Origin of the sequence: Corynebacterium glaucum, assembly GCF_002287505.1 — a bacterium.
Classification (GTDB): domain Bacteria; phylum Actinomycetota; class Actinomycetes; order Mycobacteriales; family Mycobacteriaceae; genus Corynebacterium; species Corynebacterium glaucum.
In genome coordinates, this window is the sequence record NZ_CP019688.1 from 170,531 (window position 1) to 283,918 (window position 113,388).

A 113,388-nucleotide genomic window follows, 5' to 3' on the forward strand; every position below is an offset into this window, starting at 1 on the left:
CTGGTGCGGCTGCCGGGAGTGGGGCGCAAAACTGCGCATGTGGTGCGAGGCAATGCATTCGGGCTTCCGGGGCTGACCGTGGATACGCACTTTCAACGTCTGGTGAAGCGACTTGCGCTGACCGAGGAGACGGACCCGGTGAAGATCGAGCACGCCGTGGGGGAGCTGATTGAGAAGAAGGAATGGACGATGTTCTCCCACCGGATCATCTTCCACGGGCGTCGCGTCTGCCACGCCCGAAAGGCCGCGTGTGGCGCCTGCCCGATCGCGTTCGATTGTCCTAGTTTCGGCCTCGTCGGCCCGGCTGAGCCCGCGGAGGCGGCCGCGTTGGTGACGGGGGAGGAGCGCGAGCACATCCTGCGTCTGGTTGGCATGCCCGACGCTGAAAGCGAGAAGGAGTAAGCAAGCGTGCAGAAATCGGCGATCTGGAGCGTCGTGGCGGTGGCCGTGGTCACGGTCTTAGTGCTTGCGGGCGCGTTTGTGCTGCTGCGCGGCGGTGAAGACGACGCGGCCTCGGACGCCGCGCCTTCGGAATCGGCGGTGGGGCCGTCGCAAATCACGTTTGTGCCGAATGCGGACCAGCGCGCGGATTGCGTCGCAGGTGGCGTCGGGGGCATCGATCTACCGTGCCTCGGCGGCGAAGACGTGCCCGGTGAGCTCAACGACATCACCGTGGTGAACCTCTGGGCGTGGTGGTGTGAGCCGTGTCAACGCGAGCTACCGATTACCCAGGCGCTTGCCGACGCGCACCCGGAGTACAGCGTGGTCGGGGTGCATGCCGACGCAAACGCGACAAACGGGGTCGCGATGATGAATGAGCTGGACGTGTCGTTTCCCAGCTACCAGGACGACACGAATCGCTTTGCGGGCCTGCAGGGGCTGCCCGGAGTGGTGCCGATCACGCTGGTGTACCAGGGCGGCGAACCGGTGGGTATGTTCCCGCAGGCATTCAACTCCCTGGAGGAGCTCGAGGCGGCTGTCGACGGGGCGCTCTCCTGATGGGGCGCGCTACCGGCGATGTAGATCTGCGCCCAGATGCGGCGCCACAGTGGCTGCGCCCGCTGATCGCTCAGCTGGGAACATCTGAGCACTCCGGTCGGGTGCGCGAGATGTTGGCTTCGCGGGTTCCACAGCGCGACCGTGAAGATGAAGCTGCTGTGCTGATCGTGTTCACCGGCGATCCGCATGCGGCAACCGTCCCGGACGATGCGGCGGTGCTGATCACCCACCGGCACCCCAAACTGCGCAGCCACTCCGGGCAGATGGCATTTCCCGGCGGCAAGATCGACCCGGGCGATTCCGGTCCTGTCGACGCAGCGCTGCGTGAGGCCACAGAGGAGACTGGCCTCGAGCGCCACCGCGTGACCCCACTTGGGGTTTTCGACGCGGTCACGACCGGCGGTTCGCGCAAACGGGTGCGCCCCGTGCTCGCCTACGCTGCCGATCCGGGCGAGGTGTACCCGGCCAGCGAGGTGGAGACCGATGACGTATTCTTCGCGCCGCTCCGAGAGCTGGTTGCGCCCGAAAACCGCATCACCGTGGGATGGCGGGGCTGGACAGGGCCCGCATTTCATGTGGGCTGTTACCTGGTGTGGGGGTTTACCGGGGTGCTGCTCAGTGTGGTCTTGGAGTTCGGCGGGTGGGCGCGTTCCTATGACGAGGACACGGTGCACAGCCTTGAAGACACGCTGGCGCAGTCCTGCAACGGGGAGCAGCAGCACTAACCGGGGGTAAGCTAGCCCGGATGCCCGAAGATCCGGAGCCCCAGACAAGCGAAACGTAGAGGAGGTGGCGGCGGCGTGCAGATCGTTCTCGACGCAGCCCTCATCCTGCTGATCGTTATTGCCGTGATCGGAGGCTGGCGTCAAGGTGCGCTGTCTTCGATTCTTTCCGCAGTTGGTGTTGTCGCCGGCCTGGTCGTCGGGCTGGCGCTGGCACCGTTGGCAATGGGTGCGGCCGACGCGCAGTCGCTGCGCGTGGTCATCCTGGTCACCTTAGTGGTGCTTTTCGTCGGCGTCGGCAACGTTGTGGGGGCGGCTGCTGGCGCACAGCTGCGCAACAACGTGCGCCGCCGCTCCACTCAGATCGTTGACTCCGCTGTGGGCGCAGTGTTTCAGGCGCTGGCCACTGCACTGGTGGTTTGGTTCATCTCCATTCCGCTGGCGTCTGCCTTGCCGGGCAAGACCGGTGACGCAATCCGTAATTCGTCGGTGCTCTATGGCATTGACGCGGTGGCGCCGCCGAACCTGAGCCAGCTTCCCGCACGGCTTGCGGTCATGCTGGATGAGACAGGTTTGCCGCCTCTGGTTTCCCCGTTCGGCTCCCCGCGCGGCGGCCACGTGGACGCTCCGGACCCGGACGTGTTGGACCAAGCTGTGGTCAAAACCGCCCGGCCGGCAGTGGTCCAGGTCATGGGCGATTCGGGCTCGTGCCAGCGCCGCCTCATGGGCACCGGCTTTGTCATCGCGGATGATTACGTGCTCACCAACGCCCACGTCGTCGCTGGCACGGACTCGGTGGCGCTGAACACGGTGGTGGGAGTCAAGCGCGCCGATGTGGTGTTCTACGACCCAGACGTGGACATCGCCGTGCTGCGTGCGGAGCGCCTCGGCATCGATCCGCTGGCCTGGCACGAGGAGACGTTGGCCAACGGCGATGACGCGATAGTCATGGGCTACCCACTGTCCGGCCCGTTCGAGGCGGCACCCGCGCGCATCCGCGGCCGAATGAACATCTCCGGTCCCGACATCTACGCCCAGGGCCGGGTGCAACGCGAGGCCTACACCATCCGCGGCGTAATCCGTCAGGGCAACTCTGGTGGGCCGCTGCTCACCCCGGAGGGTGAGGTCGTCGGCATGATTTTCGGCGCGTCGCTGGACTCCACCGACACCGGCTATGCACTCACGACTCAGCAGGTGCAGGAGCGCGTGGGGGAGATCTCCGAGTTGGTCGACCCGGTCGACACCCAGGCCTGCGTCGGCGCGGCTACAGGTCCAGCAGCTTGACGACGGCCATGACAAACGCCGTCGGGTCCTCCACATGCGGCAGCGCGAGCTGCGCAATCGGCCCGTCTAAGTCGCTGTCCTGAGCCGTAAAGGGGCGCAACCGCGATGCGGCGACAATGTGTGAGAGCGCGTTGTCTATGCGGCGGGCTGCGAGGCGCAGCGCCAGGTGCTCCTGAAAGTCCTGTGATGCGTGAAATGCGTCGCTGGTTTCTGCCACAAAGTTGGCCCGCCAGATCGAGTCGAGTGCGCGCTCGCTTAGGCTGAGCAGCGGCGCTGGCAGCCTGGTTAAGGCGGCAGGGAACCCGCTCGAAGTGGGGAGTGAGATCACCTGGTGGATCAGCTCGTTGTGGCGCTTCGCCGCTGCCTTAGCAATTACTGACCCGGTGTCTGCACCCACGACGGCCGCGCGGGTGTGGCCGAGGGTGCGAATGACGCCTTCCACGTCACCGGAGAGGATCTGCAACGTGTCGCCGGCGCGGTGCGGGGGCTTGTCGGACATCCCGAAGCCGCGGGCATCAAGGGCCGCGACGTGGAGGCCATGGGCCGCAAGCGGCGCGATGGCATCTTTGAAGTCGAACCACCCCCCGAAAGCGCCGTGGATAAGCAGGATCAGTGGGTCACCCCGATTGCCAGCCTCCGCAACGTGGAGCCGGGTGCCGCGGGTGTGCAGCATCCGGTGGTTGAAGTCGCCCTCAAGCTCGACGACGTTAGGCGGGTGGGGCGCCACTTGGTTGGTCCCTTCAGCATTGGAAAACGCCCGCGTCCTTAGCGGTCTAAGGGCGCGGGCGTGAGAGGCGGCGTCTACTTGTCGGTGTTGACTGCGGTGGAGCCGCCGCGGCGATCCGCCGGCACGGTGCGTGCTGCGCCCGTGCCAGCCGGTGCGGCCACCGGCGAGGTGGTGTAGAGACCGCTTTCGTCCTTTGCCAGGTTCTGCTGCGCCTGGCCCGGAACCAGGTTGCGCAGCTCGTTGACGGACTGGACGGTGCGCTCCGGTGCCTTGATCTTCTTCAGGTTGCGGAAGCCCAGGAACGCGATCAGACCTGCGAGCGCGAGCATGATCAAGAAGACAATGAGGAACGCCCAGCCGCGGTGCATCCAGGACGCCAGCATCTCAGCCAGCGCAAAGAAGAGGAAGAAGGTGGAGTACAAAGCGATCACACCTGCGACTGCGAACATGCCGCCGCCGATCGCGCCCTTCTTCACCTCGCCGACCACCTCGGCCTTGGCCAGCTCGATCTCGCCGCGGACGAGAGTGGACACCTGCTCGGTCGCGTTGGAAATCAGGGTGCCGATGGAATCCTGGCCTGGCTGCGTCACACCAGTGTCGCGCAGCGGAATGGAGTCCACCTTCGCGGACACGGCTGTGGAACCGCTGGTGTAGAGACCTTCGTTGCTCACTGTTTTAAACCTTCCTCACGTTGCGCGGCTTCGCCATCTCTGCGTGGTTTGCCAGCTTCGTGGCAGCTCGAGCGCAGCGACGCGGAGCGATATCGCACTCAACAGTAGCCATGTTCTGCCCAACTTGCCTAAGAACATGCCCGGAACGTGCCCCCAGTTTCTTCGTCGCCTGCTACTACGCAGAGCGCTTCTCCTTTCGCAGAGCCCGCGAGATAAGCACTCCGCCCACCACAATCGCGGTCACGCCCGCAACCACGCCGGCACCAATGCCCACTTCGCGGGCATTCGGCATCTGAATCAGCGGCACTGGGTCTTTGAAGCTGCGGGTATCCCACCCCTCGCTGAGCGCGTGTTTACGCAGTGCCCGGTCCGGGTTCACCGCGACTGGGTTGCCCACTAACTCCAGCATCGGAATGTCCGTCGCCGAATCGGAGTATGCGAAGCTGGCCTCGAGGTCGTAGCCGTGCTCGTCGGCGAACTGCTGGACTGCCTCCGCCTTCGCAGGGCCTTTGAGGTAACGCGTCACCTCGCCGGTGAGTTGGCCGTCGACAATCTCCATCTCTGTGGCAACGACGGTGTTCACCCCAAGCTCGCGCGCAATCGGCTCGACCAGGATCGACGCTGACGCGGAAATGATGATCACGTCGTGGCCGCGGGCCTGGTGCTCTTGGATTAGCTCGCGGGCCTCGGCGTAGATCGCCGGGGTGACAACGGTGCGCATCGTTCCCGTCGTGATGCGCTGTATTTCTTCGATAGACCAGCCCTGCACCATCTGTGCGAGCGTGTCGCGGGTGGTGTCCATCTTTTCGCTGGACTGGCCGACCAGCATGTACGACGCCTTGGTCAGGTACATGTCGATCGCTTCCTGGCGGGTGATCAGGCCGTTGTTGAAAAATTGCTTGCCAAAGGCGAACGCGGACGAGGTCGCGATGATCGTCTTGTCTAGATCGAAAAACGCAGCAATCTTCGGGGTGGCCATACGACAGCAGTGTAGACCGTTATCCACACAAGAATTAGTGACAAATCTCCGAAACAGTCAAGTTATCCACAGTTTGAAGACGGGCCCTTGCCGTTTACGTTTCGTTCGTGCACGCTAAGCGCATGGCACAACCGCAATTAACAAATCCACGCCCGGCTCCGATTCTCGTCGCGGTCGATGATCCGGTGTTGCACCCGGAGGCCCTGCACATAGCCGCCGCCTGCGGAAGACCAGTGGTTGAGGTCGGCGATGAGGTGCAGCTCGCTCGCATGCAGCCAAAAGCATTCGCTTCGCTTATCGACGGCTCCTTGGGTCCGCCCACCCCAACCCCAACCACCTTTGTCATCACCGCGTCTCCGGGCGCAGCACCACCCGGTGCGTTTGTGCTGCCCGCCCAGGCCGCTGATTTGCTTCGCGCCCTCGGAGCGCTTTCACTGCGCGGTGAACCGGATCCTGCGGCTGCGGGTGCGGTCATCGCGGTGGTCGGTGCCGCGGGTGGTGCCGGCGTGTCCACCCTTGCAGCTGCGGTGAGTGCCCGCGCGGGTGCAGGCAGCGTGCTTGTTGATGCGCATCCGCGTTCCGGGGGTCTCGATCTGTTGCTGGGGATTGAGGAAGTACCGGGTGCTCGCTGGGGTGAGATCGAACTCGGGGAGGGGGTCATTGCTCGCGGGGATTTACTGCGTGCGCTGCCTTCAACTGACGCGCAGGTCGCGGTGCTCACGGTCGCCCGCACCACGATTGTCGATCCGTTCCCACTCCGCGCCGAGGACGTCGACGCTGCCGTGGCCGCTTGCGCGTCGGACGGGGTGACGGTGATCGACGCCCCTGCCAGCGCAATCCCTCCTCGTTGCGATCTCGCGGGCATTGTTGTGCCCGCACAGCTGCGCCCGGCTGCCGCAGCGGCGGCAATCGTTGCCCAGTGCGATGCAGCCGGCATCGCCCACGGCCTTATCGTGCGCGACTGCGCGTGGGCGTCGCTGAATCAGAGTGAGCTTGAACGCGTAACGGGATCCCGAGTGCTCGCCAGGTTGCGCACCTGCCGCGGTCTGGCACGCACCATCGAACGCGGAGGGTTGCCAGCGAGGTTGCCCCGGCCGCTTGCCCACGCTGCCGACGCGGTGCTCGCCGAGGCCACGCGAGGTGCGAGATGACCAACCCAGTGAACGACATCGCAATTCTCGAGCGCGTCCAACGCCGCATCGCCGACGAGCCGGAGCCACCCGGCCCTGAGCGCCTTGCCCACCTTATCCGCGAGGAAGCGGTAGTGATCAGTGATATCGACGTACTCGACATGATGCGCAGGCTACGCGAAGATACGACCGGAGTTGGCCCCCTCGAAACGCTCTTGCTGGGCGGCGAAGTCACCGACATCTGCGTCAACGGGCCGGATGAGATCTTCATCGATCGAGGTCGAGGCCTCGAGCCAGTTGCCGATCGCCCCTTCGCAACCGACGCGGATGTTCGCCGACTCGCTACCCGCCTTGCGCTCAATTGCGGGCGCAGGCTTGACGACGCCCACCCCTACTGCGATGGCCACCTCACCCGCCCAGACGGCACCTTGCTGCGCTTCCACGCGGTGGTTGCTCCCACGTCGCAGCCGGGCACCTGCATCTCGCTGCGCGTGCTGCGCACTGCCACCGCTAGCTTGGAAGATCTGCAGCGCCGTGGAGCGATCGATGCCGAGCGTGCCGCACTGCTGTGCAAGTGCGTCCGGGAAAGAAAAAGCGTCCTTGTTGTCGGTGGCACCGGTTCAGGTAAGACCACGCTGTTGTCCGCGCTCCTAGCTGAGGTCGATCCTGCTGAGCGGATTATCGCTATCGAGGACACCCGCGAACTCACCCCGGCTCATCCGCATGTGCTGAACCTAAGCACCCGCGGGGCAAACACGGACGGCGCTGGCGAGATCACTGTCGCCGACCTGGTCCGTCAGGCGCTGCGAATGCGCCCGGACCGCATTGTGGTCGGAGAAATTCGCGGGGCGGAGGTCATCGACCTGCTCGCCGCGCTCAACACCGGCCACGATGGGGGCGGCGGCACACTCCACGCGAACTCCATCGGGGAGGTCCCCGCGCGCCTCGAGGCACTCGCCGCGCTCGGCGGGCTCGACCGAGCCGGGCTCCACGCCCAACTAGCGGCCGCAGTAGATCTGATCGTCGTGGTGAAACGCCACCCTGACGGCCAACGTCGCGTGGAGCAAATCGGCGTACTTGAGGGCCAGCCAGTGAACGCCCGCGTGGTCTGGGATGCAACCACCGGCCCAGCTGAAGGGTACGAGGAGTTGTGATGGCCAGTATCCCCCTCGCTGCATGCTGCCTGGCAGGTGCTGCGCTCATGCAGCCCCCGCGTCCGATGATTCGTATCCGCGCCGCCGCTCTCGGAAACCGGAATCCAGCGTGGATTCCCGCCACCGTCGCTGTGGTGGCCATCGCCGCCTTTGCTTTCGATAAAGCGGGTGTGGTCATCGCGGCCGCGCTCGCTGCTGCGACAGCGGTGCACATGGTGAACAGCCGCAGAAAGGATCGCGACGCAGCAGCCGGGACTCGCGCCGCCGCAGATTACATTGGCCACCTCGCTGAAAGTGTTGGCGCTGGAGCGACGTTCACTGATGCGGCGAGACGCGCCGCGGACCGCCTCAGCAATGACACCTCCTCCATCCGCCGTGATGCCCTAAACATCGCGAACGCCTCCGCAAGTGGCAGCGCGGTCCCCGAACTGATAACTCCCGAGCTCAAACGCGTTGCTTCCCTGTGGGCACTTTCCGCTACCCGTGGAATCCCCGTCAAAGGCCTGCTCGCCAACGCCCGCGATGAAATCGATCACGCCGTGCGGCACCGGACCGCCACTGACGCTGCGCTGGCTGGCCCGAAGACCACCGCGACGGTGCTGTCGTTGCTCCCATTGGCGGGGATCGCGATGGGGAGTGCAATGGGTGCTAACCCAATTGATTACCTCACCGGATCTGGGATCGGGGCAGTGCTGCTCGTTGTCGGGACTGCGTTAGTCTGCGCAGGAGTCCTGGTGTCCCATGAGATCATCCGGAGGGCCGCCGCATGATCTCGACGCTCACCACGTTGCTCTTCGCCGCGGCGATTGCGCTGCCACCCACCGCGCCTAAGCATCGACTCCCTGCGCGCCGACCCGAGCGGACCAAGAACCCCCGCGATGGTCCGCAGGGGTTCAACCTCAACCGATGTGCCAGTGACCTCCGCCTCTTCGCCGCTTGCGCCCAGGCGGGGTTGCCCCCGCCGCATGCGGCCGCCGCAGTCGCAGATACCTACGCCGGGGAGGCACATCCATGGCATACCACTGCCGCGTTGTTGGCGCTCGGGGCCGAACCCGAGCGCGCTTGGTCGGAACTCGCCAGCGTCCCTGGCGGCGCCGACCTGGCCAGTCTTGTCACTTTGTCCAACTCCTCCGGCACCTCGCTTTCAGCTGGGTGCGTGCGGATTGCGGAGCGTCTCCAAGCAGAAGCCGCAGACCGCGCCACCGCGAAAGCAGAACGTGCCGGGGTCCTCATTGCAATCCCGCTTACCGCATTTTTCCTGCCCGCGTTTTTCACCCTCGGGCTGGCTCCCGTGGTGATCAGCTTGGGCAGCGAAATGCTCAACTAGCAACCCATCGACAACAACTCACAACAGCAACCCACAACAACTTCTCACGAAAAGGAAACCACCATGAACCGCATCCAACTCACCGCAATCTCCGCATACGAATCCACGCTGCGCGCCGGCTCCCGCATGGTTGCCAAACTCGGCAATGACGAGGGAATGTCGACCATTGAATACGCCTTTGGGTCACTGGCTGCCGCCGCGCTGGCCGGGGTGCTCTACCTCGTGGTCAACGGCAACGGTGTCACCACCGCGATCGAGAAAGTAATCACCGACGCGCTGAACAACCGTCCGTAAATGACCACCATCGAAACAGCGCTCTCGCTAGCGACACTGGTTACTGTCGCCGCCGCGATCGTGGCGGGCATTGCCACCATAGCAGCGTACATTTCGGCGGTGGACATCGCAGGTGCGACAGCACGCGCTGCTGCGATCGGTGTGACGTATGAGCCGCCTCGCGGCAGCGTCAGCGTCGTAGAGCAAGCTGGCCTGGTGACTGTCACCGCGTCGGTACCGGCGGCGATTGGCACGATGCAGGCGTCTGCAATCTATCCGGTGGAGTTTTAGATGAGCACGGTCACGTCCGCCGGCATCGCCGCCTCCGTCATTGCGCTCGCAGTAGGGGTCGCTGCTGTCGGCGCTCAAGTGGCGGACTCGCACCGGAGCCAGGTCGCAGCGGACCTGTCTGCGGTGTCCGCAGCGACCGCGCTTTACCAGGGGGCTGATGCTTGTGACGTGGCGGCACGCACTGCTGCGCTTAACGGTGCCGCGGCTCAATCTTGCGACATAGTTGACGGGGATGTGCGCGTCACTGTCAGCTTCCGTCGTGCGGAAGCCACCGCCCGCGCTGGTCCCGCTTAGTTCGCGTCTTCACCCGCCGTCATAGTGACAAGCGCACCGAGCAACTTCAGCGCGGCGTGCTTGTCCAACGGTTGGTTGCCGTTGCCGCACTTAGGCGAATGCACACACGACGGGCAGCCGTCGTCGCAACCGCACGCGCGCACTGCTTCGTACGTGGCGGTGATCCACTCGTGAAAGCGGGCAAATCCTTCGTCGGCGAATCCTGCGCCCCCGGGGTGGCCGTCGTAGACAAACACGGTCGGCAGCAGCGTGTCTTGGTGCAGGGCGGTGGAAACCCCGCCGATGTCCCACCGGTCACACGTGGCCAAAAGCGGCAAGAGTCCGATCGCGGCGTGCTCGGCGGCGTGCAGCGCGCCGGATACCTCGCCCGCGGCAATGCCCATCGCTTCCAGCGCAAGCGGGTCGATGGTGTAGGCGACTGCGCGGGTGATCAGACGCTGCTCGGGGAGGTCGAGTGGGATGTGCTCGCTGACGGTGCCGTCGGCAAGGCGCACCACGTAGCCGGTCACCCGGTCGATCACCTCGACATCCACACTGGCCACCCACAACCCCGGCGACGGGTTTACCAACTCGCTCGGCTCGCCCAGCAGGGTGATGTCGGTGGTGGAGCGGGCCTGGGTGGAGTAGTCGGGCTGCTCCGGTACCACCAGCGCAACGTAGTCGTCCAGGTCGAGTTCCTGCACCACGAAGTACTCGCCCTGGTGCAGGTAGACGGCACCGTCGTGCACCTGGCTCATCGCTTTGCCCGCATCAACGGTGCCCAAGAGCCGCCCGTCGGTGACGTCCACAATCGCCACTTCCTGGCCAGCACCGCCGCGAAGCGACACCGCTGCATGCGCCGTCTCCGGGCGCAGATCGCCCTCGAGCTGCGGCACCGCGAACCACCGATCGCCGCGTTGACGCAGGAAACCACCCGCAGTCAGCTCAGCGACGACCTCGTCAGCGTCAAACGCCGTGACGTCACCGCGTGTCAGCGGGCGTTCGACGGCCGCGCAGTACATGTGCCCGCGCAGGATGTAGGGATTGTGCGGATTGAACACGCTGTTTTCCACCGGCTTGCCCAGCAATGCCTCCGGGTGATGCACCAGGTAGGTATCCATCGGGTCGTCGCGGGCGACCATCACCACCACCGCATGTTGCCCGCGCCGACCCGCGCGCCCCGACTGCTGGCGAAACGACGCCACCGTGCCCGGGAACCCCGCCATCACTACGGCGTCCAAACCACCCACGTCGATCCCCAGCTCCAGCGCGTTTGTGGTCGCCATGCCAAGCAGCTCGCCTTCATCTAAAGCCCGCTCAAGCGCACGGCGATCCTCGGCGAGGTACCCCGCCCGGTACGAGGCGACGCGCTTCGCGAAATCGGGCCGCCCCTGCAGCACCAGCTCCTCCTGCGCGCGCATCGCCACCGTTTCCGCAGCGCGCCGGGAGCGCACGAAGGTCAGGGTGCGCGCACCGTCGGCGATCAGCTTCGCCATCACACCTGCGGCTTCGGTGGTCGCCGCGTAACGCACCGGCGCCCCGTTCTCGCCTTCCGCGTCTTCAATGAACCCCGGTTCCCACAGCGCAATCGTGCGTTCGCCGGTCGGCGCGCCGTCGGTAGTCACCGCCACCACGTCGCGCCCGCACAGCCGCGAGGCCTGCCCGGCCGGATCGGCCGCCGTCGCAGACGCGAAGATCAACGTCGGGTGCGCGCCGTACGCTGCGGCGATGCGCAGCAGCCGCCGCAGCACCAGCGCCACGTTCGCGCCAAACACACCGCGGTACGTATGGCACTCGTCCACCACCACATACTCCAGGTTTCGCAGCAGCCGCGCCCACCGTGCATGCCCAGCGAGAATCCCCGCGTGCAGCATGTCCGGGTTCGTGAACACGTACCGCGTGTGCTCGCGAATCCCGGGCCGGGCCTCGGCGGGCGTGTCACCGTCGTAGGGAGCAGGGTGGACATTGCTTATCGACGCCCCTTTGACCATGCCCAAGGTCGCCTGCAACTGATCCGACCCCAACGCTTTCGTGGGCGTGAGATACATCGCGCACGCCGTCGGATCGGCGGCCAGCCGAGACAGCACCGGAAGCTGGTAGCCGAGCGACTTGCCTGACGACGTCCCCGTTGCGATGACCACATCGCGTCCTTGCCACGCCAGCTCGGCACACTGCGTTTGGTGTGTGAAAGGGCGGGTGATGGAGGCGTCGATAAGCACTTGCTTCAAGCTGGGCGCAACCCATAGGGGCCACTCGCCGTAGTGGGCGGGGGAGGCGGGCACCGTTTCCACGTGCGTGATGGTGGAGGTGGGGAAGCGGGCGCGAAGTGAGGTAAGGAGCTCTTCGCCGAAAAATCCACTGCCATCCATGGCATACAACGTAGGTCACATCCTTGCGCTCCGTCGTGCCGTCTCACCCGTTTCGTGGCACACTAGTGGACGGTCACAGATTTTGTGTGCGCCCGTTCACGGTGCTCGCGAGGATTGTGCATCTCAACGTACATTTTTGAAAGGTCACATTCACATGGCAACCGGCACCGTTAAGTGGTTCAACGCCGAAAAGGGCTTTGGCTTCATCGCCCCGGACGACGGCTCTTCCGACGTCTTCGTCCACTACTCCGAGATTCAGGGCTCGGGCTTCCGCACGCTGGAGGAGAACCAGCAGGTGGAGTTTGAAATCGGCGAGGGTGCGAAGGGCCCGCAGGCACAGCAGGTGCGCGCGATCTAACTCGCAGGCGCTGTAGAACCGGTAGAAAACGGCACCCAAACCGGGTGCCGTTTCTTCTTTTATGCGCTGTCCCAGCTAAACGTCACGCGGCTGAAGTCGCGGGCGCGCAGGTCATCCGGGTGGATGAAGAAGTTCGCGGCACCATAATCTTCAAACATGATGGTTTCCTCGTCGGAGCCGATGTGGGCGAGGCAAACGGTGGGATCACCCGGCGGGCGGCGGTCAAGCTGCACAAACGACGGATAACCGCCGAGCGCGAAGATGAAACCGAAGCCGAACGGCGCGTCAACGATGCGCTCCTGCATCGATTCGTCTACCGCAAATCCGTCGGCTTCCGCCTCGGCGACCAGCGATGCGATCTTCTCCTGCACCTGCGTCGGGTTGAGCCATTCACCATCGGGGAAGCGGGTACGTGCCTCAAGCTCCTGGATCTGCGGGACGCCGGTGTCGGTGCCGCGGCGAACAACGATGTGCTCATCGGTGGCGTGCAGCGTCATGAACTCTTCACCGCGACGCAAAAACACGTGCCCGGATTCGCTACCGATTTCCCAGGCGTCTTTGCAGTTGAACGTCGGTGTCATGGTGGTCAGCGTGCCGGTAAGTGGCATGCCCTCTTCTGGGTCCTCCATCGGGCCGGGGTAGTCCTCGTAGGACGGCAGGGACCCGGTGTGCGGCGCGTCCACGTGCTCGATGTAGCGCGCCAGCGGCGGGCTGTCCAGGCCCATCAGTGAGTCGTTGCGCACAAACAGCTGCAGAATCCCGGTGGTGGGAAAGTCCGGCAGCTCCGGCAGCTCGTCGAAGTTGAACTGGGCGATGAACAGCATCGGCCCGGCCTCATCTTCGGGGAAGGGGTGGCTCTCGGGCAGGTACGGGGTGCCGCCGATCTTCGACGTGGTCGGGGTGTCGGGGCGCTCGGGGGCGAGGTCGAGGTCAATCACCGGCCGGGTGGTGTCTGCGTCGAAATCGAACAGCGTGTAGTTCCAGGGCAGTGGCGGAGGCGTTGATTCGGTTGGCTCAGTTGGCTCAGTCATGCCGCCCAATACTAATAAATCCCTGAGACGGAGAAATTACGGGGGAAATCAGGGGGGACTCAGAGCGCGGAGATCCCGCGGCGCACATCGCGCCATTCGAAGAAGCGCGACTGGGCGCGCTGGATAAGTAGGCCCACCAAGGAGCCGAGCAGCACGCCGGCAATCATCGCCAGGATGGGGTACTGCGAGAGCAGCGAGCCGCCGAGGTAGCCCATGCCGGCGGACAGCAATGCCCAGATCACCACGCCGATCGTGTCGTAGAACACGAACGCGAACCAGCTGTAGCGCACCGATGCCAAGACAATGGTGGCCACCCAGCGCGCCCAGGGGATGAAGCGCCCGACGATGATGGTCACTCCGGCGCTGCGCTTCATGTTGCGGCGCACCCACGCAATCGCTTGGCCGGATTTGGATTCGGGGTCGAGCCTTTCGACGTAGCCAATGAGCTTGCCGCCGAAGGCGTAACACAGGTTGTCGCCGATGATGCCGCCGATGGCCGCAGCCACGATCAGTCCCCACACGCTGGGCACGCCCTGGGACGCGGAGAACGCCGCGGCCAGGTTAATCACCGTTTCTGATGGGATTAACGGGATCAGCGCGTCACCAATAATCAGGAGGCTGACAAGCGGGTAGAAGATGGGCAACTCCATCAGCGCGTACAAAAACTCGATGACTGGATCGAGGAAACTCATGTCCATCGCGGCGGCGCCATCTCCTTTCTCAGGCAGAACTAGAAAGCGATTGTAGGCATAGAGGGGGTGAGATCGGTTAAGTCTCTGATACAAATAAGGAAGTTTGAATCCGGTGCAAGCGGTGCACATGCGCCGGAGCGGAAAGTGGGAGGTGTCACCCGAGCGTGGCTGCAAATGGCAAGACTCTCGTCATCGTGGAGTCGGCGACCAAGGCGAAGAAGATTCAGAAGTACTTGGGCGATGACTACATCGTGGAGGCTTCGGTGGGCCATATCCGCGACCTGCCCGGCCGCGCTGCGGATATTCCCGCCAAGTACAAGAAGGAGCCGTGGGCCAAGCTCGGTGTGAACCCGGAGGACGGGTTCAGCCCTATTTATGTGGTCAGCCCGGACAAGAAGAAAAAGGTCTCCGACCTCAAGGACAAGCTCAAGCAGTCCGACAAGCTCCTGCTCGCCACAGACCCGGACCGCGAGGGCGAGGCCATCGCCTGGCACCTGTTGGAAACGCTGAAGCCCCAGGTGCCGGTGGAGCGCATGGTGTTCAACGAGATCACCGAGTCCGCCATCAAAGAGGCCGCGGAGAACACCCGCGAGCTGGACATGGACTTGGTTGACGCGCAGGAAACCCGCCGCATCCTCGACCGCCTCTACGGCTACGAAGTCTCCCCGGTGCTGTGGAAAAAGGTCATGCCGCGGCTTTCCGCCGGCCGCGTGCAGTCCGTGGCCACCCGCGTCATCGTGGAGCGCGAGCGCGAGCGCATGGCGTTTATCTCCGCCGAGTACTGGGACCTCACCGCATCGCTAAAGGCCTCGCCGGAGTTCGACGCAAAGCTGGTCACTATCGACGGCACGCGTGTTGCCCAGGGCCGCGATTTTGATGACCGAGGGCGTCTAAAGGGCGACGCGGTAGTCGTCGATAAGCAAACTGCTCATGCCCTGGCCGACAACCTTGAGGGTGCGGACATGACGGTGACCGATGTGGAGGAGAAGCCGTACACGCGGCGCCCGTACGCGCCGTTTATGACGTCGACGCTGCAGCAGGAGGCGGGGCGCAAGCTGCACTTCACCTCGGCGCGCACGATGCGCATCGCGCAGCGGCTGTACGAAAACGGCCACATTACGTATATGCGTACGGACTCAACGGCGCTGTCGCAGCAGGGGCTTTCCGCCGCGCGCTCGGCCGCGACTGAGCTCTACGGCGACAACTACGTCTCCAAGTCCCCGCGCGTGTACGAGCGCAAGGTGAAGAACTCGCAGGAGGCGCACGAGGCGATCCGCCCGGCTGGCGAGCGTTTTGCCACCCCCGGCCAGCTCGCGGGCTCGCTGGATGCGGAGGAGTTCAAGCTCTACGAGCTGATCTGGCAGCGCACCGTTGCCTCGCAGATGGAAGATGCGCGCGGCAACTCCACCAAGATTGTGCTGGAGGGCACCGCGAAAACCGGCGAGCGCGCCGAATTCGCCGCCACCGGTCGCACGATTACCTTCCCGGGCTGGCTGCGCGCCTACTCGGATTCGCAGGATTCGGAGACGCGTTTGCCGCAGGTGGCGAAGGGCGACACGCTCGGTGTTTCCAAGATCACCGCGGACGAGCACACCACGAACCCGCCGGCGCGCTATACCGAAGCCTCGCTGGTGAAGAAGATGGAGGACCTGGGCATTGGCCGCCCGTCCACCTACGCCTCCATCATCAAGACCATCCAGGACCGCGGCTACGTAGTCACCCGCGGCAACGCGCTCGTGCCCACCTGGGTCGCGTTCTCCGTGGTGGGGCTGATGGAAAACAACTTCGACGCGCTGGTGGATTACGACTTCACCTCCTCGATGGAGGACGAGCTCGACGAGATCGCCCACGGCAACGAGAACCGCACCGAGTGGCTGACCAGCTTCTACTTCGGTGATGCCGAGGCATCCGACAACATCGCGGAAGCGGTCGCGCGCCGGGGCGGGCTCAAGCACATGATCGAGGACAACTTGGAGTCCATCGATGCCCGCGAGGCCAACTCGCTCAAGCTTTTCGACGACTCGTCTGACCGCCCTGTCCACGTCCGTGTGGGCCGCTACGGCCCGTACATCGAGCGCGAGGTGGGGAAGACCACCGAGGGCGAACCCGAGTACCAGCGCGCCAACCTGCCGGAATCGGTCACCCCGGACGAGATCACCCTGGAAATGGCGGAGAAGCTTTTCGCTATCCCGCAGTCCGGCCGTGAGTTGGGCCAGAATCCCGACAACGGCCGCACGATTGTGGCCAAGGAGGGCCGCTACGGCCCGTACGTGACGGAGCTGGTGCGTGACGACGAGCGTGCCACCGCCGAAACCCGCGCCGAGGAGGTCGTGGCCGAAGAACGCGCGGCGGAAGACGCCCAGCGCGCCGAGGAGGGCAAGCGCAAGAAGAACTGGGACACCAAGACTGCGCAGGCGCAGAAGGAAAAGCGCATTGAGCAGCTGGTGGACGAGCAGCTGAAGCCCGCCACCGCGTCGCTGTTCAGCTCAATGGAGCCGTCCGAGGTCACGCTCGACGAGGCGTTGAAGCTGTTGTCGCTGCCGCGCGAGGTGGGCGTTGACCCGGCGGATGGTGAAGTGATCACGGCGCAGAACGGCCGCTACGGGCCGTACCTGAAGAAGGGCAACGACTCGCGTTCGCTGGCCAACGAGGACCAGATCTTCACCATCACCCTCGAAGAAGCACGCCGCATCTACGCGGAGCCGAAGCGCCGTGGCCGGACGCAGGCGGCAGCGCCGCTGAAGATGCTGGGCGACAACGACGTCACCGGCAAGCCCATGAGCATCAAGGACGGCCGCTTCGGCCCGTACGTCACCGACGGGGAGACCAACGCTTCGCTGCAGCGCGGCGACACCCCGGAGACGATGACGGACCAGCGCGCCAACGAGCTGCTCTCGGCACGCCGTGCCCGCGAGGCTGAAGACGGTGGCAAGAAGGCTACGAAAAAGGCAACCAAAAAGGCCCGCAAAACCACCAAGCGGGTAGTGAAAGCCCGCCGCAAGTAGCGGGCTAGTAGCGGGCTCGCAGTGGCTAGTAGCGGTCCGCCATGGTGGAGCGGACCGGGCGGGCGAGCTGGGTCATCTTGTTGCGCCCGCGCAGCTCGACCGACTTCATCAGCGTCCAGCGCTGCTGCTCGACCTCGTTGGCCGCGCGCAGGGTTGCGGCGTTGGTGAGCACCCTGCCCGGGGTCTCCTTGGCCAGCTCGGTGAGGCGCGCGGCGGCGTTGACGGCATCGCCGATTACGGTGTACTCAAAGCGGTCGGAGCCGCCGATGTGGCCGGCAACCACGTGGCCCGCAGCCACCCCGATGCCGGCCTGGAGCTCGAGGCCGCTGAGCTCATGGCGCAGTGTGCGGGCGGCCTGCAGGGCGTGCGAGGTCGCGTCGTGCAACGAGACCGGGGCGCCGAAGACGGCGAGGGCGGCGTCGCCTTGGAACTTGTTGATCACGCCCTTGTTGCGGTGCACCACGTCCACGACGATCTCGAAGAACCGGTTCAGCTCCTCAACGACCTCCTCGGGGGTGTGGTGCACGGCGAACGTCGTGGAGCCGATGACGTCGACGAAGAGCACGGCGACGCGGCGGTCCTCGCCGCCGAGCTCTGGCTTTTCCTCCAGGGCCTTCTGCGCCACTTCGGCACCGACGTAGCGGCCGAAGATGTCGCGCACGCGCTGGCGCTCGTTGAGGCCGCGCATCATCTCGTTGAAGCCGGCTTGGAGGACGCCGATCTCGGAGCCGTCGTAAATGTCCACCTGCGTGTTGCGCTCGCCGCGGCGCACGCGGTTGATGGCGTCCTGGAGCTCCTTGATCGGGTCGACCACACTCATCACCGCGAACGCGGTGCCCAGCGAGCCGGTGATCAGCGCGGTGATGGTGAGCGCGAACACCGCAGGGATGAGCTCGCCGGGGGTTTGGGTGAAGAAGCTGTTCGCCTGTGCGATGAACAGCAGCATGATGCCGATCAGGGGCACGCCCGAGGTGGTAAACCACGTCATGTACAGGCGCTGCTTGATCGGCGGCTCGAGTGTGGCGTCTTCGAAGCGGCGTGCGAGCGCTGTGGCGGCGACCGGGCGCACGAGGCGCTCCGCCTGCAAGTAGGTGAGCACCGCGACAACGAAGCACGCCAGCGAGGTGGCGACGAACATCACCAGCGCGAGCTGCCCGCTGACCTGCCAGGCGGCGGCGGTGAGGATCGCGATCCCGATCGCCCAAACCACCACGACGATGCCGGTTTGCAGCACCGGAATGCGAAGCACCAGGTTGCGCACCATGTTCGGGTCGTGCTCATCGGGCTCTAACTGCCATTCCAGCACCGGGCGGAAAAGCAGAAACGTCACCACAATTCCCAGGACCACGGCCAGCACGAGGTAGATCATGCTGATCAACCCGAACACGGACCCCTGGAAGCTCAGCAGCTCGACTTCCGGAATCGGGATGAAAAAGCGCACAAAAAACAGGATTGCGACGGCACCGACTACGTTGGTGCCAAGCACGGATGCGGCATAGAGAGGCCACGATGTGCCCCACAGCCACTTGAACCCGTGCCAGAGTCGTTCCATGGTGTATCACCTTAGTGCGGGAGTACGCTTGCGGGTTGTGACTACCCGTAGCGTCGCCGAACGCCTCGCCGACACCCCCAACGTGCGCGACACGATCCTCGCGGCTGCGGCTGCGGGTCGGGGTGTTGAGGGAGCGGATCCGCGGGCGCTCGCGCACTCCTGGTTGTTCACCGGACCGCCCGGTTCCGGCCGCTCGAACGCGGCGCTCGCTTTCGCCGCGGCGCTGGTGTGCGAGAACCCTAAGGAGCTCGGCTGTGGGCATTGCAAGAGCTGCCGGGACGCACTCGCCGGCACACACACGGATGTGGTGCTGGTGGTGCCGCAGGCCCTGGTGATCAATGTCGACTTTGTGCGCGAGGAGATCGTCGCAAAAGCAGCACGCTTGCCGACGGTCGCTGACCACCGCATTGTCATCATCGAAAACGCCGACCGCTTGCACCCACGGGCCGCGGACGCGCTGCTGAAGACGGTGGAGGAGCCGCCGGAAGTCACCGTGATTATCCTTTGCGCTCCATCGACCGACCCGGAAGACATTTCGCAGACACTGCGCTCGCGGTGCCGCCACCTCTATATCCCAGCCCCGTCCGAAGATGAGGTGGTGCGCGTGCTCGTGGAAGAGGAAGGCGCGTCTGAGTCGGATGCACGTCTGGCGGCTGCGACTTCACTGCGGCACATCGGCCGGGCACGAAAACTCGTGACGACGGAGTCCGTGCAAGTGCGCCGCGCCCGTTCCATCCAGCTCGCCGAGCACGTCTTCTTCGGCGCGCAAGCGTTCCAAGCTGCTGCGTCGTTGGTCACCGATGCCCAAAAGGAGGCGATCGACGACTACGCGGAGGCCGACGCCCAAGAACGCGCCAAGCTTGAAGAGGCGTTGGGCATGGGCGCGAAGGGCAAGGGTGTTGCCAAAGCGATGTCCGGGTCCGCCTCGGCGCTCAAGGAGCTGGAGCACCAACAGCACCTGCGCGGGACGCGCCGCAAGCGCGACGTGCTCGACCTCGTCCTAGTGGATCTTGCCGGGGTGTACCGCGACGCGTTGGTGACGCAAGCCGGGACCGAGGTTCGCTCGACGGTTGGGCTGACCCACCCGGATTTTGAAGGACTGGCTGGCGAGATCGCGAACCGCGTGAGCCAAGACGGTCTGGTCGCGTGCCTGGACGCGATCGCCCAGTGCAGGCAACGCTTGCACCAAAACGTGGATCCTGCAGTGGCCTTCAACGGGATGTTGGGGCACATCCGCAAAGCTTGCGCTGTGTCCTAGCTGGGCATTTCTTCGCATCCTCGTCTGTGGGTTAAGCTTTGTAACCGGTATGGGCCGCTGCTGTACAGCTGTGGACGTGACCGGCCACCTTAGCTCAGTCGGCAGAGCATCTCACTCGTAATGAGAAGGTCGCGAGTTCGATTCTCGCAGGTGGCTCAAGAGAAAAGCCCCGCAACCTGCGAAATGTACTGCTCCCCATTAGTTGGACTGAGAAATCAGTTACCGACTAGTGGGGAGCAGTTCTTCATTGAGAGCACGAAGTTCGCTGAGCGAATATCAGCGCGAACAGTTGGTGGAGTGTTTCGAGCTGGGCATGGGATGTAGAGCTGCTGCGAACATGGTCGGGGGTTCGATAAGTGCCACGCGTAACCTCTATCGGCGGTTTCAGCTGCATGGCAGGCTATGTCTTGTGGAGAAGCCGACAAAGCAGCAGTACTCGTACGAGATCAAAAAGGAAGTTGTCGAGCGCCACCTTGCCGGCGAGACCAAGATGGATCTTGCGCGTGAGTTTGGCCTGTCGTCAGACCAGCTTGTCAAAGATTGGTCCTGGAAATGGCGCAAAGGTGGCGATGAGGCGTTGAAACCGAAGCCGAAGGGCAGACCCAAAGGCTCGGCCGAGCCGAAGCGACTTACAGAAGAGGAGAAGCTGCGCCGCCAGATTGCGCGGTTGGAAGCGGAAAACGCGTATCTAAAAAAATTGCGGGACTTGAGGAAGCAGGGACGCGCCTGAAAGTTCAGGCGATCGTCATCCTCAAGTCGCACCACCGCTTGGAGTACCTGCTAGAGGCAGCTGGTATCCCACGGTCGACGTTCTTCTACCACCAGAAACGACTCAGCGAGCCAGATAAGCACGCTGCGATCAAAGACGCGATCCGGGAAAGCTTCGAGCGTAACAAGCATCGCTACGGCTACCGGCGGGTGCTGCTGGACTTGCGTAACCAGGGCTGGGTGGCCAACCACAAACTCGTCTACAAACTCATGCGTGAGATGGGTCTTCGAGCCAAGGTCCGCCGACGCAGGCCTTATGTTTCCTACGCTGGGACGATCAGCCACATTGCTGACAACAAGCTTGAACGCAAGTTCACCCCAGGCACGCCAAACAGAGTCTTTGTCAGCGACGTCACCGAGTTCAGGGTCGCAGGCCGCAAGATATACCTATCACCGGTGATGGACCTGTTCGACCGCTCAATCGTCGCTCACACCGTAGCCACATCGCCGTCGACAGTCTTTACCGCCGATTCTTTATCCAAGGCGATCGCGGCGTGTGACCCTGAACCCGGGTGGATGATGCATACCGATCAAGGCTTTCAGTACCAGCACCCGAGCTGGCGCAATCTGATCCACGACAACGGCGGCGTTCAGTCCATGTGTTGCGCGGTCGTGTCTAGTAACACCGTGGTGAGTATTGAGTAACGCATTGGTGAGCATCCAGTAACGGTCCGGGGGAGGATTCTGGTGACCGCGTGACTTCAGGGCACGCGGCGTTACCAGAGGAGTCTGATTGTGACTGACTACCGGGCGGTAATGGATCAAGTGCTGAAAGGTTGGTCTGTCCGCTAAATCTGTTCGAGTTTGCGGTGCTCGCACACCACTGTGCAAAAAGCCCGCGGTGCGCTGGTGGAACACAACATCACAACGCGTGAGCAACTTCGTGGGGTTGCTGATCATGAGCTGGCGGACTGGTTCGTCGACGGGCGCAGCCATGCTCAGGGGGATTTCGTCCCGATCGATTTCGACGCTGTCGCCAAGGCGCGCACCGGGCGCAACAAGGTGACTTTGCAGGTGCTGTGGGGCCGCTACACCGCACAGTCTGCGGGCACAGGCCAGCGGTATTACAGCTACGAGCGGTTTCGCCAGCTTGTGGCTCAACACGTTGATGCAGCCGGGCTGACCGCCAGGATCACCCATGCCCCAGGCCATACGATGCAGGTGGACTGGGCAGGCACGAAGATGCCGCTGTTTGACCCCACCGGCGGGCAAGGCTTGCAGGTCAGCATCTTTGTCGCCTCGCTGCCGTATTCGGGCATGGTATTCGCCTGCGCGTGCGCGGATGAGCGCCAGGACGCGTGGCTTGCAGCCCATATCCGCGCGTTCGAGTACTTCGGCGGGGTCGCCGAGGTCATCGTGCCAGATAACGCCTCGACAGCCTCGAACGCGATCAGTGCCGCGATAAAAATCGCCGGGTCAACTCCACCTACGAGGAGTTTTTGGAGCACTACAACACCGCCGCGTTGCCGGCCCGCGCGAAACGACCCAAAGACAAGGCCAGCGTCGAAGCCGCAGTCAAGATCGTCACCCAGAACGTCATCCACGCACTCGATGGCCACCAGTGCGTCGGGATAGACGAGCTCAACGCAAAAATCACCGCCCTGGTCGATGGGATCAACGCTGCCGAACCGTTTCGCGGCAATGCGACGAGCAGGCGCGCATTGTTCGATCAGTTCGAACGCGACGTGCTCACCGCGCTGCCTACAACACCGTGGCAGCGCACCGAATGGAAACGCGCCAAAGTCGCGCCCAATTTCCACATCAGAGTGCACAACGTGCATTACTCGGTACCGCACCAACTGGTGGGCCGCACCGTGGACGTGCGTATCACCGGTGACAGCCTCGCCGTCTTCGACGCCGGGCAGCGTGTGGCCACCCACCAACTCGCACGTGTCCGCGGGGTGTACGTCACCGACACCGACCACATCCCGGCGAACATGGGTGACACCCGGGGGTTGTGGACAAGCGAGTACTTCCTGCGCGAAGCCGCCAAAATCGGGCCGGCCACCCGCCAGGTGATCTTTGAGCTCATCGAAACCAAAGCGATCCCTGCCCAGGCGTACCAAGCGTGCCGCAACGTGCTCAACATGGGCAAACACGCCAACAAGCCAATCCTCGAGGAGGCCTGCCGGCGTTTGGTGTCCACCGACGGCGCCAGGCGTGCTGTGTCGTATACCGCGGTGAAAAACATGATGGCCGCCGTGCGCAAAGACACCTCCACACGACCCACAGGCACTGACCTTTCAACCGATCTGCCAACAAGCAGACCCACCCGTGACGTGCCTACCCCGACAGCGCGTGACACGCGCGGCGCCTACCTCGGTGGTGCCGCCCAGTTCAGCCTCGAAAACCTCACCAAGAAGGGATCTGCATAACCCATGCCCCGCCCACAACCAGCATCAGCATCCGCCCGCTTCCTCGACGAATCAGTCCTGCCGATCTTTACAGATCTGCGGATGACCGCCTTCGGACAAAGTGTTATCGACATCGCCGCCGATCCCGCATTCGACGATTGGAGCTTCTCCGACAAAGTGCTCTACGCACTCGATAAAGAGGTAGCGGCCAAGCGTGAGAGGCGAGTCAACAAACTGCTCAAAGCATCCCGATCGCCAAATCCCGATGCTTGTATCGAAGACGTCACCTACACGCCCGACCGCACCATCAACAAAGAGCAAATCACCCGACTCGCTCACTGTCAATGGTGCCAAAGCGCACAAAACATTGTCATCCTGGGCAAATCCTCCGTCGGCAAAACCTACCTCGCCCAAGCACTGCTCACCGCAGCGTGCCGAAACGACTACTCCGCACGCTTCTTCCGCACCGACACACTCGCCAACCACCTCGCCGTGCTCAAACACGACGACCCAGCCCGCATCACTTTCCTCGAAGACCTCCACCACACAGACGTGTTAGTCCTCGACGACTTCCTCACCACCCCAATCGATGCCGCCACCGCACACCAGCTGCTCAATATCCTCGCAGAGCGCGAACCCCGCGGATCCACCATCGTGACATCCCAGTTCACACCCGACGAATGGTACAAATCCATCCCCGACGCCGTCATCGCCGAATCCATCCTCAACCGACTCGTCGCCGGCGCCGAAATCATCACACTCGAAGGCACCAACATGCGACTGACCCCATAACCCCCCGCCACCAACCCAAACGCCCGGGCGTTACTCGATACTCACCCGGGCGTTACCGGAGACCCGCCACGCCGTTACTAAAAACGTGGTCTAAACACCATGTCGCGTAAGGCCAATTGCTACGACAACGCGGTTATGGAGAACTTCTTTGGGCACTTGAAAACAGAGATGTACCACGGGGAAGTTTTCGGCACTGTCGCGGAGTTCAAACAAGCGATCGATGAGTACATCCAGTGGTACAACACCGAACGCATCCAACAACGACTCAAGGGCCTGACCCCGATGCAATATCGGAATCAGACCCTTGAACCCCTCACCGCCTAGAATTAAACCAGTCCAACTTTCGGGGGCCAGTTCAAAAACAGGGGGGCTTTTGTGGTTAGAAACGCAAGGGCAATCGGCGCAGACTCGCGGCAAGTTTAGATCCCGGGGAGGAACCTCGGTACGACTTTGCCAACAGCGTTGCGCGGCAACTCATCAAGGAAGTGCACGTCACGCGGGATGGAGTGATCTGCAAGGCGGGAGCGCACCCACTCGCGCACCGACTCGGCGCTGAGGCGCTCGCCGTCGTCATCAAGCTTGCGCACGACCCACACCGCGATGCGCTTGAACGTCTCGTCATCGTCCACGCCATGCGCGTACAGGTCGTCGATGCCCGGCATGTCCTCGAGCACCCCCATCACCGATTGCGGGTGGACGTTCTCGCCGCCGACGATGATCATGTCGTCGCTGCGCGACTGCACGTGCAAGAAGCCCTGCTCGTCGAAGTAGCCGAGGTCGCCCATCTCAATCAACCCGTCGATGGTCACCATCGGGGTATTCGGGTTGGTGTAGCCCTTCAGCGCGGTTTCGTTGTGCAGGAAGATACGGCCGGTGGTGCCGGTGGGGACTTCGTTGCCCTCGTCGTCGTAAAGCTTCAGCACCGTGCCGGGCGGCACCTTGCCCACCATCGTCGGGTCGGCCTGCATCTGTTCCGGCGAGGCCGCCGCGGCGAGCGCGAGCTCGGTGGAGCCGTAGATGTTGGCCAGAATCGGGCCGAAACGCTCGGTGGTGCGGCGCAGCAAGCCCGGGCTCACGGCGTTACCTGCGGTGGCCAAGAAGCGCAGCGTCGAGGTATCGAAGCGATCGTTGGCATGCAGGTCGAGCATCTGCTTGAAAAAGATCGGCGAGGAAACCAGCCCGTCGCAACGGTAGTCCTGGATCTGCTTGTAGCAGGCCTCGGCGTCGAAAACGCGCCTTGTCACGATCGTCGAGCGCGTCGCCAGCGCCACCTGCAGCGCCGACCAACCCCACGTGTGGAAGATCGAAGCCGACAGCTGCACGGTGTCGCCCGAGCGCCACGGGATCGCCTCAAGGTAGCCGGCAAGCACCAGCGGCAAGCGCGGCTCGGGCCGCACGATGCCCTTCGGAATCCCGGTCGTACCCGAGCTCATCAGCACAAGGTTGCCGTGCTGCGGGTAGCGGGGCAATTGCTTATCGACGTCCGGCTGCTTGACGATGTCCGCAATCGAAAGCCCCTCGCGCTCACCCTCGGTGAATGCGCGCACGATGGTGATGTCGTCAGTGGCCTCGAGGTCTGCGGGCAGTCGATCCGCGAACTCGTCGTCGATGAACAAGACGTTGATCTTGTTCTCGTCGAAAATGCCGCGCAGCTGCTCTGGCGAGGAGCCGATGTTGAGTAGGAAGATGTGGCCGCCGGCGTAGCCCTTCGCACCGAGCGGCAGGATGATGCCGCGGCCGTTGCGGGCCATGACGCCGATCCGCAGCTCGTCGAGCCCGCGATCTGCTTGCTGGGCGACCAGCCACTTACCCAGGGACCGTGACTGTGCGCGCAGTTGGCGGTAGGAAAGCACGCCATCGTCGTCAATCAGCGCGGTGCGTTCCGGCGAGGCGGCGGCACCCTGTTCGATCTCGCGGGCGGTGGTGAACCGGTAGCGTGCCAGATTTGGGGCCAGGGCAAGCGCAGCCTTGGGGCCGCCTTCGGTGCTGATGATGCCGGCGCGGGTGATTGCGGGCACGAACCGGGCGAAAGACCTCAGGAGAAAGAGAGGATGTTCAGTAGGACGCATTGCTTCAATGTAACCTATGTGCCGATTGTGAAAGGCGTTGACGAAAGTTGCCTATCGGGTAACATTTCCGTAACACCTTTAGTGCGTTCAAAGTATCCCATAGCTACGTCCGCCACGAGTACCGGAAAAGGAAGTTGCACAATGACCCAATCGTTCACAGCGTCTCGCGCGTTTCGTCGCAAAGCTGCTGCCGTCTTCGCCGCCGCACTGACCGTCGTTGGTCTCGCGGCACCGGCCGCCGAAGCCCAGCAGCACAACCTGGTCATCTTCGGTGACTCGGTAATCTCCGACCCGAATGCACCACAGTGGGCAGCGGGCAAACTCGGCCTGGACTCCCGCGGCTCCTCCGAGGTGACCAAGTGGTGCCCGACCTCACCCACCAACTGGGGCAAGCAAGCCGCAGGCAAACTCGGCCTGCCGGCGTGGGATTACTCTTGCACCGGCACCGTGTCCATTCAGAAGGGTCCGCAGTTCTCTTCCCAAGTAACCCGCGCGGTCAACGACGGCGGGCTCAACCCCAACACCCAGCGTGTGATTATCTCCACCGGGTTCAATGACACGTACCACAACGATGGCCGCGATCGCGCCGCCTTCCGCCGCGACTGGGTCGCCGCGATGGCGCCACAAATCCAGCGCATCCGGGCTGCCGCACCGAATGCCCGCATCCAGATCGTCGGGTACCCGAAGATCACCTCGGGCGACAACGTGTGCCTGTTCCACGTTGCGCCTAACGCCTCTGATTTCACGCCGTTCCCGGCAGTGCGCGAGTGGGAGGACTCGATCCAGTGGGCGCAGGTGGACCTCGCGCAGGCAACCGGTGCCGAGTTCCTCGACCTGAAGCCTTCCACCTGGAACAACAACATGTGCGCGCCGGATCACATGCGCATGTGGGCGGGTCTCGTGGACTTCTACGGCGGCCCGGGCAACCTGCCGATCCACGTCAACCAGCGCGGCCACGCCCACGTGGCCAACGTCATCGCTGGCTCCTAAAGCGAGGGGGCTAAGGCTCCTCGCGCGGCGCTGCATCCGGCGCGACTTCGGCGTTTTGCAGCGCCACCGCGCGAGCAAGACGGGCGTAGCGCAGCTCGAGCTCCCGAAACCGGGTCCAGGTCGAGATCGTGGTGAAGAAGAACGCCACGATCAGCACGTAGAGCATGAGGTCGGTGCCGCGGTCCACCCCGAGCCAGTTCGCCACGATCGTGACGTCGTCTGGCCGCAGGATCGCCCAGAACGCTGCGAGCATGAGGCCCACGAACCCGATCTTCACCCACGCCTTGGCGTTCGCCTTCTTGCGGTTGATAAAGAAGTAAATCGCTACCGCGACAATGGCGGTGATGAGGACGAGCTGAATCACTTGAGCCTCCTTGCCACGAGGCCGTCGGCCAAGATGTTCACGCCATTGATCAGGGATTGCCCCTTGCTCATTGAGTACTCGGTGTAGAGGATGTCCACCGGCTGCTCGGTCACACGCCAACCCTTCTGATCGATCATGTTCACGATCTCCGAGGCGTGGCTCATCCCGCTCATCCGGATGTCCATCTCGTCGGCGACCTTCTTGTTGAACACGCGCAGCCCGTTGTGGGCATCCGACAGCCCCAGCCGACGCGTGCGCGGAGAGAGGAACACCACCGTCCGCAACACCACCCGCTTGATCCAGGGCACCTGCGAGTTGTCCTGGCCGGCAAAGCGCGTGCCAACGATGATGTCGTAGGGCTCGGTGCGCAAGCGGTCGATCATCGCCTTCACGTCTTTGACCTGATGCTGGCCGTCCGCATCGAAGGTTACGAAATACTGTGCGCCGGGCTGCGTGCGGGCGTACTCCACGCCGGTCTGGATCGCCGCACCTTGGCCCAAGTTCACCGGGTGGTTGACCAAATGCGCGCCGGAGGCGCGAATCGCCTCAGCCGAGTCGTCCTTCGAACCGTCGTTCACGGCCACGATGTTGGGAAACGTCTTGCGGGCTTCCGTGATCACGTCGAAGATCACCTGGCCCTCGTTGTAACAAGGGATTACAAGCCAGGTGTCACTAAATTCCCGCCGCGACGTGTTCATCGCGCACAACGTTACCCCTCGCGGTGAAATAGGTGCGAGTACACACGCTTTGTCACGCCAATTGGCAGCGCGCGGTACGCATTTCGCGCCGCAAGGTTGAACGCCGCCCGCGGTTTCGACACAAGCCCGTAGCGCACCAGGTTTTGCTGCATGGTCCGCTCGGCGGCTCTCGTCTCACCGCTCGAGCGCCGACGCATCTGATCCTCGCTGACCCGCAGATACGTCAGCGGCTCCTCCAAATTCGCCAACTCATGGCCATCGGCAATGAGGCGCGCCCACAGGTCGTAGTCCTCCATGAACGGCACGTGCTGGTACCCGCCAACCGACTTCACCGCCTCCGTGCGAAACATCACTGAGGGGTGATTAAGCGGCGAATTTATTTTCACGTACTCGTTCGGGTTTGTAGACAGCCGACGGATCGCGCCGCCGTCGCCAAGCGAATGCTCGAACTCCTCGACTGCCGTGCCGAGAGCTGCGACTTTGGGATGAGCCTTGAGGTATGCAAGCTGGGCAGCAAACCGCTCGGGCTTGGCCGCATCGTCGGAATCCAGGCGCGCAACATAGTCGGCCTCAATCGTCTCCAGGCCCGCGTTCAAAGCTTTGCCCAAGCCAACGTTCGCCTCAAGGCGCACGGTTCGAGCAGCTTTTTGCTTATCGACGAACCCCTGCACTAGCGTTTCCACGGCCTCCGAGACCGGACCGTCGAAGACGATGACAATGTCGTCTGCGGGGCGGGTCTGCGCGGTAACGGACTCTAAAGCCAGGGAAAGCTCGCCCGCGTCGGTGCTGCGGTAGAGGCTCATGAGGACGGCGAGGGAGGGCATGGGTGTCAGAATTCCTGTCCGCGGTGGTAGTCATGAACAACGTCCAGCAAATAGGCGCCGTAGCCGGACTTCATCATCGGTTCGGCGAGGCGCTCGAGCTGCTCGGCGTCGATGAAACCCTGGCGGAACGCCGCGACCTCGGGGGAGCCGATGACGTTTCCGGTACGTTTCTGGATCACCTCGACATAGGCGCTGGCCTCGCTCATTGAGTCGATGGTGCCGGTATCCAGCCACACGTCGCCGCGGTGCAGGCGGTGCACCTTCAGCCGGCCTTGGGTGAGATACGCCGCGTTGACCTCGGTGATTTCCAGCTCACCGCGCGCGCTCGGGCGGATGTGCTTGGCAATTTCCACCACGTCGTTGTCGTAGAAGTACAAGCCCACCACCGCGAAGTCGGACTTCGGGTTCTCCGGTTTCTCTTCGATGGAAAGCACGGTGCCCGAGGAATCGAAATCCACCACGCCGTAGCGCTTCGGATCGGAGACCTCGTAGGCGAAGATCGTGCCGCCGTCGACGTGGTGAATGTCGCCCAGGATGGCCGTGAGCTCAGAGCCTTCGAAGATGTTGTCGCCCAGCACCAGCGCGACGGTGTCATCGCCGATGAAGTCCTCGCCGATGATGAAGGCTTCCGCCAGTCCATTGGGGGAGGGCTGCTCGGCGTAATCGATCATGAGGCCGAGCTGGGAGCCGTCTCCAAGCAAACGCTCAAACGCATGCCGGTCTTCCGGGGTCGTGATCACCAGGATCTCCCGGATCCCCGCGCTGATCAGGGTCGTCAGCGGGTAGAAGACCATCGGTTTGTCGTAGATCGGCATCAATTGTTTCGAGATGCCTTTGGTGATTGGGTATAGGCGAGTGCCCGATCCGCCCGCGAGGATGATGCCCTTCATGCGCTTAGAAGGGCAGGATCCGGGAGCGGAGCTCGTTGAGGGTGGCTTGCGTCTCCGGAGAGTTGAGCTCCATGAAAAGCGTCATCGCGCCGGAAATGACGCCAATCACGAACAACAGGACCGACGGGGTGGACACGTTGGAGAAGTCGCGCGAAGAGAACGCCTGCATGACGTCGGTCGGGCCCTCGGTAGGTGTCGTCGAAGCGGTCACCGTCGGGGTGATGGTCTTGGTCACCACCACCGTTGGGCGATCCGGGTCGGTCCTTTGCGACGAGGCTTCCGCCCCGACGTTGCTGGTGATCACGGTGGCGACCATCGCGCTTGCGACGAGCGCCGACGCAATGCGTCTGCGGGTGGTGCGGAACACGGCAACTCCTTTTCGCCTGGAAATGACTTCCCCCTAATTTTCCACAGTTTGGCCTGGAAGGAAACCCTAAAAGTACACCTATTTCGCCGAACGCGCGTCCAAGTACAGTGCGAGCGCTGCGCGCCAGTTCGTCGGCTCGAAACCGGCCGCCTTGATCTTGGTCAGATCCAGGGTGCAATTGGCCGGGCGATCCGCCTGCGGGCCAGCGATCTCGATGTACTCCTCGCGGGTGACCGAGCGAACGTTCGCCGGGTCGCTTCCCATCCCGGTGAACACTGCCATGGCGATCTCGTCGCGGCTTGCGGTGTCACCGTCGGAGGTCAGGTTGTACACGCCGTACTCCGCCTTGGTGTCCAGCAGGTGGACGATGCCGCGGGCGAGGTCTTCTGCCCAGGTCGGGCGGCCGTGCTGGTCGTTGACCACGTCAGGCGATTCGCCGCGCTCGGCGTGTCCGGCCATGGTGTCCATGAAGTTCGTGCCTTCGCCGAACAGCCACGCGGTGCGCACCACGTAGTGCTTGCGCGGCACGCGAGCAGCGGTGTCGCCGGCCGCCTTCGACGCTCCGTAGGAGTTGATCGGGCTGGCCACCTCAGCTTCGGTGTGCAGCTCCTTGGTGCCGTCGAAAATGTAGTCGGAGGAGATATGCACCAGCGTGAGATCGTTGAGCTTGCAAATGCGCGACAGGGTAGCCACACCGTCCGCGTTCACCGACCATGCAGTCGTGCGATCGTGGTTCGCGCTGTCGACATCGTTGTACGCCGCGCAGTTCACAATCGCCCAGTACTGGGTGTAGTCCAGCTCCGGCGGGTTGGTGATGTCGAACTCCTCGTGGGTGACAAAGTCCGCCTGCTTGTCATCCCAGTGCTTGCGAAGTGCGCGACCGAGCTGCCCGTTTGCGCCGGTCACCAAAATGCGGCGCGCTGGCACCAGCGGAGCCTCGGCGAACGGCGGGTGGTTCTTGTCGGCCTCAGAGAGCTGCGTCGGCTCCTGCGGCCAGTCAATCTCCTTGTAAGAGCAGAACGCGTAATCGCCGTCCGGGTTGTAGCGGGCGTTGCCCAGGTACACGTAGGCGGTCTCGTCCTCCAGCGTCTGGAAACCGTTGGCCACGCCGCGCGGAACCAACACCGCAGTGTCCGGTCCAATCTCGGCGCTGAACTTCTGCCCCAAAGTTGGCGAGCCTTCGCGCATGTCCACCCACGCGCCAAAGATGCGGCCCTTGGCTACCGAAATCCACTTGTCCCACGGCTCTGCGTGCATGCCGCGAGTGGTGCCGGCGACGTGGTTGAAACTGACGTTGTTCTGCACCGGCTTCAGGCCCTGGCCCATCACCCAGTTTTCCTTGAACCAGCCACGGTTGTCTTCGTGAACGGTCAGGTCGTAAAGAACAAGGCCTTCAATTGGAGTTTCATGCATGCGGTCGAGCTTACTGGCCTTGGAGTTCATATTGCTTTTCGACGGCCTCTTTAGCGCCTCTCCACCACGATTCGTTGTCTCGGTACCACGCGATCGTCTGCGCGAGCCCTTCACGCAGGCCGTCGACACCGGTGCCGGTGTATTTCGGCGACCAGCCCAGCTCGGTGCGCAGTTTCGTGGCGTCCATGGCGTAGCGCTGATCGTGGCCGGGGCGGTCCGCGACGTGGACGAACTTGCCGTCCATCAGCTCGCAGATCAGCTCGATGACGCGCTTGTTGGTGATGTGGTCGTTGTCCGCGCCGATGTTGTACGTCTCACCGATATGGCCGCGCTCGAGGATCGCGAACACGGCGTCGTTGTGGTCATCGACGTGGATCCAGTCGCGGACCTGCTCGCCGGTGCCGTAGAGCTTCGCCGGCCGGCCGTCGAGAAGGTTCGTGATCTGGCGGGGGATGAACTTCTCGATGTGCTGGTACGGGCCGTAGTTATTCGAGCAGTTCGAGATGGTCGCTTCGATCCCGAACGAACGGATCCACGCGCGCACCAGGTGGTCCGACCCAGCCTTTGTCGCCGAGTACGGCGAGGACGGGTTGTATGGGGTGGTCTCAGTGAAGCGCTCCGGGGAATCCACAGCGAGGTCGCCGAATACCTCGTCGGTGGAGATGTGGTGCAGTCGCGCGTTGTGCTTGCGCACCGCCTCAAGCAGGGTGAACGTGCCGATCAGGTTGGAGTGCACGAAGCTCGACGGGTCGCGCAGTGAATTGTCGTTGTGCGACTCGGCCGCGAAGTGGACGACGGTGTCCGCGTTGGCCACGAGGCCGTCGATAAGCGAAGGCTCTGCGATGTCCCCCTGGACGAATTCGACATCAAGCCCGCCCAGGTTCGCCGTATTACCGGCGTAGGTGAGTTTGTCGACGACGACGATGTGGTCGTCGGTGCGCTCGCAGGCCATGCGCACGAAATTTGATCCGATGAACCCGGCACCGCCGGTGACCAGCATTGTTCCCATGGCAGGTTACTGTACCTTTACGCGACCTTTACGCGACCTCTACGCGCGCTCGGGCAAGACCCGCGACGTGGACCACCGCGCCGGCAAGCGGGCCGACGTAAAGCGCGACGACGACCGCAGTGGCAACTGCCCACGGGCTGGTGAAGAGCACCGCGAAAGCGACGATCGAAGCCACAACCCAGCCTGCTACGTACCACACGTGCTGCTCCAACGCGAGCACCGCGACACCCGTGATCATGAGCATGCCCATAAACGCAGAAGCCAAGGTGAGCAGGGCGAGCGTGCGTCCGTCTACGAAGAGCTCCGGTTTGAATCCGAGTTTGAGGATCCACGGCCCGATTGCCCAAGCGGCGACGAAGCCCACCGCCCCGAGTGCGAGCACCGCGCCGACCGGGGCAAGGAGCGCCTGGTAGATGCGGTCACGGTGCTCAACAAAACGGACCACGAGAGCGGATTGGAAGCGCTGCAGCGGCACGAGCACTGGGGCGCGGGTAAGAATCACCGCGTTATTCATCGCGCCGACCACGATGGAGATGTCCGCGTTGTTGTCCGGGAACGCCGCGGAGACGGCGGTGGGAAAGCCGGTGATCAGCGCAGCGGATGCACCGGAGGCGAGCATTGCGGAGACAACGCGGCGGACAAATGCGCGGCGGTCGACATCGAGCGCGACCCGGATGTGGGTGCGGGCGGTGTCAGACGCGCCGAGGATGACCATCCAGCTTGCCGCACCGGCCACGGTGATGAGCAGGAACGCGGTCAGCCCCCAGCCAAAGGCCCATGCCAACAGTGCGAGCACGAGGCGCACGCCGGAATCCAGCGCGACGAGGCTCGCGTACTGATTCCACAGTTGTGCCCCGGACAGGATGCCGGAAAGCACTGCTTGGAAGGTGTAGCTGACCAGGCCGAAGATGAGCAGGGACGTTGCCATGCCGGGCGACATTGGCACCAGCGAATGCATGGCCACAATGGCCACCGGGGTCCCGACTGCGACAACAATCGCGGCAGCGACCGACGCAAAGCGCCACGGACTCGCTGTGCCTTTCACGCCAGTCTCCCTGGCGGAGGCCACGGCGCGGGTGGTCTCCTGGGTGATGCCGTCGATCAAGCCGGCGCTAGCAAAGAACAACCCCCAGTACGCACTGAAGTAACGGAACTCCGTTTCGATGTCGAGGGCCCAACCCGCGATGACGACAAGGACGAAACCGGCGAGCGCCGAAAACAGGGTGGCTAGGGAAAGGTTTCTCACGGGCACTCCGGTAACGCTGGGTGGTTGAGCCACATGTCCATCACACGGTCGACGTCCGCGTTCGGGGCGTGCGTCTTCAGCGCGTTGACAAGGTCGAAAGGCTCCACGACGCCGTGGGTCGAGCAGGCGGTGTATGTCTTCAGCGCCGCGAAGAACGCGACATCGCCGACCTCGCGACGTAGCGCGTGCACCAGCAGTGCACCGCGTTTATACACGCGATCGTCGAACATGTCCTTCGGCCCTGGGTCCGCAAGTATCCAATGGTGGGGCGTTTGCTCGAGGTAATGGGCACGCACCGAGTCGTCGATAAGCGAAATGCCCCTGAAGTCTGCCCAGAGCCACTCCGCGTAGCACGCGAACCCTTCGTTGAGCCAGATGTCGCTCCACTGCGCGAGGCCGAGCGAGTTGCCGAACCACTGGTGAGCGAGCTCGTGCGCAATGAGGCGCTCGTTGCCGCGCGTATGGTTGCGGCCGAAAATGGAAAGGCCTGCGGCTTCGAGGGGGATCTCGAGGAGCTCATCGTGGACCACCGCCGTGTAGCGCTCGTAGGGGTAGGGGCCGAACGCGGCGGTGAAGAAGTCGACCATCTGCTGCTGGAGGGCGAAATCACCCATTGCGACACCGCGTGGGAGCCACACGCCGGTGGTGGGGCCGAGGTCGTGGTACGTGAACTCGCCGACGTTGATGGTTGCCAGGTACGTCGCGATCGGGCGCTGCGTTTCGGTGGTGATCACCTGGTACGGCTGATCGGGGCGAACGCGGATGCTGTAGGTGGCCTTCTCATCCGGGGTGTCGTCGCAGGGGAACCAGGTCGGCGCGCCGTTGGGCTGGTTGGCGGTGAGCGCGCCGTTTGTCAGCTCCTCCCAGCCGAGCATGCCCCACGAGGTGCGGCGCGGGCGCGGGGTGCCGGAGTAGCGGATCGAGAGGCGGAACTCGGTGTCCACGGGCACCGGTTCAGCAAACGTGATCCGCAGCTTGTTCTGGGATTGGCGGAAACGCTTCACGCCGCCCACGGTCGCGTCGACGCGGCGCACCCGCAGCGCGTCCATTAGGTCGAGCGTCATGTGGTCGAGCTCGCGCCACGGCGTCAGCGTGAGCGTGGCGGTGGCGTCGAGCCGGTTCGGGCCGACCTTGTAATCCATATCCAAGTCGTAGTGCGTGACGTGGAAGCCCAGGTTGAAGTCGACACCGGTGTAGGTGTCGCGGTGGCCCGGGATGGGAGTGGAGCGGAGGCGGAGGTTCTTCTTCATGCTGTCGAGTAAGGGTAGCGCCGCCGAAAAACGAGTTGTCTTCAAGACGGCTGTTGGTCGTCCCCCAGAATTCACCGCCGAGCTGATAATTGAAAATTGAGTTCCGCGAAACGATCGCCCCGTTGCCGTTGACCACCGAAATGTCGCAGGTGAAGCCGGCGATGGCGTTCTCTGGCAGCCCGGGGTCGCTGGGATGCGGTTGCGCAACATTCGTCATAACGCAACGAATTCTACTGTTGGGTTCTCTTCGCACGGCTTCTGCAGATCCCCGAGGCGCTCGACCGGCCGCTTCGCCAACGCACCATCAAGCCCGTCGGGGAAGAGCTCCTCCGGCAGCTTGTCCATCGGGAACTCGAACGTCATCTTGAACGCCGCCTCCAACTCCGCAATCTCCTGCGCGCAGCGTGCGGCGTTGCGGTGGACCAGGTAGTCATCGAGGATCCGGTGGCCAGTGGCAAAAAACTGGGCATTTTTCGCTTTACGACGCTTGCGTGCACCCATCGTTTCCGCCCACCTCGGCGCAACCGGGGTGATCTGTTGTGTGAATAAGCTGCTCGGTTCAGTGACCTGGTAGGTGCCGTCAGCGAACAGCCAGATGATGTCGCCGGAGACGGGGTCGGGGATGTAGAACGCGCGGCGGTCCGTCTTCTCGTTGTGGTGGTGCTGGCAGAGGCTGAAAAGGTTATCCGGCGTTGTCGCGCCGCCATCTTCGAAGGGGATGCGGTGATCTAGCTGACACCGCTGTGCAGGAACGTTGCAACCAGGAAAGATGCAGACTCCATCGCGAGCGACCGCGAAGGCACGCATCGCCTCCGTGGGCGCGTAGCCGCCACCGACGCGCTCGCGCACTTCATTCAAGTCGACGATCTGAGTGGGGGTGTGCTCCATCCACTCCTCGATGGTCGCGACCGCGTCCCCACCAAGCCAGCCTTCGCCCTGGAGATAGATTGGCGCGCCGGGGTCGCGCTGTCCGTCGTGGTTGAGCGGCGTGTAGCCGTACAGCACCACCTTCGATGCTGGGACGGTTCCGGTCAACACCTCCTCTACGGCTTCTGCTAGTGAGATCCCCGCCTCTTTTGCCATGAGAGCGATCCGCAGTTTGAACGAGGTCATCACAGCCTGGTCGGTGTCGATCTGCACCCCCGCGCGTTCTTGGCCGTCCTCCGTCACCTCGTAGAACTCGAGCGAGGTGGTCTCCTCCGGTCGCTGCGCTTTCTTGTCTTCCCGCTCTTTGCGCCTCTTCGTGTTGCAGTCGGTAGCCGGATTCATCTGCCCCAGGAGTGCGTTCACCCGTTGGGACACCGTTGCTGGGCCAGGCAACTGCTGCCGAGCTCGCTTCGGGGTGAAGATGCCCACAAGCAGCTCGTCGACTGCCGCCAGTATCGCTGGGTCTGGATCCGGGCCGAGACGGTTCAGCGCGTCATCGGCAGCGCTCAGGCGGGGCAGATCGAGGAGGCGACGCTCGTCCTGCAACGCCCGCAGCCTCGGCAGCGAGTAGAGCCGGTTGTAGGCGAAGATCGCGTGCTCAACAACCCGCTTCGTCTTGCCTGTGGCGGCCATGTAGGTTCGCACGGTCTCGTCGAAATCGAAGGACACCAAATCCTCCCGCGCAAACCGCGAAAAGATCGCGTATTCACCCGCGATGATCGTGCGCGCGCCAGCGGCGAGCGGATCATCGGTGTCCTCGGTGAGGAAAAATTGTGTGTGCATGTGCCCTCCCGGCCTGTTCGAAAGTGTTCGACTAGCGCTTTGGCCAGCACTCTATAACACGCACCCGACAAGTCTGTGAGCTGCGTTAATGCACCAAATGCACCTCAAGCCAATTGAAGACCATCGACTCCACCCGCGCGATCTGATCATTGTCCGCGGCGCCCGCGTGGCCGCCAGCGGTGTTTTCGAAATAATCGACGGGTTGGCCAGCCTGGTCTAGCGCCTGCGCGAACGTGCGGGCGTGCGCCGGGTGCACGCGGTCGTCGCGGGTCGAGGTGGTCACCAAGGCCGGGGGATAGGCCACCTCGCTGCGCGAACGCACGTTGTGCAGCGGCGACCAGCGCTCAATCGCGGCGCGCTCAACCGGGTCGTCGGGGTCGCCGTACTCCGCCATCCAGGACGCGCCCGCGGAAAGCGTGTGGTAGCGCAGCATGTCTGTCAGCGGCACCTGAACCACCGCAGCCCCGAACAGCTCCGGGTATTGCACCAGCGCGCCGGCGGTAAGCAGGCCGCCGTTCGACCCACCCCGAACGCCGATTTGCGACGGCTCCGCGTACCCCCGCGCCGCGACATCCTCCAGCACCGCGCGGTGGTCCTCCCACACCTTGTGGCGGTTGGTCTTCACCACCTGTGAATGCCACTCGGGACCGAACTCGCCGCCGCCGCGCAAATTCGCCTGCACGAAAAAGTGGCCCTTTTCCAGCCACCCAATGCCGCGCACGTTGGAAAAAGACGGAGTGAGCGACACCTCGAAGCCGCCGTATCCGTGGACCAACGTCGGGCGCGGCCCCCGGGAGAAGTCCCCGGTGATGAAGTACGGGATCCGCGTGCCGTCCGCCGAGGTCGCCCAGTGTTGGCGCGTCTCCAGCCCAGCCGCGTCGAAGAATGCCGGAGCGCGTCGGACGGGCTCCACGGTCTGGCCGTCGGCAAGCAACAGTGTGCTGGGCGAGGTGAAGCTGGACTCTGAGATCCATGCCTCGTCGCCGTCGAGGGGGCTGGTGGCGACGACGTGGGCGGTCGAGGAACCGTCGAGCAGCTCACGGCCCTCCCATGCGCCGAGCTCGATGCGGGTGATGTGCGTAGCCACGTCTTTGAGGGTGGTCACCAGCAGGAAGTTTCGGGTGAAGCTCAGATTTTCGACGGTCGCGTCATCCACCAGCACGCGAAACTCGCGAGACCCAGCTAGGAAATCAGCCAGTTTCATCACGCCGAGCTGCCCTGCGCCGACGCCGGAGAACTGGGTGCGCGGCAGCACGAACAGCCACTCGCGGTGGAGATACGGGGTGCAGTCGGTGGGCAGGTCAAGTTCAACGCCGTCGACCCACACACGCGCGTTGTAGAAGTCAAGCGCGCGAGAGAAGATGGTGCGCTCAAAACCCGGCGTGTGGTCCACGCCCGCGCCGACCGCCACATCGGAGCGCTCGCCGCGGAAGACCTCTTCGCGCTCGCCCGCGCGCGTCCAGCGCTGGACCTGGGCGGGGTAGCCGGAGTCGGTGAGCGAGCCTTCGCCGGTATCGGTACCGACGAGCAACGTGTCCAGGTCGACCCAGCTCACGTCGGTTTTCGCCTCGGGGATGACAAAGCCGCCGTCGGCCACGTCGATGAAATTGCGGGTTGCGAGGTCGAACTCGCGCACCGCCACCGCATCCGCACCGCTGCGGGAAAGCCGCACCAGCGCACGGTCGTATGCCAGGGGTCGCACGGTCGCCCCCTTCCACACCCAGTCCTCGTCCTCATCGAGGGCAAGCTTGTCGACGTCCAGGAGAACGTCCCACTCAGGAGAACCGCCGAGGTAGGAATTCAGCGTTGTGCGGCGCCACAGGCCGCGGGGGTGCGCGGCATCGCGCCAGAAGTTGTACAGGTGCTCGCCGCGCCGGGAAACGTAGGCGATGCGGTCATCCGTGTCGAGTGCTTCGCGGATGCGGGCACGCAGCTCGGGGGCTGCATACGCGTGTTCTGTAGCATCCGACCACTCTGCGGCCCAGGCTAGGGCTGCGGGATCCAAGATCCCGTCGAGAAGCGAGGGAGCTATTTCCCTCACAGGCCGAACGCGGGGCCGATGGTGGTGTACCAGGAGCGCTCCATGTCCTCGAGCCAGTACGGCCACGAGTGGGTGCCGGCGTTGCGGAACTCGTAGTGGGCCGGGATGCCAAGCGAGTCGAGCTTGACGCGCATGTCGTGGTTGCACTGGTTGATGGCCGCCTCGATGATGCCGCCTTCAACCTGCAGCTGAGCTGCGCCGATCGGCGCGACCACCTCCGGCAAGCCCTTGCCCACGAGGTAGCTCACCTGGTCCGAGCGACCTGCGAGGCCGGTCGCAGACGAGAAGTACAGCGCGGTGCCGCGCAGCTGCTCGGCGTTGATCAGCGCGTCGTTGTAGCGGTTGTACTCGCCGCCCATCGGGCCCCACATGCGCTCCGGCGTGACGTCCTGGAACGTGGGGTTGCCGCCGCGGTTCACCGTCAGGCGGGCGTACGTGTATGCGTGCGGCGAGCTGGTTGCCGGGCAGCCCGAGAAGGACGCCGCTGCGTCATAAAAGCCCGGGTTGTGTGCCGGGAGCACCATCGAAGAGGTGCCGGACATGGAGAACCCGACGATCGCGCGGCGGTTGTCCGCGCCGAGCGTGCGCTCGATCGGGCCCGGGAGCTCCTTGGTCAGGAAGGTCTCCCACTTCTGCGGGCCCTTCAGGTACGGAGTATTCAGCGAGTCATCGAGCCAGTCGGTGTAGTACGAGAACGCACCAGCCTGCGGGATAACAACGTTCACGCCCTTGCCGGCGAAGAAGTCGCGCACCGGGGCCATCTTCAGCCAGTCCTGGTTTTGCTCGGCGCCGCCCGCGCCGTTGAGCAGGTAGATGGTTGGAGCGTTGGACACTCGGTTGCCGTTGCCATCGGTCGCGGGCACGACTGCGATCGGGATGTCGCGGTTCATCGACGGCGAGTGAACCAGGTAGGACAGCACATTTTTGTGGTCGACCTGCTGCACCCACTCCTGCGGTCCACCCGTGCGCACGTAGGTGGGTGGGGAGCTCGGCGCGTCCCACGGCTTGACCGTGCCAACCGGGGTGTTGCCGGCGACCTGCGCCGGGGTCACGTTCGCAGCGTTAGCAACATTGGCGACTGGGGCGGCGCCCAAGGCGATGGTGGCGGCGGTGGCGAGAATGGCTCGGACGGTGCGCTTCATACTCATGATCGGCTATCTTACGGTCAACTTGCGCCACATGTGTAACAATGATGCGCATGAACCCAATCGAACAGATTCAGCTTCAGGTCAACGAAGTCCTCGGCCAGCTCATCCACCTCGGCTCGTCCACCTCGTCCACCATCTCCTACGGGCTCGGACTGTTTTAAAGTTTGAGCTCTGATTTTGAGCTCTGAGCTACAGGCCTAGTGCCGGCTTAATTACCTGATCCCAAGAAACAGCGAGATCGTCTCGCCACAGCGACCACGAGTGCGTACCCGTCGGCCGCTTATTGAACGATACGTCCACACCCATCGCGGTCAGCTTGGTGTTGAGGTCGTGCGTGCAGGCGTTCATCGCTGCCTCGATCGCGCCGCCCTCGACCTTCAAGGTGGAAGAGTTCTGGGCTGCCGCGAGCGGCTTCAGTTTCCGCTCGTTGTGCAGGTAGCCGAACATATCGGTCTCGGCAGGCAGGCCCGTACCGGAAGACAGGTAGACCTTGATACCGGTGTCCCTCAAGTTGTCCGCCATCACCAGAGCATCGTTGTAGCGGTTGTACTCCGACCCGCGCGGGCCCCACAAGTTCTCCGGGGTAACCGATTGCGTGCCTTGGGCGCCACGATTCACCGTTAGACCCACGAAGAACGACGGCAGCGCGGTCGAGGTTGCGGCGCAGCCGGAGAAGGAACCGACAGCGGCGTAGCGGCCCGGGTTGTGCTCAGCAACCAGCAGCGACGATGTCGCAGACATAGAAAATCCGGACACGGCGCGCTTGTCGTTTGCCTGCATGTAGGGCTCGATCGAGTTCGGCAACTCCGTACCGAGGAAGGTCGACCACATCTGTGGGCCCTTGAAGTAGTCGTTCTCCTCCGGGACAGTCAGCCAATCCACGTAATACGAGAACGCTCCCTCCATCGGCACCACGACGTTGACCGGCTCGTTGGCCAGGGTGTCGCGCACGTTGGCAAAAGCGCTGTAGATCCAGTCAGCGTTCTGCTCGCCGCCACCTGCGCCGTTAAGCAAGTAATACGTCGGTGCATTGGCAATCGGGTTGCCGTTGGCATCTGTCGCGCGGATGAGCGCAACGGGGATGTCGCGGCCCATCGATTCGGAGTACACCGACACCGCCTCACCGCCGGGAAGCTTGGTGATCCATTCGTACCAACCCTGGTCGCGCTTTTTGCCGTCTTTTGTTTGGCCGTACATTTTCGGCGCCTCGGTGAGCGGCTTCACGTTCTGCGGGGTCGAGGCCCGATCTGCTTTCGGGGCGTTTGCCCCCGGCATATTTTGCAGCTCAGGACCGGAGGCTTCAGGCCGCAGCGCAGTGTCGATCACCTTGGGCAACCCCGCCTGATCACCGTCCGGGATGGAACCAATCGCGTCGACCTCCGGGGCAACCTCGGGAGTCGCCGCGACCTCAACCGTCTGTGTCACCGTCGTCGTCGCTGCGGTTTTCGCCGCAGAGGGAGTAGCAGAAGCTATCGCGGAGGCGGTTGCGGCAGTGGTCGTTGACTCGTCAGCCTGGGCACCGAACGGTATCGCAGCTGCGGCCACTGTCAGTGCGGTCGCGGTGATTAGGGCTGGGCGCGTGATCTTCATGGCGTACATAATGCCAGATGGTCTAGAAATCTATTCCGTACCTAATTGCCTGCACCTAAACGACGGGACGCACGTATCCTATGGGGCGTGAGTAAAGAACATTTTGAAGTTGTTGTCCTCGGCGCTGGCCCGGGTGGTTATGTCGCCGCAATCCGCGCAGCTCAGCTCGGCAAGAAGGTTGCCGTGATTGAGAAGAAGTACTGGGGCGGTGTCTGCCTTAACGTGGGCTGTATTCCCTCCAAGTCGCTGATTAAAAATGCTGAAGTGGCCGAGATCTTCAACCACGAGGCAAAGACCTTCGGCATTAAGGGCGATGTGGAGTTCGACTTCACGGATGCCCACAAGCGTTCCCGCAAAGTCTCCGAGAAGATCGTCGGTGGCGTCCACTACCTGATGAAGAAGAACAAGATCCAGGAGATCAACGGCCTGGGCGAGTTCAAGGACGCTAAGACCATTGAGATTACTGACGGCGACGACAAGGGCATGACCGTCACTTTCGACGACTGCATCATCGCAACCGGTTCTGTGGTGCGTACCCTGCCGGGCATTGAGCTGTCCGACAACGTTGTGTCTTACGAAGAGCAGATCCTCAACCCAGAGGCGCCGGAAAAGATGGTCATCGTCGGCGCGGGTGCGATCGGCATGGAGTTCGCCTACGTGCTGTCGAACTACGGCGTTGACGTCACCGTGGTGGAGTACATGGACCGCGTCCTGCCGAACGAGGATGCAGATGTGTCCAAGGAGATTGCGAAGCGCTACAAGAAGCTCGGCGTGAAGCTGCTCACCGGCCACGCCACTACCGCGGTGCGCGACAACGGGGACTCGGTGGAAGTCGACGTAAAAAAGAACGACTCCGGCGACACCCAGACCCTCACTGTCGACCGTGTCATGATCTCCGTCGGTTTCGCCCCGCGCGTCGAGGGCTATGGCCTAGAGAACACCGGTGTGGAGCTCACCGACCGGGGCGCCATCGCGATCGATGACCGCATGCGCACCAACGTCGACCATATCTACGCCATCGGCGACGTGACCGCGAAGCTGCAGCTCGCGCACGTGGCTGAGGCACAGGGCATCATTGCCGCGGAGACCATCGCGGATGCTGAAACCCTCGAGATCGAGGACTACATGATGACCCCGCGCGCCACCTTCTGTAACCCGCAGGTTGCCTCCATGGGCTACACCGAGGAGCAGGCCAAGGAGAAGTGGCCGGATCGCGACATCAAGGTTGCCACCTTCCCGTTCACGGCGAACGGTAAGGCTGTCGGCCTCAACGAAACTGCGGGCTTCGGCAAGCTCATTGCCGACGCCGAGTTCGGTGAGATCCTCGGCTGCCACCTCGTCGGTGCCAACGTGTCCGAGCTCCTGCCGGAGGTCGTGCTCGCACAGCGCTTCGACCTCACCGCTGGTGAGATCGCACGCTCGATCCACATCCACCCGACCCTGTCCGAGGTGCTCAAGGAGATCGCGCACGGCGTCGAAGGCCACATGATCAACCTGTAACCCACGGGTTTCTCGAACAACCGCTTCAAGCCGATTGGCTTGGGGCGGTTTTTCAATGGATGAGGCATGAAAAAAGCCGGTTTAAAGCCACAGGTCGACGTGTTACCGGTGTTAGCGATGGTGATGAGCAAGAACGGTTCGAATCTGCGGTCCTAGAGGCCGCCAGCTAGAAAGAGCCGAGTGGATGGACTCGTCGAACAGTGCGCACGTCAAGAGGAATGCTAGAGGATTGGCACCAGCTCGTCCCTAACCCACCCCGACAGCCTTGTCGGAGTGGATGTCACGATGGTTCTTGGTTGCTCAGGCTGAAACTCATCACGTACTCCAATACTCATACCCATCACAGCATCAACCATTTGTTCCGGCATACCTACCGAGAACAGCCGCTGGCGCATCTCGCTATCACTAATGCGCTGCACTGACACTTCATGCCCCACACCTTCCGAAACAATGCTCGCCACATCGTTCCACGACATGTCTTCAGGGCCATGGACCGCCTGCACTCTATGGCCATGCCAATCCGGGTTCAGCAGGGTATGGACGGCAACCTCTGCAATGTGCCGCGGAGCCACCCACGGATGTGCCTGATCAAGCGGCATAATCGTGGATAGTAGTCCAGCGCGGACCGATTCAACGTCCAGTAGAAGATTCGTAAAGAAGTATCCACAACGTAAGATAGTCACGTCAGTATCTAGACTGCCGAGAACTACTTCGGTATGCGCTAAACCATCGATCTCTCCGACGCCTTTACGTTTTTCCGCTCCGACACTGCTCTGGAAGACCTCCCGGCCAATGCGGTTGGTTGCAACAGCATTCACTAAGGCTTCTGCAGCTTTAGCATGTTCACCTAGGGGATCAGCCGAAACCGGACTCGGGTTCACCCAGTAAATCGAGTCCACGTCCTTAGTAGCCGCAGCGACCTGCTGAACATCAAGGGAATCGGCCTGGCGAACCTCAGAAAACTGAGCAATATTGGAGGGAATCTTCTCTGGGTTGCGAGCTAACAACACCGGACGGAGACCTGCCCTGATTAACATTGTGGTCACATGCTTGCCGACGTGTCCCTGGGGCGTTGTCGCAGCGATTCGCACGGGTACTTCCTTTCGATCACAGTCGCCAGTTGGGATCTTCAAGCCCGAACTTGACGGGGCGGAGCAACTCGGACCGTGATGATCAGACACACATCCTGCTACTCAACCTAAGAAACCGGCCCGAAGGCCGGCCGAGTACGACGCAATCGTCGTAAAGCGAATTAGCTCCCCGAAACTGCCTCGGCGAGCTTGTCCAGCGACTTGGCGAGGAAGTCATCGTCGAACTTTTCGGTCATGCCGAGCAGGTTCTCCTCGAGCTCATCGCGCTGGTATGTGAGCTTGACGGTGGTGTTGTCTGCGTCGATCGGCTCGAGCTCGTAGAGCCACTTGGCGCCGACCTTCACGTCTGCGGTGGTGTTCTCGGTGTTCTTCCAACCGATGACACGGTCTTCCTGGAATGCAAAGACCTCGTTGTTGGTCTGGTAATCGCCGTCTTCCTTCGTCATGTTCATGGTGAAGGTGTCGCCGACGGCCTTAATGCGCTCGCCGTGATCCGTCGAGACGACCATGCCGGAATCATCGGTCTCGTTGTGGCGCTGCGGGTTGGAAAGGATGTCGAAGATCTCCTTTGCAGGAGCATCGATCTGACGGGTTGCGGAGTTCTGCGTTTCTTTGGTGATAGCCATGCGTCCCACGATACAGAGAAATCGCCGACATCGTCTTTGCCTGGTTAGGGCCTACTTACCACCGAAAGGATGACACAGATTGGGGTCAGCTTCCCACAGGGTGTTCAAGATCACACCGCGGGGGCCAATTTGCGAAATGCCCTAACAACCGGCTGAGAGTTGCCTATCTGTTCACCGGCGTAGCGAAGCGGGCCTGAAGACGCGGTTGTAACGACCTCGAGAAAGTAGGTGTAGAGCGGATCGCTTCCTTAGAGTAAGAGCGACACTGGAGGTGCCATGACTGTTCAAAACGCTAACCGTGAATCCATTCGTCACGGAAAAATCACTGAAGAGGCGCTGCGCGAGCGGCCGTCTTTCCCGACCTGGGCTATCAAGCTCACCATGGCCATCACCGGCCTGATTTTCGGCCTGTTCGTGCTTGGCCACATGGTGGGCAACCTGAAAATCTTCATGCCGCTCAACGCCGACGGCACGGCGCCGATCGACGAGTACGGCGAGTTCCTGCGCACGATCGGTGAGCCGCTGTTCCCGCGCGAAGGTTTCCTGTGGATCCTGCGCATCATCCTGCTCGCTTGCCTGGCGTTGCACATTTGGGGCGCCTTTGCTCTGCGCGCACGTTCGTCGCGCTCGCGCGGCAAGTTCAAGCGCACCAACCTCATGGGCGGCTGGCAGTCCACCGCCACCCGCTGGATGCTGGCCACCGGCGTCATCCTGCTGCTGTTCCTCATCTTCCACCTGCTGGACATGACCTTCGGCGAGGTAGTCGCTGCTGACGACTTCATCCACGGCGCGGTGCGTCACAACCTGCTGAACACCTTCGCGCCTGAGCGTTGGTTTGTGACCCTGTTCTACGTGCTGGCCATGGTCGCTCTCGCCCTGCACCTGACCCACGGTGTGTACCTTGCAGTGTCCGACCTTGGCTGGCTCGGTGAGCGCGGCCGCGGCCTTATGATCGTGCTCGCATACGTCCTCCCGCTCATCGTTGTGGTTGGCAACATCGTGATGCCTATCGCCATTGCACTCGGCTGGGTGCCGGACTTCGCCCGGTAGAAGGCTGAACTAGGAGAAAAATTATGACTACCTCTATTAACCCAAACACGGGTTCCTCCGGCGCTGAGCAGCAGGCAGCTACCGCTTCCCAGGGTGCCGGCGTCAAGGCGGAATTCCGTCAGCCTGAGTCCGCTGTTTCCGGCGTGACCCTAGGCGAGATCCTTGCCAGCGCAGAGCCGAACCGCGACGAGGTTCGCATGCGCGACATGTGGGAGTGGCAGAAGGACCACATGCAGCTGGTGTCGCCGCTCAACCGCCGCAAGTTCACTGTCATCGTCGTGGGCACCGGTCTCTCCGGCGGCGCAGCTGCTGCCGCACTCGGCGAACTGGGCTACAACGTCAAGGCCTTCACCTACCACGACGCGCCGCGCCGTGCGCACTCCATCGCCGCGCAGGGTGGCGTCAACTCCGCCCGCGGCAAGAAGGTGGATAACGACGGCGCCTACCGCCACACCAAGGACACCGTGAAGGGTGGCGACTACCGCTGCCGCGAGTCCGACTGCTGGCGTCTGGCAATTGAGTCCGTGCGCGTGATCGACCACATGAACGCCATCGGCGCTCCTTTCGCACGCGAGTACGGCGGCACCTTGGCTACCCGTTCCTTCGGTGGTGTCCAGGTGTCTCGTACCTACTACACTCGTGGCCAAACAGGCCAGCAGCTGCAGCTGTCCACCGCGTCGGCACTGCAGCGTCAGATCCACCTGGGCAACGTTGAGATCTTCACCCACAACGACCTGATGGACCTGATTGTCACGGAAGAGGACGGGAAGAAGCGCTGCAAGGGCATCGTCACCCGTAACCTCATCACCGGTGAGATCACCCCGTTCACCGGCCACGCTGTCATCCTCGCCACCGGCGGGTACGGCAACGTGTACCACAAGACCACTTTGGCGAAGAACTCGAACGCATCGGCAATGATGCGCGCCTACGAGCGCGGTGCCTACCTGGCGTCGCCGTGCTTCGTGCAGTTCCACCCGACCGGCCTGCCGGTCAACGCCAAGTGGCAGGCAAAGACGACGCTGATGTCCGAGTCGCTGCGTAACGACGGCCGCATCTGGACCCCGAAGGAAAAGGGCGACGACCGCGACCCACTGCAGATCCCGGAGGAGGAGCGCGACTACTTCCTGGAGCGTCGCTACCCGGCGTTCGGTAACCTCGTGCCCCGCGACGTGGCCTCCCGCGCAATCTCACAGCAGCTCATCGCCGGCTACGGCGTGGGCCCGCTGAAGAACTCCGCGTACCTGGACTTCACCGACGCCATCGAGCGCCTCGGTGAAGACACTATCCGCGAGCGCTACTCCAACCTCTTCGAGATGTACGAGGACTCCACTGGTGAGGACCCGTACAAGGCGCCGATGCGTATTGCACCGACCGTCCACTTCACCATGGGCGGCCTGTGGACCGACTTCAATGAGATGACCTCCATCGACGGTCTGTTCGCTGCCGGTGAGTGCTCCTGGACTTACCACGGCGCAAACCGTCTCGGTGCGAACTCGCTGCTGTCCGCGTCCGTGGACGGCTGGTTCACCCTGCCGTTTACCATCCCGAACTTCCTGGCGAACCACCTCGGCGAGGAGCAGCTCCCGCTTGAGGCGCCGGAGGTGCACGAGGCAGTCACCCGCACCCAGGACATGATCGAGCGCTTGATGCGCATCGACGGTCCAGATCCGCACGGCCCGGAGTACTACCACGAGAAGCTCGGCGAGATCCTCTACGAGCACTGTGGTGTGGCCCGTACCCCGGAGGGCTTGCAGGAGGGCATCGAGAAGATCCGCGCGCTGCGCAACGAATTCTGGACCAACCTGCACATCCCGGGTTCGCCGAACGACATGAACCAGACCCTCGAGGCGGCAATCCGACTGCTCGACTACATCAACCTGGGCGAGCTCATGTGTGTCGACGGCCTCGACCGCGACGAGTCGTGCGGTGCTCACTACCGCACCGACCACCTCACCGACGACGGTGAGGCAGAGCGCGACGATGAGAACTGGTGCTTCGTGTCGGCGTGGGAGCCGGCAGGAGACGGCGAGTTCATCCGCCACGCAGAACCCCTGTACTTCGATTCGATCCCGCTTCAGGCAAGGAACTACAAGTAATGAAACTGACACTTGAGATCTGGCGTCAGGCCGGACCCGATACTGACGGACACTTTGAGACCGTCCAGGTCGATGACGCCGTGGAGCAGATGTCGATTCTGGAGCTGCTCGACCACGTCAACAACTCCTACGTCGAGGCTGGCAAGGAGCCGTTCACCTTTGCGCACGACTGCCGCGAGGGCATCTGCGGCACCTGTGGCCTGACCGTGAACGGCCGCCCGCACGGCGCTGGCCAGAACACCACCGCGTGCCTGCAGCGCCTGTTCAACTACAAGGACGGCGATACGCTGAAGATCGAGCCGTTCCGTTCCGGCGCGTTCCCGGTGATCAAGGACCTCGCCGTTGACCGTTCTGCGCTCGACCGCGTGATGCAGCAGGGCGGCTACGTCTCCGTCAACGCCGGTACCGCGCCGGACGCTGACACCCTGCACGTCAACCACCACGATGCCGAGCTCGCGCTTGACTACGCGGCCTGCATCGGCTGCGGCGCCTGCGTTGCCGCCTGCCCGAACGGTGCTGCGCACCTGTTCACCGGCGCCAAGCTCAAGCACCTCAAGCTGCTGCCGCTGGGCAAGCAGGAGCGCGCACGCCGTGCCCGCAAGATGGTCGACGAGCTGGAAACCAACTTCGGCCACTGCTCGCTCTACGGCGAGTGCGCCGACGTTTGCCCGGCTGGCATCCCGCTCGACGCCGTCGGCGCGGTCAACGCGGAGCGCTTCCGCGCATCCACCCGCGGCGGCGACGCGTAACCCGGCGCAGCGTATAGTTTGCGGTAGAGAGAAATATCCCAGGACACACTAGGAAACTGAAGGAATACACCATGGCTTCCCAGAACGCGGTTGCAGATATCCAGTCGGAGTCGTTCCCGGGCTACCAGACCCAGCTCCACGACTCCTACATTGAGGGCTACGACCCGGTTTCCCTGGGTGCCCCGCACTCCTCCCTGTCGCGCAAGACCACGTGGGTTTCCATGGGGCTGATCCTGGCCTCGCTCTTCGGCCTTGGCATCCTCGTGTGGGGTGCTGGTGCGCACATTGTTGGCTGGGGTGCACAGACCGAGGATGCGTCCCGGATCCTGATGATCCTCGGCGGTGCCGAGATGGTCATCACCCTGGTGCTCGCATTTATCCTGCTGTCCATCGGCCGCAAGGACTACAAGAACTACCGCAAGCAGACTGGCCGCGTGAACTAGCTTCCCGCCGCTTCGGTTAATCTCCCCGCCTCGCACCGCGCGCGGCCGGGAGATTTTTCTTGTTGGACCCACCTGCTTTAATCGGACTCATGGCTCACCGACCCCCCATGCCAACGCCGGCGAACGAAGCTGAGCGCCGCGTCACGCTGCGCAACCATAAGATCTTTGTCACCAGCCTGCTCGGTGTCATGGCGGTCCTCTTCCTCGCCTGCTCCTGGTGGCAGTCCAAAGGCGCCGCACCATTGTGGGTGGGCTACGTGCGCGCAGCCGCAGAGGCCGGCATGGTGGGCGGTCTCGCGGACTGGTTCGCGGTCACCGCCCTGTTTCGCCATCCGATGGGTATTCCGATCCCGCACACCGCCATCATTCCGCGAAAGAAGGACCAAGTCGCGGATGCGCTGAGCGAGTTCGTCAGCGAGAACTTCCTCAACGCCCAAACGATCACAGAAAAGGCCATGCAGGCCGAGATTCCGGCGAGGCTCGGCGGCTGGCTGGCACAGCCGGACAACGCCGCGCGCGTGAGCGAAGAGGCAGGCAAGTTCACCGTCCGCATGGTTGAAGGCATCGACCCGAAAGACGCGGAAGCCTTCATCAACACTCAAGTCATCGACCGAGTAGGGCAACCGACCTGGGGTCCGCCGCTCGGACGCATGCTTGAAGGCTTCATCGCCGACGGCAAGATCGAGCCCATCGTCGATGACATCATCGCCTGGGCTCGCAAGAAGCTCGGTGGCATGGAGGACAGCATCGTCACTGCTATCGATGAGCGGATGCCGCGTTGGGCCCCGCAGTTCGCCAGGGATCTCGTAGGCGAGCGCGTCTACCGCGAGCTCGTCGATTTCATGCGCGAAGTGGACACAAGGCCGAACCACGAGGCCCGCGTCGCGATCCGCCGCACCATCAACAAGTTCGCCCAAGACCTCCAGTTCGACGGTGAGATGATCACACGGGTTGAGGAGCTCAAGGCGGACATCATGGGCTCGGATGCGGTGGTCTCCGCAGCTTCAGGCATGTGGGAGCAACTCTCGCAATCGCTTACCGACGCCGCGTTGGACGCCGATTCCACCATCCGTCGCAAAGCAACTGCTTCGATTGCTGAATGGGGCCGCAAGCTTGTCGACGACCCTGAGGTACGCGTGGCCGCCGAGCGAAACCTGGAGAAGGCCGTGTTCTTTGCGGCGGAGAACGGGGCCGACCAGATCGTGGGCATCATCGCCGAAACCATTCAACGGTGGGACGGCGACGAGGCCGCGGACAAAATCGAACTCATGGTGGGCAAAGACCTGCAGTTCATCCGCTTGAACGGCACGATCGTCGGTGCACTGGCGGGCTTAGTTATTTACACTGTGTCTCAACTTCTGTTCTTTTAACTTTAAGGAGGCAGCAATGTCCGATTACACCCCGAAGCACGACGTGACCGGCAACTACGACGAGGATGCGGTGGACGCGCCGAAGTCCACCGAGGCCGAGCCGAAGGAGGCCCGCCAGAACCTGCGCGAGGCCGGCGACGCGCTGCTCGCTGCCGGTTCCGCACTGGGCGCCGCGATTGGCAAGTTCGCCGAGGATCTGCCGGAGCGTTTCAAGACCGCGACCGACAGCGCGCGCGAGACCATGAACACTGCCTCCACCGAGGGTGAGGTGCGTTCCATCGCCACCAACTTCACCAACGAGGCGGAGAAGGTGTTCAACTCCCTGCGCGAGCGCGACCTGCAGTTCACCGAGGACTCCAAGGCGAAGCTGAGCAGCACCGTGGCGGACATCCGCGCGTCCTTCAATGACCAGCTGGACAAGCTGGATAGCAGTGCGGACGGCAACGTTGTCGCCGATCTGCGTGCCCGCTTCGACCAGATGGTGGAGCGCGTGCAGTCTCAGTTCTCCGGCGCGGACACTCCGAATGCGGGTACTGAGGCGCAGACCGATATCATCGACGGTGAAATCGTCGAGACTGACACCGAGAAGACCGAGAACTAGGCGGCAGAAACCCCATGGATTCCACCACGCTGGAAACGATCAGGCTGATCACGAGCATCCCTGCGTACGCGCAGTGGTTGATGTTTCTGGCGGTCGGGGTAGCCGGTATCGCCGGCGTGGTGATGGCTGCAATGACGCGCCCCGACGCGTTCGAGGCGGCCGGCCGACAGTCGAAGATGGCGTGGGTGGCGATCCTGGCGGTGTCGACTATTGCGCTGCTGCTGCGTCTGCCGTTCATCGCCTGGTTCGCCGCGGTGGCGGTGGGAATCTACTTCTTTGATGTCCGCCCGCAGATCAACAACATTCTGCGCGGCAACTACGGCTGGTAGGCAGGTAGCGGCTGGTAGGCGGGCAGTGCCTGCGTTGCGGGCGCGCCCTGCTGCAATTCCTCGAAGTTGACGTTATTGCCGGTCATGGCAACCTGCAGCCCTCCCGGCAAGACAGTCATGTCGCGCACCTGCAGCGACCCGGTCACTTCTTGGCGCATGCCTTCGGCCATGGCGTCGCTCAGCGCGACGGCGACCTCGTCGGGGAGGGTGAACCCGAATAGCTGCGTGCTGGCGGCCTCGAAGGCGAGCTGGCCGTTCTCATTCAACGGACGCAGCTCGATGCCGGCTGCGCCGGAGGTGAACTCGATGGTGAACGTGCCGGCCTCCGGGTTGGTGCTCACCTCGGAGACGGTGATGACGTTGTTGAGCCAACGGTTTTCGCCAATCTGGCCTTGGATCTCCTGATTGATCATCGCGCGCAGGAAGTCGTTTGGCAGCTCCGTGGTCATAGTGAAGGTCTCTGCGATCGCTTCGCCATCGGTGACTTTCACGTTGTCCATGTCGACGGTGGCGGCGGGGTTGCCGGTGATCTGATCGCCGTTGACAAGCAGGGTCGACGGGGCGTTCACCGTCACATGCGGAAGCCGGCCGTTCAGCAGTCCGAGGGTGACCGGCTGCGCGCCGAAGGAGACATCCGGCTCCGCAGTGTCCGCCGCCGTGGCACTTGCGTCCTGGGCGAAGCCTGCAGTGATCTGATTTGCCAGGTACATTCGCAAACCCGCCTCAGCGAGAAGCAGGAGCACGAGCAGGGCGGCGAGCACGCCGACAACGACCTTCCAAACGGTTTGCATGCGCTCTAGTGTACGGCTGGGGCGACGGCCTCCCAATCCACCGTGAGCGAATTGTCGCGCAGCCTGCGCCGTTGCGGCTCGAGTGGCCAGCCCTGCCGAACCAACTCGGCGTGCGCCTCGCGCCAGCGCACCCGCGGCCCGTGCGGTGCCCATCCGGCGGCTCCGGCCCATGCAGCATCCGCGTCCTGCAGGAGCGCGTGGATCGGCTCCCCGGGCACGTTACGGTGGATCAGCACCTTGGGCAGGCGCTCGGCGATCTCGCTGGGCTTTGCCACGTTGTGCGGGTCCCACGACAACGTCAACGTCTGCGGCCCGTTTGCATCCAGCAGCACCCACGCCGCGCGCCTTCCCAGCTCGTCGCAGGTGCCCTCAACAAAGAGCCCCCTTGGCGCCAGCCGCGACGTCACTGCTTCCCAGGCGTCGGCAACCTCTGCCACGTCGTATTGCCGCAGCACGTTGAACGCGCGCACCAAATGCGGCGAGTATCCGGCTAGCTCGAACCCGCCAAGCTCGAACCGCACTCCGTCGCGCGGATCGAGTACGCGCTCTGGGGCAATCTCCAATCCCACCACCTCGGTAGCCGGGTTGACCTGGCGCAGCCACCGCGCCCATTCCACGGTGGTGGTGTGGGAGGCGCCGTAGCCAACGTCGATAGCCAACGGTGCTGAAACGCCCCGCAAAAGAGAAATGACCCGCGGGTGAAAGCGGGTCCATCGGTCTGAGCGCCGCAGGCGGTTGTAACCGGTCGTACCGCGGGTGATTACGCCGTACGGCCTTCCCGCGCCAGCCTGCGAACGCAGATTGTGGTGGTGCGGCACACCGATTACCTAGAGGTTGTCAGAGATCCACTGCTCGGTGAGCTTGGCCTCGTTCGACACAATCTCCTCAAGCGCCTCGGCCACCTTCGGCTCCAGTGCAGCACCCATAAACGGGATGTCCACCTTGACCTCGTTGTCGTAGGTAAGGGTAGTGGTCTCGCCGTCGGAGGACTGCGCGATTTCACCGGAGAAGTCCACCGGGGTGCCCTTCACGTCGCCGGTGAAGGTGTGCGTCGCCGAGCCGTCGGCAAGCTTGCCGATGTTCACCACGCGCTTGAGCTTCAAGTCCTGCGAAATGAGTGCCTGCGCTGCCTCCGGCATGATCGATTTCGGCAGGATCTCGAACAGGGTCGCCGTGTCGCCAGTGAATTCGTGCAGCTGGCCGGGCTCGGGGGAGAGGGTCTCCGCGATGTGGGTCCAGTACGCCTCGGAGGCGTATGCCTCGGCGACCTTCTCGGCTGGGTGGTTGATGGTAACGGTGGTTTCGCTACGTACAGTCATGCCCAACAGACTACCTTGGTGAAGGTGCAAGACTCATCATTCGCCTCCCTGACCACGCTGCGCGTTGGCGGTACCCCGCGCGAGACCGTCAGCTGCACCACAGCTGCAGAACTCGCCGCAACCGTCGCGCAGCTCGACGCCGATCGCCAGCCGCTCCTCGTCGTCGGCGGAGGGTCGAACTTGGTGGTTGCAGACGGTCCCCTCGACCTCACGGCAGTGCTTGTGCGCAATGAGGGCATTTCGCTTGTCGACGGCCTGTTGCGCGCCTCGGCAGGCACCACCTGGGACGATGTTGTGGTGTTCGCCATCGAGCACGGGCTTGGTGGCATCGAGGCGCTTTCAGGCATCCCCGGTTCGGCCGGTGCCACCCCAGTCCAGAACGTGGGCGCCTACGGCTCCGAGATCTCGGACGTGCTCACCCGCGTGCGCCTGTACAACCGCGAGACTGGCGCCGACGAGTGGGTACCCGCCTCTGCGCTGGATCTGGCGTACCGCTACTCCAACCTGAAGTTCACCTCCCGCGCCGTCGTGCTCGAAATCGAGCTTCAGCTCACGCCGACCGAGCTGTCCATCCCACTGCGCCACCTTGGCGGCGAGCAGGTCTCGCTGGCGGAGGCCCGCAAGTCCGTGCTGGAGACGCGCCGGGCAAAGGGCATGGTGCTCGACGAGGCGGACCACGACACCTGGTCGGCCGGATCGTTCTTCACCAACCCTGTCGTGCCTACCGCTTTGGCCGATGAGATCGAGGCCAAGGTCGGTGAGGAGAACATGCCCCGCTTCGCGGTTGCCGGCGGTGACGGCACCAAAGAGGCAATGGAGAAGCTCTCGGCAGCGTGGCTCATTGAGCGCGCCGGCTTCCCCAAGGGGTTCCCGGGGGAAGAGGCTCCAGCACGGTTATCGACGAAGCACACGCTCGCCCTGACCAACCGTGGACACGCCACCGCCGACGACATTGTGGCTCTGGCGAGGCGGGTCCAAGAGGGCGTCGATAAGCAATTTGGTGTTGAGCTGCACCCCGAGCCGGTGTGGGTGGCTTTAGGGCTGAACAACCTGCCGTAGCGCGTCCTCTAATAGGGGCAAATGGTTGGCAACGATGTCCTCGATGATTGAGGTATCGATGATGAAGTACTGGTGGACCAACAAGTTTCGGAAGCCTCTAATCTGAGCCCACGGTACTTCTGGGAACTGATCAGTAACTTCCGTTGGCAAATGGTTTAAGGACTCCCCAAGTACTTGAAGGTTACGTTCGATGGCATCCTCTGCCATAGCAGTGAGCCTTGGGTCGGTTTTCGCCAGCTGAGAATAGTTACAGCACTTCTCAATCGCGTCCAGCGCGTCCCGCACCCTACTCGGCGTATCCCTACTCACACGTCCACCGCATCTTCCTGGACGGATCGAGCTACTTCGGGCTTGAGCAGCTGCTCCGGAAAAATGTCAATATCGTCGCGGCCCAGTAGTTTGCGAGTCTCCTCCATGAGTCCCGAAGCGCGCATCAATACGTTGCCTAGCGAAGGATCCATCTGCACGATGATGTCGATGTCCGATTCGCTGTCAGCGGTCCCCCGCGCAACGGAGCCGCAGAACTTTGGATTCTGCGCTTGGTACTTCTCTAGAAGCTTCTCAAGCTCGCTGCGGTGCGCACGAACGAGCTCCCTCGAGGCGCGGGATTCAGGGCTCAATTGCGTGCGCATCATGCTTCAAGCTTAGTGCTCGGCGAGGCGAGCGAGGAGGGAGTCGCGGACCTCGCGGCGGCGGACCTTGCCCATCTGGTCGCGGTTGAGCTCCTCGAAGTGGTAGAAGGTGCGCGGGACCTTGTAGCGAGTGAGATTCTCGCGAGCGAATTCCTTGAGACCGTCTGGGTCGAGGGCGGCACCGTCCTCGAGCACGACGCAGGCAACGACGTCTTCGGAACCGTCCTCGCGGGGCCGGCCAACGACTGCGACTTCGGTGATATCCGGGTGGCGGCGCATAACGTCCTCTACCTCGGCCGGGTAGACGTTGAAACCGCCGGTGATGATGAGCTCCTTGATGCGGCTGACCAGCTTGATAAAGCCGTCTTCTTCCATCACGCCCATGTCACCGGTGCGGAACCAGCCGTTGTGGAACGCCTTCTCGGTGGCCTCGTCGTTGTTGAGGTAGCCGGCGAAGACCTGCGGGCCGCGGGCGATGATCTCACCTGCCTCGCCGTAGGGCATGAGCTCGTCCGGATTCTCGGGGTTCACGATGCGGATCTCGGTGTCCGGGAACGGAATGCCGATGTAGCCCGGGCGGCGATCCGCGGAGCGCGGGTTGCCGATCAGGATCGGGCCAGTCTCGGTGAGGCCGTAGCCCTCGACGAGGTAACCGCCGGTGAGGTCCTCCCAGTCCTCGATGACCTTCGCCGGCAGCGAGGAGGCTCCGGAGAAGCCGATCTGCACCTTCGACAGGTCGACGTTCTGCTCCTTCGCGGTGCTGACGATGCGCTCGAACAGCGTGGGCACGCCAGGGACGAAGGTCGGGTTGTCGTTCTTCAGCGCCTTCATCACCAAGTCCATTTGCGGCGACGGAAGCAGGATGAGCTCCGAGCCGATGAGTACGGGCAGGGTGAGCGAAAAGGCGAGACCGTAGGCGTGGAAGAACGGCAGGGTAGCTAGCATGCGCTGGTTCTCGGTCTGCAGTTCCTTGACCCACGCCGCGCCCTGCACGGGGTTCGCGATGAGGTTGGTGTGGGTGAGCACCGCGCCCTTCGGCGCCCCGGTCGTGCCGGAGGTGTAGAGGATGAGCGCGGGGGAATCCGGGGTGATGGAATCCGGGGCGGCGATGTCATCACCGTCGCCGCCAATGGCGGTGCTGATCAACGCCTCCCACGGAACGGTGTTGCGTGCCTGTCCAGTGAGGGCCTCGCGAGCCTCGCGCAGCTTGCCGAACGGGATGCGCAGAGCGAGTTGCTGCAGGCGCGGCATAGCCTTGGTCATGTTCACGCTGACGAGGGTTTCCAGCGGTGTGTCCCCGCGCAACTGTTCAAGTGTGCTTGCCGTCTTGTCCCAGACGATGGCGATGCGGGCTGCGTGGTCCTTGAACTGCGGGCGCAGCTCGTTGGCGGTGTAGAGCGGGTTGTGCTCGACCACGACGGCGCCAAGCATGTGCACTGCGTAGTAGGCGACCACGTGCTGCGGGCAGTTTGGCAGCATGATGGTGACGCGGTCGCCCGGGCGAACGCCGAAGGCCTTCAGGCCGGCTGCCGCGCGGCGTATGTCTTTGTCCAGCTCTGCGTAGGTCAGTGAGCGGCCGAAGAAGCGCGTTGCGGGCTTGTTCGCATTGCGGGAGAGATTCTCCTCGTACATTTGCGGCAGGGTGCGATCGCCGTAGGTCAGCGGCGGTTTTGTCCACTCGGAGTAGTACTCCAGCCAGGGTTGGGTCACGTTCGGGTCGGGCGCAGTCATGCGCCCCACACTACGCCATACAACGCTGAAACCTACGCTTGCGTAAGGTCCTTCGCGAGCGCGTCACGCACCTCGCGGCGGCGGATCTTGCCGGTCTGGTCCCGCTCAAGCTCCTCGAAGTGGTAGAAGGTACGCGGCACCTTGTAGCGGGTGAGCCGCTGGCGCGCGAAATCTTTGAGCCCATCCGGGTCCAGGATGGCACCGTCGCGGAGGGTGACGCAGGCGACGACGTCCTCCGAGCCGTCGTTACGCGGGCGCCCAACCACTGCGATATCGGTGACATCCGGGTGCTGGCGCATGACCCCCTCGACTTCGTCCGGGTAAACGTTGAAGCCGCCGGTGATGATGATCTCCTTGATGCGGGCGACCAACCGGACGTAGCCGTCGGGTTCCATCACGGCCATGTCGCCGGTGCGGAACCAGTCTTCGTAGAAAGATCTGGCGTTGGCTTCGGGCTTGTTCAGGTAGCCGGAGAAGACCTGCGGCCCGCGCGCGAGCACCTCACCAGCTTCGCCGTCGGGCATCGTCTCGGCGGGGTTGTCCGGGTTTGCGATGCGGACCTCGGTGTTGGGAAACGGCATGCCGACATAACCTGGGCGGCGATTGGCGTTCAGGGGGTTCACTGTCAGAATCGGCGCAGTCTCGGTGAGGCCATAGCCCTCGACAAGGCGCCCGCCCGTAACCTGCTCCCACCGTTCGATGGTTGCGGCGGGCAGGGTCGCCGCACCGGAGACAGAGGAGTGGATAGAGGAGAGGTCAGCGCCGGTTTCAAGAGCCCAGTCGGTGATGCGCTCGTACAGCGTGGGCACGCCCGGGAGAACCGTGGGGCGGGTCTTGGTGATTGCCTCCTGGTACAGCGCGGGCTGTGGGGCGGGCACAAGGACGATCTGCGCACCGATGGTCAGCGGAAGTCCGTAGTTCAGTGCAAGGCCGTAGACGTGGAACAGCGGGAGGACGGCAAGCACCTTTTCTTCCACATCGCCGCCCCACTTTTCCACCCACTCCAGACAGCCCTTCAAGACGGCGACGATGTTGCGGTGGGTAAGCGGTGCGCCCTTGGGTTCACCGGTGGTGCCCGAGGTGTAGAGGATGAACGCGACGGTGTCCTGAGTGACGCTCGCCCCATGCACCTTGCCCTTTGCGCCGGAGAGGAAGTCTTTCCAGGCGATGGTGCCCGGAGCCGGTTTGGAGAGCTCGGCGCGCTTCTTGGCGATTGGCGGGAGCGGAATCGACAGCACCGTGCGCAGGCGCAGCGGCATCTCATCGATCATGTTGACGGTGATGATGGTCTCCAGCGGCGTGTCCTCGCGCAGTTTGAGGAAGGTGTCCGCCTCACGGTCGAAGACGATGGCCACCTTCGCGCCGTGGTCGAGAAACTGGCTCTTGAGCTCGTAGGACGTGTACAGCGGGTTGTGTGCCACGACGGTCGCGCCGATGCGCAGGAGCGCGGTGACAGCGATGACATGTTGCGGGCAGTTCGGCAGCGCGACGGCAACTCGGTCGCCTGAACGGACCCCAATGCCGACGAGGGCGGCGGCAGCGTTACTCACCTTCTCGTTGAGTTCTCCGTAGGTGAGTTCTTTGCCCATGAACCAGGTCGCCTTGTTCTTTGGCGAGTTAGCGACGATCTGGTTGAACATGCTGACCAAGGTGTCGCTGCCAAGGTCCGGGTACGGGTCGGTCCATTCCGCGTAGTTTTCGATCCAGGCCTTGCTCTCGAACGCTCCCATGGGTCTCCTTTACCGCGCACGACGCGCTTAGTTTCACTGAAAAAACTTCTTGATCACTATAACCTACGCAACGGTAAGTTACGGGAAAGTAGGGAAGCACGGGACGGCACGGCCGTCGACAAGCAAAAGTTCTTGTACTGCGAGCATGGAGTGAATGATTTAGGCTGATGCCCGCACACAAAAATGGGGATTTTTGGGGCCGGCTGCGCTCGATCAATCGAACTTGGTGGATCCGGTAGCGGCACCGCCGAAGCGGGGGCGGCGGAAATTCGTGCACTCGGCGAGCGGTGGCCGGGTGAATCCTGGTGGGTCGGCGAAGGAACTCGGACGCCGTTGCGTGACGACTACCGCATTGCGGTGATGAGTCTGAAAGGCGGCGTGGGCAAGACAACGACCACGGTGGCGCTCGGCGGGATCTTCGCCGAGACTCGCGGTGACCGGGTGGTGGCCGTCGATGCGAACCCGGACCTGGGGACCTTGGCCCAGCGGGCGGTTGGCCCGACGTCGGCGACGATCCGTTGACATCCTCCAGCATCACTACAACGTCATCCTCACCGACTGTGGCACGGGACTCATGCATTCGGCGATGGCGGGTGTGTTGGATCTGGCGAACGCGCTCGTGCTGGTGACATCTCCAGCGCTGGATGGTGCGCAGTCGGCGTCCGCGACCCTGGACCGGTTGAACCTGCACGGCTACGACTGGTTAGCGGCCAATTGCGTTGTGGTGGTCTCCTCGTCTGCACCGGGCAAGCCGACGATTGACACCGCCAAGCTTGCGGAACACTTCGCCTCGAGGACCCGGGCGGTGCATGCGATTGCCTACGACCGGCACCTCGCGGAGGGGGCAGTGGTGGACTTGGAGCGCCTGCACCCGACGACGAAGAAAGCGTACCAGCAGCTCGCGGCGACGGTGGCCGAGGATTTTTCCACGTGGCACCGCCACGCGGCGTGGTAGGCGCCGGGGTAGCTAGACTTATCTGCGGCCCGAACGCCCGATTGAAAGGATTGCCATGCGCAAGACCACGACTTTGGCCGCTACCTTCCTCGCTACGTCCGCGCTTCTGGTCGGCTGCGGTACCGAAAGCCTCGACGGCACCTACCAAGCCGACATCGACCTCGCCGAGACCAGCACGCCGGAGGAAGAAGAGGCCCTGAAGGCGCTGGAGCAGATGGGCTACAGCCGCGAAGACATGATTGTCACCTACAAGCTCAAGATCGAGGGTGAGACTTGCGAGCAGACTATTAGCGGTGTCTTCGGTGCGGATACCCGGATGGACTGCGAAGTGGACCGTGATAAGGAGGTCATCCGCGCGACTGGCGACGTTGCCACCGGCGATCCGGAGATTGACGAGATGAAGTATGTTCACGACGGCGACACCATCACGCTCGTGCCGAACGACGCGCAAATGGACATGGCTGGCGGTGCCGAAGGTGAGCGCGAAGTCGTGTTGACCAAGGTGGAGGAGAACTAGCGCACCTTCGCGGGGCCGAGCATGAACTCCCTCAAAGTCCGAGGGTGCGGCTGATTTCAGTCCATTGACTGCCCCCAGCGAGTGCGCCAGAGGGCTCCCGAGGGAAGCGTGCTCCCCGGGCACGTTTTTATGCTGGTGCGGTTGCGGTGCGGATGACTTCGAGGTCTTCGACTGTTACGAGTTCGGGTGCCTCGGCTGCAACAATGATCGTTCCGTCGCCGAGTGGGCGATGTGTGGCCGATTGCGGTAGTTGTTCGGTGTCGAAGGGGTGGGATACATAGGTGAGCCATCCTGCGGATTTCTCAAGCACTGGGCTGGAGAGGGACGAATTCCAAGCACGGCAGGTCCATATCGCACGATCCGGTCGGATGGTGTCGATTAAGTTTTCCAGTAGCTGTAGGCACACGTCTTCTTCGAATGGCAATGGCCCGTCAGGGAGAGCAGATTGCAAACGCAGATCGACTGTATTGCACGTTATCCACTCTGGAGCGGTGTTGAGTTTCAACCGCATGCTCCGTGTTGGTTTTGCTGGCGACCAGGCGACGATTGAACAACCTAGTTTTGGAGAGCCGATCTGCCCTTTTTCGACTTCGGCCCGTAGTGCGTCGACGGAAGTGTCAAAGATCCGATTTGCTTCGGCGCGTGAGTAGCCCTTGTGGAACCATTCGTGAAACGTCGGATGAACTTGCTGCAGTGCTTCAAAGATCGAGGCTGCTTCGTGGGCCGTTGCGTCGAGATCTTTTTGCGGGCGACGCCACGTGCAAACAACTTCAGACATTGATATTTCCTTTACCGAGCGCCATCTACCCTCTGCGGATGGCCATGATTTGGCCTAATCATTGAAGTCCCAATTTGGTGTTGAAGTTCGCGGGCGCGGGCGTGACTAGGACTTCAACTGTGACGGGGACGGGGTTGCCGTCTCCGTTTTCTGTGAATCCTTTTGGTGCGCGGAATTGGAACGCGGTTGCCCCTTTCCAGGGGAGGGTGAAAACCAGGCCGACAACTCCCTTGTCGGATTCGGTTGTCGTGCTGACTGCATCCACGACTTCGAATCCTTTCTCGTCCACCTCGATTGCGTGGGCGAAAAATGCGTCATCCCAGTCATGATGGTCTTCGGAGATGTGGAGGGTGTCAGGAGTTTTGTGTGTGAGGCTCTGATCTGAAGGAGTTTCACCGATAATGACTACGGTGTCACCGAAGAAAAGCCATGACCCGGCCAGGGTCAATGAGATCAGCGAGAAGCTGATGGATAACCCCGAGCTCGCCAAGCTCATCGGGGAGCTGTCCACCTCCACCGACGATGCCAGCGAGCTGGTCAAGGGGCTTTTACAGGCCTCGATCAATGCCGGTCTACAGGCGGAGATGGATGCCCATTTGGGCTATGAGCACTCTGACCGCAAAGCCAAAGCTGAGGTTGACACCCGCGGTGAGGATAACCACCGCAACGGGTCGTATACCAAGACCGTCGACTCTGGCTACGGCCCGCTGGAAGTAACCATGCCAAGGGATCGGGCGGGGACGTTTGCCCCGCAGATGGTGCCAAAGGGGGCCCGCAGGCTCACTGAGCTTGATGACATGATCATTTCCCTGTATGCGGGCGGGATGACAGTGCGAGACATCCAGCACCACCTCGCAACCACCCTCGGGGTGGACATGAGCCCCGATACGATCAGCACGATCACCGACGCGGTACTCGATGAGGTGATGATGTGGCAGAACCGACAGCTCGAAGAGTTCTACCCGGTGATCTTTCTCGACGCATTGCGGATCAAGATCCGCGATGGTAACCGCGTGGTCAACAAGTCCTGCTACATGGCCGTTGGTGTCGACATGGACGGCATCAAACACATCCTTGGGTTGTGGATCGCCGGTAACGAAGGTGCCGCATTCTGGGCGTCCGTGTGCGCTGACCTTGCCAACCGTGGGGTCCAAGACGTGTTCATCGTCTGCTGCGACGGGCTCAAAGGCTTACCCGATGCGGTGGAGGCAACCTGGCCGAACTCGATGGTGCAAACCTGTATCGTGCACCTGATTCGGGCTGCGAACAGGTGGGTGTCCTACCAAGACCGCAAACCCGTATCGAGTGCGTTACGGGAGGTCTACACCGCACCGAACGAGGACACCGCCCGCGCCGCCCTGGACGCGTTCGAAGCCTCTGAGCTAGGGCGCCGCTACCCGCAGTCGGTGAAGGTGTGGCGTGATGCGTGGGAGCAGTTCGTGCCGTTTTTGCAGTTCCCGCCAGCGGCCCGGAGGGTGCTCTACACCACGAACGCGATCGAATCGCTCAATGCTGAACTGCGCAAAGCTACCCGCAACCGGGGCCAGTTCCCGAACGACACCGCGGCGCTGAAGACGCTGTGGTTGATGATTTGCAACATCGAAGACAAACGCGCCGCCCAGCGGGCGAAGAAGGCAAAACGGGCAATCGAATGCAACGGCTATATTGAAGGGGCGAAAGCCACCGGGTGGAAACAAGCCATCAACCAACTAGCCGTGGCATACCCCGACCGATTCGCGGACTACCTGTAAACCAAGCCCCCGCACACAAACAATCGGACACCCTCGGCTGGAACAGCGGGACGCCGCAGAGGGTGGAGTCTTCACTGATCCCGATCGCCAACGCAGTCACCACATCGCCGTCGAACCCTCCTGAAACGGTCCCCGATTGACCGAACGACTCCACTATTCCGCCCGTGAACGTCTTGCCCCAAGGCTCATCCGTGACATGAAACCTCGGCAGTTTCGCCTTGTAATACTCCTGCGTATGGCCGAGCTCGAAGCCTGCAGGCGGCTGCAATCCGAAATCCATGAATCCTCCAAGACTCGACGGGCTTCACTTCTTCCTTTACAAACTGGGAAACTCTTTGGTGTCTTTCAACGTGGTTAACGGTTGCAGGTTTGCATCGCTTGGCGCCGTTGTTGGTAGAACTCTTCTATCGCCTCGCGGGTGACCCCTGGGCGTGTTTGGATCATGTAGTTGGTCATGTCTTCCAGGGTGCGAAATTTACCCAGGTTCGTTTTCAGGTTTCGGAAGAACAATTCGTAGTCGTGTTTGCGGGTTGCAAGGTCTAGAAAACGTGGGTCACTCGTTGGGGTGGAGCGTCGGTCGCGGTGAGGTAGGCCAGAGTCGAAGAAGGTTTCAAACGGTGGGCCAGGGATGGCGGAGTAGTCCAGTGCGTAAGAGTCGTCGAATACTGGGATCACGGGTTCATCATCAACGATCGCACCACACGCCATATTGTTCATATCGGGGGCTACCCAATCACGGTGTGCGTAACGCACAGGTTTGAATCCAAACCACGGGCGGCCTGGATCTTCATCAAGAGCTATCATCCACACCAATTCGCCTGAGCGTGTCACCCAGCTGTATCTGCGGCTGATTGGTTCGAAGTGTTCCTCGATCGCTGCTTCGAGCGTTTGGATGAAGGCTTTCCTGGTAGTTGCCACGATTACTCCTATTTCTTCTTTGTGGGGTTGCTTGGGTATTCGTCGAGATACCATTTGAGTTTAGGAGGCTCTACAGTCGGACCTGCTTCTGCTGCGATGGCGCGATTGTATTTTTCCGAATAGTCGACGTAAGCCCGGAGCTGCTTGCGTCCATGCGCGAGGCCAGACGGCGAGTCAGGCTTGTATTCTCGAACCTCAGCGATGTATCTACCGTTCATCTTGTATGCATCGGGCCGCAACCTCCCCCTCGAGTCGGGCAAACCACTATTCGTGACATAACCCGCGGCCTTCTTTTCCGCGCTATAGGCCTTGTGCATCTTATTGCCATAGGCCGCATGAGAGTTCGCCCCAAAGAAAGTGATCTCCGGCTGTGGGCCGCTATGCCCACCGAGGCGCTTCACAGTCTCCGAGCCAGTCGACGCTGTCGACGCGAAGACATTTTCGTGGGTGTGGTGAATCGCAGCCACAGCTCGACGGTTGTCAGTGCCAGCGGAAGCTGGCTCCCTGTGTCCGTTATTACGCTGGTGCGGTTGCGGTGCGGATGACTTCGAGGTCTTCGACCGTTACGAGTTCGGGTGTCTTGGCTGCGGTGATGAGCGTTCCGTCGGCAAGCGGGCGATGTGTGGCTGATTTCGGTAGTTGATCGGTGTCGAATGGGTGCGCTACGTAGGTAAGCCATCCTGCGGACTTCTCGAACGGGCCGTAGAGAGACGACTTCCAAGCATGACAGGTCCATATCGCACGATCCGGCCGGATAGTGTCGATCAAGCTCTCGAACAGCTCCAAGCACACGTCTTCATCGAAAGGCAACGGCCCATCTGGCAGGCCAGACTGCAAACGCAGATTGACCGTATTACACGTCCTCCACTCTGGAGCGACGTTAAGGTTCAAGCTGATGCTTCGCCCCGGTTCCGCTGGCGACCAGGCAGCGATTGAACAGCCAAGGTCGGGGTCCCCGATCTGTCCTTTTTCGACTTCGGTTCGTAGTGCGTCGACTGAAGTCTCAAAGATCCGATCTGCATCGGCGCGCGAGAAACCCTTGTGGAACCATTCGTTGAACGTCGGATGCACTCGCTGCATCGCCTCGAAAATTGATGCAGCTTCCTGCGCAGTTGCGTCGAGATCCTTTTGTGCGCGCCGCCACGTGCAAACAACTTCCGACATTGTTATGTCCTAAACCTAGCGCCATCTACCTTCTGCGGATGGCCATGATTTGGCCTACTCATTGAAGCTCCATTCTGGTGTTGAAGTTCGCGGGCGCGGGCGTGACTAGGACTTCAACTGTGACGGGGACGGAGTTGCCGTCTCCGTCTTCTACGAATCCTTGTGGTGCGCGGAATTGAAACGCGGTTGACCCTTTCCAGGGAAGCATGAAGACGAGACCAACAACCCCCTTGTCGGATTCGGTTGTCGTGCTGACTGCATCCACGACTTCGAATCCTTTCTCGTCCACCTCGATTGCGTGGGCGAAAAATGCGTCATCCCACTCAAGATAGTCTTCGGAGATGTGGAAGGTTGCGTCGAATTTCGCACTGATTGGATCGTCTGAGGGGCAGCCGACCGCGAGTGCGGCAGGAGCGGTTGCAAGTACTTGGCTTTTCGTCCAGTCGAGGTCGTTTGGATAGTCGGAGTCACCGTAGATGATGAACACGTAGTGAAAAAGCTCGCATTTAACGTCGAAAGTTTCCATAGTTTAACTAGTCTAACCCTTCAATCAACAAGCCTGACCAGAAAATAGTCGCGGTCACGGAGGTTATTATTCTGATAAAAGCTCGAGAGCATTCCACCCTGCTGGCGCTGCGCGAAAATGGATACGCCATGAACCGTAGCCCCCTCCCCGCCTTGATAGGTAGATGCATATGGGAACTCGTCCGGGCTTACCCCTTTTCTGCGTACGAAATTCTTGATGGCGGCCGCCCTATTGCGATTCTTAAGTCTCTCGTTTTCGGTTCGCTGTAGAAGGGTCGGTTGGCCTTCTTCAATTCCTTTCCTCAGGGTTTCTGCAACCTCAGGTGTCCTAGACATGCTCACGTCAAACTTAGGGACGAAGAATTGGCCATTGTCAAAAACCGGCCCATGTACACCGGATGGGCGGCCAAGTGGTGAATCCACCTGGTGGTAGGAGTACAGGCCAAGGAAATCCACCCAGTGTGCTGCGTGGTCAACGTAGCCTTGCGCCGATGCCAAGCGTGGTGTGACACCGAGGGGATCTTGGGCGTTGTAGCTGCCAGCGTGGGGGTGATAGTAGCGGTATCGGTTGTAGGCCCAGCCTGATTCGACGTCAAGATATTGCCCGGTGTGAAGCAGCGGAGAGGTGTGCTCGCCGTGCCAGGTGCGTATTCCGTAAAGGGTTTGGGTGGCATAGCCACCGACGGTGCCGGTATCGGGATCGACTAGCTCTTGGGGTGCGCCCGCGAGGTCAGCCATGATGAGCATGAACTGCCCATAAATTGATACATGAGACTGACCGGCGGGACTGCCGTCCGTCGGGGCGTTGCTAGTTGGCGTGAGGGTGACTTGACCGATGAGAGCACCGGTTGCGGGATCATGGATCCACACGTATCCGGCACCAACCCGGTGGACGGTCCGTGAATTGCCGAGGGTGCTGTCGTTCGAGTTTGCGGAGTCGGGAACCCATGCGTCGTAGGTGGTTTGTTCGGCTATGAGTCGGTCGCCAGCGTGAGCGAAGACGGTCCTAGTAAGGACGTCACCGGTGGAGGCATCGACTAACTCCTTTGCGACTCGGCGTCCGTATGGGTCGTAGACGTAGCGATAGCCGACACCAGGTTCATCCGAAGTTGTAAACCCGATGGGTTGTGCACCGGTGGCGTAGTAGAAGTGGTGAACCAGTGGTTTTTTACCGATGCGTTTCGTGACGGTTCGGGTGACGCGGCCTGCTGCGTCGTAGGTGTACGTGGTGCGCCCAACACGGGTGGGCATTGTGCCATCGAATTCGACGCGATTGTCTTGCTCCGTCGACCTCGACACCGGACGCGGGGCACCTACTCTATAGGTGGCACTGTAGGTCGTCTCGGTGATGCGTGGCGTGGCAGGGGTATCCATGATGTTGAGCACGCCGGCGGGGGAGAACCCGTAGGTTTCTTCACCCCTCGCGGCATCATTCAACGCGGCGGGTGTGTTGTTGGGGCCTGCGTTGCGCCTTAAACCAGTGGCGCGCCCGAGGATGTCGAGTGTGTATGTGGTCGCGCCGCGAAGATAGTCGGTGACGGATTCGAGGGCACTATCACTGCGCCAAGTGAACATGCGCGAGGAGACGGTGCGGATTCCGCCGTCGGTAGCGGAATCGAGCGCTGTGAGTGTGTCGGCGGTGGTTCGCCCGCGGGTGTCGGAAGTCAGTGTGCGGATGAGCGATCCGGTGCTGAGCTGGTTGCGAAGGCCGCGGGCATCGACACCGTAGGTCAACTCGGCTAGCGGCTCGGCAATTGTTGATCCGTCTGGGGCGTGGGTGTGGGTCGTTGCGGTGATTGCGCCGGCTTCATCGTGGCGGTATCCGGTTGTGAAGGTACCGCCGAGGGGGAGGGTGAGGTGTTGCTCGGTGATGTGCCCTGCGTGGGCATAGCTGAATTCGTGCGTGGTGGCTTCCCCGCTCGGCAGCGTGACGGTTTCAGCTGTGACGCGACCATAGGTGTCGCGGGTGTAGTCGATCGTGGCTTGTGGGCCTTCGATGCGGGCGACGCGTTTTGTATCTGTGTAGAAGCAGCGGGTGGTACCGAGCGCGTCGGTAATCGTGTCAGTGCGTCCGTCGGCGTGGCGAGTGTGGGTCGTTGTGCCGGCTGGGGTAGTCAATGTGGTGACTAAGCCGTCGGCGCTGATGGTGTAGGTGGTAGCTATGTTGTTGTAGTCGACCTCGCTTGCGGGCATGCCATCGAGGTCGTAGATATACGACCAGGTGTTGCCATCAGCGTTTGTCACACGCACTGGTTGCATCTGGGTGTTGTATTCCAGATGGGTTGTAGCACCGGTCGCGTCGGTTATGGCAATTGGTTTGTCGAAGACGGTGTAGTCGGTGGTGGTTGTGGCCCCGATTTCGTTGGTGGTGGCAATTCGGTTGCCCTCGCCGTCGTATAAGACGGTGATAGTGGTGCCATCGGGGTGGGTGATTGCGGTGGGCCAGCCTTCGGGGGAGTACTCGATGGTTTTGCTTTCACCGATGGGATCGATGGATTCAACCACCAGGCCGCGCACGTCGCGGGTAAAGCTCGTGCGCCTCCCGGCAGCGTCGGTGACAGCGCAAATCCGACCAGCATCGTCGCTGTCAATATCTTCGGTGGTGCCGTCGGGGTAAGTAGCAGATGCCGCAACGATGCCGCTTGAGCGCAGATCGTAGGCGTAGCTGGTGACCGCGCCTGTGGGATCTGTGATTGATTGGGTCATTCCGAATGCGTCGACTTCGCATTCGGTGACTTGTCCGTCTGTGTCGACGATGCGTACAGGTTGGCCCCACGTGCCTGCCTCGATGTAGGAGCGCAGCCCGTCCTGATCCGTGGCAACTAGCACGCCGTCAGCGTTGTAGGTGTACGCGGTGGTGGCACCAGCAACGTTCGTGATCGACGTCTTTTGGTGATACTGGTTGTGCGTGGTGTCTTCAACACCTCCCTCAGGGGTGATGAGGCGCCAAACATCGCCTGCGGGAGTGGAGCGGTACACCGTGGGACGGATGTCGCCCAGCAGCTCATCATGCAGCCAGGCTTCGGGTACGGTCCAGCATTCATCGTCGCGCGCGGCGGTACGTCCGCAACCAGTCAGCCCGGCACCTTTCAATCCCCCCTCAATAAGTGCTTGATAGAGCGGAAGCTGTTGGAGCCGGTCGAAGTAATTCTTCACCACGCTCTCGCCTAACGCTAGGGGGTCGCCTTGGAACTCACCGGCGGTTTCAATGAGCACACAGACTTGTCCGCCGACAGGAGCGTCTTCACCGTGGTCGTCTGCCCAGTAGAGGATGTTGGGGAACATTCCGCCGGTGCCGACTTGGGCCTGCACTCGACCAAACTCGTCAAAACGGTAGTAATAGGAGACACCGTTGCGGTCAGTCCACCCGTATATCCGGCCATGGTCATCGTAGTGGTACTGGAGTGCGCCCTCACCGGAATTGATCACGCGGATGAGTTGACCGTAAGGATCGTATTCGTAGGAAATCAACCGTTGTGGTTGATCCTCCGGGTGCGTGGTGGGGTTGGATACCTCGATGCCCTCGACCCTGTTGACGGCGGTGTCCCATCTGATGTCCAAGATAGTGTCGTCAGAACGGCGCATCCGCACCATTTGGCCGGTGGCGGTGTTCCATGTGTATTCGATCGAAGCGCCCGTGTGGTGCACCGTGGCAGACAAGCCGACTTCGATCCCCGTGCCGAAAGTGTCGGCCAATGATCCGGTTGGAATGGTCGCTGCAACAAACGACCCACCGAGGGAGGGAGATTGATCGGGGACACCGAGTTGGCCATCGTTGGCTGCACTTGGGGAGATGTCAAAGAGGCGAAATACGTGAGTTACTCCCGCGGCGATGTTGCGCACCCGGTAGGCCCCGTCGGCGTATGACATCAGCCAAGGCCTACCGTCAGCACGCACTTCTGACCCGTCGTTTGGTGCGGGCGGGAAAGTAAGCAAGGCACCATCGGGGGCGAGCATGAGCACTTCGTTCTCGCAGATCTCGATGCGCACATCCATGGTGGAGACCCACCTCGGCCCCAGCGCGCGCCCAAGTTCATGGTTGGAGTTAGCATTGCGGTCGACAATTAGCGGCAGGACACCGTCGATGAACACGTCGGTTCTGAAATCCACCATGGTGCCGGTAGCCATATCGATAGGATCACCGCCGGTACACTGAGGCTTTCCGATACTCACTCTGTTGTAAAATGATCGCACCAAGTCGTGGTCGGAGATTGCTTTCACTGCGTTTGTGGAGCGTCGCGAGGCGGCTTTCGCGGCTTGAATAGATGCGTTCTTGACCGTCGAAAGCCCCTTGGAGCCGGCGCTCACTACTTTGGACCCAGCGTTCATCATCCGGGCACCCGCCGAAGTGGTTTTTAATCCCGCTCTGATGGCTCTGCCGGGCAAGCCTATTGGCGTCATAAACGCGACTTCTACTGCAACATCGAGCCAGCTGCCTGCGCCGCTGGCAGCGAGGAGGGCCATGATCCCGACTGCGACAGCGGCGACGATCCAGCCGACCGGTGTGAACACTGCCAGAATTCCTCCGATAACAGACAGCGCCGCAGCGACTTTTTTCAGGATGTCAGCGTGTTCGTGGGCGAAATCCTTAACGTTGTTCCAAAACTGAACTGCTGCGTTGGGGTTCGGCTCGAAAGCCTTTTTCTCCTGCGCCTTGATGGTGCCGGTGTGGGTGTCAACGTTTGAGCTCAGCACCCTTTTAATTTCGTCTGTACCTTCTAAGTCGCGTTCCCAAAGTGTGACTTTCCCGTTGTAGTCCAACCACGCAGCTGCCAACTTCATTTCTGCAGCGGCTTTTGCTTCTAACGTAGGTGCGGCGAGCACTGCAAGCTCGGCATCATTGACTGCTTGGGCGGCAAGATTGACGTCGGTGTGATGGGCGCGCGCGATTAATTCAAGCTGGTCCATGTTCCGAATGCGAGCCGCTAAGTCGGTTGCGTATTCTTCAATGGCTTCCGCCACGCCCAGGTGTGCCCTGCTCGTTATCGCCAAGTGATCCGGGAAGTCATCGTTCACTAGTTTCTTGTATCGCTCACCTTCGGAGCCAAGGAACTCGCCGTTGTTAATCGCCTGCAGATCATCGGACGCGGTTTGGGCGGCATTGCCGAACTCGCGCCACTTTTGTGCTGCTCGAGTCAGCGCAGAAGGCGAACCGCCGAGCTTGAAATAAGCGTCGTAAAACGTTTCAAAAGGGGGGAGGAATGACGCGGGCATAGCTCCAACAATTCTTTCTGTAATGAGGCGATGAGCAACCGAAAAGCGAAGAGTCAACCCGTTACCGGCGACGGGGTTTTCTACTGCGCCGTAACGGACTGAAGTGGGAGAGGGTGGTGGATTTAATAGGTGCGCGGCTTATTCGCCAGCGATGGTCCGCGCGACGCGATTGCGGGTCTCAGACACGCTCGCCGTGTTTTGATCCAACGCAGCGCGCACCTGGCCCAGGATCACTTTGATATTTTCCGCAGCGGTGGACCACTTCCCGTGGACACCTCGGTATTGCTCCTGCTCAGAACCTTCCCACCCCGCGGCGAGTTTTTGGATGTCCGAATCCATGACACCCAGGGTCGATTCAATCGAGTTCATCACGCGGTGAAGATCTTCCGCTGCAGCATCGGCATCTGCGCGGTTGTAGGCATAAATAGACATAGTGGGTGCTTCCTTTACAGAGTGAGAGTTACAGGATCGGGCCGGACTGGAAGTTCATTCCCGCGAATGCTTGCTGGAGCTCGTCAGTCTGCTCCTGCTCGCCGGACTGGTACTGCTGACCGGCATCGTCGACGCGACCGGTGAGGGTCCCTAGCGCTTGGTTAATCATCTCCATGTTCTCGCTCCAAGCGTTGGTCATGTTTTCCCATGCCCCAACGGAGGCGCCCTTCCACGAGTTCTTGAGCGGTTCAATTGCGGTGATGAACTGCTTCGCCTGATCCGTGAGCTGAGTGTGGTTTTCTTGCAGGGAAGAGATGTGGGTAGCAACGGCTGAGTGCTCAACCGACAGTTCATTGGATTGCGACATTGTTCCTAGTGTTCCTTTCGGCTACTGGTGCTACGGGGGAGGTTGTGGCGACGAGAAGTGAGTGGTTCTCCTCTCGCCAGCTGTGCGATTGTGGCTGGCTGGTAGATAGTCATTTTCAGCTCCCTTTCACGGGCTTCTACTTGATCTCGTCCAGTGCCGTCTGGATCTCATCGCGCACTCCGCTGTTTGACTCGTTAATCGCGTCTAACGCGGAGGCGACATGGGTGAGGATGCCTGCGACGCCGGCAGCACCTTTTTGCCACTGCATCAGGATCTCCTCGTAGGATTCGTACTCTGAACCGGTCCATTCCTCGCTGAGCGTTTGCATGCTCGAGTCAATCGATTCAATAATCTCTAGAATCCGGCTCTTGACCCGGTTAATGTCTTTGGATGCGGAATCCGCGACGCTCGTCGTAAAGGCGTACATGTCTGCCATGGAGCTATCCCTGAGCCTCAGGGCGGATGCTGTTGGCCATCTCCTTCAAAGACCCCTCGATTTCCTCGTCGTGTCCTTCAACGGCTGTCGCGATCGTGGCTGAGGCCTCACCTAGCAGCGTCACGTTCTTCAGCAATGTTCGACGAGATTGACGCCACTCCCGCAGGAAGGCCTCGACAGCCTCGACCATCCGCTCACCGTGGATTTCATCGGCGTTGCTGAGATCATCAGCACCATCTTCTACAGCAGAGACACGCGACTCAATGTCCGACATCGTCTTCTCCAGTGACGCCAACCGCGCAACCGGTACCTGCCAATGGTCACTACCGGGCATTGTTCACTTCACCTTCCTCCGACAGCCATACCCGAGAAAAGGGTGTCTGAGCACTACTAGCGCCGTCGGCATCGTCATCATTATTGAAAGTAAGCTGCGTGTCGTCCGGGACGACGGCGAAGCTGGCGGCGACACGTCGCACGATTGCTTCGACACCGTCGCTTGACTCGGCGCTCGGCGCGGTCGCGGAAACCACAAGCGTCCACGTGGTGCCGGGGGCCGGAATAAACGCTTGATGCGTGTAAAGGGTGCGTCGCTGTGTGATCGGGCCACCTTCCATCTGCGAGTGGAAGAGCAAATATGGATCGCCTTGGTTCGTTTTCTCCACGGTTGAGTCTTCGGGAGAACCGAGCTGTTTCTGCGCTCCGAGCACACTGGCGCTTGTCGGGGCTGAATCGACCCAGCGCATGAGCAGTGTTACCGCGGTGACCGTGTCGTCTAAAACGCCGGGAAGAATCAGCGCAAGCACGCTTCCTGCATCGCGTGCCTGGGTTGCCATCTCCATCATCTGTTGCTTGACTTCGCGTTGATGGCTGCGCTTCAAGCGTGCACCCGGAACCAGGTCATCGTCGCGAAGCAAATTGCTAATCACAGCGTCTGTGCGAGCCGGGTTCAGATCGATGATGCGCCAGGTCGTTGGCAGGCTTACCGTCCACCGGAAATCGGGCCGCGGTGCATCTGGCGGTAACTGCATCGAAGGCTTGAGCGCAGTTGCCTGCGTCCCCATAATTCACACCCCCTGTCAGCCGGGGCCACAACTCGGGTTCTTCGGAAAACCCGGTTGCAACCGGTACTAGTTATCGAAGTGAGACCTTAGAACACACTAAGAGAAAATTCGACCTCTAAACCGCGGAATGTTAATCATGGCCTAAGCAAGGCATTTATATTCGTGAACTAGCTATGTCTTCTGTCGCTCGGGGTAAAGCAATCTGAAGCATTTCGGCCGTTCCGGAATTGGTCACTCGCTGAGCACGGCCAGGGGGGAGACGCTTGAAGAAGATGCCTGGGGCGACTGCACCCTCCTGCCTCTCGCCCGAGAGCAGGATTGTGGTGCTGCTTGATTCACGCATCGCCTGGAGGAACGAGTCGTAGCTCGCTCGAGCATATCCGGCAGAGCGGCGCGCAGTGATGATGTGCAACCCGAGATCTGCCGCTTGACCGAGAAACGGGACAAGGTGCTTCAGAGGGTTCGCGCTGCCTTCAAGAGTTTCATAGTTGTCGATAACGCAATAGATTTCTGGCCCAGTCCACCAAGAGCGATCCCGCAGTTGCTCCACAGTGATGTCTTTCGCAGGCAAGCGCCGCGTGAGCTCCGCTGCAATGCCCTTCGCCAACGTCTCACATCCCTCGCGGGTTGCCGCAAATCCACCGAGGAACTCTTGAGGCACCGCGTCGAGGAGACCGCGCCGCAAATCCCACACCCCGATCATGAGGTCGCCTTGCTGCCTACCCAAGGTGATTTCTTTAATGTAGGTCTCTAATGCACTCGTCTTGCCCGATTGCTGCTCTCCTGCGAGCAAGACAAGGCGATCATCCTTTTCGCAATCAAGCGTCGCAGGTCCCAGCGTTGTTTCTGTGAGGCCGAATCGCACAGGTGGCACGGATTTGAACCGGCGTCGAATTTCGGTGAGCGTCACCGATTCCGGCAGCATTCTGACCTGGGGCGCCCCGGGTGCGGTCCAAGAGCCAGAGATTGCAGCGACGGTTTCTTGCGCAGAGGTCTCTGACACGACTCCGGGCACACGCTCTAAATGCGGTACCGCGATTTGGCTATAGAGACCATCGGCGGTAGCCACCCGTCCGGTTGGGAGGTCTTTCAGCCCCTCCGACACTTTCTTGCCCACAGCTGAGTCAATCGGATCGTTCAACCTCAACTCCAAGCGGGTACCGATCACCGCCTGCAGTGGCAGGCGAAAATCGGCCCATCGACCGGTGAGGAAAATGACGTGGATGCCATACGCTAATCCTCGCTGCGCAATGTCGCCCACCTGTTCCGCCAGGTCCTCATGGTCCTTTCGCAACGTCGACCAGCCATCAATGGCGAGCACGATGTCCGGGGCGGACAAATTCGAAAGCAGGCCACTTTTGTGAAGGCTACGGAGCTCCTGGACGTTGGAGATGTGGTTGGCAGAGAATAGCTGCTCTCGTTCGGCGAGGAACATGCCCATCTCGGCGACGGTGCGACGCACCTTATTTTCGTCGAAACGCGTTGCCACCGTACCAACATGGGGGAGTTCTTCGAGGTACGACAATCCAGAACCGGACATGTCGATGAGATAGAAGTTCACTTCCCGCGGCGTGTGGGTGAGTGCGGCGGCGGTGACCAAGCTGCGAAGCGCGGTGGTTTTGCCTGACTGTGGAGCGCCCATGATTGCAAGATTGCCCCCGGAGCCGGAAAGATCCAGGGCCAACGGGCCTTGCCACTGGTCTAACGGCTTATCCTTCAATCCGATCGGAAACACCATTTGGCCCTGCTGCGCCGCGCTCAGCCCCCGCTTAGATGACAACGCCACCGGCCCTACCGCGCTTTCCAACGGCAACGTGGCAGGCAGCGGTGGAAGCCAGATCTGTCGGGTTTTCTCTGCCGCTGGAGTGAGACGGCCGACAACCAACTCAAGCGTGGTCTGGGTCCGCTCATCTGTCGCATTGCGGGCCGCATTGCGCTGCTCCACCACATTGGAATGTGCAGCTTGACGGTCGCGCAGCCAATCTTCGGTGGTGTTCGCCAGATGCAATGGCATTGGCACTGGAGGCAGTTCGAGCTCGTGAGCGCGCTCGATAGCTTCGTACGGCCCTGAAACGTAAGCAGATTTGAAGCGATCAAATATGTCTGGGTCAACTTTCAGGAACCCCGAGCCGGGGATCGGTGGCAGCTCGTGGGCATCGGTCGTGCCGATCGCGGCGCGCGACTCCTGCGCTGAGAAGGTGCGCAAACCGATGCGGTAGGACAGATACGACTCGAGCCCGCGTAAACGGCCCTCCTCCAGGCGTTGGGAGGCGAGCAACAAGTGCACCCCGATGGAGCGTCCGATGCGTCCGATTTGGACAAAGAGATCGATGAACTCCGGCTTCGCTGCAAGCAACTCACCGAACTCATCGATCACCACAAAGAGCACTGGCAGGGGATCATCCACCTTGCCCTCGGCGCGCAGCGCATTGTACTCAGAGACGTTTGCGAGATTTCCCGCCTGTTGGAGGACACGTTGACGTCGTTGAATCTCGCCGAGAATGGAATCGTGGAGGCGATCAACAAGACCGGCTGCGTCTTCGAGGTTGTCGACGATTGCCGCGGTGTGCGGCAGCGGTTCGAGCCCGGCGAAGGTGGCACCACCTTTGAAGTCCACGAGAACAAGCGAGAGCTGGTCCGGCGGGTGGCAAATCACCTGCGCGAGGACAAGGGTGCGCAAGACTTCGGATTTGCCCGAACCGGTCGCACCGACGCAAAGCCCGTGCGGCCCCATGCCGGACTTGGCCGATTCTTTAATGTCCAGCTCAACTGGTTCTCCGTCAGCGCCAATACCAAATGGGACGTTGAGGAAGTCCCGCTCCGGTCGAGCTGCCCACGCCTGGGCAATGTCATAAGTGGCGAAGTTGCCGATGCCGAGCATGTCGTCGAGCGCAATCGTGCGCTCCAAGGTGGAATTAGGGGCCGCGTCTTCCACCAGACGCAAGGGGGAAACGCTGCGGGCGATCGATTCCGTGATCGCCGGTGTGACCTCATCGAGGGTGCCGCGGTCCCCACCATAGAGGACGCGCTCAGCGTAGCCCTTTTCACCCTCGGCGGGTTCACGGATTTCACCACGGTCAAGCAGCTGCACGTGAAATGAACGATCCTTCCCTAACAGCACTCGCACGTCGACGTGAGTGGGCTCTAAATGCTGCACGGTGGAAGTCGCTATCACGCTGACTCGCGCCGCGTGGAGGGAGCGAATCGTGCTGGCACTGTCACTGATGAATCGGCCGTGCGGACTATCCATGTTCACAACCACCAGCAGGTGCGGTCGGTCTAGCTCAGTGAGTTGATACCGGGAGCGCTCTTTCAATTCCGCGGCGCGTTCATCGAGCTCGCTGAGCAATTCCGCCGCACTTGATTCGTCATAAGAGACGTTGCGCTTGCCTATGGGCCCGTCGAACTGATCGGGGGAAAGCAGGTGGGGAAACCACACCGCCCATCCATCGCTGTGATCCGCAGTCGGCAGCGCCAAGTGAAAACGCAAGTCGTCCGGGGCGTGAAATACTGCAGCCTGAGCCAACATTGCGCGCACCGCCTCAGCCGTTAACTCAGGGTCACCGACAAGTGAAACTACCCCGCGCGCTGGAATGGCAATAGGCAGGCCGTCAATGGTGCTCGTGCGGCGCATCATGCGATCCAAATGCGCCTGCGCAATCGGCTCCGGCACCTGCATCGGGTTCGAAGATGCTGGCACCTCGATGCCACGCGCCAGTTTGCCAACCCCCGTGCCAATGCGAGTGACCAAGAAGTCTTCATCACCTTTTCGACGCTCCCAGAGCCGATACGGGTCACGGGTGACGTCGATAAGCGAGCGTGGATGCGGGTGCCGAGTCAATGCCTCGACCTGCTGCTGACCTGCTACCTCACGGACCTCTTCCTCCAACTCGGTGAGGTGCTCCAAAAATCGCGTCCGCTCCTCCTCAGCCTGGCGGCGTGACCCTGTGCGCTGCCGAATGAACATGCCCACCGCCCCAATGAGCACGGCAACGAACATGATGCCCCCGATGACCATGCGAATCGGGTTGCCTGAAGACATCATCATGAGCACCATTCCCGTGCCCGCGACCAACGGCATAACCAGCGTCATCACACTACCGCCGGAGCGTGCACGAATCATGGGTACCTGCGCCACAGCAAGCGGTTTTTCTTCCGGGATGGTGCGGTGTAGCCGCGCCGGGCGGTGAACAATGCGGGTGCTCATGGGCACTAATCCTAAGCCACGGTAAGAATTGACTAAGAGGCACTTCGCGGTCGCATCAGGGCGGGTATGAAACGATAGGGGGCATGAGCGACACCTTCGTCCGCGTGAGCGTTTTCTACGCAGACCGGCAACTTGACGTGAGTTTGCCCATGGGTCGTCCCGCGGTGGACATCGTGGGTGACGTTGTTGATCTGTTCAACCACGATGCAGCCAGCAATGATTCAGGGGATCCGCAGAAGGCAATTTCGACGACGGATACCCACACGTGGGTGCTCTCAACCAGCAAGGTCGGCACCATCGAGCCGCATGCCACCTTGGCGGAATATGGAATCCAGGACGGCGACAGGTTGCATCTCACGCGGCGGGAAGAGGCCGCGCACACGCCTTTCGTGGACGATGCGATCGCAGAGGTGCGGGCGACGATCGACGCGGCGCAGTGGGGATGGTCGGGCAGCATGCGCTCGAGCAGCGCACTTGCAACATTTGTTGCGGGTTTGGCCGCAGCTGGCGCTATTGCTGCAGCCGGAATCTGGAACGCAACACTGCCGCTAGATGCTACCCAGTGGATCCAAATATGCATCGTGGTTGCAACCGCAGCGATTGGGCTCGGCATGGCATTGTGGCGCAAGCACGAATGGATGCGCTATCTGGGCTACGCCGTGCCCGCCACCACTGTGCTCCTCACCCGCGTGTTTTTGGCGCAGCTGCCGCTGGAACAGTCAGTGCCTTGGACGGTTGCCGCGGTGGCGTTGAGTACGGCAATAGCGGTGTGGGCTGCGGGGCGGAATGAACCAGCAAGTGGGACGGCAGGTATCACCGCCGCTCTTGGCGTTGCGGCGGGGGCCGCACTGGTAGCTGGCGGAACCATGCTGGGCGCGAATATCTTTGCCATCTTCGCGTGGTCGGCGTGGTTGCCCGTTTTCCTCCTGCTTGCTGCGCCCACGATGGGGCTAAATGCAACTGGCCTTCCAGCCCTGATTCGGCAAAACGACACAGGTGACCCGGTTGCCCGTGAAACGATTCGTGTGCACGCGCGTCGCGCTGAGGCAGTGAGTCGCGGAGTCGCATGGGCTGCTGCCGGGCTCGCCCTCGCCGCGGCGGCTTGCTTGTCCGCGAGCCCGGTGTGGCAGCACGGTCTCATTGTGCTGCTGCTGACGGCAGCGGTTCTGCTGCGACAGAACGGCTTTGCCGACGCTCGAGCTGTGGGGGTGCTCTCGTTCGTCGGCGTTGTTTCCCTGGCTTTAGTAGCTGGCTCGTTTGTCCGTTGGTACCGCAACGATTGGCACCCGTTGGCGCAGCCGACCGTTTGGTGGGCGCCCACGCAATCCTCGGAGCCGTGGATATGGGGCGCGGCGATCTTGACGTTGGCTGTGGCGCTACTAGTCATGTTGGCTCTGCAACTGCGTGAGCGCGATGAGGTACAAGCAGCCCGCGCTGCACGGGTAATTAACACCGTTGATGTCTTGGTGTGCCTGGCGGTGATCCCGGGAATACTCGCTGCGCAAGGGCTGTATCAGTACTACTGGGCGACAACATAGCCGGGTTTGATTCTTACTTGACTCCCGGTCTCTGCTCAGGATAAAGGCGTGTGAGTAAGCGGTTGTACTGAATAACCGCGACTGGGTCAGTTGGCAATGTGACACGGTCGCGCGCGGTCGTCGACGCTTTAGGGGAGGGTAGCGTCAGTGTGTCAGGTGCATCGGAGTCGCTGGGAGTAGCGCCGACCTTGACCACGCTTACCCGACCCTGACGCGCAGCATCGCTGAGATGATGGCCGCGTTGGTAGAGCCACGCGTGGTCGGTGTGGAATTTATCCGCCAGCAGCAAGACATGGGTGGCCATGGAAGTGCCGGTAGCAATCACGTCGCTACCGCAGGTGAATGGCAAATCAATCACCGCCACGGGCCACCGGTGCGCCGCTCGGCGTACCGCTGAAAGGAGCGTCTCCGGTTCGAGGGGCTGCGGGAAGCGGCGCGAAGTACTCAGGAGAACGGTGCTACCTGCGGTGTCAGCGTGAGTCTCGATTGTGGTGCGGCGTAGCCCCCATCCGGGCAATGTGGTCAGCCCCTCGAGGTCGCCACCGTCGCCTGCGCCAAGTGGACCGCGCAATGGCTGATTGAGACCATCGGCGTCGATAGCGACTACCGGAAGGCGGATTGCGGCGCTGAGCACGTTTGCGACGACTGCTGTGGTGGGAGTAGTCAGCATCTGCTCGCTCAGCGAGGCGACAGCAATAATCGCCGGGCGATCCGTATCTTGCGGGCTTTTGCGCTGGGACTGCGCCACTGCGTTCGACCATACGAGGCGACGCGGAACCGCAAGAAGGGAAGATAAACCCAAGTGTCAGTCACCGCCTAAGACTCGACATCCGGACAACCGGCGTTACCATTATCTTTCTGAGACTATTTTAAGGATACCTTCGCCTCTCTGTTACCCACGAGGAGGCGGAAAGACTTCGAAGGAGCCCCAGATGACTAACCGTGATGATTCCAACCCGCACCTTCCTTCATGGCTGCAGGTGCAGCCTTCAAACACACCTGGGGTTTCCAATCCGAGCCAGGCCGGGGAGGGGACAAATTCGAACGAGTTCTCTCGGCCAGATTCGCCAGCTTACGGCGGTACAGAGTCGCCGGCGTCGCGAGAGGTCGGCCAACCCGATCAGTCAGGTTTTGGATCCGCGACTGGGGGAGCTTGGCCGCAACGAGAGCAGCCACAGCGAGATCAACGGCGAAGCGATGTTGGGCGCCATGCGCAACAGGAAACCCATGAACCTCCTCGCTCGGCGAAGAATTCAAACGTGTGGTGGCGGCCAGAACAAGATGCTCCTTTAGACACGTCGGAAACGGGCAGCTCTGTTTGGGGGAGCCAACAACGCCCCGAAGGGAAGCGGCCTGACACTCCATCGCAGAACGACGCTGCGGCGCAGCGAGACGCACAGCCTGAACGACGCGCTGAACAACCGCAGCAGCCGGCCCTCCAAGACCCTCAACAGCCTTCGCAGCCCTCGGGTGGCCCTTGGGTTGGTGCGCCACGTCCCGCTCAGCCTCAAGCGGGGCAGCCGAAGCAATCAGAGATGGGACAACAAATGGGCAGCAGTTTTGCCTCAGGTCACCCTGGGCCGAGTAATGGTCCCGCCGAGCCTCGTGAACAGGTCGATCTGCAGCCGCCTACGGCGCTTGGTCAGGACAATCTGGTGAACCCCGTCAAGGCCGCGCCAAAGAAAGGGTGGCGCAAGATGGTGCACTCCATGTCAGCGGGAAAGGTTAACCCGGGTGGTTCCCGTACCGAGCTCGAAGAGGATCGGCTTCTGGAAGCTGTGCGGGCACCGCTGCGCGGGGATTACCGGATCGCCGTAATGTCACTGAAAGGCGGTGTGGGAAAAACCACCACCACCGTGGCATTAGGAGGAGTATTCGCAAAAGAACGCGGTGACCGCGTCATTGCAATCGATGCCAACCCGGATCTCGGTACCTTGGCACAACGCGCCGCCGCACCTGGCCCTGCCACAATCCGTGATCTATTGAACGCAGGTGACACCTCGCGCTACCCCCAGGTTCGCGCGTTCACCAACCAAGCCACCTCTCGTCTGGAGGTGATTGGAAGTGAGCGCGACCCGGCTGTCTCGGAGGCGTTTAGCGAACTGGACTACCGGCGTGCAATCGACATTCTCCAGCACCACTACAACGTGATCTTGACCGATTGCGGCACGGGGTTGATGCACTCGGCCATGTCGGGAGTTCTGGATCTTGCAAACTCGCTAGTGCTGGTAACTTCACCTGCTCTTGACGGTGCACAATCTGCCTCGGCGACGTTGGATTGGCTCACAATGCACGGGTATGACCAGCTTGCAGCAAACTCAGTTGTGGTGGTTTCATCCTCTGCGCCGGGCAAGCCGACCGTGGATCTTGACCAACTGATTGAGCATTTCCGCGCGCGCACCCGCGCAGTTCACGTGATTCCGTATGACCGCCACCTGGCTGAAGGAGCGGTGGTGGATATCGATCTGCTAGCGCGCCCCACCTTGACTGCATACCGCCAGCTGGCTGCCACTGTGGCGGAGGACTTTGGGTCGTGGCATAGGCATGCGAAGTGATCGCCGGGTACTTACCAGCTTCGCGCTCGTAGCTACAGTGCCCCTTCTGGGGTGCGCGCCGCGCTTGGAGCCGCCTGAGCCACAACGGTTTCCCCAGATCGAAGTGGTCGCGGATTGGTCCCGTCAACGCGCTGCACCATACGGCATTCCTGAACGCCAGTTGATGGCGTACGCCTACGCAGCTTTGCAGGTGGAGTCGCAGTCCGGATGCACGGTCGGATGGCCCACCATTGCTGCGATTGGGCAGGTCGCCTCGGATCACGGGCGGGTCGAAGGATCGGAGGTAGGTGAAGACGGTTTAACGACTGAAAAGCTTCGCGGCCTTGAAGTGATGCAGTTGCCGCCGATTGTGGTTTCGGACACTGATAGTGGTGCGACGGATGGCGATGATACCCAGGATGTTGCAGTCGGGCCGATGCAAATAATGCCGTCACGCTGGGAGCAGTTCGCGGCAAGCCCAGAGCCAGGGCGCACGCCTGACCCAGATAACATCGACGATGCAGCGTTGACTGCCGCGCATATCTTGTGTGCGGCGGGGGACCCTTCGAGCCCGGAGGGGTGGGATGAAGGAGTCAAGCGTTTCTTCTACAGTCCGGAGGCAGTCATGGAAGTTCACCGCGTGGCAAGCGAGCTTTCGAGGTAGACCGTGAGCAAAGCTGGAGAGACGAAGTTGACTGAGCCTGGCCAACCGTGCGTGCGCGTCGAGGCAACTTGGATAGGTAAGGTTGCTGTCGGCATGTGCGCGGTAGCGTCATCAGCCTTCATATTGACTGGGTGTGGCGAGCCAGGGGCGGCTAAAGACGATGTAGTGGTCCAGCAGATCCCGCCATTGGGTGAGTTACCTCCGCTGCCCACGAGCTATTTCCCGCCGGAGGAAGAACCGACACCGGAAGTCGCACCGCAGCCAGCGCCACCCCCGGCCGCTCCCGCGCCGGTGGCCACACCTTTGCCTGCACCCGCCCCTCAGGCCCCAACAACTGCGCCAACAGTGACTGTGACACACGTTGAATCTCCGCCGGCGGCCCCGCAGCCTGGCCCTGTTGAAGAGGCAATCGCTGAGTTCATCCGAGATTTGACGTAGTACGAGTACAAGAAAGGGCTGAAGCTCCGATGTCTGAGCCGAATGAAACGCAGTCTTCCACGCAAACCCACAACGAATCTGAAAATACGCGTCGGGTACCCACCCCGGCGGCGCGCAAGGATCCCCGCCTTGCTGTGCAGGCGGAAAAGCTGCGAATCGCTTCGCTTACCCAGGCCATCCGTTTTGGGGAGCAAGCATCGGGGGTAACTCCGCGGCGGGTAGGCATTCTGATTGGTTCTGCGGCGATCGGTGCCGTGCTGCTCGGTGGCACCATCGGTCTGTCCGCTCTGCTCCAGTGGTTGGAACGGCGATAACCCATAACCCATAACCAAAGCCCCGTCAGACGCGCAGCGTCCTCGACCAACCGCGCTACCCTTTCTCTATGCGCGTCGCCATGATCTCCATGCACACCTCCCCGCTTGAGCAGCCGGGGACGGGTGATGCGGGCGGGATGAACGTCTACATCCACAACACCGCCGCCCAGCTTGCGAAAAGCGGGGTAGAGGTCGACGTGTTCACCCGCGCAACACGCCCCAGCCAGGGCGAGATCGTGGAGGTGGAGCCCGGCTACCGCGTGATCAACATTGTCGCCGGGCCTTATGACGGCCTGGACAAAGAGGAGCTGCCCACCCAGCTCGCCGCGTTCGCGGGCGGCATCGTGCAATTCGCCCGTGCCAACGGCGGCACCTACGACCTCATCCACTCTCACTACTGGCTCTCCGGCCAGGTCGGTTGGCTGCTCGCGGATCTAGTGGGCGTGCCGCTGGTGCACACTGGGCACACGTGGGCTGCGGTAAAGAACGCCGCCGGCAGCGACACCACCGAATCCGAAGCCCGCCGCATCTGTGAGCAGCAGCTGGTGGACAACGCGACAACCCTCGTGGTCAACACCGAGGACGAGACGACCCAGCTCTCCCGCTTCTACGACGTTGACCCGGCGAAGATCGCGGTGGTGAGCCCCGGCGCCGACACGCAGCTTTACACCCCCGGCACCAACCGCAACACCGAACGGGCACGCCGTGAGCTCGGCGTCCCGGTGCACGCGAAGATCGTCGCGTTCGTCGGGCGGCTGCAGGATTTCAAGGGCCCGCAGGTCCTCCTGCGCGCGATGGGCGAGGTCGCACGCCGCGGCAACGTGAGCAAACCGCTGCGCGTGCTCATGTGCGGCGGCGCGTCCGGCAGCGGCGCGAGTGAGCAGCGCTACCGCGACATCGCCCGCGAGGAAGGCATCGACACCATCACCCGGTTCCTCGGACCGCGCCCGCCCCAGGAGCTCGTCAGCGTCTACCAAGCCGCCGACATCGTCGCCATCCCCAGCTACAACGAAAGCTTCGGCCTTGTTGCGGTGGAAGCCCAGGCCACAGGCACCCCAGTGGTCGCTGCTCGCGTCGGGGGCCTCCCGCTCGCCGTTGCGGAGGGAGAGACAGGGCTGCTTGTCGACGGCCACGAGACCCCCGCCTGGGCCCAGGCCATCGAGCAATTGCTTGTCGACGACTCCTTGCGCCTGAGCATGGCGCTCAACGCCACCAGCCACGCTGCGAAGTTCAGCTGGGCCGTTTCAGCCAAAGAGCTGCGCTCGGTCTACGCCGAGACGCTGGAGCACTTCGTGCCGGGCGCCGACACCCGGCAGGCCGGCGGGGTTTAACAGGAGGGATTCAACCCGCGTTTAGAACAGAATCTCGTCCAGGGTGCTGCCGATCAGGCCATCTACCCTGAGCTCCGCGACCTCGCCGCCCCAGTACCCGATCTGGCCGGAATGGTGCTCGACTGCCCGCTGGATCTCTTCCGGGTTGATCTGGCCGCGCGCGGCGTCATCCGCAAGGCGGGTGGCCTCTTGCTGGGCTGCGTCTGTGGCCTTGCGCAACTCAGTATCCGGGTCGGTGATTGACGGGTTTGGGTTGAGCTCCTGGACTGCTTGGCCGATGCGGAAGTTTTCGTCGTTAAGCGTGGTGAACTCGGCGTGCGGCGCGGTGGAAGCATCGACGGTGAAGTGGTCGTTGACCTGCCCGTCCGGCACACCGTACGCGGACTCCACGATTGAGTCGGCGGTCTGAGCCTTGTAGATCGGGCCGAAGTGCACAGAAGTCACGCCGAGGATTGCGCCGTCGCGCGGGTCGAAGTTCACCCCGCCGGAATCGCCGGAGTCGTACCCCAAGTTCACGCTGTAGATCGTGTCATGGGTCCGCGCGACCTGGGTGCCACAGCCCCGGCCGTTGGTCGCGCCGTCCTTGCAGATTGGCTGGCCCAAGTTGTCGAACGCGAACGCGCCGGGCGCAAGAGCCGGGTAGTCGCGGATGTGGGTAAGTACTACCGGCTCCCCGAGCTTCGCGCCGTCCTTGGCGCGAGAGTCGCTCACCGCGCTGGTGGGTACGCCCTCATCGATGCTCACTACGGCCCAGTCGACCGCGCGCAGCGGGTCGAGGGGGTTTGCGCTGTTCAAAATCTCCGGCGGAATCGGGGAGAGGGTGGTCAACTGGCCGATTCGCTGGTACGACTCGCCCACTGGAACGGAGACTTCGCCAGTTGGCGCAGCGCTGGGGTCGCCGGCTCCGTCGCCGATCGCCAAGAAGCAGTGCGCGGCGGTCAGCATGACGTGGTGGGTTTCCCCGTTGGGAGTGCGCACGGTGCCGATCGGGCCCTGCGAACACGCTCCCTTCGAAGCCTCTGGCGGAACGTTGACCTGGTCTCCGTATTTGTTCACGGTGATCGTCGACGGGGCTTCAGCAGGGAAGACTCGGAACGGCCCTCCCGGAGCCGCGAGGGCAGGTTCTTGGGCGGCGGCAATTGTTGGGCTGAGCAGGGCGGAAACGGCGGCGCAGGCCGCGATCGCGAGAGTACGTGTATGCATGCCGCCCAAGCGTAATCACGTGAGCTCCCGCGCGCTCTTAGCGCCTTCTTAATTGAGCCAGGAATTGATTTCCTGCGCCAATGCCACGTCAGCCCACTTCGAAATCTCGCCCGCGTGGTGCTCCGCGGTGTTTTGGATCTCGCGCGGATCGATGTTGCCGCCGAGGGCTTTCTCCCCGAGTTGGCGCGCATCTTGCTGTGCGTTTGCGGTGGCCGTCTCCAGCTCGGCGCGGCCGTCCGGAGGCTGGATGTCCGGGTTCATCGCACTGATTTCAGCATCGATGCGCACGGATTCCTCCCCCGATGGCACGAACGCCGTGTGCGGTGCGGTCGAATCGGTGAGAACAAAGTAGTTGTTCACCTCGCCGTCGGGGATGCCGTAGGCATCTTCCAGGATGCGGTCCGCGGGCTGCAGCTTGCCCAGTGGGCCAAGTGCCATGGATGTCACGCCGAGAATCGCGCCGTCGCGCGGGTCGAAGTTCACCCCGCCGGAATCGCCCTCGAGGTAATAGAGGTCCCAGCTGTAGATGCCGTTGCGGGTGCGCGCGAGCTGGGTGCCGCAGCTGCGCCCGGAGGTGGCGCCGTCTTTGCAGATTGGCTGGCCAAAGTTGTCGAAGACGATCTCCCCGTGCTGAAGCGTCGGCAGGTCCCGGATGCCGGTCAGTTCGACTGGTTCGCCGTAGACCCCGCCGTCCGAGTCGCGCGAGAAGGAGACCCGGGTGGCGTTGACCGAGTCGTCGATAAGCACAATGCCCCAGTCGGCCGTGCGGGCCGAGAGAATGGGATCCGATAAGTCGTAGGTGGATTCCGGCATGACGTTCGACGCGATGCGCTCGCCGATGCGGGCGTAGCCGGATTCGAGCGGCACGAAGACCTCGCCCTTGACCTCCGGTAATCCCGGCATCGTGTTCACGCAGTGTGACGCGGTGAGCATCACGCGCTGCGTTTTTCCGTCCGGTGTGGTGAGGGTGCCGGTGGGACCCTGTGAACAGGTCATGGCGAAAGTTTCGGGCGGTACCTTCAGGTCGCCCACGGGAGAGGGCACGGTTTGCGGCGGATCCTTCGGCGGCACTCGGAACGGACCTCCGGGGGCCGCGAGTGCGGGTTCGGCAGCTGCGGCGGTGGTCGGAGCGACTATCGCAGCGGTAACGAGAAGGCTGGCGGTGAGAGCGAAAATCTTGCGACGCATGACGCCCGAGTCTAAACCGTGGCATGCTGGAAATCATGGGTAACGGAAAGCTAATTCTCGTACGTCACGGACAGAGTGAGTGGAACAAATCCAACCAGTTCACTGGGTGGGTCGACGTTGACCTGACCGAGCAGGGCGAGGCCGAAGCGGTCAATGCCGGCAAGCTCATGGTGGAGAAGGATGTCTTGCCGGACATCGTTTTCACCTCGCTGCTGCGGCGCGCAATTCGCACTGCGAACATTTCGTTGAATGCGGCCGACCGTCACTGGATCCCGGTGGTGCGCAACTGGCGTCTGAACGAGCGTCATTACGGCAAGCTGCAGGGTCTGAACAAGGCTGAGATCCGCGAGGAGTACGGCGAAGAGCAGTTCATGGAATGGCGCCGTTCCTACGACACCCCGCCGCCGGAGATTGAGACGGACAACGAGTACGCCCAGACCGACGACCCGCGTTACCAGTTCCTGCCCGAGGTGCCGCGCACCGAGTGCCTGAAGGACGTTGTCGAGCGCTTCCAGCCGTACTACGAGTCCGAGATTCTTCCGCAGGTGCTTGAGGGCAAGAATGTCATGCTCGCTGCGCACGGCAATTCGCTGCGCGCGCTGGTGAAATACCTGGACAACATCTCCGACGACGACATTGCCGGCCTGAACATCCCGACTGGCATGCCGCTGGTTTACGAGATCGGGGAGCGCGGCAAGGTGCTCAACCCGGGCGGCACCTACCTGGATCCGGAGGCTGCCGAAGCTGGCGCCGCCGCAGTAGCGAACCAAGGACAAAAGTAGCCCGAGTTTGTCACCGTTTCTCGCTTTTCTCCTCGGTGTCGTTGTCACCGCGCTTGCGGTCTGGGCGTACAACCGCATCGCGCGGTGGCGTGACCGCAACCGCGAGCACCTCACCGAGGATGAAAGCCGTGTCAACACCGTCAGCCAGCTGCTCAACCTTGCGGTGCAAGGATCTCCAACCGGCATCGCGATCATGAACCGCAGTGGCCGCGTACTCATGTCCAACTCGCGTGCGCACGACATGTCGATCGTGCACGACCGCTCGATCAACCCCGAGGTGTGGGACACCGCCCAGCTGGCTTTCGATGACCTCGAGACCCACACCATTGATTTGGATCTGCCACGCCGAGCCACCGGCAGCCGCATCCGCAACGTCTCCGTGGTGGTGAAGCCGCTTGCGCTCACCCACAACGCGTATGTCATTGCGTACGCCACGGATGAGAGCGAAAACGTGCGCATGGAATCCGCTCGCCGCGACTTCGTGGCAAACGTTTCGCACGAACTCAAGACCCCCGTCGGTGGCATGTCGCTGCTCGCGGAAGCGCTGCTGCAGGATCCGTCAGACGAGGTGATGGTGGAGCACTTCGGCGAAAAGCTGCTCAAGGAATCCCACCGCATGGGCGACATGATCGCCGATCTCATCAGCCTGTCCAAGCTGCAGGGCGCGGAGGCACTCCCGGAAATGTCGCCGGTGCGCATCGACGACGTTATCGATGAGGCAATGACCCGCAACCAGGTCACCGCCGACAACCGGGAGATCACGCTGACCCGCAGCCCCGCCACCGGCATCGAGGTGGTGGGCGATCAATCCCTGCTCACCGCCGCGGTGTCCAACTTGGTCTCTAACGCGATCAATTACTCGCCTAACGGCCAACCGGTAAGCATCTCGCAGAAGGTGGTGCGCGAGGATGTCGTGCTGGTGCGGGTCACTGACCGCGGCATCGGTATCGCCCCGGAGGATCAAAAACGCGTCTTCGAGCGCTTCTACCGCGTGGACAAAGCGCGCTCCCGCTCGACCGGGGGCACTGGTTTGGGATTGGCCATTGTGAAGCACGTCGTGGCCAACCACGGCGGTAATATCAAGTTGTGGTCGCGCCCCGGGACTGGGTCGACGTTCACCATCGAGCTGCCGATCTATCAGCCTGCTTCCACCCCCGCAGCACACAGGAAGGACTAGGAGAAATCCATGACGACCATCCTCATCGTTGAAGATGAAGAATCCTTGGCTGAGCCACTGGCCTACCTGCTGCAAAAAGAAGGCTTTGAAACTTTGCTGGCCACCGACGGCACGGCCGCGCTTGAGCTGTTCAGCGACGAAGTCGTCGACCTGGTTCTGCTCGACCTCATGCTGCCGGGCATGAGCGGCACAGACGTATGCCGCAAGCTGCGCAGCGAATCCGACGTGCCCATCATCATGGTCACCGCGCGCGACAGCGAAATAGATAAGGTCGTGGGCCTTGAGCTCGGCGCGGACGATTACGTGACCAAGCCGTACTCCACCCGTGAGCTGGTCGCCCGCATCCGCGCGGTGCTGCGCCGCGGCCCCGAGGTGGAAGAGCTCGATGAGCTGGACGACCAGATCCTCGAGGCGGGCCGCGTCCGCATGGACGTCGAGCGCCACACCGTGCTTGTCGACGGCCAGCCGGTTGCCATGCCACTCAAAGAATTCGACCTGCTTGAGTGCCTCATGCGCAACGCCGGACGCGTGCTCACCCGCGGCCAGCTCATCGACCGCATCTGGGGCGCGGACTACGTCGGCGACACCAAAACCCTCGACGTGCATGTCAAGCGCCTGCGCACCAAGATCGAGCAGGAGCCGTCGCGCCCGAAGCAGCTGGTCACGGTCCGCGGCTTGGGCTACAAGTTCGAGGCTTAAGCGGCTTAAGAGAACAAAGCTTAACGACGGCGCGTGGCTGGATGCGTAGCCTTCACCTCAGCCGGCAGAGCCGCCCTGGCTTCGCAGTGTGCGGCGAGGAGCGCGTAGGGTTTCTCACCGATCAGTGCCTTAAGCTCGTCTTTCATTGAAACCCACACCGGCTCCAACGTGCCGTCGGCCTGCGGGGCGTGGCACGTTGGATCTCCGGTGCACCACCAGTCGAAGTCCTCGCCACCGCCGCCCCACTGGCGCCGGTCGTATTCGCCAATGGTGGTGCGCAGAATCTCTTGACCGTCGGGGCGTTCCTCCCACGAGTCCTCGCGCGAAAACGGCACCTGCCAGCAGACTTCAGGTTTAGAGCCCACGATGTTGCGGCCTTCTGCCATGGCCCATTGGTGCAGTGCGCAGCCGGGGCCGGTTTCGGCACCCTGGCGGTTGGCGAAGATGCACGCGCCGTCGACAAGCTTGGTTTTGATGTGGGGACCGTCATCGTCGCTGTCTTCGGTGGGTTCTTCCTCGTCCCATTCCAGCCATGGCTCGAGCTCGGTCGGGTCAGCGTTGGCGATGTAGGAATCGACGTCGTCGGGGCGCAATTGCCAGTACTTCGCGGGCATCTCGGCGACGGCGTTGTAGAGATCGTCTTGATCCGACTCGTCGGAGAGGTACGCACCGTGGATGCAGCAGCCCACGACGGGGAACGACTCGTCGATGCCGTGGCACTGTGGCGTGCCGAAGCGGCACGACCACGTCGACTCGGCCCACGTGAGGTCGATGGAGAAGTAGTGGTGCGGGTCGTCTGGGTGGATGAACTCAAACCACTCGCGCGGAAAGTCCGGCGGAACCTCCCACCCGGCGGTGATGGAGCGCCCGGCGGGGGAGTCTGTAGGGAATCCGAGGAAAACGGGATTCGGGCCAGGTTGATTCACACCTTGGTACCGTAGACCCGTTAATCTTTGACTGTGCGTTTAGGTGTATTGGATGTAGGCAGCAACACCGTCCACTTGGTCGCGGTCGATGCCCACAGTGGTGGTCGCCCTAGCCCGATGTCGGACTGGAAGCAGCCGCTGCGCCTCGTGGAGCAGTTGGATAAGAAAGGCAACATCGAGGACAAGGGTGTTGACAAGCTTATCGACGCAGTGCAGGAGGCCGCCGACCTCTCCGATAACCTCAGGTGCGAAGAATTTCTTGCCTTCGCCACTTCCGCGGTGCGCTCGGCAACGAATGCCGAGGACGTGCTGAAGCGCGTAGAGAAGAAGACCGGGGTGCGCCTGCGCGTGATCTCGGGCGAGGAAGAGGCGAAGCTGACGTTTCTCGCGGTTCGCCGCTGGCACGGCTGGTCGGCTGGCCGCATCACCAACTTGGACATCGGTGGCGGTTCTCTTGAAATGTCCACCGGTACTGAGGAAACACCCGACTTGGCGGTGTCGCTCGACCTGGGTGCGGGCCGTCTGACCCACGAGTGGTTTGATAGCGACCCGCCGGAACGCAAAAAGATCAACCTGTTGCGTGACTACATCGATGCTGAGTTGGCGGAGCCTGCGGAGCAGTTCAAGGCGTTTGGCGAAGCTGGTCTTGCGGTGGGCACGTCGAAGACCTTCCGTTCGCTTGCGCGGTTGACGGGTGCCGCCCCGTCTTCGGCTGGCCCATACGTCAAGCGCACCTTGACGGCGCCAGGTTTGCGCCAGCTCATCGCGTTCATTTCCCGCATGACTGCGGCGGACCGTGCGGAGCTGGAAGGCATTAACTCAGATCGCTCGCACCAAATTGTTGCCGGCGCGCTGGTGGCGGAAGCAGCCATGCGCGCATTGAATATTGATAAGTTAGAGATCTGCCCATGGGCGCTGCGTGAAGGTGTGATCTTGAAATGGATGGATCACACGAACGCCGGAGGAGATGAAGGAGAGGACGCATAATGTCTGAGGAGAAGCAGCTCACAGTTGCGGAGATCCTCGCCAGGGCTCAACAGGAAAACCCTGACGCAGGCAAGCGCCGTCGCCACCGCCGCAGCATCGAGGAGGGCGGTGTCACCGTCGCGGAACTCACCGGCTCTTTAAAGAAAGTTGATGCTCGACCTGCGGAATCCAAGCACTCCAGCGTGCCAATCGACGCCCCTGAAGAGCCGGAGGCAGTGGAGCAATCCCACGCAGCGGAACCGAAGTTCGAACAAGCTCAACCGGCTGAGCCGAGGAAAGCGGCTTCGACCCGCATCGACGTTGCGCCAGAGGCTGCCCCTGAGGCAAAGCCACAGTCGACGTCTTCCCGCATTACGATTGCGCCGGCGCCCGTGGAAAAGGACTCCAGCGAGAAGGCTCCCGCCGACGAGACTGCGGTGATTCAAAAGGTCGAGGTTGCCGAGGAACCGGCAGCAAAGCCCACTCCGGCACCGGCAGCGGCCAGTGAGCCGAAAGCGTTTCCGGCTGCGCCCGTGAAGGAACGTGACCTCAAGGAGGAACCGGTCCAGCCTCTCGTGCCGGATTCGGAGACGGCGCGTAGCGCAGCGCCGTCTCGCGCCGCGGCGGTGGAGCAAGGCGAGTCCGACCCCTTCGACGAGGGTGTGCCGGCCGAACAGATCGAGGTTGAGGAAGAAACGATCAACCCGATCGTGCTGGTGCTGTTGATTTTCCTGGGCGTGATTGCCGGTATTCTCGGCTTCCTCGTGTTCCAGTGGGTCTGGGCTAACACCGGAACCGCTGTGGCCGTCGGTTCGGCAATTGCGTTCGTGATCCTTGTCCTCTTCGGTGTGCGAGCGCTGCGCACCGGCAAGGACGGGCTGACCATGACTATGGCGGGCATTGCCGCAGCGGTCGCTGCGTTCGGGCCGGCGCTCCTCTAACGATTGCTCCCATGTGGCCTAGGCTTGGCGCACATGGACAAAGTTGCAATCATCGGCGCCGGCAAGATCGGCGAAGCACTGATCTCAGGCATGGTCGCCTCGGGTGTTGATCCGCGCACGATCGTGGCCACGAACCGCAGCGAGGAGCGTTCCGCATACCTGCGTGAGACCTACGGGATCGAGGTGGAGTCGGACAACCGCTTGGCTGTGGCCGACGCGGACGCGGTGGTGTTGTGCGTGAAGCCAGCGCAGATCGTGTCCGTGCTCGAAGAGATCAACGATGGCCTCGACGAAGCCGATGACGCAGCGGTCATTATCTCGATGGCTGCGGGCATCACGCTGACCGCGATGGAAGGCGCTGTGGCGTCAGCCGGCGCTCCGATTGTTCGCGTCATGCCGAATACCCCGATGCTGGTCGGCCAGGGCGTGCTTGCCGTCGCGTACGGGCGCTATGTTTCCGACGAGCAGCGCGAGGGTGTGCGCACCATGCTGGGGGCCGCCGGCAAGGTTGTCGAGGTCGACGAGAAACAAATGGACGCTGTTACCGCGGTGTCCGGGTCTGGCCCGGCGTATTTCTTCCTGCTCACTGAGGCGCTCATCGATGCCGGAGTGTCCCTGGGTCTGTCGCGGGAACTCGCCACCGAGTTGGCAACCGCGACCGCAGCTGGGGCGGGCTCCATGCTTCAAGCCAACCCTGATCCGGTTGCCCTTCGCGCCGGGGTATCGTCTCCGGCCGGTACGACCGCCGCTGCGATCCGCGAATTCGAGGAATCGGGGCTGCGTGGCGCCGTGTACCGCGCGGCTGAGGCAAGCGCAGCTCGCTCCGCCGAGATCGTATAAACATCCTTAATCCCACTTTTCACACCAGGATTCATCAGCAAACATCAAACACTTTTGAAAAATCACCCACTTGAGTCGCGGTGCGCACACCTTTCACGCTAGGCTGGTTCAAGCACGTGCGTGTCCGTTCTGTGGGAGGGGAAGCCTACAGCGCGCCAGGTGTGCGAAAGGTTGAATTCAACATGGCAAATGAAGAGAAGGGTAAGTTCCTTACCGTCGCGGAAGTCGCGGAGATCATGCGCGTTTCCAAGATGACTGTGTACCGTCTCGTGCACTCTGGCGAACTGCCGGCCGTGCGCGTGGGCCGCTCGTTCCGCGTGAACGAGACCGCAGTCAATGAGTACCTCGAGTCCTCGGTCTATGACGTGGGAACGGATGCGTCGTAAAGCAATTGCTTATCGACGGTTTCCCCTCCGGCGCTAGACCCACCTTGCGTGAGCTGGCGCCGGACTTTTTTGTCTTGGTGCACGCGGGCTGTAATATTTAGCGCATTCACGTCGGCGCAGCCCGGGAACCGCGTCGGCGATGTGAAGTACATGTACGAAACAAGAAACGAGGCAGCCCTATGGGTTCAGTGATTAAGAAGCGTCGCAAGCGCATGTCGAAGAAGAAGCACCGCAAGATGCTTCGTCGCACCCGTGTTCAGCGTCGCAAGCTGGGCAAGTAAAAAACCGCTGGTTTCCCACATCAGGCACACCGCCTGGTGCGGTTTTGCGTTTCACAGGCGGTGCGGCCACAACAGATTCAGCTACCGCCGCCGATGCCGGATGCTGAGGGCGGCGCCGGCGAGCGCCGCAGCGGGTAGCAGGTATGAGCGCACCATGCGGCGCATTGAGCGGTAGTCCCGGACTGGCCAGCCGCGTTCTTTCGCGTGTTTGCGCAGGGCCCGGTCCGGGTTAATCGCTACCGGGGCGCCGACCATTTCCAGCATCGGCAGGTCGTTGATGCTGTCTGAGTAAGCAGTGCACTTTTCAAGATCAAGCTGCTGGATCGCGGCAAGTGCTGCGACCGCGTGCTGCTTGCCGGGGCCATGGAGAATGTCGCCCACGAGCCGGCCGGTGAATACGCCGTCTTCTTCCTCGGCCACCGTGCCGAGAGCGCCGGTGAAACCGAGGCGCTCGGCAAGGGCTTGCCCAATCTGCACCGGGGTCGCGGAGACGAGCCAGACTTGCTGGCCGGCAGCGATGTGCATGGAAGCTAGCTCGATGGTTGCCTGGTAGGCCTTGTCCAACATCTGGCGATCCACGATGTCCTTGCAAAGCTCCTGCAGCTCGGCCACGGACTTGCCTTTGACCAAACTCAGCGCTTGCTCGCGGCCGGAGGCGATATCGTCAGCGCTTTCCTTGCCGGACACGCGGTAACGGATCTGCTTCGTCAGAGCGGGCAGGAGTTCTCGCAGCGAAATGTAGCGCCGCTTTGCCAGTTCCTCGGCGAGCAAGATAAGCGAGGAGCCCTGGATCAGGGTGTTGTCCACGTCGAAGAACGCCGCCGCCCCGACGTCTTGCGGCACGTCCGGGTCGCGCGGGGTGAGTTCGGGTCGGCCGGCGGTCTCAAACGCGCCGCCCACAGAATCCACGCCGAGGGTGAACTCCTCCAGGTCCAAGCCGAAGGTTTCTTGGATCGCCGCTGCAGCGGCGGCTTCACCGGCGGCTCGCTGATGTTCTTCACCGATCGGGGGGAGCGCCAGATCCTCGAAGAAGCGGCGGAGGTTGCCGTGGGAGACAGACCACTGCGCGAGCAATTCATTCGGCTGGGCCATTGGTGTGCGTCACCGACTTTCTGCAAGCATTGGCGTAAGTGTTAGCGTGAAAAGTTAGCGAAAGTCATGGTACCGCGACGAGGAAGGCGAGCAGATGAAGACGGTCGAGCTCATGGTGCGGGCTTCCTGTGGGTCTTGCGCTCGGGTGGCAGCGCAGATCCAACCGGTCGTCGATAAGCATGCTGCCTCCTTTTCCCTGGTTGATGTAGATGCTGACTTGGAGCTGGCTGCAGAATACGGTGACCGGGTGCCGGTAGTGGTTATCGACGGCGAGGAATTCGCGTGCTGGGAAGTGGATAACCAAGAGCTGGCTGAGGAGCTCGCCCGCTAGCGGGCTATACTTTCGTTTGATGTGTGGCGTGGACGGAGGAATTGCGTGAGCGTACTTGTTGTGGGGATGTCCCATCGCTCCGCGCCCGTTGCGCTCCTTGAGCGCATAAGCATGGATGAGACCGTGCAGGAGGATGCTGGTGCGGCGTTGGTCGCGCAAGCGTCGATTAGCGAGGCGCTGATCATCTCCACCTGCAACCGCTTGGAGATCTACGCGGTGACTAACGCGTTCCATGCCGGGGTGGAGGATGTGCTTGAGGTGCTCGCGGACATCTCCGGGGTCTCCGAGGCGGAGCTTCGCACTTATTTGTATGTCCGCTACGCCGATGCGGCGGCGCAGCACATGTTCTCTGTGGCCTCGGGCTTGGACTCGATGGTGGTGGGCGAGCAGCAGATCATCGGTCAGGTGCGCGCCTCGTACCTGGACGCTGCCGAGCGCGGCACCGTCGGGCCTGCGCTGCATTCGCTCGCGCAAACCGCGCTGCACACCGGCAAGCGCGTCCACGCTGAAACCGGCATCGACGACGCGGGCGGCTCCATGGTCACCTTCGCGCTCGACGAGGCGGAAAAAGTCATGGGCAGCGATTTTGCCGGCAAGACCGCACTCGTGCTGGGTGCCGGGGCGATGAGCTCGCTGGCTGCCACACAGCTAGGCAAGCGCGGGGTGCGCAAGCTGATCATTGCCAACCGCACCCGCTCGCGCGCGGAACGCCTCGCCGAGCACGCCCGCGAGGCCGGGGTGGCGGCCGAGGTGGTGGACTTCAACGCCCGCACCGGTGCGCTCTCGCGCGCCGACATCACGGTTTCCGCGACCGCCTCGGACGGGTTCACCATCACCGCCGACGACCTCTCCGGCCCCGCGGTCCTGGTGGATCTCTCGCTGCCGCGCGACATCGCGGACGACGTGACGCAACGCGACGGCATCCACCTGATCAACATCGAGTACCTGCACACCACGCGCGGCGGCGTGGACTCCGAAGATTCGCTCGCGTTGCGCCAGGCCCAGGCCATTGTCGCCGAAGAAGTAGAGACGTTCAGCTCGCAGCAGCGCGTGCGCGATATTGCCCCTGCCGTGGCGCGCCTGCGCCGCACTGCGGGCGAGGTTCAGGACTTCGAGCTGCAACGCTTGCGCACGAAGCTCCCAGACCTGAGTGAGGAGGACTTCGACCAGGTCACCCGCACCGTCAAGCGTGTCGTGGACAAGCTGCTGCACACCCCGACCGTGAAGATCAAGGAGCTCGCCGCGACCAGCGAGCAAGTCAGCGTGGAAACGGTGATTGAGGAGTTGTTCGGGCTCGGCCGCTCTTCCGTCGCCATCGACGCGCAGCGCCTCCCACGCCCGGAAGAATTGCAATTGAAGGAGCACATGTGACGTTGCGCATCGGCACTCGCGGGTCCCACCTCGCCACAACCCAGTCGGGGCACATTCAAGCAATGCTTATCGACGAAGGGTTTGACGCGGAACTCCACGTAGTGGTGACGCCGGGGGACAGGTCGCAGGCTCCCGTCGAGCGCATCGGTGTCGGTGTGTTCACCTCGGCGCTCCGCGACGCGTTGTTTGACGGCGGCGTCGACGTGGCTGTCCACTCCTTCAAAGACCTCCCGACCGCGGATGAGCCGCGCGCGCACCTCATCGTGCCGAAGCGCGAGGACAACCGCGAGGCGCTGATCGCGCGCGACCAGCTGACCCTGGCGGAGCTGCCGGAGGGTGCGAAGGTGGGCACGTCTGCCCCGCGCCGCATCTCGCAGCTGCGGGCAATGCGCCCGGACCTGGATATTCGTCCCCTGCGCGGCAACATCGAGCGCCGGATGAACTACGTGACCACCGGCGAACTCGACGCGATTGTGCTGGCGTACGCAGGTCTGGCTCGCGGCGGGTACGGCAACCGCGCGACCGAACTGTTCGACCCGGAAGTGTTCATGCCGGCGCCCGCCCAAGGTGCGCTTGCGGTGGAGTGCCGCTCGGACGACGCCGACACCCGCGCCGCGGTCGACCGCCTCATCGACCCGTCTGCGACGGCGGAGGCGACCGCAGAGCGCCAAGTACTGGCCACCTTGGAGGCGGGCTGCACCGCGCCCGTAGCCTCGTACGCCACCGTCGATACGCAAAGCGGCCAGCTCACGCTCCATGGCGGGGTGTTCGCGCTCGACGGCTCGGCCCAGATGGTGGAAAGCGCTGCTGGTGATGATCCGGTTGCGCTCGGGCGTGAGGTTGCCGCGGCACTGCTCGAACGCGGTGCAGCGGAGATCATGCGCTAGCACCGGCGTTTTTGTTTCCCGGCACTTCCACCTTAAGGTGGAGCTACCATACGTTTATTTGTCTCGGCGTCACCGGGTCGCTTAAAGCGCCCAAGATCGCCGGGACTGCTATTTGTGCCATAGAAAAGATCATTTGATGACTTCGGAGACAAACATGCAGCCGACGGGGAAAATCATCTTCGTTGGTGCAGGTCCGGGCAACCCTGATCTGTTGACCATCCGCGCCCGCGAGGTGTTGGAATCCAATGCTATCGCGCTGGTTGATCCGGATGTGTCTCAGGGTGTCCGAAATGTCGTCGCCACGGCACTCGAGGTGCCGAAGGCGAAGCTGGACGAGGCAAACGCCGCTTACGAGAAGCTGGTGGCGGAGGCCAAAGAGGCCGGCGCTCGGCGCAAACCAGCTCGCCCGGATGATCCCACTGCTGCGGAGATCGCTGAGGTGGAGTTGGGCGTTGAAGGGATCGTCGACAAGCTTCAAGCTGCTCTTGACTCTTCTGCTGCTGCGATTGAGCGAGGTGAGGGTGGCGACGGTGATGTGATCCGCCTGGTGTGCGGCAATCCGCTCACCCGCGACTCTGTCATGGCCGAGGTTTCGGCTGTCGCGGCTGCCGGCCTGGAGTTCCAGGTGGTGCCGGGCATGAGCTTGCCGTCGACGGTGCCGTCGTTCGCCGGTATCGCACTCGGGTCCACGTTCACCGAGACGGACCTGGCCAACGAGTCGGTGGACTGGGATCAGCTTGCGAACGCGCCGCAGCCGCTGGTGTTCCAAGCCACGCAAGAGCACCTGGAGGAGATGGCGACGCAGCTGATGGACCGCGGTTTCGCCGGTTCGACTGCGCTGACGGTGACCACCAACGGCACGACGCGCCTGCAGCGCACCTTCGACGCGACGCTGCAAACCGTGGGCAAGCTCGACGCGGAGCTCACCGGTTCCCTGGTGGTCACGTTGGGCACCGCGCCCGACGAGCGCGCGAAATACTCCTGGTGGGAAAACCGCCCGCTGTACGGGTGGCGGGTGCTGGTGCCGCGCGCGAAGGAGCAGGCCGGCCCGATGAACGCTCGTCTGAGCTCGTACGGCGCGATCCCGCAATCGGTGCCGACGATTTCCATGGAGCCGCCGCGCAACCCCGCGCAGATGGACCGCGCGATCAAGGGCATTGTTGAAGGCCGCTACCAGTGGGTGGTGTTCACCTCCACTAACGCGGTTGACGCGGTGTGGGACAAGTTCGAGGAACTGGGCCTGGACGCGCGCTCGTTTGCCGGCGTGCACTTGGCGGCGGTGGGGCAAAAGACCGCGGACGCGATCCGTGCGCGCGGCATGTTCCCCGAGGTCGTGCCGCACCGTACGAAGCAAAACGCCGCCGGTCTGGTGGACGTGTTCCCGGAGTACGTCGAGGACATTGATCCGGTCTCGCGCGTGCTGTTGCCGCGCGCTGACCTGGGCACCGACGTGCTTGTCGACGGCCTTGTGGAAAAGGGCTGGGAGGTCGACGACGTGGTTGCGTACCGCACCGTGCGCGCCGCCCCGCCTGCGCCGGAAGTGCGCGACATGATCAAGACCGGCGGGTTCGACGCAGTGTGCTTCACCTCCGCGTCCACCGTGAAGAATCTGGTGGGGATCGCGGGTAAACCGCACCAGCGCACCATCATTGCCTGCATCGGGCCCATGGCTGCGGCGGAGGCGCGCGAGCAGGGCTTGCGTGTGGACGTTGTGCCGGAGGTCGCAGACGTGCCCTCGCTTGTCGACGCCTTGGCGGCCCACGTTGCCGACCTGCGCGCCGCCGGCCAGCTGCCGCCGCCACGCAAGAAGCGCCGCGCTCGTCGTAAAGCGTCGGAAGATGCTGCGCAGCCCGCCGAATCGGCGCAGGACTAGGCCCGTCCTAAGATGGGGCGCATGGTGTTTGACCCGCAGACCTATTTCAATCCCCGCCGTCCACGCCGCCTGCGGCAGACCCCGCAGCTGCGTGCGCTGACGGCGGAAACGCGCCTGGACCCGGCGGATTTCATCCTGCCGGTGTTCGTGGCCGACGGCATCACGGAAAAGCGCGAGATTTCGTCCATGCCCGGGGTGTTCCAACACACCACGGATTCGCTCAAAGCGCTTTGCCACGAGGCACTCGAGGCCGGAGTGACCTGCGTCGACGTTTTCGGAGTGCCGGAGGACGCCGCGAAAGACGCCGAAGGTTCGATCGCGTGGGACCCAGACGGGGTGCTTAACCGCGGTCTCGCCGCGCTGCGTGAGGAGTTCGGCGATGACCTGCTCATCATGGCGGACACCTGCCTCGATGAGTTCACCGACCACGGCCACTGCGGCGTGGTCGCCACAGACCGCTTCGGGCGCCAGGTAGTGGACAACGACGCCACTCTCGAGCTCTACGCGAAGATGGCGCTCGCCCAGGCCGAGGCCGGGGCGCACATCGTGAGCCCGTCCGGGATGATGGACGGCCAGATCGGCGTGATCCGCGAGGCGCTCGACGAAGCCGGCTTTACAGACGTGGCCATCATGGCGTACTCGGCGAAGTACGCCTCAAAGTTCTTCGGCCCGTTCCGCGACGCGGTCGGCTCGTCGCTGACCGGGGACCGCCGCACCTACCAGCAGGATCCGGCGAACATCCGCGAGTCGCTGCTCGAAGTTGAGCTAGATCTCGACGAAGGTGCCGACTTTGTCTTGGTGAAACCGGCCATGCCGTACCTCGATGTGCTGTCTCAGGTTGCCGCGATGTCCCCGGTGCCGGTGGCGGCATACCAAGTCTCCGGCGAATACTCGATGCTGGTTGCCGCAGGTCAAAACGGCTGGATCGACTTCCACGACACGATGATGGAAGCGCTGATTGGCATCAAGCGCGCCGGTGCAGACCAGATCCTCACCTACTACGCCATCGAAGCTTCCCGCGCGCTGCGGGCGGCCGGTGGGCGATAGGCATTAAGGAGCCACACCATGGTGAGTCTTCCCCCGATCAACCCCAACTCCGCGTCGCATGTGGAGCCAAAGGCGGTCGACGAGGCGTCGACAAGCAAAAAGGGTTCCAAGCCTGAGGCCGTGAGATTCATGCTGGGGTGCTGGGCTGCGATGATTCTCGGGGAGCTTTTGCACCAGATCCTGCAAATTGTGGGCATCGTGATCGACCCGGCACCCCTGCGTGAGGCCTCTCGTGAGGCTGCGCGCGGGCAAGAGGGTGCCCTGTCTGATTCGGTGATGAATGCGGCGATGTGGTCATCCGTGGCGATCATGGCGCTGATTCAGCTGGCGATTCTGGCGATGTTCACCGCCGCGCTGCTGGCGCTGAACAAGCAGAAGCGGTGGGCACCGAACGCGCGCCGGCTGCTGCAGATCTTTGGCATCTTCTTCGGCATCCGCGCGCTGGCGCTGTTCATGACGCACCCAACGTCGACGGCAATCCCAATGGCGTTCTACGGCTTTGACGGCGTGGTGCAGATTTTGGTTGCCGTGGCAGGTGGTCTGGGCGTGTTCTACGCTTCGCAAAGGGAGTCGATCCAGTGGGCCGAGGCTGGCGTACCGCCTGAGCAGCGCGACAAGCGCGGCCCAGGTCCGCTCGGCGGCAAGTAAAGGAGTCTCATGGCGGGCATGTTTCCGACGCTGGTGTCGGACCCGAACGACCGGAACCGGCGCTTCATTGGCACTGTTGGCGACACTTGGCCGCAGCCGCTGCGGATGTCCTACTGGCTCTACCTTGTTGCGGCGGTGTTTATGCTGGTCACCGGCATGCTCATGATCGCCGCTGGCATGCCCGAAGGACTCAGCGCGGAGGCGCTGCAATTCTTCCGCACGAACATGTACCTCGTGGCCGTTGGAAACCTGGTGCTGGCCGTGTGCATCACCGCCGCCGCGTCCTTTCTGCAGCAGGGTTCGAAGCGGGCGCGCACGGTGCTGAGCGTGTGCGTGGGCCTTGCCATGTTCCTCAACTTCGCCGGGTTCTTTGTCAAGGTCTCCAGCTGGGCCGGGTTTGTCATCGTGTTCGTTCTCGCGTTCGCGGTGTTCTTCATGTTCCGGCCGGCGTCGAACGCGTTCATCGCTGAGCGCAGCGGCGACCCCTGGCTGGGGCTGAAGTAGGCAGGGGTCGCAGACGTGGCCGAAGACCATTCCAAAGACCTCTCGCGCTCGATTGCGCTGGCACGCGACGCCGCGAAGCTCGCCGGCGTAGAAACCGACCCCGAGGCGGTGCGCGAAGCAGAAGGCGACCGCAACCGCACGAACGCCTCCTACGCCTTTGAACTTGAAGGCGTGGAGGACGGCCCGCAGCTGGGCACCATCGAGGCCGCGTTGGAATCCGTACCAGGCGTCACCGCGCAACTGGTGTACTCCACTTCAATGGCGTGGATCACCGCGCCAGTGGACCTGGACCCGCAAAGCCTGGAAGAGCTCATCGCGTCCTTCGGTGTGAAAGCCACGATGACGGATTCCACGCTGCGCCGCCGCCAGCTGCTCGCCAATTCACCAGAGCGCCATACGCTGCGCCAAACCAACCACGGTGTCTCGGAGCGCGTGCGGAAGCGCCGCCGGCTCGTCGCCGCAGACCTTTCAGCCGCGCGCGAAGCAGGATTTTTGCGCCGCACCGAGCCGAAAGCCGACCAGGAATCCGACTTTGACGTGCTGTTCACGGCCCGCGACCTGGTCACGCCCACGAGGTTGATCGCGGCAATCGTGCTGTCTCTCCCGGTCATCGTCTTGTCGTACTTGCCCGCGCTGCAGTTTGACGGCTGGCAGTGGGTCGCCTTCGCCCTGGCCACCCCGGTTGTGCTGTGGTGCGCGTTTCCCTTCCACCGGGCGATGGCGGGCGGCGTGCGCCGCGGTATCTCCGCACTCGACGGCGCAAGCTCCGTCGCCATCATCGCAGCCTATCTGTGGTCGCTTATCGCGCTGCTGTTCACCCCAGCAGGAGACATCGGCTGGACTTCCTCCGGCGGATGGTTGCCCACACGCCGCGGCGACGAGCTCGAGATCTTCCTTGACGTGTCGTGCGGTATTACTGCGATGCTGCTGATCGGACGTTACTTCACCAAACGCGTCGGCGAGAACCTCGTCGATGCCATGCGCCGCTTAACACCCGGCCCGGAGGAGGAATACGAGGTCACCCGCCGCGGGCGTGGCGAGGACGCACTCTTGCCCGCCAGCGAAATCAACCGCGGCGATGACCTCGTCCTCACCCCGGGCAAGGTGGTTCCGGTCGATGGAGAAGTCATCGGCGGCAGCGCCACAGTGCACTATTTGCTTGTCGACGGCTCCTCGCACCCGACATTGAAAGTCGGCGACAGCATCGCTGCCGGCACAGTTATTGAGAGCGGCCGGGTGAAGGTACGCGCGAAACGCATCGGCCACGCGACGCGATGGGCGTCCGTGAGCCGGTGGGTGGCTGACGCCTCGAAACGTGAGAACGAGGCGACGGCGGTATCAACGCATTCAGCGGGCATGCTGATTCCGGCTGCGTATGTGCTTGCCCTGCTCGACTTCGGCATGTGGGTGCTTCTCACCGGCGACTACAACGCGGCATTCTCCACCGCGCTGGCGATCCTTGCGGTTGTCGCACCGGTCGCGTTGGCGATCTCGCCGGCGCTTGCGACCCGCAACGGAATCGAGGCTGCCGCGCGTAACGGCATCCTGGTGCGAGACGGTGCCGTGCTGCGACGAGCTGAAGAGATAGACACCGTGGTGTTCAACCGGGTGGGCACGCTGGTCGAGCCAGAAATGACGGTGGAAACCATCACCGCCGCCCAAGGCGAGGACGTCGACCTGGTGCTGCTCATCGCCGCGGCGCTGCTGGTGGACTCGAACCACCCGTCGGCGCGAGCGATTGTCGCCGCCGCGCGCGAGGCCAAGGATCACGGCACTCCGTGGCGCGTGGAGCCGGAGGGCGCCGAGGTGAACCAGGACGGTAGCTGCGCTGGTCGCGTGGTTGCCCGCCGGGTGGATACTGGCGATGCGTTGGACACCTTGGATGTTGCCGGCAAGGTAGGCGTTGCGGGCGCGGTAGAGAACGAGGCGGCCGACTCGGGTGAAACGGAGGCCACCCGCCTCGACGCGCGGCTGTGGCGACCGACCAACCTCTCTCAGCTCAGCGGCCGGCTTGCGCTGGCGGCGACGAGCGGCGGTACACCGATCGTGGTGCGCTACAAAGGACGCGACCGCGGCGTGATCACGCTGCACGACCCGTTCAAGGCGGACGCTGCCGACGCGGTGTACCAGCTGGAGAAGATGGGTATAACCACCGTCATGCTCTCGCGCGACACCTACGCGGTGGCGCGCAGGTTTGCCGACGTCCTCGGCATCACCTCTGTGCTGGCGGGGATCACGGCCCAAAACAAGCCTGCCGCGGTCCGGCAGGTACACACCCGCGGGGCGAACGTGGCGATGGTGGGCAGCGCGTCTGTGATGGACGTGGTCAAGGTCGCCGACGTGGGCATCATCTACTCCGACGACGAGTTCTTCGAGGCTGGGCACGCGCGTCCCGGGGCAGAGGTGGATGCGGTGATCATGCGCGACGATGTGAGTGCAGTACCCCAGCTCCTCGAGCACGGCAGACGGGTGAGCCGCATCATCGACTCCAACATGGTGCTGGCCGGGGTGTACAACGGCGTGGCGGTAGTCCTTGCGGCGCTCGCTATCCTCCCTCCGATGGGCGCGACGCTGCTCATGCTTGGCAGCTCGCTGGTGATTGAATACCGCTCCCGCCGCGCGGGCCGCTTCCCGCAGTCTGGAGGCTTTAGGCCGTAGGTGCGGCCGGTAGGCTTGAACATCATGACCAGACGCAACCTCTCGAATGCCCCGCTGATCGAAGCGGCCAACGGACGCACACCTGCACGCACGCCGGTGTGGTTCATGCGCCAGGCCGGGCGCTCACTTCCGGAGTACCGCGAGGTGCGCGAGGGCATTGCGATGCTCGACTCCTGCTTCATGCCTGAATTACTCGCGGAGATCACGCTGCAGCCGGTGCGCCGCCACGACGTGGACGCGGCGATCTTGTTCTCCGACATCGTGGTGCCGCTGAAGGCGGCCGGGGTGGACGTGGAGATTGTGCCAGGCAAAGGTCCCGTGGTGGCGGAGCCGGTTCGCGGTCGAGAGGACGTCGATAAGCTTCCTGTGCTTGAGGCTGATGTGGCTGAGGTTGCTGACGGCATTGCCATCATCCTCGATGAGCTTTCTGATGCCCAGGCCTTGATCGGGTTTGTGGGCGCGCCGTTTACGCTGGCCAGCTACCTGATTGAGGGCGGGCCGAGCAAGAACCACGAGCGCACAAAGGCGATGATGCATGCGGATCCGGCAACGTGGCACGCGCTGATGGAGAAGCTGGTGCCGACCATTACCGCGTTCCTGCGCACGCAGGTCAACGCGGGAATTGACGCGATGCAGCTGTTTGACTCTTGGGCGGGTTTTCTCACCGAGCGCGACTACCGCGAGCACGTGCTGCCGTACTCGACGCAGATTCTGGAGTCTGTGGCGGGTGAGATCCCGCGCATTCACTTCGGCGTCGCAACCGGTGAGCTGCTTGGAGCGATGTCCGATGCCGGCCCTGAGGTGATGGGCGTGGACTGGCGCGTGCCGCTGGATGTGGCGGCGCGCAGGTTCTCCTCGCCGCGAGTCTTGCAGGGCAACCTGGATCCGGCAATGCTGTTTGCCGGTACGGACGTGGTGCGCGGCGAGGTGGCGCGGATCAAGGCGGAGGCGGCGCAGGCGATGACAGAAGGCACCGCAACGGGCCACATCTTCAACCTGGGCCACGGCGTGCTGCCGACCACCGACGCGGACGCGATTACGGAGGCTGTGCGGATCATCCACGAGCCAGCGGGCGAAATGGTAAGCGAGGAGGCGTAAATGCGAGTTGCAATTATCGGCGCCGGTCTTGCTGGGCTGACTTGTGCATACGAGTTGGGGCAGCGGGGCGGGGGCGCTGTAGACGCAGGGGGCGCTGTAGACGCGCTGAATGTGGATGTCTACGAGGCCACTGACCGCATCGGCGGCAAGCTCTACACCGTGCCGTTCGAAGGCGGCCCGACGGACATGGGCGCCGAGGCGTTCATGGCGCGCCGGGCGGACGCGGTGGAGTTCTTCCGCGAGCTGGGTCTGGGGGAGTCGCTGGTTGAACCTTCTGGGCTGGGCTCGCTGGTCTATCTCGACGGGCGCACAGAGTCGCTGCCGCGCGGTGGGATCATGGGCATTCCGTCGACAAGCGAGGGTGTGGCGCACCTGGTCTCTGCAGAAACTGCGGCGCGCATCGATGCTGAGTCCGAGCGCGAGGGATTTGCATGGACCGTCGGCGGGGACATGAATGTTGGCGCGCTGGTGCGCGAGCGCTACGGCGACGAAGTTGTGGACAACATTGTCACCTCGCTGCTTGGCGGCGTGTACTCGTGCGCGGCCGATGACCTCGGCGTGCGCGCGACGATTCCGCAGCTGGCGGACGAGTTTGACCGGCTCGTGCGCGAGCAAGGCGCGGAGCAAGGCTCGCTTCACGGGACTGTCCACTTGTCCACCGCCGTGCGCAACCTGGAGAACGCCCGTAAGCAACTGCCCACCGGCCAGGGTGCGGTTTTCAACGCGTTCCGCGACGGCTACCAGGAGCTCTACGAAACGCTTGCCGAGGCGTCCGGTGCCTCCATCTACATCGACGCGTTCATCTCCGGCATCGCGCGCCAGGGCGACGGCTTCACGCTCAAGGGCGGCGAGCGCGACGAGGATGGGCGCGACCGCGTCTACGACAAGATCGTGCTTGCGGTGCCCGCGCCGACGGCAGCGCTTCTGCTCAAACAGATAGCGCCCGACGTGGCCGCGGAGCTGAAGTCGGTGCAGCTCGCCAACTCCGCGGTCGTGGGCATGCGCTTTGCCACCGACGAGGGCCTGCCGCAGAACTCCGGTGTGCTCGTTGCCGCAGGTGAGCAGGACGTGCGCGCGAAGGCGTTCACCCTTTCCTCGCGTAAATGGCCGCACCTCGCCGAGCGCGGGGGAGCGCTCGTGCGCGCCAGCTTTGGCCGCTTCGGCGACGACGTGGCCATCCGCGCCGACGAGGACGACCTCGTGGATTGGGCCCTTGATGACCTGCAGACCGTCACCGGTTTCGACGGTCGCGCCGCCGGCCTCGAAGAAATCTACGTGCAGCGCTGGTTCGGCGGGCTGCCCCGCTTCGACGAGCAGCACCTCAGCACCGTCGCGCGGGTCAAGGAGCTTTTGCTTCACGACGCCCCCTCGATCCGCGTTACCGGAGCCTGGGCGAGCGGGGTAGGCGTGCCTGCTGTGATTGCGGACGCGAGGGCCGTCGTCAAGCATTTGCTCTAACTGCCCTGTACTGGCGAGCTGGGAGCCTGGTTCCAAGGCGGGGTTTCGCGCGCGCGTGGGCTAGGTTGATCACCTATGACGAACAACGCGGACGCGCACGAACCGAAAGGGGTGCCCGAGGGCGAGGCTGCTGCCGAGGCTCCGATCGAAGCTGCTGTTGAGGCCCCTGCCGAGAAGGAGTGGTGGGAGGAAGAGGGCCTGCCTTGGAACTCCAAACCCACCAAGGCCGACTACTGGTGCCTGGCGTGGTTCGGCTTTGCCGGACTCTTTGGACTGTGCATGATCCCGCTGCGCGCGTGGCTGCTCGGCCTCGACCCGCCGATCATGCTCGCGCTGACTGGCTCGCGCGTGGGTGCCGCCTCTACCGGTGCGCTTGCGGCGGTGGGGGAGGCTGCCAATTGGTGGATCTACCTGCTCCTTGGCTCGCTCGTGGCAATTAAGTTCGACTGGGTTTACTGGTGGGCCGGCAAGCTGTGGGGGCGCGGCATCTTGGATGTGCAGGGGGCAAACTCTGAGCGCGCCGCGAAGAACATCGCGCGCGTTGAGGGCTGGGCAGTGAAGCTGGGCTGGCTGGGCATCTTCCTCGCCTACGTGCCGATTCCGCTGCCGATCGCGCTCGTGGTGTTCGTACTGATGGGCATGACGGGCATGCCGGCGTGGAAGTTCATGCTGCTGGACTTCATCTCGAAGACGCTGTGGTCGCTGCTCTACTTCGGCTTGGGTTGGATCATCGGCGAGCCGGTGGTCTACGTGCTGGAGCAGTACGCGAAGGTGGCGAACTGGATCGCGATTGGCCTGATCGTGGTCGTGTTCATCGGTGTGTACCGCAACCAGTCGAAGAAGGAGCGCGCCGCGACCGCCGCGATGGGTGGGGCAGTCGACGCGTCGCACTAGAGCGCCCACGCACACCAGGCGGCGGGCTAATCCGGATGTCCTAGACTGGGCAATTATGACCGACCAGCAGCAGCCAACCTCAGCCAACACCGCTCGCTCCAAAGCGCTCTTTGACCGCGCGCAGCAGCTCACCCCAGGCGGCGTGAACTCGCCGGTGCGCGCGTTCGGTTCTGTCGGTGGCCAGACCCGCTTCATTGAAAGCGCGCACGGCAGCACGCTTATCGACGCTGACGGCAACGCGTACGTCGACCTGGTCAACTCCTGGGGGCCGATGTTGCACGGCCACGCGCACCCGGAGATCCTCGACGCAGTGCACCGTGCCCTGGAAAAAGGCCTGAGCTTCGGCGCACCGACCGAGGCGGAGGTAGAGATCGCGGAGCTGATCACCCAGCGCACCTCGGTGGAGGAGGTGCGCATGGTCAACTCCGGCACCGAGGCCACGATGAGCGCGGTGCGCCTGGCGCGCGGGTTCACGGGACGGTCGAAGATCATCAAGTTCGAGGGCTGCTACCACGGCCACGTCGACGCGCTGCTCGCGTCCGCAGGCTCTGGCGTCGCCACGTTCTCGCTCCCGGAATCCCCGGGCGTGACCGGCGCGCAGGCCGCCGACACCATCGTCGTGCCCTTCAACGACCTCGCCGCAGTGCAGCTCGCCTTCGAGCAGAATCCGGACGAGATCGCGTGCATCATCACCGAGGCCGCCGCCGGCAACATGGGCACCGTCGCCCCGCAAAATGACTTCAACGCCCAGCTCAAAGAGCTCGCGCACTCCCACGGAGCTTTGCTCATTATCGACGAAGTGATGACCGGCTTCCGCACTTCCTACCAGGGCTGGTTCGGAGTAGATAACGTCTCAGGGGATCTGACCACCTTTGGCAAGGTGATCTCCGGGGGCCTGCCTGCAGCGGCATTCGGTGGGCGCCGCGACATCATGGAGCACCTCGCGCCGAACGGCCCCGTCTACCAAGCGGGCACGCTTTCCGGAAACCCGGTTGCAATGGCCGCCGGTATGGCGAGCTTGCGCCTGGCCAGCGAGGACATCTACCCGACGCTCAACCAGAACGCGGACACCTTGGCCACGCTGATCTCCGACGCACTAGCCCGCGAAGGCGTTGCACACCACATCCAGCGCGCCGCGACCATGCTTTCGGTGCGCTTCGCGGAAGGCGAGGGCACGAACTTCGCTGATATGAAGGCAGCGGACACGTTCCGCTATGCGCCGTTCTTCCACGCGCTGCTCGATGCCGGCGTGTACGCACCGCCGAGCGCATTCGAGACGTGGTTTGTTTCCACCGCGCTCACCGCCGAGGACTTCGGCACGATCGAGCAGGCACTTGGCGCCGCTGCGAAGGCGGCCGCGGCGGCGGAGCCCGCAGCATGACGCAGCCAAGCGCAGCTCGCGACGACACCAGAACCACCGTGCACCTCGTGCGCCACGGCGAGGTCTACAACCCGAACAAGCTGCTCTACGGGCGCATGCCGGGCTACCACTTAAGCTCGCGCGGGCGTTCGATGGCGGCGGTAACCGCGAAGTTTTTCGCAGGGCGCGATGTGGTTTACCTGGCGGCGAGCCCGCTCGAGCGCGCGCAGGAGACCGCAGCACCGATCGCCGAGGTCACCGGCTGCGAAGTGGACACACTCGAGGACATCATCGAAGCTGCCAACACGTTTGAGGGGCTGCGTACCAAGGGGTGGCGCTCCCAGCTGCTCAACCCCATCCGCTGGCGACACATGACGAACCCGTTGGAACCGAGCTGGGGTGAGCCTTACGAGGAGATTCTCAAAAGGATGCTCGCGGCCGTCGATAATGTGCGAGAGCGTGCGGAAGGCCACGAGGCGGTACTGGTGAGCCACCAGCTGCCGATTGTGATGGTGCAGCGCTATGTGCAGGGCAAGCGGCTGCAGCATGCGAAGCGCGAGTGCGACCTGGCGAGTGTGACGTCACTTGTGTTTGACGGTGACCGTGTTATTGACTGGGAGTACGCAACTCCAGCGGCTCACATCTAAATCATCTAAATCATCTAAAACGCAGTTCAACGCATCTCGAGGTAGCTCAATTTCCATGCAGTCCAAGACCGTTGCCGCGCTCACGTGCGCGCTGGCGCTCACGTTGCCCGTTGCGGCGGGGTGCGCGAACACCGGCAGCGACGGCGGCGACACATTCGCGTTCCACTCGCCGGGCGGGCAAGTAGAGATCTTCTACGACGAGGCGGAGCGCAAGCCGCTTGAGGATTTCAGCGGAGAATCGCTGATGGAGCCGGGCGAGGAGATCGCCTTGAGCGACTTCGACGGCCAGATCGTGGTGCTCAACGCCTGGGGGCAGTGGTGCGCACCGTGCCGCGCCGAGGTGGATGACCTGCAGGAGGTCCAGGAGGCGCTGCAGGCATCCGGCCAGGGCACCGTGCTGGGCATCAACGTGCGCGACCACAACCCGGAGATCTCGCGCGACTTTCTGCTGGATAACGGCGTGACCTACCCGTCGATCTATGACCCGCCGTTCAAAACCGCGGCTTTCCTCGGTGGCGTACCCAGCTCCGTCATCCCCACCACCGTGGTGCTGGACAAACAGCACCGCCCGGCCGCGGTCTTCCTGCGCGAAATCACCGCGGATGATCTGCTCGAGGTCACAGCGCAGCTGGAGGCGGAAAGCTAGTGGGCGAAGCATTTTCCAACCTCGCTACCGAGGGCCCGCTGCTGCTCGGCATGCTCGCGGCGGCGCTTGCGGGCTTGGTCTCGTTCGCCTCGCCGTGCGTGATCCCGCTGGTGCCGGGCTACATGTCGTACCTTACCGGCGTCGTCGGCGGTGAAATGACCTTCGACGAGCACGGCCCGCGCGTGACTAACCGGCAAGGCCGCGTCGCCGGTGCCGCGCTGCTGTTCATCGTCGGGTTCACCGTCGTGTTCCTGCTGGCCACCGTCTCCGTCTTTGGCGCGATCAGCATGATCCGCCTCAACGCGGACACGCTGATGCGCGTCGGCGGTGTGATCACCATCCTCATGGGCATCGTGTTCATGGGCGCTGTCCCGGCATTGCAGCACGACACCCGTATGCAGCCGAAACGCTGGGCGACCGTCCTCGGCGCGCCACTGCTCGGCGGCGTATTCGCGCTCGGCTGGACCCCGTGCCTGGGCCCGACGCTCGCCGCGATCATCTCCGTCTCCGTCGGCACCGAGGGCTTCACCGCGGTGCGCGGCGTCGTCCTCGTCATCGCCTACTGCCTCGGCCTCGGCCTGCCGTTTCTGCTCATCGCGCTCGGCAGCGTGAAAGCGGTGCGCAGCATCGACTTTCTGCGCCGCCACTCGCGCGCCATCCAGATCATCGGCGGTATCGCCATGATCATCGTCGGCCTCCTGCTGCTTACCGGCGCGTGGAACCACTTCATCGGCTGGACGCGCCAACTCACCACCGGCTTCGGAACCACGGTGATCTAGATGCTGACCTGGCTCAAAAAGGCATGGCACTGGCTGACCAGCATGAGCACCGCGCTCATCCTGCTCTTCCTCCTCGCGCTCGCCGCCATCCCCGGCGCACTCTTGCCGCAGCGCCAGGTGAGCACCACGCTTGTCGACGAATACTTGGCAGCGAACCCCACCATGGGGCCGATTTACGACAAGCTGCAGTTCTTCGACGTGTTCTCCTCGGCGTGGTTCATCGCGATTGTCACCTTGCTGATGGTCTCGCTCGTCGGCTGCATTATCCCGCGCTCGATCGACCACTGGCGCGCGTACAAAACCCCGCCCACGCGCGCGCCGAAATACCTCTCGCGCATGCCGCTGTACGCGGAAGGTGTGGTGGACGGCGACCAACGAAGCGTCGATAAGCATGTGCGAACGGTGCTGAACCGATGGCGAACCGAAAGCTACGAGCCGGCCGAGGACCGTGCGGGCACGTATTCGATTTCGGCTGAGCGCGGCTACACCCGCGAGCTGATGAACCTGCTGTTCCACATCGGGCTAGTCGGCATGATGCTCGCGTTCGCCGCAGGTCGCATGGTGTTTTATGAGGGTCAAGCCATCGTGGTCACCAACTCGGAATCGCCGCACGCGATCGAGGTGGAGCGCTCGCGCGAGTTCTGCAACACCTCGCCGTCCAACTTCGACGTGTTCAAAGCTGGTTCGCTTTTCGACGGCACCGGGCTGACGCCATTCTGCTTCGAGTCGCACAACTTCCGCGCGAAGTATTTGAACACGGGACAGGCGAACGGGTTCTGGTCCGACATTTCCTACACCGACGACTTGAGCGCGCCGCGCAGTGAGTGGCAGGACTTCACCCTCGAGGTGAACAAGCCGCTGCGCGTCCACGGCAACCGCATCTACCTGCAAGGCCACGGGTTCGCGCCGCAGGTCACCATCACCTGGCCGAACGGCGAATCGCGCACCCAGATGGTGCAGTTCCGGCCCACCGATGTGATCAACTTCCTCTCCTCTGGCGTGATGCGCTTCGACCCGCCGGCCGGCATGTACCCGGATCTCGCCGAGCGCCGCGAGAACCAGATCGCCATCACGGGTGTCTTCGCCCCGACCGCGCGCTGGACCGGCCCGAACGGCGACATGCTCGAATCGGCGTTCCCGGCGATGGAGGATCCGGCGATGGCGGTCGAGGTCTACGTCGGCGATGCCGGCCTGGACACCGGCCGCCCGCAGAACATCTTCGTGCTTGACCAGTCGCTCATCGCGGACGGTCGGTTGGAAAAGGTCGATCGCCTCCAGCTCGAGCCAGGGGAGCAGATGCTTGTCGACGTCGGCGATCCTGCCGGCCCGGTGTCAGTGAGCTTCGACGGCGCGGCAGAATTCGCCAACTACCAGATCTCCCGCGATCCGTTCCAACAGTGGACCCTGGTGGCCACCGTGATCATGCTGGCCACGCTCGCCGCATCGCTGACCATCAGGCGCCGCCGCGTGTGGGTACGCGTGCATGAGCTTGTCGACGGTCAGGACGACGCGCCTGCTTCAGTCCGCGTCGAGATCGCCGGTCTGGCGCGCACCGACCGCGCGGGCTGGGGCGGCGAATTCGACGAGATTGTGGAGGCCATTTTCGGCGTGGCCGACGCGGAGGAGCACGGCGAGTTCGACGAGCCAGACCTGTAAGTACTTGGTGGTCTACACCTGGTGAAGTAGGGTAAACACCATGCTCGTGGATTCTTCAATGGCCGCCCTGTCGGACCTGACATTCCGCACGGCGTTTGTGATTTACCTTGCCGCGCTGGTGATGTCCTGCATCTACTACGGTCGCCTGCTCGGTGTGATCGACATGCGCCGGGAACGCCAAGCGCGCGACGCCGCGAAGCAGTCCGCAGAGGCTAAGACCGCTGTTGCCGTCGGCGCCGGCGGTGGAAGCGACGACGTGGTGGTCGCCGGATCCACAGCCGACACCACCGACACCGACGCCACCGACACGGCCGAATTCGATGCCGAGTACGACAAGCGGGTCGCCGGTGCCCGCAAGTGGGCCGGTATGACGCAGGCGCTGGTGTGGTTCGGCGTGACGCTGCACATCGTCGCCTTTGTCACCCGCGGCCTGGCTGCGAACCGCTTCCCGCTGGGCAACCTCTACGAATACATCCTGTTCATGACCGCGGTAATCATGGTGGTCGCAGCCGTGGTGGTGCAGCGCAAGAGCTGGCACTCCGTCTGGCCGTGGCTGCTCTCTCCCATGATCGTGGTCATGTTCTTGAACTCCACGGTGTTCCACATCCAGGCCGCGCCCGTGGTGCCGGCGCTGCAGTCCTACTGGATGCCGGTACACGTGTCCACGGTGTCTATCGGCGCGTCGATTGGCGTGGTGTCCGGCATCTTCGCGTTGCTCTACCTGCTGCGCATGTGGCAGCCGAAGGGCGAGGAGCGCGGTTTCTTCGGCGCACTCGCCAAACCGCTGCCGAGCGCGAAGACACTGGACCAGATCACCTACAAGACCGCGATCATCACCCTGCCGCTGTACGGCATTGGCATCGTTTTCGGCGCGATCTGGGCAGAGGTGGCCTGGGGCCGCCCGTGGAACTGGGACGCCAAGGAGACGGTGTCCATGATCACCTGGGTGCTGTACGCCGCCTACCTGCACGCGCGTGCGACCGCCGGCTGGAAGAACTCGAAGGCGGCATGGATTAACGTCTTCGCGCTTTCGATGACCGTGTTCAACATGATCTATGTGAATTTCGTTTCGGCGTCGCTGCACTCATACGCTGGCTTGAACTAGCATCGACAGCATTATGAAGGTTCTCATCACCGGCGGGGCCGGCTTTATCGGCTCGACTATTGCATC

The 113,388-nt window shown here is 62.7% G+C and carries 107 protein-coding genes, 1 tRNA gene and 3 pseudogenes (2 of these 111 only partly in view); 64 read left to right on the forward strand and 47 right to left on the reverse strand.

Annotated features, from left to right (window positions below; genetic code table 11):
- The 4 genes from nth to CGLAU_RS00840 all read left to right on the forward strand — a co-directional run.
- On the forward strand, positions 1 to 402 hold the end of the coding sequence (nth, locus tag CGLAU_RS00825) for an endonuclease III (protein WP_095660955.1). The gene continues 453 nt to the left of window position 1, outside the view; only the last 402 of its 855 coding nucleotides appear in the window; its start codon lies beyond the left edge, outside the window; it ends in the stop codon at positions 400 to 402.
- 6 nt (positions 403 to 408) lie between these two features.
- Positions 409 to 999 carry a TlpA family protein disulfide reductase gene (locus CGLAU_RS00830; RefSeq protein ID WP_095659056.1) on the forward strand — a complete coding sequence of 197 codons (591 nt, stop codon included), beginning with the start codon at positions 409 to 411 and terminating at the stop codon, positions 997 to 999.
- Complete coding sequence (locus CGLAU_RS00835) at positions 999 to 1,724, forward strand: NUDIX hydrolase (protein WP_095659057.1); 726 nt, start codon at positions 999 to 1,001, stop codon at positions 1,722 to 1,724. The genes CGLAU_RS00830 and CGLAU_RS00835 overlap by 1 nt, the downstream gene beginning before the upstream one ends.
- Before the next feature lie 75 nt (positions 1,725 to 1,799).
- A complete protein-coding gene (locus tag CGLAU_RS00840) occupies positions 1,800 to 3,005 on the forward strand; it encodes a MarP family serine protease (protein WP_095659058.1) in 1,206 nt (401 codons plus the stop codon).
- Here CGLAU_RS00840 and CGLAU_RS00845 read toward each other — a convergent pair.
- The 3 genes from CGLAU_RS00845 to CGLAU_RS00855 form a co-directional block, all read right to left on the reverse strand.
- On the reverse strand, positions 2,986 to 3,732 hold the full coding sequence (locus CGLAU_RS00845; protein WP_232507136.1) for an alpha/beta fold hydrolase: 747 nt from the start codon (positions 3,730 to 3,732) through the stop codon (positions 2,986 to 2,988). The genes CGLAU_RS00840 and CGLAU_RS00845 overlap by 20 nt on opposite strands.
- Before the next feature lie 74 nt (positions 3,733 to 3,806).
- Positions 3,807 to 4,403 carry a phage holin family protein gene (locus CGLAU_RS00850; protein WP_095659059.1) on the reverse strand — a complete coding sequence of 199 codons (597 nt, stop codon included), beginning with the start codon at positions 4,401 to 4,403 and terminating at the stop codon, positions 3,807 to 3,809.
- A 175-nt stretch (positions 4,404 to 4,578) separates the two neighbouring features.
- Complete coding sequence (locus CGLAU_RS00855) at positions 4,579 to 5,382, reverse strand: HAD family hydrolase (RefSeq protein ID WP_095659060.1); 804 nt, start codon at positions 5,380 to 5,382, stop codon at positions 4,579 to 4,581.
- A gap of 122 nt (positions 5,383 to 5,504) precedes the next feature.
- Between CGLAU_RS00855 and ssd the strand changes: the two genes are divergently transcribed.
- The 7 genes from ssd to CGLAU_RS00890 all read left to right on the forward strand — a co-directional run bounded on the left by ssd (position 5,505) and on the right by CGLAU_RS00890 (position 9,851).
- On the forward strand, positions 5,505 to 6,533 hold the full coding sequence (gene ssd, locus CGLAU_RS00860) for a septum site-determining protein Ssd (RefSeq protein ID WP_095659061.1): 1,029 nt from the start codon (positions 5,505 to 5,507) through the stop codon (positions 6,531 to 6,533).
- The gene (locus CGLAU_RS00865) at positions 6,530 to 7,666 is read left to right on the forward strand and encodes a TadA family conjugal transfer-associated ATPase (protein ID WP_095659062.1); all 1,137 of its coding nucleotides are present in this window, start codon (positions 6,530 to 6,532) and stop codon (positions 7,664 to 7,666) included. Before ssd ends, CGLAU_RS00865 begins: the two co-directional genes overlap by 4 nt.
- The gene (locus CGLAU_RS00870) at positions 7,666 to 8,436 is read left to right on the forward strand and encodes a type II secretion system F family protein (protein ID WP_095659063.1); all 771 of its coding nucleotides are present in this window, start codon (positions 7,666 to 7,668) and stop codon (positions 8,434 to 8,436) included. Before CGLAU_RS00865 ends, CGLAU_RS00870 begins: the two co-directional genes overlap by 1 nt.
- Entirely contained in the window at positions 8,433 to 8,993 is a 561-nt protein-coding gene (locus tag CGLAU_RS00875) for a type II secretion system F family protein (RefSeq protein ID WP_095659064.1), read from the forward strand. The genes CGLAU_RS00870 and CGLAU_RS00875 overlap by 4 nt, the downstream gene beginning before the upstream one ends.
- Before the next feature lie 126 nt (positions 8,994 to 9,119).
- Entirely contained in the window at positions 9,120 to 9,287 is a 168-nt protein-coding gene (locus CGLAU_RS00880) for a DUF4244 domain-containing protein (protein ID WP_095660957.1), read from the forward strand.
- Positions 9,288 to 9,557: a hypothetical protein gene (locus CGLAU_RS00885; protein WP_095659065.1), complete on the forward strand. Its 270-nt coding sequence runs from the start codon at positions 9,288 to 9,290 to the stop codon at positions 9,555 to 9,557.
- Positions 9,558 to 9,851 (forward strand): Rv3654c family TadE-like protein, encoded by a 294-nt coding sequence (locus tag CGLAU_RS00890; RefSeq protein WP_095659066.1) that lies wholly within the window; start codon positions 9,558 to 9,560, stop codon positions 9,849 to 9,851. It abuts the gene before it with no gap.
- Here CGLAU_RS00890 and CGLAU_RS00895 read toward each other — a convergent pair.
- Positions 9,848 to 12,199, reverse strand: a complete 2,352-nt coding sequence (locus tag CGLAU_RS00895) for a DEAD/DEAH box helicase (protein ID WP_095659067.1) — start codon at positions 12,197 to 12,199, stop codon at positions 9,848 to 9,850. The two genes, CGLAU_RS00890 and CGLAU_RS00895, sit on opposite strands and share 4 nt — an antisense overlap.
- Positions 12,200 to 12,353: 154 nt before the next feature.
- Here CGLAU_RS00895 and CGLAU_RS00900 point away from each other — a divergent pair, with 154 nt between their 5' ends.
- The gene (locus CGLAU_RS00900; RefSeq protein ID WP_042409175.1) at positions 12,354 to 12,557 is read left to right on the forward strand and encodes a cold-shock protein; all 204 of its coding nucleotides are present in this window, start codon (positions 12,354 to 12,356) and stop codon (positions 12,555 to 12,557) included.
- A gap of 59 nt (positions 12,558 to 12,616) precedes the next feature.
- On the opposite strand, the gene CGLAU_RS00905 is transcribed toward CGLAU_RS00900, so the two are convergent.
- Positions 12,617 to 13,588, reverse strand: coding sequence for a DUF1963 domain-containing protein (locus CGLAU_RS00905; RefSeq protein WP_095659068.1), 972 nt, complete (start codon positions 13,586 to 13,588; stop codon positions 12,617 to 12,619).
- Positions 13,589 to 13,647: 59 nt separating this feature from the next.
- Complete coding sequence (locus CGLAU_RS00910; RefSeq protein ID WP_232507137.1) at positions 13,648 to 14,286, reverse strand: DedA family protein; 639 nt, start codon at positions 14,284 to 14,286, stop codon at positions 13,648 to 13,650.
- 158 nt (positions 14,287 to 14,444) lie between these two features.
- Here CGLAU_RS00910 and topA point away from each other — a divergent pair, with 158 nt between their 5' ends.
- Positions 14,445 to 17,285, forward strand: coding sequence for a type I DNA topoisomerase (topA, locus tag CGLAU_RS00915; protein ID WP_095659069.1), 2,841 nt, complete (start codon positions 14,445 to 14,447; stop codon positions 17,283 to 17,285).
- 25 nt (positions 17,286 to 17,310) lie between these two features.
- Here the strand turns inward: topA and CGLAU_RS00920 are convergent, their stop codons facing one another.
- Positions 17,311 to 18,837 (reverse strand): adenylate/guanylate cyclase domain-containing protein, encoded by a 1,527-nt coding sequence (locus CGLAU_RS00920; RefSeq protein WP_095659070.1) that lies wholly within the window; start codon positions 18,835 to 18,837, stop codon positions 17,311 to 17,313.
- Positions 18,838 to 18,874: 37 nt separating this feature from the next.
- Here CGLAU_RS00920 and CGLAU_RS00925 point away from each other — a divergent pair, with 37 nt between their 5' ends.
- The 7 genes and pseudogenes from CGLAU_RS00925 to CGLAU_RS00950 all read left to right on the forward strand — a co-directional run.
- Positions 18,875 to 20,095, forward strand: coding sequence for a DNA polymerase III subunit delta' (locus tag CGLAU_RS00925; protein WP_232507138.1), 1,221 nt, complete (start codon positions 18,875 to 18,877; stop codon positions 20,093 to 20,095).
- Between the two features lie 83 nt (positions 20,096 to 20,178).
- Positions 20,179 to 20,251 (forward strand) — tRNA-Thr (locus CGLAU_RS00930).
- A 91-nt stretch (positions 20,252 to 20,342) separates the two neighbouring features.
- A pseudogene (locus CGLAU_RS00935) lies at positions 20,343 to 21,463 on the forward strand (IS3 family transposase); the annotation flags it as partial.
- Positions 21,464 to 21,712: 249 nt separating this feature from the next.
- On the forward strand, positions 21,713 to 22,438 hold the full coding sequence (locus CGLAU_RS12435; RefSeq protein WP_232507139.1) for a DDE-type integrase/transposase/recombinase: 726 nt from the start codon (positions 21,713 to 21,715) through the stop codon (positions 22,436 to 22,438).
- Positions 22,439 to 22,548: 110 nt separating this feature from the next.
- Entirely contained in the window at positions 22,549 to 23,238 is a 690-nt protein-coding gene (locus CGLAU_RS12600) for a Mu transposase domain-containing protein (RefSeq protein ID WP_415877149.1), read from the forward strand.
- Between the two features lie 3 nt (positions 23,239 to 23,241).
- On the forward strand, positions 23,242 to 24,009 hold the full coding sequence (locus tag CGLAU_RS00945) for an ATP-binding protein (protein ID WP_095659072.1): 768 nt from the start codon (positions 23,242 to 23,244) through the stop codon (positions 24,007 to 24,009).
- An 87-nt stretch (positions 24,010 to 24,096) separates the two neighbouring features.
- A pseudogene (locus CGLAU_RS00950) lies at positions 24,097 to 24,333 on the forward strand (transposase); the annotation flags it as partial.
- A 95-nt stretch (positions 24,334 to 24,428) separates the two neighbouring features.
- Here CGLAU_RS00950 and CGLAU_RS00955 read toward each other — a convergent pair.
- Positions 24,429 to 26,078, reverse strand: a complete 1,650-nt coding sequence (locus CGLAU_RS00955) for an AMP-binding protein (protein ID WP_095659074.1) — start codon at positions 26,076 to 26,078, stop codon at positions 24,429 to 24,431.
- Between the two features lie 141 nt (positions 26,079 to 26,219).
- On the opposite strand from CGLAU_RS00955, the gene CGLAU_RS00960 reads away from it, so the two are divergent.
- The gene (locus CGLAU_RS00960) at positions 26,220 to 27,068 is read left to right on the forward strand and encodes a GDSL-type esterase/lipase family protein (RefSeq protein WP_095659075.1); all 849 of its coding nucleotides are present in this window, start codon (positions 26,220 to 26,222) and stop codon (positions 27,066 to 27,068) included.
- A 10-nt stretch (positions 27,069 to 27,078) separates the two neighbouring features.
- On the opposite strand, the gene CGLAU_RS00965 is transcribed toward CGLAU_RS00960, so the two are convergent.
- The 13 genes from CGLAU_RS00965 to CGLAU_RS01025 form a co-directional block, all read right to left on the reverse strand.
- Positions 27,079 to 27,432 carry a DUF2304 domain-containing protein gene (locus CGLAU_RS00965; protein ID WP_095659076.1) on the reverse strand — a complete coding sequence of 118 codons (354 nt, stop codon included), beginning with the start codon at positions 27,430 to 27,432 and terminating at the stop codon, positions 27,079 to 27,081.
- A complete protein-coding gene (locus CGLAU_RS00970; protein WP_095659077.1) occupies positions 27,429 to 28,130 on the reverse strand; it encodes a glycosyltransferase family 2 protein in 702 nt (233 codons plus the stop codon). The genes CGLAU_RS00965 and CGLAU_RS00970 overlap by 4 nt, the downstream gene beginning before the upstream one ends.
- A gap of 11 nt (positions 28,131 to 28,141) precedes the next feature.
- The gene (locus CGLAU_RS00975; protein ID WP_095659078.1) at positions 28,142 to 28,954 is read right to left on the reverse strand and encodes a glycosyltransferase; all 813 of its coding nucleotides are present in this window, start codon (positions 28,952 to 28,954) and stop codon (positions 28,142 to 28,144) included.
- A gap of 5 nt (positions 28,955 to 28,959) precedes the next feature.
- Positions 28,960 to 29,844: a glucose-1-phosphate thymidylyltransferase RfbA gene (gene rfbA, locus CGLAU_RS00980; protein ID WP_095659079.1), complete on the reverse strand. Its 885-nt coding sequence runs from the start codon at positions 29,842 to 29,844 to the stop codon at positions 28,960 to 28,962.
- 4 nt (positions 29,845 to 29,848) lie between these two features.
- Positions 29,849 to 30,211, reverse strand: coding sequence for a hypothetical protein (locus tag CGLAU_RS00985; RefSeq protein ID WP_095659080.1), 363 nt, complete (start codon positions 30,209 to 30,211; stop codon positions 29,849 to 29,851).
- Positions 30,212 to 30,289: 78 nt separating this feature from the next.
- Entirely contained in the window at positions 30,290 to 31,624 is a 1,335-nt protein-coding gene (locus CGLAU_RS00990; RefSeq protein ID WP_095660959.1) for a sugar nucleotide-binding protein, read from the reverse strand.
- A 10-nt stretch (positions 31,625 to 31,634) separates the two neighbouring features.
- Complete coding sequence (rfbB, locus tag CGLAU_RS00995; RefSeq protein WP_095659081.1) at positions 31,635 to 32,633, reverse strand: dTDP-glucose 4,6-dehydratase; 999 nt, start codon at positions 32,631 to 32,633, stop codon at positions 31,635 to 31,637.
- Between the two features lie 28 nt (positions 32,634 to 32,661).
- Positions 32,662 to 33,879, reverse strand: a complete 1,218-nt coding sequence (locus tag CGLAU_RS01000; protein ID WP_095660960.1) for a hypothetical protein — start codon at positions 33,877 to 33,879, stop codon at positions 32,662 to 32,664.
- Entirely contained in the window at positions 33,876 to 35,129 is a 1,254-nt protein-coding gene (locus CGLAU_RS01005) for a M1 family metallopeptidase (RefSeq protein WP_095659082.1), read from the reverse strand. Before CGLAU_RS01005 ends, CGLAU_RS01000 begins: the two co-directional genes overlap by 4 nt.
- A 213-nt stretch (positions 35,130 to 35,342) precedes the next feature.
- Positions 35,343 to 36,839 (reverse strand): HNH endonuclease signature motif containing protein, encoded by a 1,497-nt coding sequence (locus tag CGLAU_RS01010; RefSeq protein WP_095659083.1) that lies wholly within the window; start codon positions 36,837 to 36,839, stop codon positions 35,343 to 35,345.
- Positions 36,840 to 36,924: 85 nt separating this feature from the next.
- Positions 36,925 to 38,880 carry a prolyl oligopeptidase family serine peptidase gene (locus CGLAU_RS01015; protein WP_095659084.1) on the reverse strand — a complete coding sequence of 652 codons (1,956 nt, stop codon included), beginning with the start codon at positions 38,878 to 38,880 and terminating at the stop codon, positions 36,925 to 36,927.
- Positions 38,877 to 40,028 carry an alpha/beta hydrolase gene (locus CGLAU_RS01020; protein ID WP_198304962.1) on the reverse strand — a complete coding sequence of 384 codons (1,152 nt, stop codon included), beginning with the start codon at positions 40,026 to 40,028 and terminating at the stop codon, positions 38,877 to 38,879. The genes CGLAU_RS01015 and CGLAU_RS01020 overlap by 4 nt, the downstream gene beginning before the upstream one ends.
- 189 nt (positions 40,029 to 40,217) lie before the next feature.
- On the reverse strand, positions 40,218 to 41,618 hold the full coding sequence (locus CGLAU_RS01025; RefSeq protein WP_232507140.1) for an alpha/beta hydrolase: 1,401 nt from the start codon (positions 41,616 to 41,618) through the stop codon (positions 40,218 to 40,220).
- Between the two features lie 87 nt (positions 41,619 to 41,705).
- Here CGLAU_RS01025 and lpdA point away from each other — a divergent pair, with 87 nt between their 5' ends.
- Positions 41,706 to 43,118: a dihydrolipoyl dehydrogenase gene (gene lpdA / locus CGLAU_RS01030; protein ID WP_198304963.1), complete on the forward strand. Its 1,413-nt coding sequence runs from the start codon at positions 41,706 to 41,708 to the stop codon at positions 43,116 to 43,118.
- Positions 43,119 to 43,339: 221 nt separating this feature from the next.
- Here lpdA and CGLAU_RS01035 read toward each other — a convergent pair whose 3' ends face one another.
- Together CGLAU_RS01035 and CGLAU_RS01040 are read right to left on the reverse strand one after the other, a co-directional pair.
- A complete protein-coding gene (locus CGLAU_RS01035) occupies positions 43,340 to 44,209 on the reverse strand; it encodes an NAD(P)H-binding protein (protein WP_095659086.1) in 870 nt (289 codons plus the stop codon).
- Between the two features lie 161 nt (positions 44,210 to 44,370).
- Positions 44,371 to 44,835 (reverse strand): SRPBCC family protein, encoded by a 465-nt coding sequence (locus CGLAU_RS01040; protein WP_095659087.1) that lies wholly within the window; start codon positions 44,833 to 44,835, stop codon positions 44,371 to 44,373.
- A gap of 276 nt (positions 44,836 to 45,111) precedes the next feature.
- Here CGLAU_RS01040 and CGLAU_RS01045 point away from each other — a divergent pair, with 276 nt between their 5' ends.
- The 7 genes from CGLAU_RS01045 to CGLAU_RS01075 all read left to right on the forward strand — a co-directional run bounded on the left by CGLAU_RS01045 (position 45,112) and on the right by CGLAU_RS01075 (position 51,473).
- A complete protein-coding gene (locus CGLAU_RS01045) occupies positions 45,112 to 45,885 on the forward strand; it encodes a succinate dehydrogenase cytochrome b subunit (RefSeq protein ID WP_095659088.1) in 774 nt (257 codons plus the stop codon).
- A gap of 23 nt (positions 45,886 to 45,908) precedes the next feature.
- Positions 45,909 to 47,981: a fumarate reductase/succinate dehydrogenase flavoprotein subunit gene (locus CGLAU_RS01050; RefSeq protein WP_095659089.1), complete on the forward strand. Its 2,073-nt coding sequence runs from the start codon at positions 45,909 to 45,911 to the stop codon at positions 47,979 to 47,981.
- Positions 47,981 to 48,730 (forward strand): succinate dehydrogenase/fumarate reductase iron-sulfur subunit, encoded by a 750-nt coding sequence (locus CGLAU_RS01055; protein WP_095659090.1) that lies wholly within the window; start codon positions 47,981 to 47,983, stop codon positions 48,728 to 48,730. Before CGLAU_RS01050 ends, CGLAU_RS01055 begins: the two co-directional genes overlap by 1 nt.
- A gap of 71 nt (positions 48,731 to 48,801) precedes the next feature.
- Complete coding sequence (locus tag CGLAU_RS01060; protein ID WP_095659091.1) at positions 48,802 to 49,173, forward strand: hypothetical protein; 372 nt, start codon at positions 48,802 to 48,804, stop codon at positions 49,171 to 49,173.
- An 89-nt stretch (positions 49,174 to 49,262) separates the two neighbouring features.
- Complete coding sequence (locus CGLAU_RS01065) at positions 49,263 to 50,543, forward strand: DUF445 domain-containing protein (protein ID WP_095659092.1); 1,281 nt, start codon at positions 49,263 to 49,265, stop codon at positions 50,541 to 50,543.
- Positions 50,544 to 50,559: 16 nt separating this feature from the next.
- Positions 50,560 to 51,144: a CGLAU_01105 family protein gene (locus tag CGLAU_RS01070; RefSeq protein WP_095659093.1), complete on the forward strand. Its 585-nt coding sequence runs from the start codon at positions 50,560 to 50,562 to the stop codon at positions 51,142 to 51,144.
- Between the two features lie 14 nt (positions 51,145 to 51,158).
- Positions 51,159 to 51,473 carry a DUF2516 family protein gene (locus tag CGLAU_RS01075; RefSeq protein ID WP_095659094.1) on the forward strand — a complete coding sequence of 105 codons (315 nt, stop codon included), beginning with the start codon at positions 51,159 to 51,161 and terminating at the stop codon, positions 51,471 to 51,473.
- On the opposite strand, the gene CGLAU_RS01080 is transcribed toward CGLAU_RS01075, so the two are convergent.
- The 3 genes from CGLAU_RS01080 to CGLAU_RS01090 are packed head-to-tail and all read right to left on the reverse strand — an operon-like array spanning position 51,461 to position 53,583.
- The gene (locus CGLAU_RS01080) at positions 51,461 to 52,264 is read right to left on the reverse strand and encodes an LmeA family phospholipid-binding protein (protein ID WP_095659095.1); all 804 of its coding nucleotides are present in this window, start codon (positions 52,262 to 52,264) and stop codon (positions 51,461 to 51,463) included. The two genes, CGLAU_RS01075 and CGLAU_RS01080, sit on opposite strands and share 13 nt — an antisense overlap.
- Positions 52,265 to 52,269: 5 nt before the next feature.
- On the reverse strand, positions 52,270 to 53,082 hold the full coding sequence (locus tag CGLAU_RS01085) for an SAM-dependent methyltransferase (RefSeq protein ID WP_095659096.1): 813 nt from the start codon (positions 53,080 to 53,082) through the stop codon (positions 52,270 to 52,272).
- A gap of 9 nt (positions 53,083 to 53,091) precedes the next feature.
- Positions 53,092 to 53,583, reverse strand: a complete 492-nt coding sequence (locus CGLAU_RS01090) for a DUF2505 domain-containing protein (protein ID WP_095659097.1) — start codon at positions 53,581 to 53,583, stop codon at positions 53,092 to 53,094.
- A 15-nt stretch (positions 53,584 to 53,598) separates the two neighbouring features.
- Between CGLAU_RS01090 and CGLAU_RS01095 the strand changes: the two genes are divergently transcribed.
- Entirely contained in the window at positions 53,599 to 54,642 is a 1,044-nt protein-coding gene (locus tag CGLAU_RS01095) for a UDP-N-acetylmuramate dehydrogenase (RefSeq protein ID WP_095659098.1), read from the forward strand.
- On the opposite strand, the gene CGLAU_RS01100 is transcribed toward CGLAU_RS01095, so the two are convergent.
- Genes CGLAU_RS01100 through CGLAU_RS01115 form a run of 4 tightly spaced genes read right to left on the reverse strand, consistent with a single transcriptional unit; the run spans position 54,619 to position 58,735 of the window.
- On the reverse strand, positions 54,619 to 54,951 hold the full coding sequence (locus tag CGLAU_RS01100; protein WP_095659099.1) for a HepT-like ribonuclease domain-containing protein: 333 nt from the start codon (positions 54,949 to 54,951) through the stop codon (positions 54,619 to 54,621). The genes CGLAU_RS01095 and CGLAU_RS01100 overlap by 24 nt on opposite strands.
- The gene (locus CGLAU_RS01105) at positions 54,948 to 55,277 is read right to left on the reverse strand and encodes a nucleotidyltransferase family protein (RefSeq protein WP_095659100.1); all 330 of its coding nucleotides are present in this window, start codon (positions 55,275 to 55,277) and stop codon (positions 54,948 to 54,950) included. Before CGLAU_RS01105 ends, CGLAU_RS01100 begins: the two co-directional genes overlap by 4 nt.
- 9 nt (positions 55,278 to 55,286) lie before the next feature.
- Complete coding sequence (locus tag CGLAU_RS01110) at positions 55,287 to 57,005, reverse strand: long-chain-fatty-acid--CoA ligase (RefSeq protein WP_095659101.1); 1,719 nt, start codon at positions 57,003 to 57,005, stop codon at positions 55,287 to 55,289.
- A gap of 32 nt (positions 57,006 to 57,037) precedes the next feature.
- Positions 57,038 to 58,735, reverse strand: coding sequence for a long-chain-fatty-acid--CoA ligase (locus tag CGLAU_RS01115; protein WP_095659102.1), 1,698 nt, complete (start codon positions 58,733 to 58,735; stop codon positions 57,038 to 57,040).
- Positions 58,736 to 58,928: 193 nt separating this feature from the next.
- Here CGLAU_RS01115 and CGLAU_RS01120 point away from each other — a divergent pair.
- Positions 58,929 to 59,690, forward strand: a pseudogene (locus tag CGLAU_RS01120) (MinD/ParA family ATP-binding protein).
- 55 nt (positions 59,691 to 59,745) lie between these two features.
- A complete protein-coding gene (locus CGLAU_RS01125) occupies positions 59,746 to 60,207 on the forward strand; it encodes a hypothetical protein (RefSeq protein ID WP_095659103.1) in 462 nt (153 codons plus the stop codon).
- Positions 60,208 to 60,334: 127 nt separating this feature from the next.
- On the opposite strand, the gene CGLAU_RS12200 is transcribed toward CGLAU_RS01125, so the two are convergent.
- Complete coding sequence (locus tag CGLAU_RS12200; RefSeq protein WP_157731222.1) at positions 60,335 to 60,985, reverse strand: hypothetical protein; 651 nt, start codon at positions 60,983 to 60,985, stop codon at positions 60,335 to 60,337.
- Positions 60,986 to 61,386: 401 nt separating this feature from the next.
- Here CGLAU_RS12200 and CGLAU_RS01135 point away from each other — a divergent pair, with 401 nt between their 5' ends.
- The gene (locus CGLAU_RS01135) at positions 61,387 to 62,736 is read left to right on the forward strand and encodes an IS256 family transposase (RefSeq protein ID WP_095658980.1); all 1,350 of its coding nucleotides are present in this window, start codon (positions 61,387 to 61,389) and stop codon (positions 62,734 to 62,736) included.
- Positions 62,737 to 63,090: 354 nt separating this feature from the next.
- On the opposite strand, the gene CGLAU_RS01140 is transcribed toward CGLAU_RS01135, so the two are convergent.
- The 11 genes from CGLAU_RS01140 to eccCa all read right to left on the reverse strand — a co-directional run bounded on the left by CGLAU_RS01140 (position 63,091) and on the right by eccCa (position 77,060).
- The gene (locus tag CGLAU_RS01140; RefSeq protein WP_095659105.1) at positions 63,091 to 63,654 is read right to left on the reverse strand and encodes a hypothetical protein; all 564 of its coding nucleotides are present in this window, start codon (positions 63,652 to 63,654) and stop codon (positions 63,091 to 63,093) included.
- 8 nt (positions 63,655 to 63,662) lie between these two features.
- Positions 63,663 to 64,121: a hypothetical protein gene (locus CGLAU_RS01145; protein WP_095659106.1), complete on the reverse strand. Its 459-nt coding sequence runs from the start codon at positions 64,119 to 64,121 to the stop codon at positions 63,663 to 63,665.
- 49 nt (positions 64,122 to 64,170) lie between these two features.
- On the reverse strand, positions 64,171 to 64,818 hold the full coding sequence (locus tag CGLAU_RS01150) for a hypothetical protein (RefSeq protein ID WP_095659107.1): 648 nt from the start codon (positions 64,816 to 64,818) through the stop codon (positions 64,171 to 64,173).
- A gap of 58 nt (positions 64,819 to 64,876) precedes the next feature.
- Positions 64,877 to 65,344, reverse strand: coding sequence for a hypothetical protein (locus tag CGLAU_RS01155; RefSeq protein WP_095659108.1), 468 nt, complete (start codon positions 65,342 to 65,344; stop codon positions 64,877 to 64,879).
- Between the two features lie 20 nt (positions 65,345 to 65,364).
- A complete protein-coding gene (locus CGLAU_RS01160; RefSeq protein WP_095659109.1) occupies positions 65,365 to 70,557 on the reverse strand; it encodes a DUF6531 domain-containing protein in 5,193 nt (1,730 codons plus the stop codon).
- 138 nt (positions 70,558 to 70,695) lie between these two features.
- Positions 70,696 to 70,989 (reverse strand): WXG100 family type VII secretion target, encoded by a 294-nt coding sequence (locus tag CGLAU_RS01165; RefSeq protein ID WP_095659110.1) that lies wholly within the window; start codon positions 70,987 to 70,989, stop codon positions 70,696 to 70,698.
- A 28-nt stretch (positions 70,990 to 71,017) separates the two neighbouring features.
- Positions 71,018 to 71,356, reverse strand: a complete 339-nt coding sequence (locus CGLAU_RS01170) for a WXG100 family type VII secretion target (RefSeq protein ID WP_095659111.1) — start codon at positions 71,354 to 71,356, stop codon at positions 71,018 to 71,020.
- A gap of 136 nt (positions 71,357 to 71,492) precedes the next feature.
- Positions 71,493 to 71,792 carry a WXG100 family type VII secretion target gene (locus CGLAU_RS01175; protein WP_095659112.1) on the reverse strand — a complete coding sequence of 100 codons (300 nt, stop codon included), beginning with the start codon at positions 71,790 to 71,792 and terminating at the stop codon, positions 71,493 to 71,495.
- A gap of 4 nt (positions 71,793 to 71,796) precedes the next feature.
- Positions 71,797 to 72,066, reverse strand: a complete 270-nt coding sequence (locus tag CGLAU_RS01180; protein ID WP_157731223.1) for a hypothetical protein — start codon at positions 72,064 to 72,066, stop codon at positions 71,797 to 71,799.
- Between the two features lie 49 nt (positions 72,067 to 72,115).
- Positions 72,116 to 72,853 (reverse strand): hypothetical protein, encoded by a 738-nt coding sequence (locus tag CGLAU_RS01185; protein WP_095659114.1) that lies wholly within the window; start codon positions 72,851 to 72,853, stop codon positions 72,116 to 72,118.
- Between the two features lie 154 nt (positions 72,854 to 73,007).
- Complete coding sequence (gene eccCa / locus CGLAU_RS01190) at positions 73,008 to 77,060, reverse strand: type VII secretion protein EccCa (protein WP_095659115.1); 4,053 nt, start codon at positions 77,058 to 77,060, stop codon at positions 73,008 to 73,010.
- 83 nt (positions 77,061 to 77,143) lie between these two features.
- On the opposite strand from eccCa, the gene CGLAU_RS01195 reads away from it, so the two are divergent.
- The gene (locus tag CGLAU_RS01195; protein ID WP_095659116.1) at positions 77,144 to 78,598 is read left to right on the forward strand and encodes an EsaB/YukD family protein; all 1,455 of its coding nucleotides are present in this window, start codon (positions 77,144 to 77,146) and stop codon (positions 78,596 to 78,598) included.
- Between the two features lie 13 nt (positions 78,599 to 78,611).
- Here the strand turns inward: CGLAU_RS01195 and CGLAU_RS01200 are convergent, their stop codons facing one another.
- Positions 78,612 to 79,346, reverse strand: coding sequence for a hypothetical protein (locus tag CGLAU_RS01200; RefSeq protein WP_095659117.1), 735 nt, complete (start codon positions 79,344 to 79,346; stop codon positions 78,612 to 78,614).
- Between the two features lie 799 nt (positions 79,347 to 80,145).
- Here CGLAU_RS01200 and CGLAU_RS12580 point away from each other — a divergent pair.
- The 4 genes from CGLAU_RS12580 (at position 80,146) to mshA (ending at position 83,879) form a co-directional block, all read left to right on the forward strand.
- Positions 80,146 to 81,153 carry a nucleotide-binding protein gene (locus CGLAU_RS12580; protein ID WP_095659119.1) on the forward strand — a complete coding sequence of 336 codons (1,008 nt, stop codon included), beginning with the start codon at positions 80,146 to 80,148 and terminating at the stop codon, positions 81,151 to 81,153.
- Between the two features lie 64 nt (positions 81,154 to 81,217).
- Entirely contained in the window at positions 81,218 to 81,796 is a 579-nt protein-coding gene (locus CGLAU_RS01215) for a lysozyme family protein (protein ID WP_232507143.1), read from the forward strand.
- A gap of 467 nt (positions 81,797 to 82,263) precedes the next feature.
- The gene (locus tag CGLAU_RS01220; RefSeq protein ID WP_095659120.1) at positions 82,264 to 82,548 is read left to right on the forward strand and encodes a hypothetical protein; all 285 of its coding nucleotides are present in this window, start codon (positions 82,264 to 82,266) and stop codon (positions 82,546 to 82,548) included.
- 68 nt (positions 82,549 to 82,616) lie between these two features.
- The gene (gene mshA / locus CGLAU_RS01225; protein WP_095659121.1) at positions 82,617 to 83,879 is read left to right on the forward strand and encodes a D-inositol-3-phosphate glycosyltransferase; all 1,263 of its coding nucleotides are present in this window, start codon (positions 82,617 to 82,619) and stop codon (positions 83,877 to 83,879) included.
- A gap of 21 nt (positions 83,880 to 83,900) precedes the next feature.
- On the opposite strand, the gene CGLAU_RS01230 is transcribed toward mshA, so the two are convergent.
- On the reverse strand, positions 83,901 to 85,082 hold the full coding sequence (locus tag CGLAU_RS01230; RefSeq protein WP_095659122.1) for a chymotrypsin family serine protease: 1,182 nt from the start codon (positions 85,080 to 85,082) through the stop codon (positions 83,901 to 83,903).
- Between the two features lie 48 nt (positions 85,083 to 85,130).
- Positions 85,131 to 86,270, reverse strand: coding sequence for a chymotrypsin family serine protease (locus CGLAU_RS01235; protein WP_095659123.1), 1,140 nt, complete (start codon positions 86,268 to 86,270; stop codon positions 85,131 to 85,133).
- A 35-nt stretch (positions 86,271 to 86,305) separates the two neighbouring features.
- On the opposite strand from CGLAU_RS01235, the gene CGLAU_RS01240 reads away from it, so the two are divergent.
- From CGLAU_RS01240 to CGLAU_RS01250, 3 genes are read left to right on the forward strand one after another with little or no spacing between them, the layout of a single operon-like run.
- Entirely contained in the window at positions 86,306 to 87,052 is a 747-nt protein-coding gene (locus CGLAU_RS01240; RefSeq protein WP_095660964.1) for a phosphoglyceromutase, read from the forward strand.
- Positions 87,053 to 87,059: 7 nt separating this feature from the next.
- Positions 87,060 to 88,229: a sensor histidine kinase gene (locus CGLAU_RS01245; RefSeq protein WP_095659124.1), complete on the forward strand. Its 1,170-nt coding sequence runs from the start codon at positions 87,060 to 87,062 to the stop codon at positions 88,227 to 88,229.
- A 9-nt stretch (positions 88,230 to 88,238) separates the two neighbouring features.
- Complete coding sequence (locus tag CGLAU_RS01250; RefSeq protein ID WP_095659125.1) at positions 88,239 to 88,928, forward strand: response regulator transcription factor; 690 nt, start codon at positions 88,239 to 88,241, stop codon at positions 88,926 to 88,928.
- Positions 88,929 to 88,948: 20 nt separating this feature from the next.
- On the opposite strand, the gene CGLAU_RS01255 is transcribed toward CGLAU_RS01250, so the two are convergent.
- The gene (locus tag CGLAU_RS01255; protein WP_095659126.1) at positions 88,949 to 89,854 is read right to left on the reverse strand and encodes a hypothetical protein; all 906 of its coding nucleotides are present in this window, start codon (positions 89,852 to 89,854) and stop codon (positions 88,949 to 88,951) included.
- 33 nt (positions 89,855 to 89,887) lie between these two features.
- On the opposite strand from CGLAU_RS01255, the gene CGLAU_RS01260 reads away from it, so the two are divergent.
- The 5 genes from CGLAU_RS01260 (at position 89,888) to CGLAU_RS01280 (ending at position 93,268) form a co-directional block, all read left to right on the forward strand.
- Positions 89,888 to 90,841: a Ppx/GppA family phosphatase gene (locus CGLAU_RS01260; RefSeq protein WP_095660965.1), complete on the forward strand. Its 954-nt coding sequence runs from the start codon at positions 89,888 to 89,890 to the stop codon at positions 90,839 to 90,841.
- Positions 90,841 to 91,761, forward strand: a complete 921-nt coding sequence (locus CGLAU_RS12445; RefSeq protein ID WP_232507144.1) for a hypothetical protein — start codon at positions 90,841 to 90,843, stop codon at positions 91,759 to 91,761. Before CGLAU_RS01260 ends, CGLAU_RS12445 begins: the two co-directional genes overlap by 1 nt.
- Positions 91,762 to 91,794: 33 nt before the next feature.
- The gene (proC, locus tag CGLAU_RS01270) at positions 91,795 to 92,601 is read left to right on the forward strand and encodes a pyrroline-5-carboxylate reductase (protein ID WP_095659127.1); all 807 of its coding nucleotides are present in this window, start codon (positions 91,795 to 91,797) and stop codon (positions 92,599 to 92,601) included.
- A 182-nt stretch (positions 92,602 to 92,783) separates the two neighbouring features.
- Positions 92,784 to 92,987, forward strand: a complete 204-nt coding sequence (locus CGLAU_RS01275) for a helix-turn-helix domain-containing protein (protein ID WP_095660966.1) — start codon at positions 92,784 to 92,786, stop codon at positions 92,985 to 92,987.
- 179 nt (positions 92,988 to 93,166) lie between these two features.
- Positions 93,167 to 93,268 (forward strand): 30S ribosomal protein bS22, encoded by a 102-nt coding sequence (locus tag CGLAU_RS01280; protein WP_003855542.1) that lies wholly within the window; start codon positions 93,167 to 93,169, stop codon positions 93,266 to 93,268.
- An 81-nt stretch (positions 93,269 to 93,349) separates the two neighbouring features.
- On the opposite strand, the gene CGLAU_RS01285 is transcribed toward CGLAU_RS01280, so the two are convergent.
- Positions 93,350 to 94,360, reverse strand: coding sequence for an HAD family hydrolase (locus CGLAU_RS01285; protein WP_095659128.1), 1,011 nt, complete (start codon positions 94,358 to 94,360; stop codon positions 93,350 to 93,352).
- Positions 94,361 to 94,454: 94 nt separating this feature from the next.
- Here CGLAU_RS01285 and CGLAU_RS01290 point away from each other — a divergent pair, with 94 nt between their 5' ends.
- The 18 genes from CGLAU_RS01290 to galE all read left to right on the forward strand — a co-directional run.
- Positions 94,455 to 94,691: a glutaredoxin family protein gene (locus CGLAU_RS01290; protein ID WP_095659129.1), complete on the forward strand. Its 237-nt coding sequence runs from the start codon at positions 94,455 to 94,457 to the stop codon at positions 94,689 to 94,691.
- A 45-nt stretch (positions 94,692 to 94,736) separates the two neighbouring features.
- On the forward strand, positions 94,737 to 96,062 hold the full coding sequence (locus CGLAU_RS01295) for a glutamyl-tRNA reductase (RefSeq protein ID WP_095659130.1): 1,326 nt from the start codon (positions 94,737 to 94,739) through the stop codon (positions 96,060 to 96,062).
- On the forward strand, positions 96,059 to 96,949 hold the full coding sequence (gene hemC / locus CGLAU_RS01300) for a hydroxymethylbilane synthase (RefSeq protein WP_095659131.1): 891 nt from the start codon (positions 96,059 to 96,061) through the stop codon (positions 96,947 to 96,949). The genes CGLAU_RS01295 and hemC overlap by 4 nt, the downstream gene beginning before the upstream one ends.
- Before the next feature lie 136 nt (positions 96,950 to 97,085).
- The gene (locus CGLAU_RS01305; protein WP_095659132.1) at positions 97,086 to 98,822 is read left to right on the forward strand and encodes a uroporphyrinogen-III synthase; all 1,737 of its coding nucleotides are present in this window, start codon (positions 97,086 to 97,088) and stop codon (positions 98,820 to 98,822) included.
- A 21-nt stretch (positions 98,823 to 98,843) separates the two neighbouring features.
- Positions 98,844 to 99,869: a porphobilinogen synthase gene (hemB, locus tag CGLAU_RS01310; protein ID WP_095659133.1), complete on the forward strand. Its 1,026-nt coding sequence runs from the start codon at positions 98,844 to 98,846 to the stop codon at positions 99,867 to 99,869.
- Positions 99,870 to 99,887: 18 nt separating this feature from the next.
- Positions 99,888 to 100,517, forward strand: coding sequence for a hypothetical protein (locus CGLAU_RS01315; protein WP_095659134.1), 630 nt, complete (start codon positions 99,888 to 99,890; stop codon positions 100,515 to 100,517).
- 9 nt (positions 100,518 to 100,526) lie between these two features.
- Positions 100,527 to 101,021: a hypothetical protein gene (locus CGLAU_RS01320; protein WP_095659135.1), complete on the forward strand. Its 495-nt coding sequence runs from the start codon at positions 100,527 to 100,529 to the stop codon at positions 101,019 to 101,021.
- Positions 101,022 to 101,036: 15 nt separating this feature from the next.
- On the forward strand, positions 101,037 to 103,679 hold the full coding sequence (locus CGLAU_RS01325) for a heavy metal translocating P-type ATPase (protein ID WP_095659136.1): 2,643 nt from the start codon (positions 101,037 to 101,039) through the stop codon (positions 103,677 to 103,679).
- A 24-nt stretch (positions 103,680 to 103,703) separates the two neighbouring features.
- Entirely contained in the window at positions 103,704 to 104,777 is a 1,074-nt protein-coding gene (gene hemE, locus CGLAU_RS01330; RefSeq protein WP_095659137.1) for a uroporphyrinogen decarboxylase, read from the forward strand.
- Positions 104,778 to 106,235 (forward strand): protoporphyrinogen oxidase, encoded by a 1,458-nt coding sequence (locus CGLAU_RS01335; protein WP_095659138.1) that lies wholly within the window; start codon positions 104,778 to 104,780, stop codon positions 106,233 to 106,235.
- A 75-nt stretch (positions 106,236 to 106,310) separates the two neighbouring features.
- Positions 106,311 to 107,129 (forward strand): DedA family protein, encoded by an 819-nt coding sequence (locus CGLAU_RS01340; RefSeq protein WP_095659139.1) that lies wholly within the window; start codon positions 106,311 to 106,313, stop codon positions 107,127 to 107,129.
- A 55-nt stretch (positions 107,130 to 107,184) separates the two neighbouring features.
- The gene (gene hemL, locus CGLAU_RS01345) at positions 107,185 to 108,510 is read left to right on the forward strand and encodes a glutamate-1-semialdehyde 2,1-aminomutase (protein WP_095659140.1); all 1,326 of its coding nucleotides are present in this window, start codon (positions 107,185 to 107,187) and stop codon (positions 108,508 to 108,510) included.
- Entirely contained in the window at positions 108,507 to 109,136 is a 630-nt protein-coding gene (locus tag CGLAU_RS01350; RefSeq protein ID WP_095659141.1) for a histidine phosphatase family protein, read from the forward strand. The genes hemL and CGLAU_RS01350 overlap by 4 nt, the downstream gene beginning before the upstream one ends.
- A gap of 55 nt (positions 109,137 to 109,191) precedes the next feature.
- Positions 109,192 to 109,782, forward strand: a complete 591-nt coding sequence (locus CGLAU_RS01355) for a TlpA family protein disulfide reductase (RefSeq protein WP_095659142.1) — start codon at positions 109,192 to 109,194, stop codon at positions 109,780 to 109,782.
- Complete coding sequence (locus tag CGLAU_RS01360) at positions 109,782 to 110,561, forward strand: cytochrome c biogenesis CcdA family protein (RefSeq protein WP_198304966.1); 780 nt, start codon at positions 109,782 to 109,784, stop codon at positions 110,559 to 110,561. Before CGLAU_RS01355 ends, CGLAU_RS01360 begins: the two co-directional genes overlap by 1 nt.
- On the forward strand, positions 110,562 to 112,217 hold the full coding sequence (locus CGLAU_RS01365) for a cytochrome c biogenesis protein ResB (protein ID WP_095659143.1): 1,656 nt from the start codon (positions 110,562 to 110,564) through the stop codon (positions 112,215 to 112,217).
- Positions 112,218 to 112,257: 40 nt separating this feature from the next.
- Positions 112,258 to 113,322: a c-type cytochrome biogenesis protein CcsB gene (gene ccsB, locus CGLAU_RS01370; protein ID WP_095659144.1), complete on the forward strand. Its 1,065-nt coding sequence runs from the start codon at positions 112,258 to 112,260 to the stop codon at positions 113,320 to 113,322.
- Positions 113,323 to 113,335: 13 nt separating this feature from the next.
- A protein-coding gene (gene galE / locus CGLAU_RS01375; protein ID WP_095659145.1) for a UDP-glucose 4-epimerase GalE crosses the window boundary here: on the forward strand, positions 113,336 to 113,388 show its beginning. Its footprint extends 973 nt past the window's final position; the window shows 53 of its 1,026 coding nt (coding positions 1-53); its start codon is at positions 113,336 to 113,338; its stop codon lies off the right edge, out of view.

What these genes read in the sequence shown, in the direction of transcription:
- CGLAU_RS01125 (WP_095659103.1), top strand. Translation starts at nt 59,746, where the DNA reads ATGCGCAAGACCACGACTTTGGCCGCTACCTTCCTCGCTACGTCCGCG.
- CGLAU_RS01010 (WP_095659083.1), bottom strand. Translation starts at nt 36,839, where the DNA reads ATGCACACACAATTTTTCCTCACCGAGGACACCGATGATCCGCTCGCC.
- CGLAU_RS01240 (WP_095660964.1), top strand. Translation starts at nt 86,306, where the DNA reads ATGGGTAACGGAAAGCTAATTCTCGTACGTCACGGACAGAGTGAGTGG.
- CGLAU_RS01320 (WP_095659135.1), top strand. Translation starts at nt 100,527, where the DNA reads ATGGCGGGCATGTTTCCGACGCTGGTGTCGGACCCGAACGACCGGAAC.
- CGLAU_RS01155 (WP_095659108.1), bottom strand. Translation starts at nt 65,344, where the DNA reads ATGGAAACTTTCGACGTTAAATGCGAGCTTTTTCACTACGTGTTCATC.
- proC (WP_095659127.1), top strand. Translation starts at nt 91,795, where the DNA reads ATGGACAAAGTTGCAATCATCGGCGCCGGCAAGATCGGCGAAGCACTG.
- CGLAU_RS00975 (WP_095659078.1), bottom strand. Translation starts at nt 28,954, where the DNA reads ATGCCCTCCCTCGCCGTCCTCATGAGCCTCTACCGCAGCACCGACGCG.
- CGLAU_RS00895 (WP_095659067.1), bottom strand. Translation starts at nt 12,199, where the DNA reads ATGGATGGCAGTGGATTTTTCGGCGAAGAGCTCCTTACCTCACTTCGC.
- CGLAU_RS01180 (WP_157731223.1), bottom strand. Translation starts at nt 72,066, where the DNA reads ATGTCGGACATTGAGTCGCGTGTCTCTGCTGTAGAAGATGGTGCTGAT.
- CGLAU_RS00945 (WP_095659072.1), top strand. Translation starts at nt 23,242, where the DNA reads ATGCCCCGCCCACAACCAGCATCAGCATCCGCCCGCTTCCTCGACGAA.
- CGLAU_RS00900 (WP_042409175.1), top strand. Translation starts at nt 12,354, where the DNA reads ATGGCAACCGGCACCGTTAAGTGGTTCAACGCCGAAAAGGGCTTTGGC.
- CGLAU_RS01185 (WP_095659114.1), bottom strand. Translation starts at nt 72,853, where the DNA reads ATGGGGACGCAGGCAACTGCGCTCAAGCCTTCGATGCAGTTACCGCCA.
- CGLAU_RS00870 (WP_095659063.1), top strand. Translation starts at nt 7,666, where the DNA reads ATGGCCAGTATCCCCCTCGCTGCATGCTGCCTGGCAGGTGCTGCGCTC.
- CGLAU_RS01020 (WP_198304962.1), bottom strand. Translation starts at nt 40,028, where the DNA reads ATGAGTATGAAGCGCACCGTCCGAGCCATTCTCGCCACCGCCGCCACC.
- CGLAU_RS01230 (WP_095659122.1), bottom strand. Translation starts at nt 85,082, where the DNA reads ATGCATACACGTACTCTCGCGATCGCGGCCTGCGCCGCCGTTTCCGCC.
- CGLAU_RS00890 (WP_095659066.1), top strand. Translation starts at nt 9,558, where the DNA reads ATGAGCACGGTCACGTCCGCCGGCATCGCCGCCTCCGTCATTGCGCTC.
- CGLAU_RS01290 (WP_095659129.1), top strand. Translation starts at nt 94,455, where the DNA reads ATGAAGACGGTCGAGCTCATGGTGCGGGCTTCCTGTGGGTCTTGCGCT.
- hemB (WP_095659133.1), top strand. Translation starts at nt 98,844, where the DNA reads ATGGTGTTTGACCCGCAGACCTATTTCAATCCCCGCCGTCCACGCCGC.
- CGLAU_RS01070 (WP_095659093.1), top strand. Translation starts at nt 50,560, where the DNA reads ATGTCCGATTACACCCCGAAGCACGACGTGACCGGCAACTACGACGAG.
- CGLAU_RS01315 (WP_095659134.1), top strand. Translation starts at nt 99,888, where the DNA reads ATGGTGAGTCTTCCCCCGATCAACCCCAACTCCGCGTCGCATGTGGAG.
- CGLAU_RS00835 (WP_095659057.1), top strand. Translation starts at nt 999, where the DNA reads ATGGGGCGCGCTACCGGCGATGTAGATCTGCGCCCAGATGCGGCGCCA.
- CGLAU_RS01365 (WP_095659143.1), top strand. Translation starts at nt 110,562, where the DNA reads ATGCTGACCTGGCTCAAAAAGGCATGGCACTGGCTGACCAGCATGAGC.
- CGLAU_RS01195 (WP_095659116.1), top strand. Translation starts at nt 77,144, where the DNA reads ATGAGCGACACCTTCGTCCGCGTGAGCGTTTTCTACGCAGACCGGCAA.
- CGLAU_RS01080 (WP_095659095.1), bottom strand. Translation starts at nt 52,264, where the DNA reads ATGCAAACCGTTTGGAAGGTCGTTGTCGGCGTGCTCGCCGCCCTGCTC.
- hemL (WP_095659140.1), top strand. Translation starts at nt 107,185, where the DNA reads ATGACCGACCAGCAGCAGCCAACCTCAGCCAACACCGCTCGCTCCAAA.
- CGLAU_RS01165 (WP_095659110.1), bottom strand. Translation starts at nt 70,989, where the DNA reads ATGTCTATTTATGCCTACAACCGCGCAGATGCCGATGCTGCAGCGGAA.
- eccCa (WP_095659115.1), bottom strand. Translation starts at nt 77,060, where the DNA reads ATGAGCACCCGCATTGTTCACCGCCCGGCGCGGCTACACCGCACCATC.
- CGLAU_RS00960 (WP_095659075.1), top strand. Translation starts at nt 26,220, where the DNA reads ATGACCCAATCGTTCACAGCGTCTCGCGCGTTTCGTCGCAAAGCTGCT.
- mshA (WP_095659121.1), top strand. Translation starts at nt 82,617, where the DNA reads ATGCGCGTCGCCATGATCTCCATGCACACCTCCCCGCTTGAGCAGCCG.
- CGLAU_RS00885 (WP_095659065.1), top strand. Translation starts at nt 9,288, where the DNA reads ATGACCACCATCGAAACAGCGCTCTCGCTAGCGACACTGGTTACTGTC.
- CGLAU_RS01050 (WP_095659089.1), top strand. Translation starts at nt 45,909, where the DNA reads ATGACTACCTCTATTAACCCAAACACGGGTTCCTCCGGCGCTGAGCAG.
- CGLAU_RS01090 (WP_095659097.1), bottom strand. Translation starts at nt 53,583, where the DNA reads ATGACTGTACGTAGCGAAACCACCGTTACCATCAACCACCCAGCCGAG.
- CGLAU_RS01160 (WP_095659109.1), bottom strand. Translation starts at nt 70,557, where the DNA reads ATGCCCGCGTCATTCCTCCCCCCTTTTGAAACGTTTTACGACGCTTAT.
- hemE (WP_095659137.1), top strand. Translation starts at nt 103,704, where the DNA reads ATGACCAGACGCAACCTCTCGAATGCCCCGCTGATCGAAGCGGCCAAC.
- CGLAU_RS01335 (WP_095659138.1), top strand. Translation starts at nt 104,778, where the DNA reads ATGCGAGTTGCAATTATCGGCGCCGGTCTTGCTGGGCTGACTTGTGCA.
- CGLAU_RS00920 (WP_095659070.1), bottom strand. Translation starts at nt 18,837, where the DNA reads ATGGAACGACTCTGGCACGGGTTCAAGTGGCTGTGGGGCACATCGTGG.
- CGLAU_RS01055 (WP_095659090.1), top strand. Translation starts at nt 47,981, where the DNA reads ATGAAACTGACACTTGAGATCTGGCGTCAGGCCGGACCCGATACTGAC.
- CGLAU_RS01105 (WP_095659100.1), bottom strand. Translation starts at nt 55,277, where the DNA reads ATGATGCGCACGCAATTGAGCCCTGAATCCCGCGCCTCGAGGGAGCTC.
- CGLAU_RS12445 (WP_232507144.1), top strand. Translation starts at nt 90,841, where the DNA reads ATGTCTGAGGAGAAGCAGCTCACAGTTGCGGAGATCCTCGCCAGGGCT.
- CGLAU_RS12200 (WP_157731222.1), bottom strand. Translation starts at nt 60,985, where the DNA reads ATGTCTGAAGTTGTTTGCACGTGGCGTCGCCCGCAAAAAGATCTCGAC.
- CGLAU_RS01275 (WP_095660966.1), top strand. Translation starts at nt 92,784, where the DNA reads ATGGCAAATGAAGAGAAGGGTAAGTTCCTTACCGTCGCGGAAGTCGCG.
- CGLAU_RS00990 (WP_095660959.1), bottom strand. Translation starts at nt 31,624, where the DNA reads ATGCATGAAACTCCAATTGAAGGCCTTGTTCTTTACGACCTGACCGTT.
- CGLAU_RS01220 (WP_095659120.1), top strand. Translation starts at nt 82,264, where the DNA reads ATGTCTGAGCCGAATGAAACGCAGTCTTCCACGCAAACCCACAACGAA.
- CGLAU_RS00865 (WP_095659062.1), top strand. Translation starts at nt 6,530, where the DNA reads ATGACCAACCCAGTGAACGACATCGCAATTCTCGAGCGCGTCCAACGC.
- CGLAU_RS01250 (WP_095659125.1), top strand. Translation starts at nt 88,239, where the DNA reads ATGACGACCATCCTCATCGTTGAAGATGAAGAATCCTTGGCTGAGCCA.
- rfbB (WP_095659081.1), bottom strand. Translation starts at nt 32,633, where the DNA reads ATGGGAACAATGCTGGTCACCGGCGGTGCCGGGTTCATCGGATCAAAT.
- CGLAU_RS01135 (WP_095658980.1), top strand. Translation starts at nt 61,387, where the DNA reads ATGACTACGGTGTCACCGAAGAAAAGCCATGACCCGGCCAGGGTCAAT.
- CGLAU_RS00875 (WP_095659064.1), top strand. Translation starts at nt 8,433, where the DNA reads ATGATCTCGACGCTCACCACGTTGCTCTTCGCCGCGGCGATTGCGCTG.
- CGLAU_RS00910 (WP_232507137.1), bottom strand. Translation starts at nt 14,286, where the DNA reads ATGGACATGAGTTTCCTCGATCCAGTCATCGAGTTTTTGTACGCGCTG.
- CGLAU_RS12580 (WP_095659119.1), top strand. Translation starts at nt 80,146, where the DNA reads ATGGGCAGCAGTTTTGCCTCAGGTCACCCTGGGCCGAGTAATGGTCCC.
- CGLAU_RS01305 (WP_095659132.1), top strand. Translation starts at nt 97,086, where the DNA reads ATGACTTCGGAGACAAACATGCAGCCGACGGGGAAAATCATCTTCGTT.
- CGLAU_RS00880 (WP_095660957.1), top strand. Translation starts at nt 9,120, where the DNA reads ATGGTTGCCAAACTCGGCAATGACGAGGGAATGTCGACCATTGAATAC.
- CGLAU_RS01350 (WP_095659141.1), top strand. Translation starts at nt 108,507, where the DNA reads ATGACGCAGCCAAGCGCAGCTCGCGACGACACCAGAACCACCGTGCAC.
- CGLAU_RS01115 (WP_095659102.1), bottom strand. Translation starts at nt 58,735, where the DNA reads ATGGGAGCGTTCGAGAGCAAGGCCTGGATCGAAAACTACGCGGAATGG.
- CGLAU_RS01340 (WP_095659139.1), top strand. Translation starts at nt 106,311, where the DNA reads ATGACGAACAACGCGGACGCGCACGAACCGAAAGGGGTGCCCGAGGGC.
- CGLAU_RS01025 (WP_232507140.1), bottom strand. Translation starts at nt 41,618, where the DNA reads ATGAAGATCACGCGCCCAGCCCTAATCACCGCGACCGCACTGACAGTG.
- rfbA (WP_095659079.1), bottom strand. Translation starts at nt 29,844, where the DNA reads ATGAAGGGCATCATCCTCGCGGGCGGATCGGGCACTCGCCTATACCCA.
- CGLAU_RS01040 (WP_095659087.1), bottom strand. Translation starts at nt 44,835, where the DNA reads ATGGCTATCACCAAAGAAACGCAGAACTCCGCAACCCGTCAGATCGAT.
- CGLAU_RS01110 (WP_095659101.1), bottom strand. Translation starts at nt 57,005, where the DNA reads ATGACTGCGCCCGACCCGAACGTGACCCAACCCTGGCTGGAGTACTAC.
- CGLAU_RS00970 (WP_095659077.1), bottom strand. Translation starts at nt 28,130, where the DNA reads ATGAACACGTCGCGGCGGGAATTTAGTGACACCTGGCTTGTAATCCCT.
- CGLAU_RS00855 (WP_095659060.1), bottom strand. Translation starts at nt 5,382, where the DNA reads ATGGCCACCCCGAAGATTGCTGCGTTTTTCGATCTAGACAAGACGATC.
- CGLAU_RS01280 (WP_003855542.1), top strand. Translation starts at nt 93,167, where the DNA reads ATGGGTTCAGTGATTAAGAAGCGTCGCAAGCGCATGTCGAAGAAGAAG.
- CGLAU_RS01235 (WP_095659123.1), bottom strand. Translation starts at nt 86,270, where the DNA reads ATGCGTCGCAAGATTTTCGCTCTCACCGCCAGCCTTCTCGTTACCGCT.
- CGLAU_RS01060 (WP_095659091.1), top strand. Translation starts at nt 48,802, where the DNA reads ATGGCTTCCCAGAACGCGGTTGCAGATATCCAGTCGGAGTCGTTCCCG.
- CGLAU_RS01065 (WP_095659092.1), top strand. Translation starts at nt 49,263, where the DNA reads ATGGCTCACCGACCCCCCATGCCAACGCCGGCGAACGAAGCTGAGCGC.
- CGLAU_RS01075 (WP_095659094.1), top strand. Translation starts at nt 51,159, where the DNA reads ATGGATTCCACCACGCTGGAAACGATCAGGCTGATCACGAGCATCCCT.
- CGLAU_RS01150 (WP_095659107.1), bottom strand. Translation starts at nt 64,818, where the DNA reads ATGTCGGAAGTTGTTTGCACGTGGCGGCGCGCACAAAAGGATCTCGAC.
- CGLAU_RS01355 (WP_095659142.1), top strand. Translation starts at nt 109,192, where the DNA reads ATGCAGTCCAAGACCGTTGCCGCGCTCACGTGCGCGCTGGCGCTCACG.
- ccsB (WP_095659144.1), top strand. Translation starts at nt 112,258, where the DNA reads ATGCTCGTGGATTCTTCAATGGCCGCCCTGTCGGACCTGACATTCCGC.
- CGLAU_RS01175 (WP_095659112.1), bottom strand. Translation starts at nt 71,792, where the DNA reads ATGGCAGACATGTACGCCTTTACGACGAGCGTCGCGGATTCCGCATCC.
- CGLAU_RS01285 (WP_095659128.1), bottom strand. Translation starts at nt 94,360, where the DNA reads ATGGCCCAGCCGAATGAATTGCTCGCGCAGTGGTCTGTCTCCCACGGC.
- CGLAU_RS01005 (WP_095659082.1), bottom strand. Translation starts at nt 35,129, where the DNA reads ATGAAGAAGAACCTCCGCCTCCGCTCCACTCCCATCCCGGGCCACCGC.
- CGLAU_RS00955 (WP_095659074.1), bottom strand. Translation starts at nt 26,078, where the DNA reads ATGCGTCCTACTGAACATCCTCTCTTTCTCCTGAGGTCTTTCGCCCGG.
- CGLAU_RS01170 (WP_095659111.1), bottom strand. Translation starts at nt 71,356, where the DNA reads ATGTCGCAATCCAATGAACTGTCGGTTGAGCACTCAGCCGTTGCTACC.
- CGLAU_RS01045 (WP_095659088.1), top strand. Translation starts at nt 45,112, where the DNA reads ATGACTGTTCAAAACGCTAACCGTGAATCCATTCGTCACGGAAAAATC.
- CGLAU_RS00905 (WP_095659068.1), bottom strand. Translation starts at nt 13,588, where the DNA reads ATGACTGAGCCAACTGAGCCAACCGAATCAACGCCTCCGCCACTGCCC.
- ssd (WP_095659061.1), top strand. Translation starts at nt 5,505, where the DNA reads ATGGCACAACCGCAATTAACAAATCCACGCCCGGCTCCGATTCTCGTC.